Source organism: Streptomyces sp. NPDC003023, from assembly GCF_042888225.1.
Lineage (GTDB): Bacteria > Actinomycetota > Actinomycetes > Streptomycetales > Streptomycetaceae > Streptomyces.
Genome location: NZ_JBIAPL010000003.1, coordinates 121,997 through 234,100, shown reverse-complemented (window position 1 = coordinate 234,100; position 112,104 = coordinate 121,997). Strand labels below are relative to the sequence as shown.

The 112,104-nt window shown below is 71.1% G+C and carries 107 protein-coding genes (1 of these 107 running past the window's edge); 70 read left to right on the top strand and 37 right to left on the bottom strand.

The window, feature by feature from the left end:
• Positions 1-1,151, top strand: partial view of a diguanylate cyclase domain-containing protein gene (locus tag ACFYV1_RS12875; protein ID WP_389395512.1) — the 3' portion only. The gene continues 16 nt to the left of window position 1, outside the view; 1,151 of the gene's 1,167 nt are visible here — the last part of the coding sequence; the start codon falls outside the window, past its left edge; the stop codon is at positions 1,149-1,151.
• 93 nt (positions 1,152-1,244) lie between these two features.
• Positions 1,245-2,816, top strand: coding sequence for a histidine ammonia-lyase (hutH, locus tag ACFYV1_RS12870; RefSeq protein WP_389395870.1), 1,572 nt, complete (start codon positions 1,245-1,247; stop codon positions 2,814-2,816).
• A 61-nt stretch (positions 2,817-2,877) separates the two neighbouring features.
• On the opposite strand, the gene ACFYV1_RS12865 is transcribed toward hutH, so the two are convergent.
• Entirely contained in the window at positions 2,878-3,243 is a 366-nt protein-coding gene (locus tag ACFYV1_RS12865; RefSeq protein WP_389395511.1) for a hypothetical protein, read from the bottom strand.
• Between the two features lie 107 nt (positions 3,244-3,350).
• On the opposite strand from ACFYV1_RS12865, the gene ACFYV1_RS12860 reads away from it, so the two are divergent.
• The 4 genes from ACFYV1_RS12860 (at position 3,351) to ACFYV1_RS12845 (ending at position 6,954) form a co-directional block, all read left to right on the top strand.
• Positions 3,351-3,758: a hypothetical protein gene (locus ACFYV1_RS12860; RefSeq protein WP_389395510.1), complete on the top strand. Its 408-nt coding sequence runs from the start codon at positions 3,351-3,353 to the stop codon at positions 3,756-3,758.
• A 287-nt stretch (positions 3,759-4,045) separates the two neighbouring features.
• Positions 4,046-5,311 (top strand): Ig-like domain-containing protein, encoded by a 1,266-nt coding sequence (locus ACFYV1_RS12855; RefSeq protein WP_389395509.1) that lies wholly within the window; start codon positions 4,046-4,048, stop codon positions 5,309-5,311.
• Between the two features lie 185 nt (positions 5,312-5,496).
• Complete coding sequence (locus ACFYV1_RS12850) at positions 5,497-5,901, top strand: helix-turn-helix domain-containing protein (protein WP_389395508.1); 405 nt, start codon at positions 5,497-5,499, stop codon at positions 5,899-5,901.
• A gap of 231 nt (positions 5,902-6,132) precedes the next feature.
• Positions 6,133-6,954, top strand: a complete 822-nt coding sequence (locus tag ACFYV1_RS12845) for a DUF4328 domain-containing protein (RefSeq protein ID WP_389395507.1) — start codon at positions 6,133-6,135, stop codon at positions 6,952-6,954.
• Here the strand turns inward: ACFYV1_RS12845 and msrA (ACFYV1_RS12840) are convergent.
• From msrA (ACFYV1_RS12840) to ACFYV1_RS12830, 3 genes are all read right to left on the bottom strand, one after another.
• Entirely contained in the window at positions 6,891-7,559 is a 669-nt protein-coding gene (msrA, locus tag ACFYV1_RS12840) for a peptide-methionine (S)-S-oxide reductase MsrA (protein WP_389395506.1), read from the bottom strand. The two genes, ACFYV1_RS12845 and msrA (ACFYV1_RS12840), sit on opposite strands and share 64 nt — an antisense overlap.
• 157 nt (positions 7,560-7,716) lie before the next feature.
• On the bottom strand, positions 7,717-8,382 hold the full coding sequence (gene msrA, locus ACFYV1_RS12835; RefSeq protein ID WP_389395505.1) for a peptide-methionine (S)-S-oxide reductase MsrA: 666 nt from the start codon (positions 8,380-8,382) through the stop codon (positions 7,717-7,719).
• 213 nt (positions 8,383-8,595) lie between these two features.
• Positions 8,596-9,699 (bottom strand): hypothetical protein, encoded by a 1,104-nt coding sequence (locus ACFYV1_RS12830; protein ID WP_389395504.1) that lies wholly within the window; start codon positions 9,697-9,699, stop codon positions 8,596-8,598.
• Between the two features lie 70 nt (positions 9,700-9,769).
• Here ACFYV1_RS12830 and ACFYV1_RS12825 point away from each other — a divergent pair, with 70 nt between their 5' ends.
• A complete protein-coding gene (locus ACFYV1_RS12825) occupies positions 9,770-10,924 on the top strand; it encodes a cystathionine gamma-synthase (RefSeq protein WP_389395503.1) in 1,155 nt (384 codons plus the stop codon).
• 86 nt (positions 10,925-11,010) lie between these two features.
• Here the strand turns inward: ACFYV1_RS12825 and ACFYV1_RS12820 are convergent, their stop codons facing one another.
• The 4 genes from ACFYV1_RS12820 to ACFYV1_RS12805 form a co-directional block, all read right to left on the bottom strand.
• Positions 11,011-11,202, bottom strand: a complete 192-nt coding sequence (locus ACFYV1_RS12820) for a DUF1059 domain-containing protein (RefSeq protein ID WP_389395502.1) — start codon at positions 11,200-11,202, stop codon at positions 11,011-11,013.
• Between the two features lie 63 nt (positions 11,203-11,265).
• Positions 11,266-11,517 (bottom strand): hypothetical protein, encoded by a 252-nt coding sequence (locus tag ACFYV1_RS12815; RefSeq protein WP_389395501.1) that lies wholly within the window; start codon positions 11,515-11,517, stop codon positions 11,266-11,268.
• 82 nt (positions 11,518-11,599) lie between these two features.
• Positions 11,600-12,076, bottom strand: a complete 477-nt coding sequence (locus ACFYV1_RS12810; protein WP_389395500.1) for a sigma factor-like helix-turn-helix DNA-binding protein — start codon at positions 12,074-12,076, stop codon at positions 11,600-11,602.
• Positions 12,077-12,108: 32 nt separating this feature from the next.
• Positions 12,109-12,666: a MarR family winged helix-turn-helix transcriptional regulator gene (locus tag ACFYV1_RS12805; protein WP_389395499.1), complete on the bottom strand. Its 558-nt coding sequence runs from the start codon at positions 12,664-12,666 to the stop codon at positions 12,109-12,111.
• Between the two features lie 156 nt (positions 12,667-12,822).
• Between ACFYV1_RS12805 and ilvA the strand changes: the two genes are divergently transcribed.
• From ilvA to ACFYV1_RS12790, 3 genes are all read left to right on the top strand, one after another.
• Positions 12,823-14,052, top strand: coding sequence for a threonine ammonia-lyase (gene ilvA / locus ACFYV1_RS12800; protein WP_389395498.1), 1,230 nt, complete (start codon positions 12,823-12,825; stop codon positions 14,050-14,052).
• A gap of 215 nt (positions 14,053-14,267) precedes the next feature.
• The gene (locus ACFYV1_RS12795; RefSeq protein ID WP_389395497.1) at positions 14,268-15,278 is read left to right on the top strand and encodes an ATP-binding cassette domain-containing protein; all 1,011 of its coding nucleotides are present in this window, start codon (positions 14,268-14,270) and stop codon (positions 15,276-15,278) included.
• A complete protein-coding gene (locus ACFYV1_RS12790) occupies positions 15,275-16,132 on the top strand; it encodes an ABC transporter permease (RefSeq protein WP_389395496.1) in 858 nt (285 codons plus the stop codon). The genes ACFYV1_RS12795 and ACFYV1_RS12790 overlap by 4 nt, the downstream gene beginning before the upstream one ends.
• 70 nt (positions 16,133-16,202) lie before the next feature.
• Here the strand turns inward: ACFYV1_RS12790 and greA are convergent, their stop codons facing one another.
• Together greA and ACFYV1_RS12780 are read right to left on the bottom strand one after the other, a co-directional pair.
• A complete protein-coding gene (gene greA, locus ACFYV1_RS12785) occupies positions 16,203-16,700 on the bottom strand; it encodes a transcription elongation factor GreA (protein WP_389395495.1) in 498 nt (165 codons plus the stop codon).
• Positions 16,701-16,862: 162 nt separating this feature from the next.
• On the bottom strand, positions 16,863-17,270 hold the full coding sequence (locus tag ACFYV1_RS12780; RefSeq protein WP_389395494.1) for a DUF4307 domain-containing protein: 408 nt from the start codon (positions 17,268-17,270) through the stop codon (positions 16,863-16,865).
• Positions 17,271-17,367: 97 nt separating this feature from the next.
• Between ACFYV1_RS12780 and mca the strand changes: the two genes are divergently transcribed.
• Positions 17,368-18,249, top strand: coding sequence for a mycothiol conjugate amidase Mca (gene mca / locus ACFYV1_RS12775; RefSeq protein ID WP_389395493.1), 882 nt, complete (start codon positions 17,368-17,370; stop codon positions 18,247-18,249).
• Positions 18,242-18,487: a hypothetical protein gene (locus tag ACFYV1_RS12770; protein ID WP_389395492.1), complete on the top strand. Its 246-nt coding sequence runs from the start codon at positions 18,242-18,244 to the stop codon at positions 18,485-18,487. The genes mca and ACFYV1_RS12770 overlap by 8 nt, the downstream gene beginning before the upstream one ends.
• 201 nt (positions 18,488-18,688) lie before the next feature.
• Here ACFYV1_RS12770 and ACFYV1_RS12765 read toward each other — a convergent pair whose 3' ends face one another.
• Both ACFYV1_RS12765 and ACFYV1_RS12760 read right to left on the bottom strand, forming a co-directional pair.
• The gene (locus tag ACFYV1_RS12765; protein WP_389395491.1) at positions 18,689-19,066 is read right to left on the bottom strand and encodes a signal peptidase I; all 378 of its coding nucleotides are present in this window, start codon (positions 19,064-19,066) and stop codon (positions 18,689-18,691) included.
• Positions 19,067-19,144: 78 nt separating this feature from the next.
• Positions 19,145-20,038, bottom strand: a complete 894-nt coding sequence (locus ACFYV1_RS12760) for a LysR family transcriptional regulator (RefSeq protein WP_389395490.1) — start codon at positions 20,036-20,038, stop codon at positions 19,145-19,147.
• Positions 20,039-20,153: 115 nt separating this feature from the next.
• Between ACFYV1_RS12760 and ACFYV1_RS12755 the strand changes: the two genes are divergently transcribed.
• The gene (locus ACFYV1_RS12755) at positions 20,154-20,504 is read left to right on the top strand and encodes a DoxX family protein (protein ID WP_389395489.1); all 351 of its coding nucleotides are present in this window, start codon (positions 20,154-20,156) and stop codon (positions 20,502-20,504) included.
• A 128-nt stretch (positions 20,505-20,632) separates the two neighbouring features.
• Here the strand turns inward: ACFYV1_RS12755 and ACFYV1_RS12750 are convergent, their stop codons facing one another.
• Positions 20,633-23,836: a tetratricopeptide repeat protein gene (locus tag ACFYV1_RS12750; RefSeq protein ID WP_389395488.1), complete on the bottom strand. Its 3,204-nt coding sequence runs from the start codon at positions 23,834-23,836 to the stop codon at positions 20,633-20,635.
• A gap of 190 nt (positions 23,837-24,026) precedes the next feature.
• Between ACFYV1_RS12750 and ACFYV1_RS12745 the strand changes: the two genes are divergently transcribed.
• The 7 genes from ACFYV1_RS12745 (at position 24,027) to ACFYV1_RS12715 (ending at position 34,607) form a co-directional block, all read left to right on the top strand.
• A complete protein-coding gene (locus tag ACFYV1_RS12745) occupies positions 24,027-24,728 on the top strand; it encodes a helix-turn-helix domain-containing protein (protein WP_389395487.1) in 702 nt (233 codons plus the stop codon).
• Between the two features lie 126 nt (positions 24,729-24,854).
• Positions 24,855-25,409 carry a dihydrofolate reductase family protein gene (locus ACFYV1_RS12740; RefSeq protein WP_389395486.1) on the top strand — a complete coding sequence of 185 codons (555 nt, stop codon included), beginning with the start codon at positions 24,855-24,857 and terminating at the stop codon, positions 25,407-25,409.
• Positions 25,410-25,669: 260 nt separating this feature from the next.
• The gene (locus tag ACFYV1_RS12735; protein WP_389395485.1) at positions 25,670-27,688 is read left to right on the top strand and encodes a thioredoxin domain-containing protein; all 2,019 of its coding nucleotides are present in this window, start codon (positions 25,670-25,672) and stop codon (positions 27,686-27,688) included.
• 169 nt (positions 27,689-27,857) lie between these two features.
• A complete protein-coding gene (locus ACFYV1_RS12730) occupies positions 27,858-29,129 on the top strand; it encodes a glycosyltransferase (RefSeq protein WP_389395484.1) in 1,272 nt (423 codons plus the stop codon).
• Positions 29,126-30,907, top strand: coding sequence for an ArnT family glycosyltransferase (locus ACFYV1_RS12725; RefSeq protein ID WP_389395483.1), 1,782 nt, complete (start codon positions 29,126-29,128; stop codon positions 30,905-30,907). Before ACFYV1_RS12730 ends, ACFYV1_RS12725 begins: the two co-directional genes overlap by 4 nt.
• Positions 30,904-32,106: a glycosyltransferase gene (locus tag ACFYV1_RS12720; RefSeq protein ID WP_389395482.1), complete on the top strand. Its 1,203-nt coding sequence runs from the start codon at positions 30,904-30,906 to the stop codon at positions 32,104-32,106. Before ACFYV1_RS12725 ends, ACFYV1_RS12720 begins: the two co-directional genes overlap by 4 nt.
• A 56-nt stretch (positions 32,107-32,162) precedes the next feature.
• A complete protein-coding gene (locus ACFYV1_RS12715; RefSeq protein ID WP_389395481.1) occupies positions 32,163-34,607 on the top strand; it encodes a galactose oxidase-like domain-containing protein in 2,445 nt (814 codons plus the stop codon).
• A 231-nt stretch (positions 34,608-34,838) separates the two neighbouring features.
• Here the strand turns inward: ACFYV1_RS12715 and ACFYV1_RS12710 are convergent, their stop codons facing one another.
• Both ACFYV1_RS12710 and ACFYV1_RS12705 read right to left on the bottom strand, forming a co-directional pair.
• Positions 34,839-35,462 (bottom strand): TetR/AcrR family transcriptional regulator, encoded by a 624-nt coding sequence (locus ACFYV1_RS12710; RefSeq protein WP_389395480.1) that lies wholly within the window; start codon positions 35,460-35,462, stop codon positions 34,839-34,841.
• A 54-nt stretch (positions 35,463-35,516) separates the two neighbouring features.
• Positions 35,517-36,194 carry a hemolysin III family protein gene (locus ACFYV1_RS12705; RefSeq protein WP_389395479.1) on the bottom strand — a complete coding sequence of 226 codons (678 nt, stop codon included), beginning with the start codon at positions 36,192-36,194 and terminating at the stop codon, positions 35,517-35,519.
• Between the two features lie 208 nt (positions 36,195-36,402).
• Between ACFYV1_RS12705 and ACFYV1_RS12700 the strand changes: the two genes are divergently transcribed.
• Positions 36,403-38,223, top strand: coding sequence for a phosphoenolpyruvate carboxykinase (GTP) (locus ACFYV1_RS12700; RefSeq protein ID WP_389395478.1), 1,821 nt, complete (start codon positions 36,403-36,405; stop codon positions 38,221-38,223).
• A gap of 224 nt (positions 38,224-38,447) precedes the next feature.
• Positions 38,448-40,184 (top strand): Ig-like domain repeat protein, encoded by a 1,737-nt coding sequence (locus ACFYV1_RS12695; RefSeq protein WP_389395477.1) that lies wholly within the window; start codon positions 38,448-38,450, stop codon positions 40,182-40,184.
• A 68-nt stretch (positions 40,185-40,252) separates the two neighbouring features.
• Here ACFYV1_RS12695 and ACFYV1_RS12690 read toward each other — a convergent pair whose 3' ends face one another.
• The gene (locus ACFYV1_RS12690; protein ID WP_389395476.1) at positions 40,253-41,074 is read right to left on the bottom strand and encodes a hypothetical protein; all 822 of its coding nucleotides are present in this window, start codon (positions 41,072-41,074) and stop codon (positions 40,253-40,255) included.
• A gap of 289 nt (positions 41,075-41,363) precedes the next feature.
• Here ACFYV1_RS12690 and ACFYV1_RS12685 point away from each other — a divergent pair, with 289 nt between their 5' ends.
• Both ACFYV1_RS12685 and ACFYV1_RS12680 read left to right on the top strand, forming a co-directional pair.
• Complete coding sequence (locus ACFYV1_RS12685) at positions 41,364-42,836, top strand: DUF2079 domain-containing protein (RefSeq protein ID WP_389395475.1); 1,473 nt, start codon at positions 41,364-41,366, stop codon at positions 42,834-42,836.
• A gap of 45 nt (positions 42,837-42,881) precedes the next feature.
• On the top strand, positions 42,882-43,994 hold the full coding sequence (locus tag ACFYV1_RS12680; protein WP_389395474.1) for a glycosyltransferase: 1,113 nt from the start codon (positions 42,882-42,884) through the stop codon (positions 43,992-43,994).
• Positions 43,995-44,087: 93 nt separating this feature from the next.
• Here the strand turns inward: ACFYV1_RS12680 and ACFYV1_RS12675 are convergent, their stop codons facing one another.
• Together ACFYV1_RS12675 and ACFYV1_RS12670 are read right to left on the bottom strand one after the other, a co-directional pair.
• Entirely contained in the window at positions 44,088-44,474 is a 387-nt protein-coding gene (locus ACFYV1_RS12675) for a hypothetical protein (protein ID WP_389395473.1), read from the bottom strand.
• Positions 44,475-44,551: 77 nt separating this feature from the next.
• Entirely contained in the window at positions 44,552-45,763 is a 1,212-nt protein-coding gene (locus tag ACFYV1_RS12670) for a pyridoxal phosphate-dependent aminotransferase (protein ID WP_389395472.1), read from the bottom strand.
• A 362-nt stretch (positions 45,764-46,125) separates the two neighbouring features.
• Here ACFYV1_RS12670 and ACFYV1_RS12665 point away from each other — a divergent pair, with 362 nt between their 5' ends.
• Positions 46,126-46,938 (top strand): putative protein N(5)-glutamine methyltransferase, encoded by an 813-nt coding sequence (locus ACFYV1_RS12665; protein ID WP_389395471.1) that lies wholly within the window; start codon positions 46,126-46,128, stop codon positions 46,936-46,938.
• A 163-nt stretch (positions 46,939-47,101) separates the two neighbouring features.
• Here the strand turns inward: ACFYV1_RS12665 and ACFYV1_RS12660 are convergent, their stop codons facing one another.
• Both ACFYV1_RS12660 and ACFYV1_RS12655 read right to left on the bottom strand, forming a co-directional pair.
• A complete protein-coding gene (locus ACFYV1_RS12660; protein WP_389395470.1) occupies positions 47,102-47,335 on the bottom strand; it encodes a chaplin in 234 nt (77 codons plus the stop codon).
• A gap of 288 nt (positions 47,336-47,623) precedes the next feature.
• Positions 47,624-48,034 carry a rodlin gene (locus ACFYV1_RS12655; RefSeq protein WP_389395469.1) on the bottom strand — a complete coding sequence of 137 codons (411 nt, stop codon included), beginning with the start codon at positions 48,032-48,034 and terminating at the stop codon, positions 47,624-47,626.
• 167 nt (positions 48,035-48,201) lie between these two features.
• Between ACFYV1_RS12655 and ACFYV1_RS12650 the strand changes: the two genes are divergently transcribed.
• Positions 48,202-48,846, top strand: a complete 645-nt coding sequence (locus ACFYV1_RS12650) for a vitamin K epoxide reductase family protein (protein WP_389395468.1) — start codon at positions 48,202-48,204, stop codon at positions 48,844-48,846.
• Positions 48,847-48,913: 67 nt separating this feature from the next.
• Here ACFYV1_RS12650 and ACFYV1_RS12645 read toward each other — a convergent pair whose 3' ends face one another.
• Complete coding sequence (locus ACFYV1_RS12645; protein WP_389395467.1) at positions 48,914-49,324, bottom strand: rodlin; 411 nt, start codon at positions 49,322-49,324, stop codon at positions 48,914-48,916.
• Positions 49,325-49,524: 200 nt separating this feature from the next.
• Positions 49,525-49,821 (bottom strand): hypothetical protein, encoded by a 297-nt coding sequence (locus ACFYV1_RS12640; protein WP_389395466.1) that lies wholly within the window; start codon positions 49,819-49,821, stop codon positions 49,525-49,527.
• Positions 49,822-50,172: 351 nt separating this feature from the next.
• Here ACFYV1_RS12640 and ACFYV1_RS12635 point away from each other — a divergent pair, with 351 nt between their 5' ends.
• The 9 genes from ACFYV1_RS12635 (at position 50,173) to ACFYV1_RS12595 (ending at position 61,176) form a co-directional block, all read left to right on the top strand.
• Positions 50,173-51,270: a DUF3344 domain-containing protein gene (locus ACFYV1_RS12635; RefSeq protein ID WP_389395465.1), complete on the top strand. Its 1,098-nt coding sequence runs from the start codon at positions 50,173-50,175 to the stop codon at positions 51,268-51,270.
• Between the two features lie 41 nt (positions 51,271-51,311).
• Entirely contained in the window at positions 51,312-52,493 is a 1,182-nt protein-coding gene (locus ACFYV1_RS12630; RefSeq protein ID WP_389395464.1) for a glycosyltransferase family 4 protein, read from the top strand.
• A complete protein-coding gene (locus ACFYV1_RS12625) occupies positions 52,490-53,971 on the top strand; it encodes an exopolysaccharide biosynthesis polyprenyl glycosylphosphotransferase (protein ID WP_389395463.1) in 1,482 nt (493 codons plus the stop codon). The genes ACFYV1_RS12630 and ACFYV1_RS12625 overlap by 4 nt, the downstream gene beginning before the upstream one ends.
• Before the next feature lie 2 nt (positions 53,972-53,973).
• A complete protein-coding gene (locus ACFYV1_RS12620) occupies positions 53,974-55,365 on the top strand; it encodes an O-antigen ligase family protein (RefSeq protein ID WP_389395462.1) in 1,392 nt (463 codons plus the stop codon).
• 476 nt (positions 55,366-55,841) lie between these two features.
• Complete coding sequence (gene murJ / locus ACFYV1_RS12615; RefSeq protein ID WP_389395461.1) at positions 55,842-57,440, top strand: murein biosynthesis integral membrane protein MurJ; 1,599 nt, start codon at positions 55,842-55,844, stop codon at positions 57,438-57,440.
• Positions 57,430-58,203: a polysaccharide deacetylase family protein gene (locus tag ACFYV1_RS12610; protein WP_389395460.1), complete on the top strand. Its 774-nt coding sequence runs from the start codon at positions 57,430-57,432 to the stop codon at positions 58,201-58,203. Before murJ ends, ACFYV1_RS12610 begins: the two co-directional genes overlap by 11 nt.
• Positions 58,200-59,357: a glycosyltransferase gene (locus ACFYV1_RS12605; protein ID WP_389395459.1), complete on the top strand. Its 1,158-nt coding sequence runs from the start codon at positions 58,200-58,202 to the stop codon at positions 59,355-59,357. Before ACFYV1_RS12610 ends, ACFYV1_RS12605 begins: the two co-directional genes overlap by 4 nt.
• Positions 59,354-60,025, top strand: a complete 672-nt coding sequence (locus tag ACFYV1_RS12600; RefSeq protein WP_389395458.1) for a lipopolysaccharide biosynthesis protein — start codon at positions 59,354-59,356, stop codon at positions 60,023-60,025. The genes ACFYV1_RS12605 and ACFYV1_RS12600 overlap by 4 nt, the downstream gene beginning before the upstream one ends.
• Positions 60,022-61,176, top strand: coding sequence for a GNAT family N-acetyltransferase (locus tag ACFYV1_RS12595; protein ID WP_389395457.1), 1,155 nt, complete (start codon positions 60,022-60,024; stop codon positions 61,174-61,176). Before ACFYV1_RS12600 ends, ACFYV1_RS12595 begins: the two co-directional genes overlap by 4 nt.
• Positions 61,177-61,221: 45 nt before the next feature.
• Here ACFYV1_RS12595 and ACFYV1_RS12590 read toward each other — a convergent pair whose 3' ends face one another.
• Entirely contained in the window at positions 61,222-62,499 is a 1,278-nt protein-coding gene (locus tag ACFYV1_RS12590) for a glycoside hydrolase family 26 protein (protein WP_389395456.1), read from the bottom strand.
• A 135-nt stretch (positions 62,500-62,634) separates the two neighbouring features.
• On the opposite strand from ACFYV1_RS12590, the gene ACFYV1_RS12585 reads away from it, so the two are divergent.
• The 4 genes from ACFYV1_RS12585 (at position 62,635) to ACFYV1_RS12570 (ending at position 66,795) form a co-directional block, all read left to right on the top strand.
• Positions 62,635-63,987: an ATP-grasp domain-containing protein gene (locus ACFYV1_RS12585; protein ID WP_389395455.1), complete on the top strand. Its 1,353-nt coding sequence runs from the start codon at positions 62,635-62,637 to the stop codon at positions 63,985-63,987.
• The gene (locus ACFYV1_RS12580; RefSeq protein WP_389395454.1) at positions 63,969-65,168 is read left to right on the top strand and encodes an NAD(P)-binding domain-containing protein; all 1,200 of its coding nucleotides are present in this window, start codon (positions 63,969-63,971) and stop codon (positions 65,166-65,168) included. The genes ACFYV1_RS12585 and ACFYV1_RS12580 overlap by 19 nt, the downstream gene beginning before the upstream one ends.
• Before the next feature lie 501 nt (positions 65,169-65,669).
• Complete coding sequence (locus tag ACFYV1_RS12575) at positions 65,670-66,185, top strand: DUF4352 domain-containing protein (protein ID WP_389395453.1); 516 nt, start codon at positions 65,670-65,672, stop codon at positions 66,183-66,185.
• A 109-nt stretch (positions 66,186-66,294) separates the two neighbouring features.
• Positions 66,295-66,795 carry a DUF5949 family protein gene (locus ACFYV1_RS12570; RefSeq protein WP_389395452.1) on the top strand — a complete coding sequence of 167 codons (501 nt, stop codon included), beginning with the start codon at positions 66,295-66,297 and terminating at the stop codon, positions 66,793-66,795.
• A 3-nt stretch (positions 66,796-66,798) separates the two neighbouring features.
• On the opposite strand, the gene ACFYV1_RS12565 is transcribed toward ACFYV1_RS12570, so the two are convergent.
• On the bottom strand, positions 66,799-68,058 hold the full coding sequence (locus ACFYV1_RS12565; protein ID WP_389395451.1) for a cytochrome P450: 1,260 nt from the start codon (positions 68,056-68,058) through the stop codon (positions 66,799-66,801).
• A 168-nt stretch (positions 68,059-68,226) separates the two neighbouring features.
• Here ACFYV1_RS12565 and ACFYV1_RS12560 point away from each other — a divergent pair, with 168 nt between their 5' ends.
• The 3 genes from ACFYV1_RS12560 (at position 68,227) to ACFYV1_RS12550 (ending at position 70,347) form a co-directional block, all read left to right on the top strand.
• Complete coding sequence (locus ACFYV1_RS12560; protein ID WP_389395450.1) at positions 68,227-68,730, top strand: hypothetical protein; 504 nt, start codon at positions 68,227-68,229, stop codon at positions 68,728-68,730.
• A 108-nt stretch (positions 68,731-68,838) separates the two neighbouring features.
• The gene (locus ACFYV1_RS12555) at positions 68,839-69,468 is read left to right on the top strand and encodes a tyrosinase family oxidase copper chaperone (protein ID WP_389395449.1); all 630 of its coding nucleotides are present in this window, start codon (positions 68,839-68,841) and stop codon (positions 69,466-69,468) included.
• A gap of 18 nt (positions 69,469-69,486) precedes the next feature.
• The gene (locus ACFYV1_RS12550; RefSeq protein WP_389395448.1) at positions 69,487-70,347 is read left to right on the top strand and encodes a tyrosinase family protein; all 861 of its coding nucleotides are present in this window, start codon (positions 69,487-69,489) and stop codon (positions 70,345-70,347) included.
• Positions 70,348-70,474: 127 nt separating this feature from the next.
• Here the strand turns inward: ACFYV1_RS12550 and ACFYV1_RS12545 are convergent, their stop codons facing one another.
• Positions 70,475-70,747, bottom strand: a complete 273-nt coding sequence (locus ACFYV1_RS12545; RefSeq protein WP_389395447.1) for a chaplin family protein — start codon at positions 70,745-70,747, stop codon at positions 70,475-70,477.
• A 255-nt stretch (positions 70,748-71,002) separates the two neighbouring features.
• On the opposite strand from ACFYV1_RS12545, the gene ACFYV1_RS12540 reads away from it, so the two are divergent.
• Positions 71,003-71,632 (top strand): alpha-ketoglutarate-dependent dioxygenase AlkB, encoded by a 630-nt coding sequence (locus ACFYV1_RS12540; RefSeq protein WP_389395446.1) that lies wholly within the window; start codon positions 71,003-71,005, stop codon positions 71,630-71,632.
• Between the two features lie 20 nt (positions 71,633-71,652).
• Here ACFYV1_RS12540 and ACFYV1_RS12535 read toward each other — a convergent pair whose 3' ends face one another.
• Positions 71,653-73,263: an amidohydrolase family protein gene (locus ACFYV1_RS12535; RefSeq protein ID WP_389395445.1), complete on the bottom strand. Its 1,611-nt coding sequence runs from the start codon at positions 73,261-73,263 to the stop codon at positions 71,653-71,655.
• Positions 73,264-73,709: 446 nt separating this feature from the next.
• Entirely contained in the window at positions 73,710-74,984 is a 1,275-nt protein-coding gene (locus ACFYV1_RS12530) for an alanine racemase (RefSeq protein WP_389395444.1), read from the bottom strand.
• Between the two features lie 129 nt (positions 74,985-75,113).
• Here ACFYV1_RS12530 and ACFYV1_RS12525 point away from each other — a divergent pair, with 129 nt between their 5' ends.
• The 5 genes from ACFYV1_RS12525 (at position 75,114) to ACFYV1_RS12505 (ending at position 79,973) form a co-directional block, all read left to right on the top strand.
• Positions 75,114-76,295, top strand: a complete 1,182-nt coding sequence (locus ACFYV1_RS12525) for a sugar kinase (protein WP_389395443.1) — start codon at positions 75,114-75,116, stop codon at positions 76,293-76,295.
• Positions 76,292-77,056, top strand: a complete 765-nt coding sequence (locus tag ACFYV1_RS12520; RefSeq protein ID WP_389395442.1) for an IclR family transcriptional regulator — start codon at positions 76,292-76,294, stop codon at positions 77,054-77,056. Before ACFYV1_RS12525 ends, ACFYV1_RS12520 begins: the two co-directional genes overlap by 4 nt.
• A complete protein-coding gene (locus ACFYV1_RS12515; protein WP_389395441.1) occupies positions 77,053-77,469 on the top strand; it encodes a RidA family protein in 417 nt (138 codons plus the stop codon). The genes ACFYV1_RS12520 and ACFYV1_RS12515 overlap by 4 nt, the downstream gene beginning before the upstream one ends.
• A 130-nt stretch (positions 77,470-77,599) precedes the next feature.
• Positions 77,600-79,069: a GntP family permease gene (locus ACFYV1_RS12510; protein WP_389395440.1), complete on the top strand. Its 1,470-nt coding sequence runs from the start codon at positions 77,600-77,602 to the stop codon at positions 79,067-79,069.
• 106 nt (positions 79,070-79,175) lie between these two features.
• Positions 79,176-79,973 (top strand): hypothetical protein, encoded by a 798-nt coding sequence (locus tag ACFYV1_RS12505; protein ID WP_389395439.1) that lies wholly within the window; start codon positions 79,176-79,178, stop codon positions 79,971-79,973.
• 28 nt (positions 79,974-80,001) lie between these two features.
• Here ACFYV1_RS12505 and ACFYV1_RS12500 read toward each other — a convergent pair whose 3' ends face one another.
• Together ACFYV1_RS12500 and ACFYV1_RS12495 are read right to left on the bottom strand one after the other, a co-directional pair.
• Positions 80,002-80,853 (bottom strand): hypothetical protein, encoded by an 852-nt coding sequence (locus ACFYV1_RS12500; RefSeq protein ID WP_389395438.1) that lies wholly within the window; start codon positions 80,851-80,853, stop codon positions 80,002-80,004.
• A gap of 188 nt (positions 80,854-81,041) precedes the next feature.
• The gene (locus ACFYV1_RS12495; RefSeq protein ID WP_389395437.1) at positions 81,042-82,379 is read right to left on the bottom strand and encodes a M14 family metallopeptidase; all 1,338 of its coding nucleotides are present in this window, start codon (positions 82,377-82,379) and stop codon (positions 81,042-81,044) included.
• Positions 82,380-82,600: 221 nt separating this feature from the next.
• Between ACFYV1_RS12495 and ACFYV1_RS12490 the strand changes: the two genes are divergently transcribed.
• Positions 82,601-83,908, top strand: a complete 1,308-nt coding sequence (locus tag ACFYV1_RS12490) for an Nramp family divalent metal transporter (protein WP_389395436.1) — start codon at positions 82,601-82,603, stop codon at positions 83,906-83,908.
• Positions 83,909-83,976: 68 nt separating this feature from the next.
• Here ACFYV1_RS12490 and ACFYV1_RS12485 read toward each other — a convergent pair whose 3' ends face one another.
• Complete coding sequence (locus ACFYV1_RS12485; protein ID WP_389395435.1) at positions 83,977-85,680, bottom strand: chitinase; 1,704 nt, start codon at positions 85,678-85,680, stop codon at positions 83,977-83,979.
• A 267-nt stretch (positions 85,681-85,947) separates the two neighbouring features.
• Here ACFYV1_RS12485 and ACFYV1_RS12480 point away from each other — a divergent pair, with 267 nt between their 5' ends.
• The 12 genes from ACFYV1_RS12480 (at position 85,948) to ACFYV1_RS12425 (ending at position 95,188) form a co-directional block, all read left to right on the top strand.
• Complete coding sequence (locus tag ACFYV1_RS12480; RefSeq protein ID WP_389395434.1) at positions 85,948-86,808, top strand: hypothetical protein; 861 nt, start codon at positions 85,948-85,950, stop codon at positions 86,806-86,808.
• Positions 86,809-86,921: 113 nt separating this feature from the next.
• On the top strand, positions 86,922-87,635 hold the full coding sequence (cpaB, locus tag ACFYV1_RS12475; protein WP_389395433.1) for a Flp pilus assembly protein CpaB: 714 nt from the start codon (positions 86,922-86,924) through the stop codon (positions 87,633-87,635).
• Between the two features lie 7 nt (positions 87,636-87,642).
• Entirely contained in the window at positions 87,643-88,893 is a 1,251-nt protein-coding gene (locus tag ACFYV1_RS12470) for a CpaE family protein (protein WP_389395432.1), read from the top strand.
• Positions 88,890-89,267: a pilus assembly protein gene (locus ACFYV1_RS12465; RefSeq protein WP_389395431.1), complete on the top strand. Its 378-nt coding sequence runs from the start codon at positions 88,890-88,892 to the stop codon at positions 89,265-89,267. The genes ACFYV1_RS12470 and ACFYV1_RS12465 overlap by 4 nt, the downstream gene beginning before the upstream one ends.
• On the top strand, positions 89,264-89,635 hold the full coding sequence (locus ACFYV1_RS12460; protein ID WP_389395430.1) for a TadE/TadG family type IV pilus assembly protein: 372 nt from the start codon (positions 89,264-89,266) through the stop codon (positions 89,633-89,635). The genes ACFYV1_RS12465 and ACFYV1_RS12460 overlap by 4 nt, the downstream gene beginning before the upstream one ends.
• Entirely contained in the window at positions 89,632-91,023 is a 1,392-nt protein-coding gene (locus ACFYV1_RS12455; protein WP_389395429.1) for a CpaF family protein, read from the top strand. The genes ACFYV1_RS12460 and ACFYV1_RS12455 overlap by 4 nt, the downstream gene beginning before the upstream one ends.
• Positions 91,020-91,958 (top strand): type II secretion system F family protein, encoded by a 939-nt coding sequence (locus ACFYV1_RS12450; protein ID WP_389395428.1) that lies wholly within the window; start codon positions 91,020-91,022, stop codon positions 91,956-91,958. The genes ACFYV1_RS12455 and ACFYV1_RS12450 overlap by 4 nt, the downstream gene beginning before the upstream one ends.
• Positions 91,959-92,033: 75 nt before the next feature.
• Positions 92,034-92,924 carry a DUF5936 domain-containing protein gene (locus ACFYV1_RS12445; protein ID WP_389395427.1) on the top strand — a complete coding sequence of 297 codons (891 nt, stop codon included), beginning with the start codon at positions 92,034-92,036 and terminating at the stop codon, positions 92,922-92,924.
• Between the two features lie 186 nt (positions 92,925-93,110).
• A complete protein-coding gene (locus tag ACFYV1_RS12440; RefSeq protein ID WP_389395426.1) occupies positions 93,111-93,323 on the top strand; it encodes a hypothetical protein in 213 nt (70 codons plus the stop codon).
• Between the two features lie 8 nt (positions 93,324-93,331).
• Positions 93,332-93,952 carry a pilus assembly protein TadG-related protein gene (locus ACFYV1_RS12435; protein ID WP_389395425.1) on the top strand — a complete coding sequence of 207 codons (621 nt, stop codon included), beginning with the start codon at positions 93,332-93,334 and terminating at the stop codon, positions 93,950-93,952.
• 265 nt (positions 93,953-94,217) lie between these two features.
• Positions 94,218-94,577, top strand: coding sequence for a hypothetical protein (locus tag ACFYV1_RS12430; RefSeq protein WP_389395424.1), 360 nt, complete (start codon positions 94,218-94,220; stop codon positions 94,575-94,577).
• Complete coding sequence (locus ACFYV1_RS12425; RefSeq protein ID WP_389395423.1) at positions 94,577-95,188, top strand: OmpA family protein; 612 nt, start codon at positions 94,577-94,579, stop codon at positions 95,186-95,188. Before ACFYV1_RS12430 ends, ACFYV1_RS12425 begins: the two co-directional genes overlap by 1 nt.
• An 88-nt stretch (positions 95,189-95,276) precedes the next feature.
• Here the strand turns inward: ACFYV1_RS12425 and ACFYV1_RS12420 are convergent, their stop codons facing one another.
• A complete protein-coding gene (locus ACFYV1_RS12420; protein ID WP_389395422.1) occupies positions 95,277-95,654 on the bottom strand; it encodes a DUF192 domain-containing protein in 378 nt (125 codons plus the stop codon).
• 40 nt (positions 95,655-95,694) lie between these two features.
• Here ACFYV1_RS12420 and ACFYV1_RS12415 point away from each other — a divergent pair, with 40 nt between their 5' ends.
• Positions 95,695-96,420 carry a prepilin peptidase gene (locus tag ACFYV1_RS12415; RefSeq protein WP_389395421.1) on the top strand — a complete coding sequence of 242 codons (726 nt, stop codon included), beginning with the start codon at positions 95,695-95,697 and terminating at the stop codon, positions 96,418-96,420.
• Positions 96,421-96,470: 50 nt separating this feature from the next.
• Entirely contained in the window at positions 96,471-96,875 is a 405-nt protein-coding gene (locus ACFYV1_RS12410; RefSeq protein ID WP_389395420.1) for a cupin domain-containing protein, read from the top strand.
• 26 nt (positions 96,876-96,901) lie between these two features.
• Here ACFYV1_RS12410 and ACFYV1_RS12405 read toward each other — a convergent pair whose 3' ends face one another.
• Together ACFYV1_RS12405 and mgrA are read right to left on the bottom strand one after the other, a co-directional pair.
• Positions 96,902-98,074: a winged helix DNA-binding domain-containing protein gene (locus ACFYV1_RS12405; RefSeq protein ID WP_389395419.1), complete on the bottom strand. Its 1,173-nt coding sequence runs from the start codon at positions 98,072-98,074 to the stop codon at positions 96,902-96,904.
• A gap of 334 nt (positions 98,075-98,408) precedes the next feature.
• On the bottom strand, positions 98,409-99,446 hold the full coding sequence (mgrA, locus tag ACFYV1_RS12400) for an L-glyceraldehyde 3-phosphate reductase (RefSeq protein WP_389395418.1): 1,038 nt from the start codon (positions 99,444-99,446) through the stop codon (positions 98,409-98,411).
• A gap of 107 nt (positions 99,447-99,553) precedes the next feature.
• On the opposite strand from mgrA, the gene ACFYV1_RS12395 reads away from it, so the two are divergent.
• The 5 genes from ACFYV1_RS12395 (at position 99,554) to ACFYV1_RS12375 (ending at position 105,724) form a co-directional block, all read left to right on the top strand.
• On the top strand, positions 99,554-100,315 hold the full coding sequence (locus tag ACFYV1_RS12395) for an isoprenyl transferase (RefSeq protein ID WP_389395417.1): 762 nt from the start codon (positions 99,554-99,556) through the stop codon (positions 100,313-100,315).
• 740 nt (positions 100,316-101,055) lie between these two features.
• The gene (locus ACFYV1_RS12390; RefSeq protein WP_389395416.1) at positions 101,056-102,378 is read left to right on the top strand and encodes a PhoH family protein; all 1,323 of its coding nucleotides are present in this window, start codon (positions 101,056-101,058) and stop codon (positions 102,376-102,378) included.
• Between the two features lie 420 nt (positions 102,379-102,798).
• Positions 102,799-103,488, top strand: a complete 690-nt coding sequence (locus ACFYV1_RS12385; RefSeq protein ID WP_389395415.1) for a lytic transglycosylase domain-containing protein — start codon at positions 102,799-102,801, stop codon at positions 103,486-103,488.
• Positions 103,489-103,643: 155 nt separating this feature from the next.
• The gene (locus ACFYV1_RS12380) at positions 103,644-104,984 is read left to right on the top strand and encodes an AI-2E family transporter (protein ID WP_389395414.1); all 1,341 of its coding nucleotides are present in this window, start codon (positions 103,644-103,646) and stop codon (positions 104,982-104,984) included.
• Positions 104,981-105,724, top strand: coding sequence for a hypothetical protein (locus ACFYV1_RS12375; protein WP_389395413.1), 744 nt, complete (start codon positions 104,981-104,983; stop codon positions 105,722-105,724). Before ACFYV1_RS12380 ends, ACFYV1_RS12375 begins: the two co-directional genes overlap by 4 nt.
• 136 nt (positions 105,725-105,860) lie before the next feature.
• Here ACFYV1_RS12375 and ACFYV1_RS12370 read toward each other — a convergent pair whose 3' ends face one another.
• Both ACFYV1_RS12370 and ACFYV1_RS12365 read right to left on the bottom strand, forming a co-directional pair.
• Positions 105,861-106,394 carry an alkyl hydroperoxide reductase gene (locus ACFYV1_RS12370; protein ID WP_389395412.1) on the bottom strand — a complete coding sequence of 178 codons (534 nt, stop codon included), beginning with the start codon at positions 106,392-106,394 and terminating at the stop codon, positions 105,861-105,863.
• A gap of 3 nt (positions 106,395-106,397) precedes the next feature.
• A complete protein-coding gene (locus ACFYV1_RS12365) occupies positions 106,398-106,952 on the bottom strand; it encodes a peroxiredoxin (protein WP_389395411.1) in 555 nt (184 codons plus the stop codon).
• Positions 106,953-107,083: 131 nt separating this feature from the next.
• Between ACFYV1_RS12365 and ACFYV1_RS12360 the strand changes: the two genes are divergently transcribed.
• The gene (locus ACFYV1_RS12360; RefSeq protein WP_389395410.1) at positions 107,084-108,028 is read left to right on the top strand and encodes a LysR substrate-binding domain-containing protein; all 945 of its coding nucleotides are present in this window, start codon (positions 107,084-107,086) and stop codon (positions 108,026-108,028) included.
• A gap of 264 nt (positions 108,029-108,292) precedes the next feature.
• Here the strand turns inward: ACFYV1_RS12360 and ACFYV1_RS12355 are convergent, their stop codons facing one another.
• Together ACFYV1_RS12355 and ACFYV1_RS12350 are read right to left on the bottom strand one after the other, a co-directional pair.
• Positions 108,293-108,541 carry a hypothetical protein gene (locus ACFYV1_RS12355; RefSeq protein ID WP_389395409.1) on the bottom strand — a complete coding sequence of 83 codons (249 nt, stop codon included), beginning with the start codon at positions 108,539-108,541 and terminating at the stop codon, positions 108,293-108,295.
• Positions 108,538-109,488 (bottom strand): SPFH domain-containing protein, encoded by a 951-nt coding sequence (locus ACFYV1_RS12350; protein ID WP_389395408.1) that lies wholly within the window; start codon positions 109,486-109,488, stop codon positions 108,538-108,540. Before ACFYV1_RS12350 ends, ACFYV1_RS12355 begins: the two co-directional genes overlap by 4 nt.
• Positions 109,489-109,746: 258 nt before the next feature.
• On the opposite strand from ACFYV1_RS12350, the gene ACFYV1_RS12345 reads away from it, so the two are divergent.
• Positions 109,747-111,981 carry a transglycosylase domain-containing protein gene (locus tag ACFYV1_RS12345; RefSeq protein WP_389395407.1) on the top strand — a complete coding sequence of 745 codons (2,235 nt, stop codon included), beginning with the start codon at positions 109,747-109,749 and terminating at the stop codon, positions 111,979-111,981.
• The last annotated feature ends 123 nt before the right edge of the window (positions 111,982-112,104 follow it).

Genomic DNA, 112,104 nt, shown 5'->3' with positions numbered 1-112,104 from the left:
GGTTGCGGTCCGTGGTGGCGCTGGCGCAGGCGATGGCCGCCGCCCAGACTCCGCGCGAGTCCTGGCGGGCGGCGGCCCTCGGCGCGTGCGGCGCGCTCGCCGGGTCGTTCGCGGCGCTGTCCGTGTGGGAGCGCGAGCGCGGGCGGCTGCGGGTGCTGGTGAACGCGGGTGAACGCGCGCCGGACGAGGAGGAGTTCCCGGAGTCGGAGGCGTATCCGGTGAACCGTTTCCCCGAGATCACCGAGTTCCTGCACGAGCGGTGGGCCGGAGGCGGGGAGCCGGAGGCCTGGGTGGAGACGGCCGCGGGCCCGGCGACGCCGGGTCACGGCTACTGCCATCAGCGGGTCGCGGCTCTCCGCCGGCGCGGCCGGGGCTGCTGCGTCGTCGCGCCGATCGTGCTGCACGGCCGTGCGTGGGGCGAGCTGTACGTGGCCCGGCCGGCGGCGGCGCCGGTGTTCGACAGGGACGACGCCGACTTCGCGACCGTGCTGGCGTCCGTCGTGGCCGCCGGCATCGCCCAGACCGAGCGGCTCGAGGAGGTGCGCAGGCTCGCGTTCACCGATCCGCTCACCGGTCTCGCCAACCGTCGCGCGGTGGACAACCGGCTCGACGAGGCGCTGGAGCGGCACCGTGCGGACGGCACCGTGGTGAGCCTTGTGGTGTGTGACGTCAACGGGCTCAAGCAGGTGAACGACACCCAGGGGCACGCGGTCGGAGACCGGCTGCTGGAGCGGTTCGGCTCCGTCCTGTCCCTGTGCGGGGCGATGTTGCCGGGCACGCTGGCGGCCAGGCTCGGCGGCGACGAGTTCTGCCTGGTCGCGGTGGGGCCCACCGCCGGTGAGGTGGTCGACGTCGCCGGTGAACTGTGTGTCAGGGCGAAGGAGTTGGAGATCGGCCAGGGTGTCGCGTGCGGGGTCGCGTCGACGGGTGACCCGATCGGGCAGGTCGCTTCGGCGCGGCGGCTGTTCCGGCTGGCGGACGCGGCCCAGTACCGCGCCAAGGCGGCTCGCTCGCCGAAGCCGGTGGTGGCCGGGCGGGACGGCACGGTGATGCGGCTCGCGGACTCTCCGCCGCGCTCGGCCCAGGACCGCCGCCGTTTCCGGGACGCCCGGCCGGAGGAGTCGGAGGACGAGCCGTGGAGCGAACCATGAGGCGGCCGAGGGCCGGTACCGGCCGGTGAGGAGCCAACCTGCCCGCCAGTGGTGACAGGTTTGGATTCAGTCCGTACGCTGCTGAATATGGATATGCAAACTGTCGTGGTGGGGACGTCCGGTACCACCGCCGATGACGTCATCGCCGTGGCCCGCCACGGCGCCCGCATCGAGCTCTCCGGCGACGCACTCGCCGCCCTCGCCGAGGCCCGTTCGATCGTGGACGCGCTGGCCGCCAAGCCCGAGCCCGTCTACGGCGTCTCCACCGGATTCGGCGCCCTCGCCAGCCGCCACATCAGCCCCGAGCTCCGCGCCCAGCTGCAGCGCAACATCGTGCGCTCGCACGCCGCCGGCATGGGACCGCGCGTCGAGCGCGAGGTCGTCCGCGCGCTGATGTTCCTCCGCCTGAAGACCGTCTGCTCCGGCCGCACCGGAGTGCGGCCCGTGGTCGCCCGGACCATGGCCGACGTGCTGAACGCGGGCATCACGCCCGTCGTCCACGAGTACGGCTCCCTCGGCTGCTCCGGCGACCTCGCACCGCTCTCCCACTGCGCCCTGACGCTCATGGGCGAGGGCGACGCGGAAGGCCCCGACGGCACGGTGCGCCCCGCGGGCGAGCTGCTCGCGGAGCACGGCATCACGCCCGTCGAGCTCCGTGAGAAGGAGGGCCTCGCCCTCCTCAACGGCACCGACGGCATGCTCGGCATGCTGGTCATGGCCCTCGCCGACCTCGACCGCCTCTACAAGTCGGCCGACGTCACCGCCGCCCTGACGCTGGAGGCACTCCTCGGCACCGAGAAGGTCCTCGCGCCGGAACTCCACGCCATCCGTCCCCACCCGGGCCAGGGTGCCTCCGCCGCGAACATGCTCGCCGTCCTCAAGGGCTCCGGGCTCACCGGCCACTTCCAGGAGGAGGAGGCCCCCCGCGTCCAGGACGCCTACTCGGTGCGCTGCGCCCCGCAGGTCGCCGGCGCCGGACGCGACACCATGGCGCACGCCCGCCTCGTCGCGGACCGTGAGCTCGCCTCCGCCATCGACAACCCGGTCGTCCTGCCTGGGGGTACCTCCCAGGCCGGAGGCTCTGGGGGAGGACGTGTCGAGTCCAACGGCAACTTCCACGGCGCGCCCGTCGCGTACGTCCTGGACTTCCTGGCCATCGCCGCCGCCGACCTCGGCTCCATCGCCGAGCGCCGCACCGACCGGCTCCTCGACAAGAACCGCAGCCACGGTCTTCCGCCGTTCCTCGCCGACGACGCCGGCGTCGACTCCGGGCTGATGATCGCCCAGTACACCCAGGCCGCGCTGGTCAGCGAGATGAAGCGGCTCGCGGTGCCCGCCTCCGCCGACTCGATCCCGTCCTCCGCCATGCAGGAGGACCACGTCTCCATGGGCTGGTCGGCCGCCCGCAAGCTGCGCACCGCCGTCGGCAACCTGAACAGGATCATCGCCGTCGAGCTGTACGCGGCGACCCGCGCCATCGAACTGCGCCGCCACCTCTCCCCGGCCCCGGCGTCGCAGGCCGCCATCGACGCGCTGCGCGCGGCGGGCGTCCAGGGCCCCGGCCCCGACCGCTTCCTCGCGCCCGACCTGGAGGCCGCGGACGCGTTCGTCAGGGACGGGCTGCTCGTCGCCGCCGTCGAGCCGGTGACCGGTCCGCTGGCCTGAGCCTCGTACGACAGGGCCGCCCCCGCCGTCACGGCGGGGGCGGCCCTGTCCTCGTGACCCGTCAGACCGTGCCGGGCGTACCCCTGCGCATCGAGTACGCGACGAAGCCCGTTCCGATGCCCAGGCACGCCGTGCCGCCGATCACGTACGGGGCGGTGTCCACGCTGCCCGTCTCCGCGAGCAGCAGCGGCTCCGCGCCGGCCGACTGCGTCGCGGTGCCGGAAAGAGTCGTGCCGGAAGGAGTGGGATCGGAAAGAGTGGTGCCGGAAGAAGCGGGATCGGCGAAAGCGGCGTCGGAAAGGGCGCTGCCGGGCTGCTCGGCGGCCTGTCTCTCGGCCGTGGCGTTCGCCGAGGGAACGAACCACAGCGCGCACAGGAGCGTCCCGGCGGCAGTGGCGGTGAGCAGCGGTCGACGTGCGACGGACACGAAGTCGATCTCCCTTGAGGCATCCTCGAACTGGCCTGGGAGCAGATGCTAGTGAAAGCAGCGGGTCGTGGGAAAGCCGCGGGTCCCCGGGCCATACCCTCCGTCGTATGACCAGCTCTGGGACATCACGCTATGTGCGGCTACGAGTGGAATTGGTGATCGAGATCGACGACTCCGGTGCTCTGACCGGAGCGGCTCTCGAGCGGATCGCCGACGACGAGTTCATGCCCGACGACGAGCGCACTCACGCGCGGTCGGCGGTCGCTGAGGACGAGGCGGAGGCCCTGGCCTACCTGGTGGACCCGGCCGACCTGGTCGGCGAGGTGCCGGGGATCGAACTCGCCCAGGCGTCGTGGAGCAGCGAGCAGATCGAGTACGACCCCGACTCCGAGGACTGGGAGCTCGACGACGACGAGGACGACGAAATCGGGGGTTACGAGGGCGGTCCGGACGGTTACCCGTTGCTGGACACCGACGGAGGGAACGGCCGGAGCGGCCCTGGCGCGGACCGGTAGGGGCATGTGACAGGCTTCGGGCCCCTGATCGCCGGGAAGGCGAACCGGGGCCCGCTCTTTCCCGTGCCTCGGTGTGCGGGTGACAATCGAATCGCGAAGCCGGATCGTGAACGGTGCAACCGACGGGGCGCGAGCAGCGTCGATCAGTGCGGGAGTGGGGTGTGACCGGCGGGCCGCGGCCCGTTGGGTGTTCCGGTGAGTGTTGTTCCCCACATCTTTCACGGATGTGGAACCGGATGACCTGAAATGGGGTTGTCCACAGTGGTTGATCAGGGGACTCGGCGACGATGGAGAAGCGTGTGATGACGGACAGCAAGCGGCGCAGCGGCCTCAAGGTCGCATCCGCGGTGCTCGGGGGCGTGCTGGTGCTGTCGGCCTGCGGCGGCGGGGACGACAAGGAAGCGACCGCCGAGAGCTCGAAGACGTCACAGGCCCAGATCGACGAGGCCGCCGCCAAGGAGGTCTCCAAGGCGCGAATAGAGATCTCGCCGAAGAACGGCGCGACCAACGCGAGCATCAACAACGCGGCCAAGGTCACCGTCGCCGAGGGGACCCTGACCGAGGTCACGATGACGACCCGCGACGGCACCGCCGTGGAGGGCACGCTCGCCGCCGACGGCAAGAGCTGGAAGCCGGACGCGCAGCTCGAGCGCTCCACCACGTACAAGATCTCCGCCACCGCGAAGGACGCCGCCGGGCTCGAGGCACACGAGAACGCGTCGTTCACGACCGTCTCGCCCGACAACAGCTTCATCGGCAACTTCACGCCGGAGGACGGCTCCACCGTCGGCGTCGGCATGCCGGTCTCGATCAACTTCAACAAGGCGATCACCGACCGCAAGGCCGTCCAGTCCGGCATCACCGTCACCTCCAGCAGCGGCCAGGAGGTCGTCGGGCACTGGTTCAACAGCCAGCGTCTGGACTTCCGCCCCGACCAGTACTGGGCCGAGAACTCGACCGTCACGCTGAAGCTCGCCCTGGACGGCGTCGAGGGCGCCGAGGGTGTCTACGGTGTCCAGCAGAAGACCGTCACCTTCAAGATCGGCCGCAACCAGGTCTCCACCGTGGACGCCGCCTCGAAGACCATGACGGTCACGCAGGACGGCAAGACGATCAAGACCATCCCGATCTCCGCCGGCTCCTCCGAGAACCCGACCTACAACGGTCAGATGGTGATCTCCGAGAAGTTCAAGGAGACCCGGATGAACGGCGCGACGGTCGGCTTCACCGACGACGACGGCAAGGGCGAGTACGACATCAAGGACGTCCCGCACGCCATGCGGCTGTCCACGTCGGGCACCTTCATCCACGGCAACTACTGGGGCCCGGACTCGGTCTTCGGCAGCGCCAACACCAGCCACGGCTGCGTGGGCCTGAACGACGTCAAGGGCGCCGGCGACGCGAAGCAGCCCGCCGCGTGGTTCTACAACAGCTCGATCATCGGTGACATCGTCATCGTCAAGAACTCCCAGGACACCACCATCAAGCCGGACAACGGCCTGAACGGCTGGAACATGGACTGGGCGCAGTGGAAGGCCGGCTCCGCCGTCTGACCCGCCCCCCTGATCCGTACGGTGGCGGCACCCGCGAAGGGTGCCGCCACCGTCGTCTTTCCGGTCGGCGGGTGGCCGGGGCGACGCTGCCGCGGCGTGCGTTCCACCAGCGTGCGGGGTCGTGTTTCGCCGCGGGCGCAACTCCCCTTGCTGCACGGGCGGCTGCGCACTTCTACTGTGGAGAGGTGAGCAGCCACGAGACGAACCGAGCCCGTGTCGTTCCCCTCCGCCCGGTGGCGGCACCCGCGCCGGACCCCGCGGACTCCGCCGGGCGGCCCGGCGGAGAGCCGCTCTGGCGGGACGTCGTCGGGGGCGTCCTGCGCCGCGAACGGCTTGCGCAGGAACGCACCCTCAAGGACGTGGCGGACGAAGCCCGGATCTCGGTGCCGTACCTCTCCGAACTCGAACGCGGCCGCAAGGAGGCCTCCTCCGAGATCCTGGCCGCCGCCGCGCACGCACTCGGCTTCGGCCTCGCGGACCTGCTCGCGCTGTCCCACCGCGAGCTCGTCCGCCCGGTCCGTTCCACCACCACCCGGCTCGGCCGGTCCGTGGGCACTTCACGGCAGGGGGATGTGCGCCTCGCCGCGTGAGTGCCGGCCCGCCCCGCACCCCCGCTCTCCGCGTTGAGCTGGGCGAACACGGTGGACGGCAGTCGCCGCGGGGCTTATCTTCCCCTAGGCGGCCGCGCGGTCGGGCGCCGCGGCGGTGCCCCTGGGGAGGGAGCGCCCGTCAATCTCCAGGGGGGTCGCTCCACCATGCTGTGCAACAACTGCCGTAGACAGACGGCGACGACCGACGACGGCCGCTGCGCCGACTGCCTGATGTCCAGAACCGGTGAGGGGACCGTCTCCACCGGATGGGGAAAGCCGGGGCTGACGCCCATCGTGAAGGCGCCGACACCGACGCAGGCGCCAGGGGTCATGCGCTCGCCGGTGGGACTGGGCCGTGCGGTGATCGTGCTGCTCGGTCTCGTCGTCCTCACCGATCTCGCCGCGATCGGTGCCGAACTCAACATGCGTTCCCTGTACGCGCCGCTGGTGGACGGGGACCACACCGCCTACACGACGACGGCGGCCGAGCGCGCCGACCGGTTCATGTACCTGTCCACGTCGCTGCAGGTGATGGCGGAACTCGCCACGATCGTCGTGTTCATCATCTGGTTCCACCGTGTGCGGACGAACGCCGACGTCCTCGCGCACAGCGTGTTCACCCGGGGCCCCGGCTGGGCGATCGGAGGGTGGTTCATTCCGATCGCCAACCTGTGGATACCCCGTCGGATCGCCATCCAGATCTGGACCGCGAGCCGGGCCCATCCGTACGAGGGCGCCGCGCACGAGCCCTGTACACCCGTGAACATGTGGTGGGCGGGCTTCATCACCACCTGGCTGGTCGCGCGTGCGGCCGGCCGGCAGTACACCGCCGCCCAGGACGCCGAGGAGATCGTCTCCGCGGTCGAGATGCTGGTCGCGTCGGAGTCCGTGGACATCGCCGCCGCCGTACTGACCATGCTCTTCGTGCACAGGCTCACCGGCATGCAGCGCGCCCGGGCGGCGGAAGGCACGGCGACGCGGGAGACCGGTCAGCCCTCGGACGTGGAGACTCCGGGAGGGAAGACGACGCCCGTGCCCCCCATGCCGCAGTAGCCCGCCGGGTTCCGGTGCAGATACTGCTGGTGGTGGGCCCGGGCCGGATAGAACGGGTGCTCACCGGCAGGCAGGATCTCGGTGGTGATCGTGCCGTGGCCGGAGGCGGACAGGATCTCCTGGTACGCGTCACGGGACTTGTGCGCGCAGGACGCCTGCGCGGCGGAGTGGGTGAAGAGGATCGACCTCACATGGGTGCCGATGTCGTTGCCCTGGCGGAAACCCTGAGTGGGGTCGTGGGACTCCCAGAACAGCCTCAGCAGGGCGGCGTAGGACACCTTCGCCGGGTCGAACACGACGCGTACTGTCTCCGCGTGCCCGGTCCGACCCGTGCGGATCTCGTCGTCGACCGGGTACGGCGTGAAACCGCCCTGGAAGCCGGTCACGGTGGTCCGTACGCCGGCCGTCTGCCAGAACCTGCGTTCGGCGCCCCAGAAGCAGCCGAGGGCGAAGTCGGCGATCTCGAGACCCTCGGGCCAGGGCCCCTGCAACGGGGTCCCCAGCACCGCGTGCCGTTCAGGGACCTCGTAAGCAGGCGCGGAGCGCCCCGGCGGTGCCTCCTCGGGGGTGGGCAGACGCAGGTCCCGGCTCCTGGCGAACGTCATGACGGCCCCTTGCTCCGTGTCGCGGTACGCGCTGCTGATACCGCCATTGTCCGGACACCGGGCGCCGGGGCACACCCGAAGATCAGCCGTTTTCGGCCCACCGCGACGTCATGTCCGGGCGGCCGAGCGGCCCGGTCACGACGTGCCGCGGGGTGGCTCAGGCGTCCCCCGACGGGGCCACGCCGATCGGGCAGGACACCCCCGTGCCGCCGATGCCGCAGTAGCCTCCCGGGTTCTTGTCGAGGTACTGCTGGTGGTACGCCTCTGCCGGGTAGAACGGGCGGCCCTGTGCCGGGAGGATCTCCGTGGTGATCGTGCCGTGGCCGGAGCCCGTCAGGACCTTCTGGTACGCCTCGCGGGACGCCTCTGCCGCCGCGGCCTGGGCGGGGGAGTGGGTGTGGATCGCCGAACGGTACTGGGTGCCGACGTCGTTGCCCTGGCGGAAGCCCTGGGTCGGGTTGTGCGACTCCCAGAACAGCTTCAGCAGGGACTCGTACGGGACGACCGCCGGGTCGAAGACCACGCGGACCGCCTCCGTGTGGCCCGTCAGGCCCGAGCAGGCCTCCTCGTACGTGGGGTTCTCGGTGTAACCGCCCTGGTAGCCGACGAGGGTCGTCCACACGCCCTCGGTCTGCCAGAACTTGCGCTCGGCGCCCCAGAAGCAGCCCAGTGCGAAGTCCGCGGTCTCCAGGTGCTCGGGGTAGGGGCCCAGCAGCGGGTTCCCGAGGACGGTGTGGCGTTCGGGGACCGTGAAGGACGGTTCGGAGCGGCCCTTGAGGGCCTGCTCGGGGGTGGGCAGCACGGGCGTACGGCCGAAGAGCATGGCTGGTTCTCCTTCACGGTGACGGCACCGGGGACAACGTCCCGGTGCCGTCCGGAATTCCGGCGGTCCCTCGGGGCGCGGCCCGATGACCGTCATGTCGGAGGGCCACCGGTCCGCCGGGCCGGTGGCGCCGCTCGCCGTACGCGCGGGCCACAGTCCGCCGGGCCGGTGGCGCCGCTCGCCGCACGCGCGGGCCACAGGTCCGCCGGGCCGTCAGTGCGGCAGTGTCGCGGGGCTGCCGCCGTTCGCCTCGTAACCGGCGACCGCCAGGGCCCGGTAGATCGTGTAGGCGCCCGCCGGGTCGGGCTCCGTGGTCCAGGGCAGCGCGCCCACATGGCCGTCGACCCGCATCAGCTGGTGCATCGCCTCCGCCCACCGTTCGGCGTTCACCAGGAACACGACGAGCAGGTGGCGTACGTGGGCCAGCATCGGGTCGTCGGAGCGCGCGGAGTGCACCGCGTACAGCGCGCCCTCCATGGCCTTGGTGACCACGGCGCTCTGGTAGAAGGAGTTCACGAGGTTCACCTCGGGCAGGTGCTCGTAGACCGCGAAGAGCGGCAGGGCGGCCAGCAGCGAGCCGTGCGGGGCGCGCGCCGCGGCGGTCGTGGAGAAGTGGTCGGCCTCCTCGCGCGAGCCGTGCCACTTCTCGCACAGGTAGTGCAGCGCGGCCAGGTGCGCCCCCATGTGCTCGGGCGCGCGGTCGACGACCTTGGCCCACACCTGGTCGAACTGCTCGTGGCTGTAGCCCAGGCCGCGTGCGACGGCCAGCTCCGTGATGTACGGGACGGGGTCGCCGGGCGCCAGGAGCGCGGCCTCGCCGCAGACCTTCGCGGCCTCCTCGAGGATGATCCGGAAGTCGTCCTGGCCCGCGCTGGAGGAGCGCCAGGCCTGCTGCACCAGGAACTCCGCGTGGACCTGTGCGGCGCCCGCGTCCTTGGGTGCCTCCGAGCGCCAGTTGCGCAGCCACGCGCCGCCGATGCCGGGCTGCTGGGCCAGCTCGAGGGAGGCTGCGCCGGCGAAGGCCTGGACGCGCTGCCAGCGCTGCTCGCCCTCCTTGGGCGTGCCCGCGAGCAGTTGCGCGGCGGCCTTCCAGTCCTGCGTGCGCTGGACGACCTCCAGCACGTCGAAGAGGTCCTGGTCCGGTCCGGGCATCCGGACGTCCAGCAGCTCCTGGCGCACGAAGCCGTACGCCGCCGGGTCGGCCGCGTCCGGTGAACCGGGCCGGGCGAGCTGGATGCGGTTGCGGCGGCTCCGTACGAACGGACCGATGACCACGACCAGCATGCACAGCGCGATCAGGAACCAGAGAATCTCCATGTGTCCATTGTCCCGGACGCATACGGCGGTCGGCCACGGCCCGCCCTTCACGGGACTACGCTCGTTTCCCATGAGCGACCAGCACAGCTTGCACAGCTTCGAGACCCGCGCCATCCATGCGGGCAACACCGCGGATCCGCTGACCGGCGCGGTCGTCCCGCCGATCTACCAGGTGTCCACCTACAAGCAGGACGGCGTGGGCGGCCTGCGCGGCGGTTACGAGTACAGCCGCAGCGCCAATCCCACGCGCAGTGCGCTGGAGGAGAACCTCGCCGCGATCGAGGGCGGTCGGCGGGGCCTCGCCTTCGCGTCCGGACTCGCGGCGGAGGACTGCCTGCTGCGTACGCTGCTGCGCCCCGGTGACCACGTGGTGATCCCGAACGACGCGTACGGCGGCACGTTCCGGCTCTTCGCCAAGGTGGTCGAGCGGTGGGGCGTGGACTTCTCCGTGGCCGACACCTCCGACCCGGCGGCGGTGCGGACCGCGATCACCGACCGTACGAAGGTGATCTGGGTCGAGACGCCGTCGAACCCGCTGCTCGGCATCACCGACATCGCGGCCGTCGCGGACATCGCGCGCACGGCCGGCGCGAAGCTCGTCGTCGACAACACCTTCGCAAGCCCCTATCTGCAGCAGCCGATCGCGCTCGGCGCCGACATCGTCGTCCACTCGCTGACCAAGTACATGGGCGGCCACTCGGACGTCGTCGGCGGCGGACTCGTCGCGGCCGACGCCGAGGTCGGCGAGGAGCTGGCGTACCACCAGAACGCGATGGGCGCGGTCGCCGGACCGTTCGACGCGTGGCTGGTGCTGCGGGGCATCAAGACACTGCCCGTCCGGATGGACCGGCACAGCGAGAACGCGACCCGGGTCGCGGAGATGCTCACCAGGCACCCGAAGGTCGAGCAGGTCCTCTACCCCGGGCTGCCCGAGCACCCGGGCCACGAGATCGCGGCGAAGCAGATGCGGGCGTTCGGCGGCATGGTCTCGTTCCGCGTCAAGGGCGGCGAGCAGGCGGCGGTCGAGGTCTGCGACCGGGCGAAGCTCTTCACCCTCGGCGAGTCGCTGGGCGGTGTGGAGTCGCTGATCGAGCACCCGGGCCGGATGACGCACGCGTCCGTCGTGGGCTCGGCGCTGGAGGTGCCGGCTGACCTCGTCCGGCTGTCCGTGGGCATCGAGGCGGCCGACGATCTCCTGGCCGACCTGCAGCAGGCGCTCGGCTGACCCGCTCCCGACATGCCGTCAGGTCCCCGGCGCGAGCCGGGGACCTGACGTTTTCCGGACCGGCGCCGGCGCGCGTCAGCGCCGGGTCAGACGCTCGCCTTCTCGTCCTCCAGGGAGTCACGGACCATCCGACGCAGCTCGGGGCTGTCGGCGTGCTCGTGGACGGAGACGGCGTGCTCGACGGCCGCCCGTACGACTTCCTCCTCCTCACCGCTGATGGTGAGGGTGCACCCGGAGACGCTCGGGGTGTTGCGGCAATCTGCGATTTTCCTGGTCATGTCGGCCTCCTGGGCTCGTTCCATGCACCGCTGGTACCAGGATAGATCCGGACGAAGGGGTGGTCACCAGCCTTCGAGCGGCGGCGTTGTCTCGGACGGGGGGACGACCCAGGGCTGCGTCACCGTCGCCCACACGACGCAGGCGATCACCGCCGCGACCAGCAGCAGGATCCATGCCCTGCGCGCCGCCCGGTGGCGGCGCAGCCGCCGCGCGCCCTGCTCGGCCGCGCGCGGGCCGAGGCCGGGGGGAACGACGGGATGGGCGGTGTCCATCATCCGCCGGACCTCGTCCTCCTTGCGCTCGGGCCCGTTCACGACACCGGCCCCGCCGCCCGCGCCGCCCGCGCCGTCCCCGCCGCCCTCGCCGCACCTGCCGTCCCCGCCGCCCGCGCCGCTCTCATGACGCCGCCTTCAGGACGGCGCTGCGGCGCTGCGCGCGCGGGCCGCTGCGCATGGTGGCGACCGCCCGGCTGCAGATGGCCCGTACCCGGTCCGCGGGCAGGCCGATGATCGCCGCGGTCTGCTCCTCGGCCACACCCTCGTACAGGCGCAGCACGAGAATCAGACGTTCCTGCGGGGAGAGCCTGTCCAGTACGCCGCCCTGCGCCCGGTGGTGGCGCCAGGCGCTGCGGGAGAAGCGGACGGCGAGTTCCTGACGGGTGTGGTTGTACGGGTCCTCGCCGCGCAGCCGGTCCCAGTCGGCGTAGGTGCGGGCCAGAGAACCGGTCAGCAGCCGCTGCGCGTGCGGGTTGGCGGTCGCGGGCTCGGCCGTGAGCAGTGTCGCGGCGTGCAGCAGCCGGCCGGCCGCGCCCGCCACGAAGGCCTCGAATTCCTGGGCGCGGCGGCGGTCCATGGCCGAATTCCGCTCGCTCACGTCCTCATATAGTGCCCGCCGGGGGCCCTGGGTCAAGAGGTCGGCGGGGTCTCCGTCTCCCCGGCCGGCAGTCCGGCCTGCCGTACGGAGAGAGCCGTGTTGAACCGGGTGAGCAGAGTGCAGAACGATTCCCGCTCGCTCTCCGTCCAGCCGTCGGTGACCTGGGCCATCAGCTCGCGCCGCGAGTCGCGGACCTCTTCGAGCCGCGCCTGGCCGCGCGGGGACAGCTGGAGCACGACGGCACGGCCGTCCTCCGGGTGCGAGGTGCGTTTGACGAGGCCGGTGTCGACGAGCGGCGCGACCTGCCTGGTGACGGTCGAGGAGTCGATGCCCATCCCGGCGGCGAGCGCCTTGACGCCCATCGGGCCTTCGATGTCGAGGCGGTTGAGCAGCAGATACGCGGCCCGGTCCATGGAGTTGCGGACCTGACCGACTCCGCCGAGCCGTGTCTGCTCCGCCCGGCGTGCGAACAGGGCCACCTGATGCTGGAGGGCATCGAGGAGACCGGCGCCGGGGCCGCCGGGAGGTTCGGAGGAGGGGTTCCCCCGAGAGGCAGGCGCAGTGGTCGTCATGTCCTGAGAAGTGGGCATGGCTGCGGGGGCTCTCTTGTGCGGTGGTCGATTGGTGGGGGACAGAGTACGCGGCCCCGGGGCCGCGCGTACCTGCGCTGCACAATCCGGTACGGGGCCCGGCCCGGGATGCGGACGGCACGGCCCGAAGGGGCCCGAACTGCCAGACTTGACCACATGAGCTTCCGTACGTCGCAGAACCTTCCCGCCGTGATCCTCGACGACATCCGTGGGGCGCAGAAGATGCTGTCCGGCGTCGCCAGAGTCACCGCGATGGAGGGCAGCAGGCACCTGACGCACCTGGTGGGAGCGCCTGTCCACCTCAAGTGCGAGAACCTGCAGCGCACCGGCTCGTTCAAGCTCCGCGGAGCGTACGTACGCATCGCCGGCCTGCGGCCGGAGGAGCGGGCCGCGGGGGTCGTCGCGGCCTCCGCCGGCAACCACGCGCAGGGTGTGGCGCTGGCGTCGTCGCTGCTGGGCGTCCGGTCGACGGTCTTCATGCCGGTCGGCGCGCCGCTACCCAAGGTCGCCGCGACCAGGGAGTACGGGGCCGATGTCCGTATGGAGGGGCAGGTGGTGGACGAGACGCTGGCCGCCGCGGAGGAGTACGCGCGGGAGTCGGGCGCGGTCCTCATCCACCCCTTCGACCACCCGGACATCGTCGCCGGCCAGGGCACGGTGGGCCTGGAGATCCTCGAGCAGTGCCCGGAGGTGCGGACGATTCTCGTGGGGGTCGGCGGCGGCGGTCTGGTGGCCGGCATCGCGGTCGCCGTGAAGGCGCTGCGCCCCGATGTGTTGGTGATCGGCGTGCAGGCGGAGGGCGCGGCCGCTTACCCGCCGTCGCTGGCGGCCGGTCACCCGGTGTCCATCCCGACGCCGTCGACGATGGCGGACGGCATCAAGGTGGGGCGCCCCGGTGACGTGCCCTTCAAAATCATTGGCGATCTTGTCGACGACGTCCGTACGGTCTCCGAGGACGCGCTCTCCAGTGCGCTGCTGCTCTGCCTCGAGCGGGCGAAGATGGTGGTCGAGCCGGCCGGGGCGAGCACGGTCGCCGCGCTGCTGAGCGATCCGCGGTCCTTCGAGGGCCCGGTCGTCGCCCTGCTGTCGGGCGGCAACGTGGATCCGCTGCTGATGCAACGCATCCTGCGGCACGGCATGGCGGCGGCGGGCAGGTACCTGTCGCTGAGGGTGCGGCTGACGGACCGGCCGGGTGCGCTGGCAGGTCTTCTCGGCCAGTTGTCAGTGGCGGATGCCAATGTTCTCGATGTGAGCCATGTACGGACCGACCCGCGGCTCGGGCTCACGGAGGTGGAGGTGGAGCTGCACCTGGAGACGAAGGGACCCGAGCACTGCGAGGACGTCGCGGCGACGCTGCGCGCGGCGGGTTACACGGTGATGGGCTGAGGACTTCCGAGGCAGGCGGCGACGGTACGGGGCGCCTGCGGAAGACCGGCGCCCTTGTCGCGGACCCGAGGCGGGGCACGGACGCGACACATCTTGAGCAACGCGATATATCGCATTACTGTGTGGGGTCTGCATGGTCCCGCCAGGCCCGTCGGGGGGCGGGCAAAGAGTCTTGAGCGCGGAAACCCATTCATCTGTCACCCTGGGAGACCTCTATGCCAGGCGCCATCTACGCCGAAGGTCTTGTGAAGACCTTCGGCGATGTAAGGGCACTGGACGGCGTCGATCTCGACGTCCCCGAAGGCACGGTCCTGGGACTTCTCGGCCCCAACGGCGCCGGCAAGACCACGACCGTTCGTGTACTGACCACCCTGCTCCAGCCCGACAGCGGCTCCGCCGTCGTCGCCGGCATCGACGTCCTCAAGCACCCCAACGAGGTGCGCAGGTCCATCGGCCTGTCCGGCCAGTTCGCCGCGGTCGACGAGTACCTGACCGGCCGTGAGAACCTCCAGATGGTCGGGCAGCTCTACCAGTTGAGCGCGCGCGACGCGAAGGCGCGGGCCGTCCAGCTGCTCGAGCGCTTCAACCTGGCCGACGCCGCGGACCGCCCCGCCAAGACCTACTCCGGGGGTATGCGCCGCAGGCTCGACCTGGCCGCGGCCCTGGTCGTCTCCCCGCCCGTGATGTTCATGGACGAGCCGACGACCGGACTCGACCCGCGCAACAGGCAGCAGTTGTGGGAGGTCATCGAGGAGCTGGTCGCCGGCGGCACGACCCTGCTGCTCACCACGCAGTACCTCGAGGAGGCCGACCGCCTCGCACACGACATCTGCGTCATCGACCACGGCAAGGTCATCGCCCGCGGCACGTCGGACCAGTTGAAGGCGCGCACCGGCGGCGAGCGCGTCGAGGTCGTGGTGCACGAGCCCGAGCAGATCGCCCCGGCCCGAGAGGTGCTCACCGGCTACGGCAAGGGCGAGGTCGCCGTCGCCGAGCACACCCGCAAGCTCACGATCCCCGTCGCGGGCGGCGCCAAGCTGCTCGCGGAGGTCATCCGCGACCTCGACGCCCGGGGCGTGGAGATCGACGACATCGGCCTGCGCCGCCCGACCCTCGACGACGTCTTCATCTCGCTGACCGGCCACGCGGCAGAGGCCGCGGAGGGCAACGGCGAGGACGGGGGCGACGGCTCCGGCCACAGGCCCAGGAAGGAGAGCGCGAAGTGAGCGTCACAACGGATGCCGCCCCGATCGCGGCGCCCCGCCCACGGGGCGGCATCGGGCAGTCGGTCACCGACTCACTGGTCGTGGCCAAGCGCAATCTGATCAGGATGATGCGCATCCCCGAGATGGTCATCTTCGGCCTCGTCCAGCCGATCATGTTCGTCGTGCTCTTCACGTACGTCTTCGGTGGTTCCATCGCGGTCGGCGGCTCCACGACGGCCGCCGACTACCGCGAATTCCTGATGGCGGGAATCTTCGCCCAGACCGTCACCTTCGCGACGGCCGGCGCGGGCGCGGGCATCGCCGACGACATGCACAAGGGCCTCATCGACCGGTTCCGGTCGCTCCCCATGGCCCGGGGCGCCGTCCTCACCGGCCGCACGCTCGCCGACCTCGTGCAGACCGCGCTCACCCTCGTGGTCCTCGCGGTGGTCGCGCTGATCGTCGGCTGGCGGGTGCACGAGAACATCGGCAAGGTGCTGCTCGGTTTCCTGCTGCTCCTGCTGCTCGGCTACGCCTTCTCGTGGATCGGGGCGCTGATCGGTCTCACGGTGCGCACCCCCGAGGCGGCCACCTCCGGTGGACTGATCTGGCTCTTCCCGCTGACGTTCGTCTCCAACGCCTTCGTGGACGCCAACAACATGCCCGGCTTCCTGCGGCACATCGCCGAGTGGAATCCGTTCAGCGCCACCGTGCAGGCGTGCCGCGAACTGTTCGGCAATCTGCCGCCCGGCTTCGAGGCCGCTGACGCGTGGCCGATGCAGCACCCGATCCTGGCGTCGGTGCTGTGGTCGGTGCTGATCCTGGTGATCTTCCGGACCCTCGCGGTCCGCAAGTACCGCTCCGCCGCCGCCTGACAGCACGAGGAAGGGGCCGGACCGCGTCACGCGGTCCGGCCCCTTCCTGCGTATGCGCGTCGCCCGCGGCTCAGCCGGAGTACGGCTTGGCCGCGAGGATCTTCACCGAGGCGGACCTGCCGTTCGGCAGCTCGTACTCGGCGTCGTCGCCGACCTTCTTGCCGTTCACGCCGACGCCCAGCGGCGACTGCGGCGAGTAGGTCTCGATGTCGGAGCTCGCGTACTCGCGGGACGCCATCAGGAACGTCAGGGTGTCGTTCTCGTCGCCGTCGAACGCGATCGTGACGACCATGCCGGGCTCGACGACGCCGTCGTCGGCAGGGGCCTCGCCGACCTTCGCCTTGTCCAGGAGCTGGGTCAGCTGGCGCACACGGAGCTCCTGCTTGCCCTGCTCCTCCTTGGCCGCGTGGTACCCGCCGTTCTCCCGCAGGTCCCCCTCCTCACGCGCTGCCTCGATCTTCTTGGCGATCTCGGTGCGCGCGGGACCAGACAGGTACTCCAGCTCGGCCTTGAGCTGGTTGTACGCCTCCTGGGTAAGCCAGGTGACGTTGTCGCTGGTCTGGGTCACAGGTGCTCCTCGTAGGTACTGGGAATACAAAGCATCGCCCTACCAAGAAGGATGTGCCTCCATGGGCGGGCGAAACCACGAGCCTAACAATTCCGGCGGGAAAGGGGGAGGAGATAAGCCCTCGAAGATGAGAAGGGCCAGCTCAGCGGCGTGTGCGGGGTGTCACGCGGCGTTGCAGCCGATGAGTTCCGCGGCCGTGGCCTGCCGGGTCGTACGGATCTTCACGACCTCGTCGATACGGCTCTCGCCCCGCTGTTCGATCCGCACGTCGAGCCGGCCGACCTCGCCGCCGTCCTCCGCGAGGGCACGCAGCATGCAGCTGCCCGTGGCCTGCGCGTCCTTGCGGACCTCGAGATGCACCTGGACCTCGTCGGCGCCCTCCGAGACGTCGAACTTGATCACTTCGGCGCTGATCGCCGTACCGGCGACGTAGTCGTACCCGAACCAGCTCACCAGACCGAGCATGCCCGCTCCGAGCACGGCCCCCACGATCTTCAGCCTGCGGTCCGCGCGCTCGTCCGCCGAGCGCCCGTAGCGCCCCTCCGGGAGCTTCTCGCCGACAGCCGCCATGATCGTTCCTTTCGAGAGCCGGAGGCAGGAATTTTCCGTCCGCCGATTCGGTCACTATAGAAGTTGCACGACGCGACTATTCATTGAGGATCGAGTCTTGACTGAGCAGCTGCGACTGATGGCCGTGCACGCCCACCCCGACGACGAGTCGAGCAAGGGCGCGGCGACGATGGCCAAGTATGTGTCCGAGGGGGTGGACGTGCTGGTCGTGACCTGCACGGGAGGCGAGCGCGGCTCCATCCTCAATCCCAAGCTCCAGGGCGATGCCCATATCGAGGAGAACATCCACGAGGTCCGCAGGAAGGAGATGGACGAGGCCCGGGAGATTCTCGGCGTCAAGCAGGAGTGGCTCGGCTTCGTCGACTCCGGCCTGCCGGAGGGCGACCCGCTGCCGCCGCTGCCCCAGGGCTGCTTCGCCCTCGAGGACATCGACAAGGCGGCCGGCGAGCTGGTGCGCAAGATCCGTGACTTCCGTCCGCAGGTCATCACGACCTACGACGAGAACGGCGGCTACCCGCACCCCGACCACATCATGACCCACAAGATCTCGATGGTGGCGTTCGAGGGCGCGGCCGACGCGGAGAAGTTCCCGGAGTCCGAGTACGGGCCGGTCTTCCAGCCGCAGAAGCTCTACTACAACCAGGGCTTCAACCGGCCCCGCACCGTCGCGCTCCACGAGGCGCTGCTGGAGCGTGGCCTCGAGTCGCCGTACGGGGAGTGGCTGGAGCGCTGGAAGGAGTTCCAGCGCGAGGAGCGGACGCTGACCACGTACGTACCGTGCGCCGAGTACTTCGAGACCCGTGACCGGGCGCTGATCGCGCACGCCACGCAGATCGACCCCGAGGGCGGCTGGTTCCGCGTCCCGATGGCGATCCAGCAGGAGGTCTGGCCGACGGAGGAGTACGAGCTGGCGAAGTCGCTCGTCGATACCTCCCTCCCCGAGGACGACCTCTTCGCGGGCATCCGCGACAATGCCTGACATGAGCGCAAGCGCAAACCTCGCAATGACTCACATGGCCACCCTTGCCAAGGAGCTCGACGAGAACAAGGTCACCCCCGGTGTCCTGGGCTTTCTCGTCTTCGCGGCGCTGGCGGTGGGCGTGTGGGCCCTGATGAAGTCCATGAACCGCCACATGGGTCGTGTGAACTTCGAGGAGGAGCCGGAGCCGGAGACGGCCGGCGCCTCCAAGAAGCAGGCCGGCGGCTCGGCGGCCTAGGGGGCCGTACGTCGTTGCCGGCGTGACTCCGCGGCACCGGGTGCTGCCGTGGAGTCACGCTGTGCGCCGTACCCGATCTCCCCGGTGACGCCCGCCCGGCCGCCGTCAGGTACGGGCCCGCTCTCCGGATCGCGTCCCGGAGCAGGCCGCCCGACCGTCCGGCTCGCCGACCCGTACTCCGCCTGCCGCCGGACCCGGTGCTCACACGCCGTCCGGCACCGCGTACCCCGGCACCGACGGCCACCGCACCGTCAGCACCACCGAGTCCTCCTCGGCGACCCACGAGTGGTCGACGCCCCGCCCCCACACCGCATAGTCGCCCTGCTCCACGAGCAGGACGTCCCGGCCGGGGAGGCGGACCCGGAAGCGGCCGCTGATCAGCACGAGCAGCGCCGTCCGCCGTTCACCCCGCACCCACAGCGCCCGCTCGTCACCGCGTGGGTGGACGCCCCACTTGATCTCCACGGCCTCACTGTGCCGAGCGTCGCCGGCGTCCTTGAAGTGCCCGAGCAGCCAACCCCGGTCCAGCGCCGCGTCCTTGCCCGCGTTGCCCGTGTACACGCCGTCGTGGTCGTTCATCCGGGCGACGCTACCGTCCGCCGGCACGGAGGCGGCTCCGTGGACGCGGGCGGGTGCCGGCGGCCACCACCGCCACGGTCACCGCTCGAAGGTGGCGAGGCAGGAGCGGACGAAGTCCTGGAGAGCCGGACCGGTGGCCGAGGACGGGGGCCAGGCGACACCGACGTGGGAGGGGGAGAGGCCGGTGACCGGGCGGTAGGTGACGCCGGGGCGGGGATAGAAGCGGGCGGAGGCCGCGGGCGTGAGGCTGACGCCGTGGCCGCCCGCGATCGCCGCCAGCCACTCGTCCGTGTTGCGGGCGACGGCGCCGATCCGGGCGGTGCGGCCGTCGTCGGTGTCGTCGCCGACCCAGAAGTCCCGCCACCTCCCGGTTTCCGGCGGGGCCGCCACGAACGGCTCGTCGCGCAGCCGGTCGAACGGCACCTCGTCCAGCGCGGCCAGCGGATGGGCGTCCCACAGGGCGACCCAGCGCGGCTCGGTGAAGAGGACCTCGACACGGAAGGCGTCGTCGCCGGGGAACGGCACGCGGACCAGCGCCGCGTCGACCACGCCGTCGGCGAGGCCCGCGGACGGGTCGGTCCAGTCGGTGTGCCGCAGGGCGACCTGCCAGTCCGGGCGGCGGCGCGCGAACTCCGCGAGGATCGTCTGCGTCGACTCGTTGGCTGCGCTCGCGACGAAACCGACCCGCAGGACACGGGCCTCCCGCCCCGCCGCGCCCTGGGTTTCGCGGACCGCCCGGTCCCAGTGGGACAGCACTCCGGCCGCCTCGCCGGCCAGAGCGCGGCCCGCTTCGGTGAGTCGCATTCCGGCGCGGGAGCGGGTGAACAGCGAAGCACCCAGCAGTGTCTCCAACTGCCTGATCTGCTTGGTCAGAGTCGGCTGCGCCACGAAGAGCCGCTCGGCGGCGCGCGTCAGATTCCCCTCCTCGGCCACGGCGGTGAAGGAGCGCAGCAACCGGGTGTCGATGTCCATGCCGCCAGGTTATGGAAACGGCTATTGGACGCGCTCACGGCGGCTCGTCAGGGTTGATGTCACGGGGCGTCAGCGCCCCTCCTTCGCCCTCCTCCCGTCCGCCTGGAGTCCGGTCATGTCCACGGCCTACGTCGTCCTCACCCTCCTCGCCGCCGCCACCAGCGGCTACTCGGCGGCCAACCATCTGATCCGCCCCCGGTGGATTATCGACAACCTGACGAGCTACGGAGTGCCGCTCACCTGGGTCCCCGCGCTGGGTCTCCTCAAAGGGGCCGGTGTGCTCGGGCTGCTGATCGGCCTCGGATGGGGCCCGATCGGCGTCGCGGCGTCCGTGGGGCTGATCCTGTACTACGCGGGTGCGATGCTCGTGATCGCACGCTCGGGCCGGTGGGCCCATCTGGTCGCCCCCCTGCCGTTCCTCCTGCTGGTCGCCGCGTCCCTGGTGCTGGGCCCGGGGACGGCCTGAGCGGACGGGCCTGAACGACGGCCTGAACGGACGGCCACAACCAACGGACGGCCTCGACCAACGGACGGCGCCGTCCCGCCCGGCGAGGGCCCGCGCGCGTCAGGGCGGTTCCGGCCGGACGCCTCGCCTCAGCCGACCGGGACGCCCATGACCTCCCGCGCGTGCCGGTTCGGCACCAGGCCCAGGGACCAGGCCTGCCAGCCGTCCTCGAGGCGGACACCGCGGTCGAGCATCACCGCCAGGGTCTCCGCGCAGTCCTCCACCTTCGCGTCGCGCGACGGGTGCCCGGCGGCCAGCAGCCGGGTCAGCTCCTCCTGGGCCACCACGGTGCCGATCTCGGTTCCGCCGGGCGAGGCGTACGGCAGGAGGGTGCAGCGAAGGAAGCGGGCCCAGTCGGCGCCGCGTTCGTCGCCGTACGAGGCGAACAGGGCGGCCGACTCGTCGCACAGCTCCAGCGCCTGCGCGGCCCGGTTGTTCCCGGCGTCGATCATCGCGAGCTCCAGGCAGGTCCATGCCTGCCCGTGGGCGACGCCGATGCGGGCGAAGTCGGAGCGGGCGTCGACGAGGAGCTGCCGGGCGAAGCCCGAGTTGCGCAGGCTGCCCGTCCGGGCCGCGAGCTGGTCGCGGGTGACCCGGCCCGAGTGGTGCCGGGCGCAGGCCAGCCCGTACACGTCCCTCATGCGGGAGAACATGGTGCGTGCGCGTTCCAGTTCGCGTACCGCCTGGTCGCGGTCGCCGGTCTCCTCCAGGGCCTGGCCGAGGTAGTACAGGGTCCAGGCCTCGCCCCGCGCGTCCTCGTTCTCGCGGTGCCGGGCCAGGGCGTGGCGCAGTTCGTCGAGGGCGGGGGCCGGGTCGCCGTCGACCAGTCCGGCCCGTGCGAGCTGGGTCAGCGCCCAGGCCTCCCCGCGGCCGTCGCGGGTGCGGCCGTACAGGTCGAGCGCGGCCCGGAGTTCCGACCGCGCGCCCGGTACGTCGCCCATGCGCAGACACACCTGGCCCCGGTGGTACAGCGTCCACGCCTCGCCGTGCAGGGACTCGCCCTCGCGGTGCAGCGCCAGCGCCGCCTCCAGCAGCCGCAGCGCCTTCGCGAGGTTCGAACGGTCGCGTTCCACGGCGGCGAGGGCGTGCAGCGACCAGGCCCTGTCCTCCGCCTGCTCGGGCGAGGACTGGAGCTCGATCGCCTCGTTCAGCTTGGCCGCGGCCTCGGCGAGATTGCCCTGGTGGTGCAGCGTGATCCCGAGCGAGCACAGCGCGAGCGCCGCACCGGCGTCCTGATGGGCCTCGCGGTACAGGCCGACCACCGACGACAGCGTCGTGCGCGCCGTGTCCAGCTCACCGAGCTGCCGGGCGGCGATACCCGTGCGCCAGCGCACCGACCGCTCCAGCAGCCCCTGGTCCACGGCCTGCGTGAGCTCGCTGATCTCGCCCAGCCGGTACAGGTCGCCGCGCAGCAGGCAGTAGTCGCACAGTGCGCCGAGCAGCCGGAGCACGGCCTGCTGGTCCACGCCCTCGGCGTTCCGCAGCGCCGACGTGATGAAGCTCGACTCGTCGTCCAGCCAGCGCAGTGCCGACTCGAGCGAGGGGAAGCCGTACGCCCCGAACTGCCCGGCCCGGGTGGACATCTTCCCGTCGACCATTCGGATCACGGCGCCGGCCAGCTCCGCGTAGTTGTGGATCAGCCGTTCCTGCGCGGCGGCGCGGTCGGCGGCGTCCTCCTCGTCCAGCAGCCGGGCCCTGGCGAAGACGCGGACCACGTCGTGCAGCCGGTAGCGCGACGACCTCACACGGTCGATCAGGCCGGCCTGCCCGAGCACCCCCAGCAGTCGTTTCGCCTCCTTCTCGTCGGTGGCCAGCAGCGCCGCCGCGGCGGCCGGGCCGAGTGACGCACGGCCCGCCAGCGCGAGGCGGCGCAGCAGCCGCCGTGCCGACTCGGACTGGTCCGTGTAGCGCAGCCACAGGGCCCGCTCGACCGGATCCACCGGCCCGTAGGCGCCGAGGTCCGCCGCCAGACGGTCCGCGGAGCGCTCGCCGAGCGAGGAGCCCGCGATCCGCAGCGCCAGCGGCAGCCCGCCGCACAACTGTCCGATGTCGTCGGTCGACTGCGCGTCGTACGGTCCCAGGGACGGCTCCGCCGCGGCGGCGCGCAGCAACTCCTCCGCACCCGCCGGGTCCAGTGCCTCCACGGGCAGCTGATGGACCCTGGCCGGGATGTCGTCGGGCAGGTCGAGCGGGGCGCGGGCGGTCACCAGCACCAGGCTGTCCGACCGCTGCGGCACCAGCGTGCGCACCTGGGCCGCGTCGGTCGCGTCGTCGAGCACCACCGTCACCGGCAGTCCGGTCAGGTGCTGGTGGTACAGCTCGCCGAGCCGCCGCACCTGCTGCTCGTCCGAGGAGCGTTCCCTGAACAGCAGTTGTTCGCGGGGCGCGCCCAGCCGGTTCAGCAGGTGCAGCAGCGCGTCGCGGGTCGGCAGCGGCTGCTCGCCCTCACCTCGCAGGTCCACCACGCACGCACCGCGGAACAGGTCCTTCAGGTGGTGCGCGGCCCGTACCGCGAGTGTCGTGCGTCCCGAGCCCTGAGCGCCGTGCAGCACCACCACGACCGGAAGGGTCTGCGTCGCCGCGCGTGCGGCGTGCACCCACTGGGTGATCCGCGCCATCTGCTCCCTGCGGCCGGCGAAGGGCTCCTCGGGCTGCGGGAGATGGCCGAAGGACTGCTCCAGCACGGACCGGCGGCGTGCGGCGGCGGACCGGTCGGCGCCGCGCAGCTGCGGCGACACGGCCGCCTTCTTGGCGGCGTGCGGCCGGGTCGAGGCGGCGAGCATCCGCTGCTGGTCGAGGAACGGGCGTATGCCCCGTACCTCCAGCGCCGTCAGCCACTGCAGCCGCAACTGCTCCGTACCGCCCGGCTGGGCGAGCGCGCCCGCCCTGCGGTGGGCGGCGGGCCAGTGGGAGGCGGTCACCTTGGCGACGGTCGTCGCCGCCCCTGCGACGGCGACGACGGCACCGGCGCCGAGGGCGGTGCCGGGCGCCGTCCCGAGGGCGACGTCCGCGCCGAACGCCGCGACGGCCGCGACGGCGGTGACCACGGCGGGCGTTCCGATGTTCTTCCGGTTCAGCCGCTCGGACAGCGGCCGCTGCTCGGCCTCGGTCTCCGCCAGGGCCTGCTCGTACGCGGCGTACTCCTCGCCGGCGCTCGCCGCCATCCCGTCCAGGGCGGCCCGCCCCCGGGCGAGCAGGGTCCCCGCGTCGGAGCTGCCGCCCGACCGCCGTACCTCCTCCTCGACCGCCCGCCCCAACAGCCTTTCCGCTTCGGCCCGGTGGCTGTCCCTCATGCGCGTCCCCCGTCCCCCTGGAAAACCCGGATTCTGTGTTCGCTACCCAGATGTCGCGTCGTCAAGTGTCGTGGCGCCGTGGAGGATGTGCGAGGGGTTCCGGCGGCGGGGCAGGTGAGCGGGGTGTCACACTGGCGGTTCTTCCGGGATTCCGGGACGCCGGGATCCGGGCCGTGCGAGGGGGACCGGGATGGGTCTGGTGATCGAGAGCCGGGCGTCGGAGCTGCCGTACATCGAGCGTGTGTGGCGCAGCCGGAGCGACGACGTCGCCCGGATGATGTCGGTCGCGACGTCCCACTGGGAGCTGGTGTTCTGGGAGCACCGGGGCAGGACGCAGGCCGCCGTGCTGGGCCCGGAGCCGAGGGCGTCCCGGGCAGCGGTGCCCGAGGACGCCGTCTTCTTCGGGATCAGTTTCGCGCTGGGCACGTCGATGCCGCACATCCCCGTCAGCAGCCTGGTGGGCGGCAACGCGGAGCTTCCCGACGTGACACGGCGTTCGCTGTGGCTGAAGGGTTCGGCCTGGCATGTTCCGGACTACGACAACGCGGAGGCGTTCGCCCTGCGGATGGTGCGCGAGGGGATCGTGGACCAGGACCCGATCGTGCCCGCCGTGATCGGCGGCGCCCGCCCGGACGTCTCACCACGCACGCTGCAGCGGCGCTTCGTCGCGGCGACCGGCCTGACGCAGGGCGCCGTCCGGCAGATCCAGCGCGCGCGGGAGGCGGCGGTACTGGTGCGGGAGGGGGTGCCGGCCCAGGACGTCGTCCACCGGCTGGGGTACTTCGACCAGCCGCACCTGGCACGGTCCTTGAGCCGGTACATCGGCCGGACCGCCACTCGGCTGAGTTCACCGCAGGGCGCGGAGCCGCTGTCGCTTCTGTACAAGCCCTGAGCCCCGGCCCGGCCTAGTGTTCACGACGTGGCCGGCAAAGGCGGCCCGCCCCGGCCGCGGCGCCGTCACGGCCGGGACGGACAGCGGACTCCGCACTCATCGGGCTCCGCTCATCATGGAGGAATCATGCGCAAGGTTGTCTCGGGTCTGTTCGTCTCGCTCGACGGTGTCGCGCAGGCCCCGAACGAGTGGCAGTTCGCGTTCGACGAGGAGATGGGCGCGGCGCTGAGCAACACGCTGGAGACCGCGGACACGATCCTGCTGGGCCGGGTGACGTTCGCCGAGTGGGCCGGGTACTGGCCCACCGTGACCAGCGGCGAGGACGCCGGCTTCGCCAAGTGGATCAACGAGTCGCCGAAGTACGTGTTCTCGTCGACGCTGGACAGCGTCGACGACTGGGCGAACAGCACCCTGGTCGAGGGCGATCTCGTGACCGCGGTCAACGAGCTCAAGTCGGGCGAGGGCAAGGACATCACCGTCGCCGGGAGTCCGACGCTGGTGCGCTCGCTGCTGGAGCAGGACCTGCTGGACGAGCTGGTGCTGCTGATCCACCCGGTGGTGGCCGGCGAGGGCCGCAGGAAGCTGTTCACCGACGACATCGCGATGAAGAAGCTGGAGCTGGTGAGCGCCGAGCCGACCAGCAGCGGCGTGATCATCGCGACCTACCGCCCGGTGCGCTGACAGGGCGCGGGCCGGGCGGGCGGGCCCGCGTACGGGCTCGGAGCGTGCCGGGGCCGACCTCGACCGCGAGGGGCGCCACCGCCTTCACGCCCGTGAACCCGTCCCCGCCCCGGTGGACGCGGGCCGCCGGACCGAGGACGTACGTACAGGCCCGGGCAGGCGCCGCCCGCCCGCAGTGTCCCTGCACTTGGGCGGCAAGGCCGACACGGCCCGGCCGTGCCGCGTGGGCAGCGCCGTGTGCCGTACGCAAGGATTGGGGCATGGCGAACCGACTTGCGCAGGCCACGTCCCCCTACCTCCTCCAGCACGCCGACAACCCGGTCGACTGGTGGCAGTGGGAACCCGGTGCCTTCGAGGAGGCGCGGCGGCGCAACGTGCCCGTGTTCCTGAGCGTGGGATACAGCTCCTGCCACTGGTGCCACGTCCTCGCGCACGAGAGTTTCGAGGACGCGGAGACCGCCGCGTACATGAACGAGCACTTCGTCAGCGTCAAGGTCGACCGGGAGGAGCGGCCGGACGTCGACGCCGTCTACATGGAGGCCGTGCAGGCGGCGACCGGACAGGGCGGCTGGCCCATGTCCGTGTGGATGAACGCCGACGGGGAGCCGTTCTACTTCGGCACCTACTTCCCGCCGGAGCCGCGCCACGGCATGCCGTCGTTCCGGCAGGTGCTGGAGGGCGTCGCCGCCGCGTGGACCGACCGGCGGGAGGAGGTCGGCGAGGTCGCGCGGAAGATCACCAGGGACCTGGCCGGGCGCTCGCTGGCGGTCGGCGGCGCGGGTGTGCCCGGTGAGGACGAGCTGGCGCAGGCGCTGCTCGGGCTGACCAGGGACTACGACGAGCGGCACAAGGGCTTCGGCGGGGCGCCCAAGTTCCCGCCGTCGATGGTGCTGGAGTTCCTGCTGCGCCACCATGCGCGCACAGGGGCCGAGGGCGCGCTGGAGATGGCGGCGGACACCTGCGAGGCGATGGCGCGCGGCGGGATCTACGACCAGCTCGCGGGCGGGTTCGCCCGCTACTCGGTGGACCGGGAGTTCACGGTTCCCCACTTCGAGAAGATGCTCTACGACAATGCCCTGCTGTGCCGCGTATACGCCCACCTGTGGCGGGCCACCGGCAGCGATCTGGCCAAGCGGGTCGCGCTGGAGACCGCGGACTTCATGGCGCGTGAACTGCGCACGGCCGAGGGCGGTTTCGCGTCCGCGCTGGACGCCGACAGCGACACGCCGGACGGTGGTCACGCCGAGGGCGCGTTCTACGTGTGGACGCCGGCGCAACTGCGCGAGGTGCTCGGCGAGGCGGACGGCGCGCGGGCGGCGGAGCTCTTCGGGGTGACGGAGGAGGGCACTTTCGAGGAGGGCGCTTCGGTCCTGCGACTCCCGCGCGGCGAGGCCGATCCCGAGCTCAGGGAGCGGCTCCTGGCAGCCCGCGAGGAGCGTCCGCGGCCCGGCCGGGACGACAAGATCGTGGCCGCCTGGAACGGGCTCGCGATCGCCGCGCTCGCCGAGACCGGGGCGTACTTCGACCGGCCGGATCTCATCGAGCGGGCCATCGAGGCGGCGGACCTGCTGGTCCGGGTGCACATGGACTTCTCGGCCGGCGGCGTACGCCTCGCCCGTACGTCCAAGGACGGCATCGCGGGTGCCAACGCGGGTGTGCTGGAGGACTACGCGGACGTCGCCGAAGGCTTCCTCGCCCTGGCGGCGGTCGGCGGAGAGGGCACCTGGCTGGAGTTCGCCGGCTTTCTGCTGGACATGGTCATCGACCGGTTCACCGCCGAGGGCGGCGCGCTGTACGACACGGCGCACGACGCCGAGCAGTTGATCCGCCGCCCGCAGGATCCGACGGACAACGCCGCCCCCTCGGGCTGGTCGGCTGCCGCCGGGGCTCTGCTGCTGTACGCGGCGCACACCGGCTCGGAGGCCCATCGCACCGCCGCCGAGGGGGCGCTCGGCGTGGTGAAGGCGCTCGGGCCGCGGGCGCCGCGGTTCATCGGGTGGGGGCTCGCGGTCGCGGAGGCGCTGCTCGACGGTCCCCGCGAGGTGGCGGTCGTCGGCCGGCCGGGCGATCCGGCGGCACGGGAACTGCATCTGACGGCGCTCATGAGCACGGCGCCGGGAGCGGCGGTCGCCGTGGGGGAACCGGACAGTGACGAATTCCCGTTGCTGCGGGACCGCCCTTTGGTGAACGGCAGTTCGGCCGCGTACGTATGCCGCGGTTTCGTGTGCGATTCACCCACCACAGACGCATCAGAACTTGACCGGAAACTCACCGACTGAGGCCGGAACAGGTGAATTTATCCGTCGGCCGCCGGAACGAAATCCTCCGCCTCTATTGTCCTGAACGCACAAGTGTTGGCGCGCGTACTGGGGAGTGACGCGCGCGGGGGAAGTACGTGCCGCCGGCCAGGGGGGTCCTGCCGCGGCGCATGGGCAGGGGGACCATTTCATGCTGTTATCGCTGTTCGTTGCTGCCATCTCCATGGCGCTCTTCTGGATGGCGGCGTTCACTCTGTGGTGGCAGATGCACGCCTGGCGCACGCCGGAGACGCTCGCGGCGACCCGCTTCGACCGTCCGGAAGGCGGCGTCGGGCTGTCCTTCTCGCTGCTGCTGCCGGCCCGCCACGAGCAGGCGGTGCTGGAGCACACCATCGAGCGCCTGCTGGAGTCCAGCCACTCCAACTTCGAGATCATCGTGATCGTCGGCCACGACGATCCGGAGACGGCCGCGGTCGCCGAGCGCGCGGCCGCCCGCGACCCCGTGAGGGTGCGGGTCATCACCGACACCCACGAGACCAAGAACAAACCGAAGGCGCTCAACACCGCGCTGCCGCACTGCCGCGGCGACGTCGTCGGTGTCTTCGACGCGGAGGACCAGGTCCATCCCGAGCTGCTGGCCCACGTCGACCACGCCTTCACCTCCACCGGCGCCGACGTGGTCCAGGGCGGGGTGCAGCTGATCAACTTCCACTCCAGCTGGTACAGCCTCCGCAACTGCCTCGAGTACTTCTTCTGGTTCCGCAGCAGGCTCCATCTGCACGCGCAGAAGGGCTTCATCCCGCTCGGCGGCAACACGGTCTTCGTCCGTACGACGGTGCTGCGCGAGGCGGACGGCTGGGACCCGAACTGCCTCGCAGAGGACTGCGACCTGGGCGTGCGGCTGTCGTCCGTCGGCAAGCGGGTCGTCGTCGCGTACGACAGCGACATGGTCACCCGGGAGGAGACCCCGGGCACCCTGATGAGCCTGCTCAAACAGCGCACCCGCTGGAACCAGGGTTTCCTGCAGGTCTACCGCAAGAAGGACTGGAAGCAGCTGCCGGGACGCGGGCAGCGCATGCTGGCCCGCTACACCCTGATGACGCCGTTCCTTCAGGCGTACTCGGGTCTGGTCATTCCGCTCAACGTCGCGGTCGCGCTGTTCCTCGACGTCCCGGTCGGCATCGCCATCGTGACGTTCCTGCCGCTGATCACGGCGATGGTCACCTTCGTCTTCGAGATCGTCGGACTGCACGACTTCGGCAAGCAGTACGGGCTGAAAGTCAGGTTCGTCCACTATCTGAAGCTCATCGTCGGCGGCCCCTTCTACCAGGTCCTGCTCGCCGGCGCCGCCGTGCGCGCGGTGTGGCGGGAGCAGCGCGGCCAGAACGAGTGGGAACTGACCAGCCATGTCGGCGCGCACCTCACCGAGGTGACGGAGACCAGAGAGGACGCCCGCCGGTGACGACGACACTGCCTCCGGCCCCGGAGGCCACCGAACCGGCGGCGGCCGTCCCCGGTGACCGGACGGCCGCCGCCGGCACCGCACCGGTGCGTGTGCGCCCGGTCGTCCGGTTCCGCGGCTCGCGGCCCGACCTGCTGCTGTGCGGTGTGCTGCTCATCGTGATCCTGCTCGTCCAGGGCTGGAACATCACCCGCTTCCCGACGCTCAGCGACGACGAGGGGACCTATCTCGCCCAGGCCTGGGCGGTCCAGCAGGGCGACGGCCTCGCCCACTACACGTACTGGTACGACCATCCGCCGCTCGGCTGGATCCAGATCGCGTTCCTGACCTGGCTGCCCTCGCTGATCGCGCCCGAGACGATGAACGTCGCCTCCATGCGCTTCGCCATGCTCGCGGTCAGCGCCGCGTGCGCGGTGCTGCTGTACGTACTGGCGCGACGGTTGTTCCTGCCACGCTGGGCGGCCGGCCTTGCGATGGCGCTCTTCGGTCTGTCACCGCTGTCGGTGGTGCTGCAGCGCGAGATCTTCCTCGACAACATCGCCGTGATGTGGATGCTGTTGGCGTTCTGTCTGGCGGCGTCACCCAACCGGCATCTGTGGCACCACTTCGCCGCGGGGCTCACCGCCGCTGTCGCCGTGCTCACGAAAGAGACGATGCTGGTGGTGCTGCCGGCGCTGCTGGTGACGATGTGGCGGCACAGTCACCGTGACACCCGGAAGTTCGCGGTGACCGGTGCGATCACGGCGTGCGCGCTGATCGGCCTCTCGTACCCGCTCTTCGCGCTGCTCAACAACGAGTTGTTCCCCGGCGAGGGGCATGTGTCGCTGATCGACGGCATCACCTACCAGATGAGCCGCGAGGGCTCCGGCTTCATCCTCGACGACGGCTCCGGTTCCAACGGGGTGCTCCGCTCCTGGCTCTACTACGACACCGTGCTGCCGGTCGGCGGGCTGGCCGGCGCCGCGCTGCTGCTGCTCACGCTGCGCTGGTCCGTCACGGCGCGGGCACTGGCGGGGCCGGCGCTGGTGGTGGCGATCCTCGCGGTCGTCGCGATGCGCCCGTCGGGATACCTCCCGGCGATGTACGTGATCCAGGCGCTTCCGTTCCTCGCCCTGGTCCTGGCGGCCGCCGCGGCGAGCGTGGCCCACGCGGTGCTCCGCAGGCCGCTCGGCCGCGGCCCGGCCACCGGGCGGCTCCGGCCCGGTCCGGCGGACGGGCACGTTCCGCCGCAGCGGACGACCGGGCACGACCAAGACCCTCCGGTGAACGGGGAGCAGGGTCCGGGGCGCGGCCCCGGCGAGGGGAGCCGTGTCCGGGGCGCTGTCCGACCGGTCCTGGCCACCCTTCTCGCGCTCGCTGCCACCGTGTACGTCGCACCCCGCTGGTACGACGGCAACCGTGCCGCACTCACCGCCGACGCCAACGCCCCCTACCGGGCGGCCGCGGCCTGGATGCAGAGCGAGGTCGACGACCCGGCGAGAACCCGCGTACTGGTCGACGACGCCCTCTGGCTGGATCTCGTCCACGACGGTTTCGAACCCGGCACCGGGGCGATCTGGTTCTACAAGGCGGACCTCGATCCCGCCGTCACGAAGACCATGCCGCGCGGCTGGCGGGACATCGACTACGTCGTGTCGTCACCGACCGTACGGCGCGACGCCGTGGACCTGCCCAACGTCAGGGCCGCGCTGGAGCATTCGACGCCGGTCGCCGTCTTCGGCGAGGGCGAGGACCGCATCGAGATCCGCCGGATCAGCCCCGTTGGAGGCGAGTTGTGACCACCCCCCGTACGGGCGCCGAGGAACTCGGCGATCCGGAGCTGAGCGCTTCCCAGGTGGCGGAACCCGGCGCCGTCACCATCGTCGTCCCGACCTTCAACGAGTCCGGCAACATCCGTGAACTGCTGCGCAGACTCACCGAGTCGGTGCCCGCCAGGCTGCCCTGCGAGGTCCTGTTCGTCGACGACTCCACCGACGACACACCGGACGTCATCCGCAGCGCCGCGCAGGACTGCCCGTTCCCGGTCGACGTACTGCACCGGGACACCCCGGCCGGCGGGCTCGGCGGGGCGGTCGTCGAGGGAATACGGCAGGCCGGCTCCGACTGGATCGTGGTCATGGACGCCGATCTGCAGCACCCTCCCGCTCTCGTACCGGACCTGGTCGCGGCGGGGGAGCGTTCGGGCGCGGATCTCGTCGTGGCCAGCAGGTACATCCGCGGCGGAAGCCGCGAGGGCCTCGCGGGCGGCTACCGCATCGCCGTCTCGCGCGGCGCGACCTGGCTGACCAAGTCCCTCTTCCCGCGGCGGCTTCGCGGGATCAGCGACCCGATGAGCGGGTTCTTCGCGATCCGGCGCAGCGTGGTGACGGCCGACGCGCTGAAACCCCTCGGCTACAAGATCCTGCTGGAGCTGGCGGTCCGCTGCCGTCCGGAGACGGTCGCGGAGGTTCCGTTCGTCTTCCGGGACCGGTTCGCGGGCGAGTCGAAGTCGACGGCCAAGGAGGGCATGCGGTTCCTGGGCCACCTCGTCGGACTGCGCACCGCGTCCGGGATGGCCAGGATGATCGTGTTCGGGCTGATCGGACTGACCGGCTTCCTGCCGAACCTGCTCGGCCTGTATGTGCTGACGCGGGCCGGCATGCACTACCTCCCGGCCGAGATAGTCGCCAACCAGTTCGGCGTGGCCTGGAACTTCCTCCTCATCGAGGTACTGCTGTTCCGTGACCGAAGACGCCACCGGCACTGGGCGGACCGGGCGGGCCGCTTCGCACTGCTCGCCAACGCCGATCTGCTGCTGCGCATCCCGCTGATCGCGCTGTTCGTCTCGTGGCTGGACATGGCGGTGCTGCCGGCGACGGCGCTGGCGCTGCTGACGACCTTCGTCGTGCGGTTCGCCGCCACGGAGGCGCTGGTCTACCTGCCGCGCGGAAAGGGCGCCCCGCGCATGGCGAAGGCGGAGGTACGCGCCGGCTCCTGAACCTCTTCGCACCGCACCCGGAAGTCCTGGCATCGAGCCGCACGAAGGGAACCGCCATGTCTCCACCACTCAGGACCCCCCGCCGCCGCAGACGCAGGACCGCGCTGCTCGCCGTCGGCGCGATGACCACCGCTCTTGTGATGTCCGTTCCGCAGGCGGCCCAGGCAGGGCCGCCGAACCTGATCTCCAACCCCGGGTTCGAGACGGCCGGCACCGGCGCCATGCCGGCCTGCTGGTCCCAGTCCGGCTGGGGCGACAACGACTACACCTTCGAGACGGTCGCCGACGCCCACTCCGGGGCCCGGGCGATGAAGGTCTCGCTGACCCGTCGTGTCGACGGCGACCGCAAGGCCCTGATCACCGAGACCACGGCCTGCGCACCACAGGTGACGCCGGATCGGCAGTACGACCTGTCCCTCTGGTACAAGTCCACCACTCCCGACGCGTCCGTCACCCTCTTCCGCCACGACTCCACGGCCGGTTGGCAGTACTGGACGGACCTCAAGACCCTCGAGACCAGCGCCGCCTACCAGCGCGCCGAGGTCCGCACCCCCGCCGTCCCGCCGGGGACCGACCGGATCGCGTGGGGCGTGTCCGTGTACGGCACGGGTTCGGTCACCACCGACGACTACGTGATGGAGGAGGTCACGGTCCCGGCGCCGGATCCGGAGTGCACGGGCACCGCCGAGGAGTGCGCGAAGGGCCGCTGGGACGTCCTGCCCGTGCAGAACCCGGTGCGTTCTATGCACTCGGTCGTGATGCACAACGGCAAGGTGCTCGTCATCGCCGGCTCCGGCAACGACCCGGCGCTCTTCGAGGCGGGCAGCTTCACCTCCGCCGTGTACGACCCGGCGAACGGCACCTTCCGTACGATCCCGACCCCGGTCGACATGTTCTGCGCGGGCCATGTGCAGCTCCAGGACGGCAAGGTCCTGATCATGTCCGGCAACAAGGGCTATCCGTCCGCCGACGGAAAGATCGGCTACCAGGGGCTGAAGGACTCGTTCGTCTTCGACCCGGAGACCGAGACCTACACCCGGACGAACGACATGAACGGCGGCCACTGGTACCCGTCGGCGACGATCCTCGGAAACGGTGACGTCATCTCCTTCGGCGGCCTGAAGGAGGACTCCACCGGCAATGTGACCGCGGAGAAGTTCTCCGCGGCGCAGAACAAGTGGCTGCCGATGAACGAGGTCAACCAGACCTGGTCGTACTGGGGCCTGTACCCGTCGATGATCCTGATGCAGGACGGCCGCCTCTTCTACTCCGGCAGCCACACCTTCGGCAACGGCACGCCGGGCACCGGCGCTTCCATCTACGACTACGAGGCCAACACCATCACCGACGTCCCCGGTCTGCAGGCCAAGGACGAGCGTGACGAGTCGGCGAGCGTGCTGCTGCCGCCCGCGCAGGACCAGCGGGTCCTGACGATCGGCGGCGGCAACAACGAGACCAACCCCGTGGCCAACCGCTACACCGACATCATCGATCTGAAGCAGCCGAATCCGGCCTATGTGCACGGCCCGCTGCTGCCGCAGGGCGAGGTCGACCAGGGCCTGGGCCGCCGCCCGCAGACGGGCGCGGAGGGCAAGATGTACGTCTCGGCGGTGCTGCTGCCCGACGGCAAGGTCTTCGAGACCGGCGGCGCGCTGCACGACCGGGCCGACCCGGTGTACGAGGCGTCGTTCTTCGACCCGGTGACCGACACGTACGAGCCGGGGCTCGCGACCGACCCGATCCCGCGCGGCTACCACTCCTCCTCGTTCCTGCTGCCCGACGGGCGCGTCATGTCGGTCGGCGACAACCCCGGAAACGGCACGTACAACCACAACGTGTCGGTCTACACCCCGCCGTACCTGCTTAAGGGCCCCCGGCCGCAGATCACTTCGGTGATCGACGGCGAGTGGACGTACGGCGACACCCAGCGCATCACGGTCGACCGGCCGATCGCGAAGGCGGAGCTGATCCGGCCGGCGGCGGTGACGCACTCGTCCGACCCGAACCAGCGCTTCGTGGACCTGCCGATCACGGTCGACGGGAACAACGTCGACCTGGGCGTCACCAGCAACCCGAACCTGGCGCCGCCCGGCTGGTACATGCTCTTCGCCGTGGACGCGAACGGGGTTCCCTCGGTGGCGGAGTGGGTGCACCTCGGCGGTCCGCCGGCCATGGCCCGCGCGGCGGCGCACACTCCGTCCGCCCATGTCCACGACTTCGCGGGCGATCTGGCCGGGACGCCGAAGAAGCCGCTGAAGAAGCGCGGTTCGGTGCCGGTGGACCCGCGGATCTCGGGCTGCGACCGGCACTACGGCAACGCCGGTGTCTGCGTTCCGACCGTCTTCCCGGAGCAGGTCGCCCCGACCACCGCGGCCCGGTGCGCATGGCTCGCGTCGCACGACTACGGCCGCCTGAAGGTCAACGGCAAGGACGACCCGCTGCGGCTCGACCCGAACCGTGACGGCTCGGCGTGCGGGAAGGGGGACGTCCGCGGGCGCTGACCGTCCGCCGCCCGATGCCCCCGCGTTTCGTGCGGGGGCATCGGCGTGAGCGGAGCCACCTGCCCGACCCTGTCCCGGATCCCACTGGCCCGGCCTGCCCCGGATCCCACTGGCCCGGACCCGAAGGAGCACCGCGTGCGGCCTCGACGGATCGCACGCTTACCGGGAACGGCCCTGGCGGCCCCGGTCGCCGCCCGCCGGGTCAAGGCCCTGCAGGGCCGATGAGGCAGGTCAGAGCCGCAGCCCGTCCTTGAGCACGTCCAGCGTGCGGTCGACGAGCGCGACCAGGTCGTCCTGCCGGCCGCGCTCGCCCCAGTGGACCAGCGTCTCGCGCAGCGCGCCCATCACCGCGGCGGTGAAGACCCGCACCTCGAGGTCGTCCGGATCGCGGCCGGCCCGGTCGGCGATGGGCCGTGCGAGGAGCTGTGAGGTCTCGGCCATCGTCTCGGTCATCCGGGCGCGCAGGGCCGGGACCTCCAGCATCAGCCGGGTGCGCATCCGCATCTCCTCCGGCTCGTTCTCGAGGATGGCGGCGACGGCCCCGGTCAGGATGATCCGCAGCGACTCGAGCGGCGGTTCGTCCGCCGGCCGGGCCCGCAGCATCGACACCATGACCGGGTCGTACTCGTCGGTGAGGACGATGTCTTCCTTGGTGGGGAAGTAGCGGAAGACGGTGGAGGGGGAGACCTCTGCCGCCGCCGCGATCTGCTCGATCGTGGTCGCCTCGTACCCCTGCTCACCGATCAGCCGGTAGGTGGCCCTGCGGATCGCGACGCGGGTCTTCAGCTTCTTGCGCTCCCGCAGCCCCATCGGGGGCTGCTGCTGTCCGAAGGGCAGTGGTGCGGTGGCGGCCATGGTCGTCATTGTCGGCCATCGGCCGTCTCCTCTGCCATGGCCGGGCGCGCGGCGTCAGGAGTGCTGGTAGGCGACCAGCGAGATGCCCACGTAGTGGACGATGAACGCCGCCAGCGTGAGGGAGTGGAACACCTCGTGGAAGCCGAACCAGCGCGGTGAGGGATTGGGCCGCTTCAGCCCGTAGATCACTCCGCCCGCGCTGTAGAGCAGGCCGCCGACGATCACCAGGACCAGTACCGCGATGCCGCCCTCGCGCATGAAGTCGGGCAGGAAGAACACGGCGGCCCAGCCCATCGCGATGTAGCAGGGCGTGTAGAGCCAGCGCGGGGCGCCGACCCAGAAGACCCGGAACGCGATGCCCGCCACCGCCGCCGCCCAGACCGCCCACAGCAGGACCCGGCCCGTGGAGTCGGGGAGCAGCAGCAGCGTGAGCGGCGTGTAGGTGCCCGCGATGATCAGGAAGATGTTGGCGTGGTCCAGCCGTCGCAGTACGGCCGTGGCGCGCGGGCCCCAGTTGCCCCGGTGGTACAGCGCGCTCACGCCGAAGAGCAGGCAGGCGGTCAGTACGTAGACGCCGCAGGCGATCTGGCCGCGCCTGGAGTCCGCGAGGGCCGTGAGGACGATGCCGGCGATCAGCGCTGCCGGAAACATTCCGGCGTGCAGCCAGCCACGGAGCCTCGGCTTCACCGGGGGTGGGTCCATCTCGGTCACTTCGGGCGTGGCTGAAGTCATGTCCGCATGCTACCTACGCGACCGTAGGTATACAGATATGAGTGGCAATGCTCACGTGAGAGGGCCTCTGGACATATGGGCGTCCGGCGCGGATGATCAGATGAGTGCGGTCGGCACCGGATGAGCGCCAGCCACAAGTAGGTACGAAGCATCCGGGTCGCAGCCCCCACGGGGCACAAACCAACAGTCCCCTCACTTAGGAGCGATCGTGGCGCGCGACATCGCGGCTCCCAGCGTCCCCACCAACCACCAGGAACTGATCTCCTGGGTCGACGAGATCGCGGCGATCACGCAGCCGGACAGCATCGTCTGGTGCGACGGCTCGGAGGCCGAGTACGAGCGGCTGGCCGAGGAACTGGTGGCCAGGGGCACGTTCAAGAAGCTGGACCCGATCAAGCGCCCCAACTCGTACTACGCCGCGTCCGACCCCACCGACGTCGCCCGCGTCGAGGACCGCACCTTCATCTGCTCCGAGAAGGAGCAGGACGCCGGCCCCACGAACCACTGGAAGGCCCCGGCGGAGATGAAGGAGATCTTCGCTGGCGAGAAGGGCATCTTCCGCGGCTCGATGAAGGGCCGCACGATGTACGTCGTGCCCTTCTGCATGGGCCCGCTCGGCTCGCCGCTCTCCGCGATCGGCGTCGAGATCACCGACTCCGCCTACGTCGCCGTCTCCATGCGCACCATGACCCGCATGGGACAGCCCGTCCTCGACGAGCTCGGCACCGACGGCTTCTTCGTCAAGGCCGTCCACACCCTGGGCGCGCCCCTGGCCGAGGGCGAGGCCGACGTCCCGTGGCCGTGCAACTCCACCAAGTACATCTCGCACTTCCCCGAGACCCGTGAGATCTGGTCCTACGGCTCCGGCTACGGCGGCAACGCCCTGCTCGGCAAGAAGTGCTACGCCCTGCGCATCGCGTCCGTCATGGCCCGCGACGAGGGCTGGCTCGCCGAGCACATGCTGATCCTCAAGCTCACCCCGCCGCAGGGCGAGGCCAAGTACGTCGCCGCCGCGTTCCCGTCCGCCTGCGGCAAGACCAACCTCGCCATGCTGGAGCCCACGATCTCCGGCTGGACGGTCGAGACCATCGGCGACGACATCGCCTGGATGCGCTTCGGCGAGGACGGCCGTCTCTACGCGATCAACCCCGAGGCCGGCTTCTTCGGCGTCGCGCCCGGCACCGGCGAGCACACCAACGCCAACGCCATGAAGACCCTCTGGGGCAACGCCGTCTTCACCAACGTCGCGCTCACCGACGACGGTGACGTCTGGTGGGAGGGCATGACGGAGGAGGCCCCGGCCCACCTCACCGACTGGAAGGGCAACGACTGGACGCCCGCGTCCGAGACGCCGGCCGCCCACCCGAACGCCCGCTTCACCGTCCCCGCCTCGCAGTGCCCGATCGCCGCGCCCGAGTGGGAGGACCCCAAGGGCGTGCCGATCTCGGCGATCCTCTTCGGCGGCCGCCGCGCCTCCGCCGTCCCGCTGGTGACCGAGTCCTTCGACTGGAACCACGGCGTCTTCCTCGGTGCGAACGTCGCCTCGGAGAAGACCGCCGCCGCCGAGGGCAAGGTCGGCGAGCTGCGCCGCGACCCGTTCGCCATGCTGCCGTTCTGCGGCTACAACATGGGCGACTACATGGCCCACTGGATCAAGGTCGGCGCGAGCGCCGACGCGGCCAAGCTGCCGAAGATCTACTACGTGAACTGGTTCCGCAAGAACGACGCCGGCAAGTTCGTCTGGCCCGGCTTCGGCGAGAACAGCCGCGTCCTGAAGTGGATCGTGGAGCGCCTGGAGGGCAAGGCGGAGGGCGTCGAGACCCCGATCGGCATCCTGCCGACCCGTGACTCGCTCGACACCGAGGGCCTGGACCTGCCGGCCGAGGACCTCGACTTCCTGCTCAAGGTCGACACCGAGGTCTGGCGCGAGGAGGCCGCCCTGGTCCCCGAGCACCTCAACACCTTCGGCGACCACACACCCAAGGAGCTGTGGGACGAGTACCGCGCGCTGGTGTCGCGCCTGGGCTGACAGCCCCTCGAGCCGCGTGGCGGGGCGCCCCGACATCCGCCCTGACCAGTGGGGGTCACGAACGACCCGTCACGTGTGAACGGCCCCCGAAGCCCCCTCAGGCTTCGGGGGCCGAAGCCTTTGCGTGGTCCGGGCGCGGCGCCTTGCGCACACACCTCGCTCACATGTTCCATAGGATCTTCATGTTCGACGGCGAACATGAACTGAGCCTGTGGGGGGCCAAGTTGAGTGCTTTTCAGTACGGGGTGCGACGTCTTGCCGCGATGGTGGCGGCATGCGCGGTCGGCGGCACGGGGCTCGTTCTCGCGGCACCCGCCGCACACGCGGCGGAGCCGTCGGACGTGGTCGCCAAGTTGCCCGCGTCCTCGTTCTCCGACATGGTGGTCGACTCGCGAAACCAGCGCGTGTTCGTCTCCAACAGGTCGAACGACCCCCTCTACGCGGGCATGGTCGTCGCCTACGACTTCCAGGGCCACCGGGTCGGCTCCTTCAGCACCGCGACCCGCGCCTCCGGTCTCGCGCTGAGCGAGGACGGGACCAGCCTGTACGTGGGGCAGCGCGAGGGCGTCTTCGCCTACGACACCCTGACCCTGCAGGAGACCGGCCGCACCGCCGCCTACCAGGACTACTGCGGCCGGGAACTCGCGGTCACCGGAACCAAGCGCTGGCACACCACCACCATGGCTTCCAGCGACTTCTACTGCGACCAGAACCGGACCGACCTGGACTCGGTGGTCGACGGCCTGCACGCACGCACCAACTGGAACGCCCCCGGCAAGCTGCTGCTGACGACCGGTGACGGGGCGGCGAACCGGCTGTTCATGGGCCAGGCCAAGGGGCCGGTCTCACCCGACCCCTTCCTCACCTCGTTCGACACCGCCGGCGACACCCCGGTGCGCGGTGACTCCCGCCGTTTCGCCGACGCCGAGGGCAAGGGAGCGCTGGACCTGAAGGACATGGCCGTCAGCGCGGACGGCACCCGGATCGCGGTCGCCGACGCCGCGTACGGCACGCGCCTGCTGAACTCCGGCGACCTGAGCGACGCCGGCACCGGTTACCAGCCGCTGCCCGCGGGCGCGACAGCGTCCGCCGTCGCGTTCAGCGGCGACGGGAAGTACGTGGCCCGCGGAGCCTCGGCCACGGGCAGCACCCCCGACCTGCTGATCCAGCCGGCCGACCCGGCGAACGGCACGACGGCGACGGAGTTCGCCTACGAGGGCGACCTCGACGGCAACAGGATCGTGCCGCGCGGACTGGAGTGGTCGAAGGACGGCTCCCGTCTCTTCGCCGTCACGACCAACGCGTACGGCAACGCCTTCTGGCTGCACATCGTGCAGCCCCCGGCCGCCCAGTACGACTCCCGCTTCGCCGGCCCCCTGACCCACACCCCGGGGCAGGCCGTCGTCGGTGAACCGCTCGGTGTCCGCGGCCGCCTCGAGCTCGACGGCACCGCGTCGGGAGAGCCGGTGAGGGTGAGCGCCGTACGCACCACGGCCGACGGCACGCGCGAACTCGCCCGGGCGGAGGTGGCGGCCGACGGAACCTTCACGGTGCTGGACGTGCCGGACGCGGTCGGCAGCGCGACCTACACCGTCTCGTTCCTCGGCGACCTCACCCACCGGCCGGCCGAGGACGTCTCGCTCACGGTCGACGTGGCGAAGGCACCGACGTCGATCGCGCTCACGGCGCCGGCGGAGGCGTCGATGACCGGCGGCGTCGAGATCACCGGCAGGCTGACCGCCCAGGGCCGCGCGCTCCCGGCCGGTGTCACCCTGGCGGTGCGGCGCACGGACCGGCTGGGGACGGGCACGCTGTCGTCGGTCCCCGTCGCCACGGACGGCACGTTCACGGTCAAGGACCTGCCGCGCACGCGCCGGGACGTGACGTACACGGTGTCGTACGGGGGAGACGACCTGCACACGGGCAGCGAGGCGTCGGCGACGGTGTTCGTCACGCGCTGAGACACCGGCGTGTGCCGTGCCAGGTCGGCGCCGGCACGGCACACGCTCGACTCGCTAACGGTCAGGGACTACTTCATGTCCTTGGCACGGTTGTTCAGGTCGGCCGTCGGGGCACCGTCGAGGGCGGCGAGGCCGTTCACGGGCGGGTCGCCCGCGGACGGCTGGTCGGTGATCGGGGACCACTCCTCGTCGCAGGTGAGTCCGAAGGCGGTGCCTGCCGGGTTGACCATGCACTCGGTCTCGTAGATGAGACCTTCCTCGGTCAGCACCTCAATGGTGATGTCGTTGGCCTGCTGGGCGATGGAGATGGCGCACGGGTCGGCGGGGAACGGGTTCTCTTCCGAGTCGCCGTCCGTCAGGTCGTACCAGATCCAGGTGCCCGCGTTCGGGCCGGTGAGCTGCCGGGCGCCCGCGTAGGCGATGTCATCGCTGAGTACGGCCTTGAACTCCCTGGAGTTCTGGTCACGGATCGCGTCGACGTCGGCACACGGTCCGGCCGGGCCGGTGGCTCCGGCGGGGCCTGTGGGGCCGATGGGGCCGGTGGCTCCGGGGGTCCCGTCCGCGCCGGTGGGCCCGGTGGGGCCGGTCGGGCCGGTGGCGCCCGCGGGGCCTGTCGGTCCGGTCGGTCCGGTCGGGCCCTGGCACTCGTCGTCGCCCTTGTGGCCGTCGAAAGCCCTTGGACCGTGGTGATCGTCGTCGCACCGGTCGCCGCCCATGAACGCCGACCAGTTGAGCCCGTCCGGCGGGAAGGCCTTCTGAGCCGTGGCCGTCGCGGGGCTCGCGAAGCCCAGCATGACGAGGCTCAGCGTGGCCATGGCGGCGCCTGCCGCCCACTTGCGGCCGCTTGGCAGCGGGCCGAAACGCGAAGTGGTCCTGTTCTCAGGACTCATGAATTACTCCTTGCGATGCCGAATGGAGTGGTGTCCGAAAGGCCATGTCGGGCCTTCCGCCGCAACATTCGACCGGGTTCGCAGAAGAGTGGAGGCGACACACCAGGCGGTCAGGCGATCGGCGGGGGGAGAAGAGGGCCGAAGGGGCGAAGCCCCGGCGGGCAGTGCGCCCGCCGGCAGTCGATCCAATTCGGTGTGTGTCGCGACAACCGACTCGAAGTGGCCTGGATACCCTCTGCCTGTCCGGTTTCCCACTCTCCGTAATCCCCCGGACGAGAAGGAATGAGTGATGCAGGCCTCGCCCGCCGACAGCGTCGTCCTCACACCACCACATGAATCGGCCCCGGGGGCGGGCGCCGCGGTCGAACAAATCCCAAAGACCCGTTCCCGAATTCCCTGGTGGATTCAGGCACTGGCGGGAACACTCTTTCTCGCGTACGCGACGCTTTCCCTGCGGCTTCACCAACGGCTTTTCTCCGCCGCCTACGACCTGGGAATCTTCGAACAGGTCGTCCGCTCCTACGCGAACGGTCACCTTCCCGTCTCCGAGATCAAGGGACCGGACTTTCCCGTCCTCGGAGATCATTTCTCCCCCGTTCTTGCTCTGGTGGCGCCCTTCTACCGGCTGTGGCCGACGCCCGTGACGCTGCTCGTCGTACAGTCCGCGCTGATCGCCGCGAGCGTGCTGCCGCTGACCGTCTGGGCACGCCGAACACTGGGCTCCCTCGCCGCCGCCGTGATCGGCGTCTGCTACGGCCTCTCCTGGGGCGTGGCGATCGCGGTCGGCAGGGACTTCCATGAAGTCGCGTTCGCCGTACCCCTGCTGGCCTGCTCGGTGGTCGCTCTCGGGAGTGACAGGCCGCGCGCTGCGGCCTGTTGGGCCCTGCCCCTGCTCCTGGTCAAGGAGGACCTCGGTCTCACCGTGGCGGTGATCGGCCTTCTCATCGCCCGTCGCGGCGAGCGCAGGCTCGGCACCATCACCGCTTGCGCCGGCCTGGCCGCGCTGCCGCTGACCATGCTGGTGATCGTGCCTGCCTTCAACCCGGCCGGCGACTACGCCTACTTGTCCATGCTGAGCGGCTCCGGCGGCGGGGAAAACGGTCCGGGCGATCTGCTGCACAGGGTGACGATCGGGCTCATCACGCCCGAGACCAAGGTCGTCACTCTGCTGCTCGTGCTGGCTCCGACCCTGTTCCTCGCTCTGAGGTCACCACTGCTGTGGGTGGCGCTGCCGACTCTGCTCTGGCGCTTCGCGTCCCTTCGTTCCACCGACTGGGGCACCGGCACCCATCTCTCGCTGGTGCTGATGCCCGTCGTGTTCGCGGCCTTCGTCGACGCACTCGCCCGACGGCGCCCGGACAGGAGCAGCCTTCGTCGTCACCTCGCCGGTTCGGCCGCGGTCACCCTGCTGCTTCTTCCGCAGTACCCGTTGTGGCAGTTGGTGCAGCCGGCCACCTGGCGTACGGATCCCCGTGTCGCCGCGGCCCACCGTGTGATGGACCGGATCCCGGACGACGCGACGGTCCAGGCGTCGAACTATCTGGTGCCCCACCTGACGAGCCGTACGAGCGTCAGTCTCCACGGCTGGGCCGTCAGCCGCCCCGACCCCCAGTGGATCGTGCTCGACACCTGGGTGCCGGCGCACCGGCGATGGCCGGAGAACCTGCTGGAGGAAAGACGCTCCCTGGAACGCGCCCGTGCACAGGGCTACTTCACCGTGGTGGACGAGCAGGGCTTCGTCCTGCTCCGACGCCCGGACTGATGCCGGCCCATCCTGTTCCCAGCCTCACCGAGTTGGAGGTGACTCGTGAAACCGACGGTCTGCCTGAACATGATCGTCAAGGACGAGGCCGCGGTGATCCGGCGCTGTCTGGAGTCCGTGCGTCCCCTGATCGACACCTGGGTCATCCTGGACACGGGATCGACCGACGGCACCCAGGACGTCATCCGCGAGGTCTTCGCCGATCTGCCCGGCGCGCTGCACGAGCGGCCCTGGAAGGGTTTCGACGTGAGCCGCACCGAGGCGATCGACCTGGCCCGCGCCGAGGCGGACTATCTGCTGTTCATCGACGCCGACGACCTGATGGAGGTGGATTCCGGCTTCCGGATGCCGAGGCTGACTCACGACGCCTACCGGGTCGCGCTGCACGACGGCCCCATCGTCCACTGGCGGCCGGCGCTGGTGTCGACCCGGCTGCCGTGGCGCTACGTGGGCGTCCTGCACGAGTACATCGAGTGCGGGACCAAGTACAGCCTCGGCACCCTCCGAGGAGCCAACATCCTCTCCGTGGGCGGCGGGGCGAGGCTGAGGGAAGGCCAACGGACGAAGTACCTGCGCGACGCCCGGATCCTCCAGGAGGGCCTGGTCAAGGAGCCCGGCAACACCCGTTACGTCTTCTATCTCGCGCAGAGCTGGCGTGACGCCGGCGAGCCGGAGAAGTCGCTGACCGCCTACGACCGGCGGGCGGGCATGGGCGGCTGGGCGGAGGAGGTGTTCTGCGCCCGTCTGTACGCGGCCCGGCTCGCGGTGCAGCTCGAGAGGTCGCCCGCCGAGGTGATCGACCGCTATCTCCGCGCGCACGAGAGCCGTCCCACGCGGGCCGAGGCCCTCTGCGACCTGGCACGCCACTGCCGGGTGGACGGCCGACGCTGGCCGCTGGCCTACCTGTTCGCGAAACAGGCGGCCGCGATCCCGTACCCGAGCGACATCCTGTTCGTCGAACACGCCTGGTACGAGTGGCGCGCGCTCGACGAACTCGCCATCGCCGCCTACTGGGTGGGTGAGTACGAGGAGTCCAGGCAGTGCTGCGAACGGCTCCTGAAGGGCGGACGGCTGCCCGCCGGAGAGCGCGAACGGGTCACCCGCAACCTGGAGTTCGCACAGCGCGAACTGGATTCCAGGAAGCTGGTGGACGCCTGACCGGCGTCCGGCGGACCTTGCCGGGCCCCTGACGCCTCCGGCGCCAGAGGGTGGCGCCCGGTCCGGGGCCTCCCCGGCCACGGACCGGGGCCGTCAGGGGGCGCCGACCAGGTGCTGGTCGGCGAGGGCGGCGGTGTGCGCGTCCATCCGCTCGGCGGACAGGATCGCGACCGCGGTGTCCGCCCGGGACGCGGCGACGACGAGGGCACGGCCCGCGAGGGCGAGGGCTCGCCGGTGCAGCGCGGACGTGTCCGCTCCGCTCAGGCCCGCGTGACGGGCCGGGGGAGCCCCGCGCAGACGGGACACCTGTCCCGCGATGGCCGCACCGGCCTGCTCGAGGCCGAGCTCGTCGGTCACGGCCAGGAGCGCGGCGAGGTGACCGGCGAGCTGGATGTCCAGCTCCTCCTCGCGGCTGCGGTGGGGGTACTGCGCCTCGTCGGCCGTCGAGTGGACCGACTTGGCGCGGATCGGTTCGTACATGGGACGGCCTCCTGCTCACTGTCAGGAGACCATCCTACATTGGATTCAGTCTAAAGTTGATTCCGGTCGGTGACCGGCTACGGCTGCCCGTATCCGTCCAGGAAGGTGCCGATCCGCGTCACGGCGTCCGCCAGGTCCTTCGCCGTCGGCAGGGTCACGATCCGGAAGTGATCGGGCTCCGGCCAGTTGAAGCCCGTGCCGTGCACGACCATGATCTTCTCGGCCCGAAGCAGGTCCAGGACCATCTGCCGGTCGTCCTTGACCTTGTAGACCTTGGGGTCGAGCCGCGGGAAGAGGTAGAGCGCGCCCTTGGGCTTCACACAGGTCACGCCGGGGATCTGTGTCAGCAGGTCGTACGCCACGTCCCGCTGCTCCAGGATCCGCCCGCCGGGCAGCACCAGGTCCTCGATCGACTGCCGGCCCCCGAGAGCCGTGGCCACCGCGTGCTGCGAGGGCATGTTGGCGCACAGCCGCATGTTGGCGAGGATCGTCAGGCCCTCGATGTACGAGGAGGCGTGCGCCTTGGGGCCGCAGACGGCCATCCAGCCGGAGCGGTAGCCCGCCACCCGGTAGTTCTTGGAGAGCCCGTTGAAGGTGAGGACCATCAGGTCCGGGGCGATCGCGGCGGTGGGGGTGTGGGTCGCGCCGTCGTAGAGGATCCGGTCGTAGATCTCGTCGGAGCAGACGACCAGGTTGTGGCGCCGGGCGATCTCGGTGAGGCCGCGGAGCATCTCGTCGTCGTAGACGGCGCCCGTGGGGTTGTTCGGGTTGATGATCACGAGCGCCTTGGTGCGGTCCGTGATCTTCCGCTCGATGTCCGCGAGGTCGGGCATCCAGTCGGACTGCTCGTCGCACCGGTAGTGCACGGCCGTGCCGCCGGACAGCGACACCGACGCGGTCCACAGCGGATAGTCGGGCGCCGGTACGAGCACCTCGTCGCCGTCGTCGAGAAGGGCCTGCATCGACATCTGGATCAGCTCGGAGACGCCGTTGCCCAGGTAGACGTCCTCGACGTCGAGCTCGATGCCCTTGGTCTGGTAGTGCTGCATCACCGCCCGCCGGGCGGACAGCAGGCCCTTCGCGTCGCCGTAGCCGTGGGCGCGCTTGAGATTGCGGAGGATGTCCTCGAGGATCTCCGGCGGGCACTCGAAACCGAAGGCGGCCGGGTTGCCCGTGTTGAGCTTGAGGATGCGATGACCTGCTGCCTCCAGCCGCATCGCCTCCTCGAGGACCGGGCCCCGGATTTCGTAACAGACGTTTGCGAGCTTCGTGGACTGGATCACCTGCATGTCCGTGAGCTTACGGGCGCGTCATGGTGATCGCTTCGTGTTTCCGGCCGGCGGACGCGGTGGTGAATGTCCGGTTTGGTGCTTCCCGGTGTGGTGGTCCCCCGGCTCCTTCGAAACCGCAGCCATGAGGGCCGGCGACCTGTGAATTTGGTGGTCGGCGAGCCGGGTGTTGTCCTCGTCACCTTGCGGTAGTGTGACTCGTCCGACAGCGCTCCCGGCCATCCGGTGCAGTGCGTTCGAAGACCGAGGAGGTGAGACCCATTCCCGCAGTAGCAGGCTGGGCGCCCTCATCCCACAGCCGTGCGGTTCACCCGGCATAGGTGACCGCGAGGGCGTCCCCATCGGCGCCCCGAAAGGCTTTCATGTCGGTCTCCGAGCTGTATCCGCTGTATCCGTCGTACCTCTCCACCGTCGTCTCCGTCCTGCGCGGAGCAGGCTGCGTCTTCGCGGAGGACGAGGCGGACCTGCTGTTCTCCACCGCCCGCGATCGTGCTGAACTCGTCGCCATGGTCGATCGCCGGGTCGCCGGACTGCCCCTGGAACACGTACTCGGCTGGGCCGAGTTCCGTGGCATGCGCATGGTCGTCGACCCTGGCGTCTTCGTGCCCCGCCGCCGCAGTGAGTTCCTCGTCGCCCAGGCGGCCGCCCTCGCTCCCGACCGCCCGGTCGTCGTCGACCTGTGCTGCGGTTCGGGGGCCCTGGGTACGGCACTGCTCCACGCGCTCGGCGCCGGCGAGCTCCATGCCGCGGACATCGAGCCGGCCGCCGTCCGGTGCGCCCGTCGCAACCTCGAAACCGTCGGGGGCCGGGTCCACCACGGGGACCTCTACGACCCGCTGCCCGCCGGTCTCGCCGGCCGGGTCGACGTGCTCATCGTCAACGCCCCGTACGTGCCCACCGGAGAAATCGGGCTGCTGCCCCCGGAGGCCCGGGACCATGAACCCCGTGTGGCCCTGGACGGCGGCGCCGACGGACTCGACGTCCATCGGCGGGTGGCCGCGGAGGCCGCGCGGTGGCTGGCACCGGGCGGGGCGCTGCTCATCGAGACGAGCGAGCGGCAGGCACGGTCGGCCGAGGCGCTGTTCACCTGCCACGGGCTCGAGACGCGGGTGGCCGTCTGTGACGATCTGGGCGCGACCGTCGTGATCGGCACCAGGCCGCCGCACACGGCCTGAACGACGCCGTGCCACGGGGATCTTGACGCGCATGAGTGTTCCCGGACAGTCCCCGTCCCGGCCACGGCGGTGCGTCGCCGACGTGGGCGCAAGAAGGCCCCGGAGAGTGAAATTCTCTCCGGGGCCTCTCCAGGACCGCGCCCACAGGCGCCGCACCCGTGGATCAGGCGTTGACGCAGGTGTTGCCCGCTGCGGGGTTGAGCAGTCCGATCACGTTGATGCTGTTGCCGCAGACGTTGATCGGGACGTGGACCGGGATCTGGACGACGTTCCCGGAGAGCAGACCCGGGGAGCCGACGGCGACGCCGTCCGCACCTGCGTCGGCCATGGCGGGCGCGGCGCTGCCCAGGGCCATGATGATCCCCGCGACGACGGCCGCAGCCTTCGTGTGCTTCATTTCGATCCTTTCAGCAGTGACGCCATGCGCAGCCACGACCTTCGCGCTACGCTGCCGGATTACCTGCGGGCATGCGTCTCTGCGGAACTAGTAACGATTTGATTCCCGCCCGGGACCCGCTCGGTTACCGGCGGTTCGAAAAGTCACTCCAATGCCGCACGGTTAATTCTTCGAACCGTGATTCGGATTTCGTGTCCCAATTTCATTGCGCGGTCGATCATTTGTCTTCCGGCACGACAACGCCCCCGGGCGCGAAGTGCGCTCGGGGGCGGTGCCGGGGTGATGCGACTAGTCGATGTCCGAGCCGTTGCCCGACAGGATCGGGATGTCGCTCAGGATGTGCGAGAGCGGCTCGTCACCCTTGGCCTGGGTGGAGTTCTCGACGCACTGCTGGTTCTGCGGGGCCGACAGGATCGGGACGTCCTGGACGCCGACGTTCACCAGGCCGACGATGTTCTGGATGTTGGCCTTGGCCGGGAGGCCGATGCAGGGCTTGTTGAGCGAGCCCTGGATCAGGCTCATCTGCGGGCTCATGTCGCCGTGCGTGGCCGAGTTGCCGTACTCCTGCGAGGCGAAGTTGCCGCTCGCCGAGTTGGTGCCCCCGTCGTTGCCGAGAGCCATAGCCTGCGGCGCCATCATCGCGCCGGCGCCCGCCATGGAGGCGGTGACCATGGCCGTCGTCAGAATCTTCTTGATCACTTACTTGTCCCTTTTCGCTATGAACGCTCGAACGCGGAGCAGCCTGATCAACTGCATCCGCCGAGTTTGGTTCCGGGCGTTCACCCGAATGCCGCAACGAGGAAGTGGGCTGGTGCACAATTGGCGGCCCTGCAAGCTATCCGATCGGTGAATTCAATATGACAATTATGGCGACCGGGCCGGTGTCCGCCGAACCGAAGGGGCGGCGACGGGCCGTCAGGGACGGCGTGGGAAGCGGCCGGGCTCTCGCATGGCTGCTGGTGGCCACCGGCGCGGCGGGGCTCCTCGCGGCCTGGGTGATCACGATCGACAAGTTCAAGATCCTTGAGGCGAAGGTCGCCGGGACCACCTTCACCCCCGGCTGCAGCCTCAACCCGGTGGTCTCCTGCGGCAGCATCATGGAGAGCGACCAGGCGGCCGTCTTCGGCTTCCCCAATCCGATGCTCGGCCTGGCCGCGTACTCCGTGGTCATCGGCATCGGCATGGCGCTGCTGACCGGAGCCCGCTTCGGCCGCGCGTACTGGCTCGGTCTGAACGCGGGCTGCCTCTTCGGTGTCGGGTTCTGCACCTGGCTGATGCAGCAGTCGCTGTACGAGATCAACGCGTTGTGCCTGTGGTGCTGTCTGGCCTGGGTCGCCACGATCGTCATGTTCTGGTACGTGACCTCGCACAACGTCCGCCACGGGCTGCTGCCGGCCCCCGCCTGGGCGCGGGGCTTCCTCGACGAGTTCACCTGGGTGCCGCCGGTCCTGCACATCGGTGTGATCGGGATGCTGGTCCTGACCCGCTGGTGGGACTTCTGGACCTCGTGAACCGGTGGGCGACGGCGAAGGACCCCGGCGGCCGGAGGCCGCCGGGGTCCTTGCTGTGCGGGTGCGACTAGTCGATGTCCGAGCCGTTGCCCGACAGGACCGGGATGTCGTTCAGGATGTGCGAGAGCGGCTCGTCACCCTTGGCCTGGGTGGAGTTCTCGACGCACTGCTGGTTCTGCGGGGCCGACAGGATCGGGACGTCCTGGACGCCGACGTTCACCAGGCCGAGGATGTTCTGGACGTTGCCCTTCAGCGGCAGGCCGACGCAGGGCTTGTTGAGCGAGCCCTGGATCAGGCTCATCTGCGGGCTCATCTTGCCGTAGGTGGCCGAGTTGCCGTAGCTCTGCTTGGCGCCGTTACCGCTCAGCGAGTTGGTGCCGCCGTCGTTGCCGAGGGCCATAGCCTGCGGCGCCATGGCCGCGCCGGCGGCCGCCACGGAGAGCGCCAGCGCTGCCGTAGCCGTAACCTTCTTCAGCATTTTCAGTCCTTCTGTTGCTTGGATGCCCGCCGTTGGAGCGTCCTGGACAACCGGGGGGCCACGCGTTTGGTTCTTCCGGTTCACTCCAACGGCCCTGTGCCGAAGCGCCGTTCGTGCGGACTGTCCCGAGGCATGGAGCGGCGGCCCCGCCGCACCTGCCGGCGGGGCCGCCCCGAACGTGAAGCCGGACTCCGGCCGGATCAGCCGCCCAGCGAGATGCCGCCCAGCATGGGCGTCAGCGAACCGGCCGTCTTCAGGACCTGCTCGGGTGCGTTGCCCCGCAGGTTGTTGAGCTCGGTCGCGCTGCCCGCCACCTGGTTCACCGTGGAGCCCGCCTCGACCGAGTCCATCTGGGGAACCGAGCTCGCCACCTCGGAGATGCCGCCGGTGAGGCTCATGGGCGGCATCGCCGCGGAGTCGGCCGCGAAGGCGGGGGAGGCCGCCCCCAGCGCCGCCACGGAGCCGGCAATGATCGCAGCAGCCTTCGAGTACTTCATCTTTTCGAATCCCTTTCCCCGGCGGTGTTCTCCGCCGTCAACAGGGGTAACGAGCAGCGGTCGTACGGGAAACCCCTGGTTCACGGCCTTTCTGGCCCGACGCCGAACCGGGCGCAGACCGTCGCGGACTCCCTCAACGATCGAACGGCGAAAGGGTTTTGCAGAATCACCCGATGTGCTGGTCCTGCTTGCGCCGTCCACGCCCGGGCATCACCCGTGACAGGCATGTACGTAAGAACCATGAGATGGCCTCCGGATGGCCGTATGTGCGCGTCCGGCGTGATTTCCAACTAGCTTTCTGACAAAGTGCACTCCTGTTTTGCCGACTTGATCGGAAATGGAGAGCCAATCATGCCGAAGTCGCCGGGCTTCGCTGCGCGAGGCGTTCTGGGGGCACTGCTCTGCACGGCGTTCTCGGTCGTTTCGCTCGCGGCGGCTGCCCCGGCCCCCACGCCTTCGGAAACACCCGGCATTCCCTTCACCCAGCGCTATCACGCCGTCCACCACGGAGGAATCGTCCGCGCGGCGAACTCCGCCATCACCTGCCGTACGCCCGAAAGCGCGACCGTCGCGCCCTGTTCCTCCGTACGACGTGGCGCGCAGGGCACCAACGGCGACTTCGACATGTTCTACGTCGACCTCGACGACGACCCGAACACCTACAACTCGAGCCGCGCCCGGCTGGTCGTACCCGCGGACTCCCGCGTCCGTTACGCGCGTTTGTACTGGGGAGGCAACCTCCGGGTCGGCGAGCAGAAGCCGCCGGCGGACAACGGCCGTGTCCTGATCGCCGAACCGGGCGGCGAGTACAAGGAGGTTCTGGCGGACACCCGGATCGCACATCGCGACGCGGACGGCAGCGACGCCTACCAGGCGTCCGCCGACGTCACACCCCTGGTGCGCCGCAGCGGTTCCGGGTACTGGACCGTCGCCCAGATCAACGTGGCCATGGGCCACTCGAAGGCCGGAGCCTGGGGAGGCTGGACGCTGGTCGTGGCCTACGAGAGGGCCGGCGAACCGCTGCGCGAGCTCTCCCTCTGGGACGGCTTCGAGACGCTCGGCGCCGACCGCGGGAGCCACACCGTGACACTGACCGGCCTGCGCGTCCGGCCGGGCGCGAACGGCCGCGCCGGTCTCGTCTCCTACGACGGCGACCGGGCCGTCCGAGGCGACTTCGTGGATCTGCGGGCCGGTGGCGCGCGGCCCTTCGCACTCGCCGACCGTGCCAACCCGGCCGGCGATCCGATGAATTCGACCATCACCGACTTCGGCACGACAGTGACCGGACGGCAGCCCGCCCATGTCAACACGCTCGGGTACGACTCCGACGTCTTCGACATCGCACCCGCCCTGACGGGCGGCGCGAATTCGCTGACATTCCGGTTCGGTGCGGAAGACCGCGGCTTTTTCCTCGGCGCTCTCTTCGTGCAGGCGGATGCGCGCCGCTGATTTACGCATCCACAGTCCACCGCGTTCGAAGAGGGCCGCACGTGCTGCAAGGAAAATGGGCTGAGAAGAGTCGACTGACGGTGTTCCATCTGGTTCAGCCGGTCGAAGGGGGGGTCGCACGAGTCGTCACCGACCTGGTGAGGGAACAGGCCGGCGCGGGAATCCTGCCGGTCGTCGCCTGCCCGCCACAGGGGCGGCTCCCCGCTCTGGCCGCACAGGCCGGGGCACGGGTGCACTCCTGGCCGGCCGTGCGGTCGCCGGGACCCCAACTGGTCCGCGAGGTGCGCACCGCGGCCCGGCTGATCCGCGACAGCGGAGCGCACGTCGTGCACGCGCACAGCGCCAAGGCGGGCCTCGCCGGGCGGCTCGCCGTACGCGGCAGGGTGCCGACGGTCTTCCAGCCGCACGCCTGGTCCTTCGACGCGGTGCAGGCGCGGAGCGCCGAACTGGCCCTGAGATGGGAGCGGTACGGCACCCGCTGGAGCACTCGCACCCTGTGCGTCAGCGAGAGCGAGCGCCTGGCCGGGGAGGCGGCGGGCATCCGAGCCCGCTGGTCGGTCATCCGCAACGGCGTCGACCTCTCCCACTTCACCGCCCGCGACGACCGGAGCCGCGCGGCCGCCCGCGCCTCGCTGCCCGGCCTCTCCCGTGAACCGGCGCACACGCCCCTCGTCGTCTGCGTGGGCAGGCTGTGCCGGCAGAAGGGACAGGACCTGCTCCTGCGGGCCTGGCCCGCGGTGTCGGGCGCGGTCGAGGACGCCCGGCTCGTCCTGGTCGGCGACGGACCCGACCGGGAGGAACTGCGCGGGAACGCCCCGCCGGGAGTCCTGTTCGCAGGCGACTGCGCCGACCCGCGTCCGTGGCTGCACGCCGCCGACGTCGCCGTACTGCCGTCGCGCTGGGAGGGCATGGCGCTCGCGCCCCTCGAAGCGATGGCCTGCGGACTGCCCGTCGTCGTCACCGACGTCAGCGGCGCGAAGGAGAGCCTGCCGCCCGGCCACGAGCCGTACGCGCTGGTTCCGCCGGAGAACCCGCCGGCGCTCGCGGGGGCGCTCGTCCGGCTGCTCACCGATCCCCGGCTCAGGGACGGGCTCGGCCTCGGGGCCGCCGAACACGCACGGTCCACGTCCGACGTGCGGAGCACGGCGGAGGCCGTACTCCGCCTGTACCAGGAACTACTCGACACGCACCGACCCATGACGAGGAAGCGCACCGAACGATGACGACGGACAGTGCTCCTGCGCCCCACACCGCTCAGGCGACGGCCCCCCTCCGCTCGGCGCCGTCGATCCACGGGCCCCGCCGCGTGCCGGGCCGCCGCCCGGCACCGCGACCGCACCGCGGGTCCGCCCTGCAGCACGCCACCGGGCTGCTCGCCGCCGACGGACTCGCCGCGGCGAGCACCGTCGCCGCCGCGACCGCGGCGCTGTGGCCCGCGGCCCCGTGGCCGGTGGCCTGGGCCGTGCCGCTCGTCCTGCTCCAGAGCGTCCTGCACGCCGCGCGCGGCCTCTACCGGCACCGTCTGTCGCCCTCCGCGCTCGCCGAACTGCCCACGCTGCTCGGGCTCGCGCTGCTCCAGTGGTACGCCGTCGCCGAGGCCCTCGCCGCCTACGACCCCAGGTACACGGTGGCCCTCACCGCTCCCGCCCTCGCCGCCGCCGGACAGGCGCTGCTCGCCTGCGCCGGGCGGGCGGCCGTCCACCACGTCCGCCGGCGCACGGCCGCCCACCGGCCGCGGTCGGCGCTCGTCGTGGGCCGCGGCCCGGTGGCCCAGCAGATCACCAAGGCACTGTACGAACACCCCGAGTACGGGATGCGGCCCGTCGGACAGGTCGATCCCGAGCACCGGGCCGGCGCGGTCCCGGCGTCCCTGCCGGTCCTCGTCCGGCCGGAGGACGTCAGCCGCGCCGTGATCCAGAACGCCGTCGGCCACGCCGTCCTCACCGGGCCGCCCGGAGAGTCCGCCGAGAGCGCGGCACTGCTCGATCTGTTCGCGCGCCACGGCTGCCGGGTCTGGCTGGTCGACGGAGCACCGGCCGGACACGGCGGACTTCGCCGGGCCGGGGGCGGGGACCACCTGTGGGGGTTTCCGGTACGGCCGCTCGACACGGGTCATGGACCGCTCGCCCTCGCCGGGAAGCGGGCCCTGGACTTCTGCCTCGCCGCCGTCGCCCTCGTCGTGGCCGCGCCCCTGCTGGGCGTCTGCGCACTCGCCGTCCGCATCGCCGACGGGCCGGGGGTCGTCTTCCGGCAGGAACGCATCGGCCTGGACGGGCGGCCCTTCGTGCTCCTGAAATTCCGGACCATCAGCCCCGCCGACGAGCACGAGTCCGCGACACGCTGGAGCGTCGCCATGGACCGGCGGATGAGCGCCACCGGCAGCCTGCTGCGCAGGACGTCCCTCGACGAGCTGCCGCAGCTGTGGAACGTGCTGCGCGGAGACATGAGCCTCGTCGGCCCTCGGCCCGAACGCCCCTACTTCGTCGCCAGGTTCAGCCACACCTACTCCGGCTACCGGGCCCGCCACCGGATGCCGGTGGGCATCACCGGTCTCGCCCAGATCCACGGTCTGCGCGGTGACACCTCCATCGAGGAACGCGCCCGCTTCGACAACCACTACATCGAGACCTGGTCCCTGTGGCAGGACGTCTGCATCCTGGCCCGCACCGCCGCCTCGATGCTGAGGCCGGGAGGCAGCTGAGCATGACCGCCCTCACCCGGGCCCCCGCGTCCGGCCGGCACATGCCGCTCCCGGCACCGACGCTGTCGCGTGCGCTGCGTCTGCTGCCCGTGGTCGCGACCGTGCTGCTGCCCGCCGTCCCGTTCACGGCCGCGAGCGGTGACGCGGGCACGGTGGCCCCGGCCGACGTCGCTTCGGCGGCCTTGGTGCTGTGGTGCGCGGTGGCGGTCCTGCGGCAACGGTCACGGCCGCTCACCCCCGCCGCGGCGGTCGTGTTCGGCCTGCCCGTCGTCGGTTTCGCCGTCGCGACCGTCACAGCCGCGGATCCGCAGGCGGCGCTGCCCGGGTTCGTGCGCTATCTGCAGGTCTTCGTCCTCGTACCGGTGGCGGTCGTGCTCCTGGTGCGCGACGCACGCGACTTCCGTGTCGTCGCCGGCGGCCTCGTCCTGCTGGCCCTCGCGCAGGGTGCCGTCGGCGTCCACCAGTACGCCACCGGCACCGGCGCGTCCTACATGGGCCAGGACATCCGTGCCGTGGGCACCTTCGGGCCGACGGACGTGATGGGGATGGCGACGGTCGTCTCCTACGGGCTGATCGCCGCCCTCGCCCTCGCCCTGCGCGGCCCGGCCGACGCCCCGGCCTGGCTGAGGTTGTGCGCGTTCGCGTCCGCGGCGGCGCTCGTCGTGCCCCTCGCACTGTCGTTCAGCCGCGGCGCGTGGATCGCCACGGCGGTCGCGGCCTTCGCCGTGATCGCCCTGACCAGGCTGCGGCAGGCGGCACGGGTCCTGGCCGCCGTGGCCGCGCTCGGCGTCGTCCTCGTCGGCGGCCTCGGCATCGGCTCGGAGATGATCTCCGAACGCGTCAGCAGCATCACCCGGGTCACCGACGCGCCGGACCGCTCGGTCGGCGACCGGTACGCCATGTGGGCGGCGGCGGCCGGGATGTGGCAGGAGGAGCCCGCGGCGGGCGTGGGCTTGAAGGGCTTCCCGGCGCATCGCGACGGGCACGCGTCGATCGGCCTCTCCTCCGGCAGCGACACGGCGGGCGCGGGACGGGAGTTCGAGAAGCAGCCGCTGCTGTCGCCGCACAACATGTATCTGCTGGTCCTCGCCGAGCAGGGGCTGATCGGCTTCACCGCGTTCGCCGGCAGCCTGACCGCCGTCCTGGTCCTGGGCGTGCGCCGCCATGTGCGCGCGGGGCGCCCGGAGGGCGCTGCGGGCTCGGAGCGCGTGGGCTCGGAGCGCGTGGGTCGGGTCGGGCACGCCGCGGACTGCGGTCTCGCGGCGGTGGGCCTGATGCTCTGGCAGACGGTCGACTTCCTGTACGCGGACATCGGCGGCCCGTCCACGGCGCTCACCGGCGTGGTCCTCGGGATGGCGGCGTGGTGGGCCCTCGGCAGGACGGCCGCGGCATGACGGGCACGCCGGTGCGGGATGCCGCCACGGCCATCCGGCCCCGCCGCCACGGCCGCGGCCGTCACGCGGCCCTGCCGCGCACGGCGACCTCGCGGATCACCGGGGCATGGCACGTCGTCCGCTTCCGGCTTCTGCGCACCGGCGACCCACGGGCACGCCCGGCGCTGCCGCCGGCCGGGCCGTCGGAGCCGAAACCTCGCTCAACCGCGTGCGCCGACGCCCCAGGAACGTCCGCGCCCGGCGCAGGAAAGCCGCCTCGCGCCGTCGCGGCGCAGCCCGGCCGGGACGCGGGCGTCCCGGGTTCCGGGCGCGACTTCGGCCCGCAGTCCTCCACGGCCGGCACCGAGACGACGCCCGCCACGGCACCGAACCGGCCCGTGCGGGCGGAGCCCAGCGCCCGTCAGGGGCCGAGCGTCGCGGGGAGCTCTCCTCCTGGGCCCTCCACGCACGCCTCGGCCGACCCCGGGCGGCGTGCTGTGACGGCGACCGACGGTACGCCGCCCGGCGCCCCGCACCCCACCGGGCCCGCACTCGGGCGGGTCCTGGTCAGGGCCGCCGCCGTGACCGCCGGGCTCACCGTGGCGGGGGCGGTGCTCGGTCTGGTGCGCGACCAGACGATCGCTCATCTCTTCGGCGCCAGCGTCGAGAGCGACGCCTTCCTCATCGCCTGGACCGTTCCCGAGATGGCCTCCACGCTCCTCATCGAGGACGCCATGGCACTGCTGCTCGTGCCCGCGTTCAGCCACGCACTGGCCCGGCGCACGGCCGGCGGTGAAGAGATCGTCGGCGACCCCGTGCGGGAACTGATGTCCGCCACGTTCCCCCGGCTCTTCGCCGTGCTGGCCTGCACGGCCGGGCTGCTGCTGATCGGTGCGCCGCTCGTCGTACGGGTACTGGCTCCCGGATTCGGTGATCCGCAGCTCGCCGTCGACTGCACCCGTATGACCGCGCTGACCGTCCTGACCTTCGGCGTCACCGGATACTTCAGCGCCGCCCTGCGCGCCCACGGCAGCTTCGTCCGCCCGGCAGGCGTCTACGCGGCGTACAACGTCGGCATCATCACCACGACCCTCGCCCTCCACTCCCTCTGGGGCGTACGTGCCGCCGCGGCCGGTGTCGCCGTCGGCGGCGTGCTGATGGTCGCGGTCCAACTGCCTGGTGTGGCACGGCACATGACGCTCGCACCACTCGTACGGCGCCCCCGCTCGAAGGCGCCGCTCCTCGGGGCCGCCGTGCTCGCCCCGGTCGTGCTGTTCGCCGTCAGCCGCCAGTCCCAGGTCCTGGTCGAACGGTTCCTCGCCGCGCCGCTCCCCGCCGGTGCGATCTCCCACCTCAACTACGCGCAGAAGGTCGCGCAGATGCCCATGGTGCTGTCCCTGATGGTGTGCACGGTGACGTTCCCCGTCGTCGCCAAGGCGATGGCCGCGGGCGACCGTGAACGGGCCCGCCGCCGCGTCGAGCAGGACCTCGCCATGGCGGGCGCCATGGTGCTGCTCGGCACGGCCGTCGTCATCGGGTACGCACCCCAGATCATCGAAGTGCTCTTCCAGCGCGGTGCGTTCACCGCACACGACACCGCGACCACGGCCGCCGTCATGCGCGTGTACGCGGTCGGCCTCCTCGGCCACTGTCTCGTCGGCGCGCTCGGCAGGCCGTTCTTCTCCTCCGGCCGCCCCACCTGGTTCCCGGCCGCCGCCATGGCGGCGGGACTCGCGGTGACCACCGCGGCCGGTGCGGTCGCCGTCGGCGCCTGGGGCGTGCACGGCATCGCCGCCGCCAACGCCGCCGGGATCAGCACCACCGCGTTCCTGCTGCTGCGCGGCCTCGGCTCCCGCGGGGTCGCCATCCAGGTGCGTCCGACCGTCGTACGCATCGCCCGGCTGGCCGCGGCGGCCGCCGTCGCCACGGCAGCCGGGGTGCTCGCCGCACCGCTGGTCGCCGGCGCGGTGGTCAGCCTTGCCGTCGGCTGTCTGCTCGTGCCCGCCGTCTTCCTGCTCACCGCCCGCGCCCTGCACGCTCCCGAAGCCCTGCACCTGCTGGACCTCGTCCGACGGAGGCTGCGTCATGTCCACTGATACGGCGGCGCCACCGGCCGCCCCGGTCCTCGTCCAGCCCTGGATCTGGATGTACCACGCCGTGGGCGATCCCACCGACGACCCGTACGGCATCACCGTCGCACCCGACCGGCTCGACCTGCACCTCGGCTGGCTGCGTGCCCGCGGCCTGCGCGGCGTCGGGGTCGGCAGCCTGCTGCGCGCCCACGCCGCCGGACGTGCCGCCGGTCTGGTGGGACTGACCTTCGACGACGGGTACGCCGACTTCGTGGAGGCGGCGCTGCCCCTGCTCGCCCGCCACGGCTGCTCGGCGACCCTGTTCATGCTCCCCGGCCGGCTCGGCGGCAGCAACGACTGGGACGCCGACGGACCCCGCCGCCCGCTGCTCACCGACCGACAGGTCAGGGCCGCCGCGGCCGCCGGGACGGAGATCGCCTCGCACGGCCTGTTCCACCGCGATCTGACCGGCTGCGCCGACGACGTACTGAATCAGGAGACGTTCCGCAGCCGTGAACTGCTCCGCGAACTCACCGGCAGCGCCCCGGAGGGGTTCTGCTACCCGTACGGCACCTTCGACCGGCGCGCCGCCGCAGCCGTGCGCCACGCCGGCTACGCGTACGCCTGCGCCATCGACCCCGGCACGGCGGCCGGCCGGTACGCCCTGCCCCGCACCCACATCAGCCAGGCCGACCGGGGTGCGCGGCTGTGGGCCAAGCGGCTGAGGCACCGGGCGCGCCGCCACCCGGCGCTCCTGCCCGCGGACACCGGCTGCGAGGCCCGATGAGAGCCCTCCACGTCATCACCGGCCTCGGCGTCGGCGGAGCGGAACAGCAGCTGCGGCTGCTGCTGCGTCACCTGCCCGTGCGGTGCGACGTCCTGACCCTGACCAACCCGGGCCCGGTGGCCGCCGGGCTGCGCGCCGACGGCGTGTCCGTCACCCACCTCGGCATGCGGGGCAACACGGACCTCACCGCACTGCCGCGCATGGTCGGCCTCATCCGCCGCGGCCGGTACGACCTCGTCCACACACACCTCTACCGCGCCTGTGTCTACGGCCGGACCGCCGCGAGACTCGCCGGGGTGCGGGCGGCCGTCGCCACCGAGCACTCGCTGGGCGCCGCGGAGATCGAGGGCCGACCGCTCACGCCGGGTACCCGCGCGCTGTACCTCTCCACCGAACGGCTCGGCGCCGCGACCGTCGCCGTCTCCCCGACCGTCGCGGACAGGCTCCGCGACTGGGGCGTCCCGGGCCCCCGTGTCCACGTCGTGCCCAACGGCATCGACGCCGCCCGCTTCCGCTTCGACGCGTCGAAGCGCCGCGCGACCCGCGACCGGTTCGGTGTTCCAGGCGGCGCGTTCGTCGTCGGCGGCGTGGGCCGGCTCGTGCCCGGCAAGCGTTTCGACGTCCTCGTCGAGGCGGTCGCCGCGCTGCCCGGCGTACGGCTGCTGCTGGCGGGCGACGGCCCGGAACGGGACGCGCTGCGCGCCCTTGCCGTACGCCTCGGGGCCGCCGACCGCGTCCGGCTGCTCGGTGAGTGCGACGGCGACGACGTCGCCGCACTGCTGTCGGCCGTGGACCTCTTCGTGTCCGCCTCCCGCGAGGAGGCGTTCGGGCTCGCCGTGGTGGAGGCACTCGCCGCGGGGCTGCCCGTGCTGCACGGCGTCTGCCCCGCCGTGGACGACCTGCCGCCCCACGACGCGCCGGGCGCCACCCGCCTGCGCGACGGCGGCGTGCGGGAGCTCACCGCCGCCCTGCGCACCCGGGCGGCGGCCGGCCCGAACCGGCTGCCGCCGCCCCGCGCCGTCGGCCACTACGACATCGCGCGCAGCAGCCGCCTCCTGATGGACGTCTACGCGCACGCACTCGACACCGGCCGGCCCGACCCGGACCGGACCTCAACCGACCCCGTCGCCCCCACCCGGAGAGCACTGCCATGACCGAGTCCCCCGAGCAGGAGCCCGCCGCCCGCGGCCGGTTCCGCCGCATCCTCGCGAAGATCACCCCCCTGCCCGTCTGGTGGCCCCTGCCGGCCTGCGTCCTGCTCGGCACGGTCTGCGGCGTCTCGTACGGGCTGCTCAAGGGGCCCGAGTACGCCGCCACCAGCTACGTCGTCGCCGTGCCCGCCAAGGACTCCGACCCCGCCGCGGCGCTCGGCTTCGCCCAGGCGTACGGCAGGATCGCCACCAGTGACTCGACCCTGGCGTACGCGCGGGTCGCGGCGGGCGTCCCGGCGCGCGAACTGCGGGACCGCGTCGAGACGGAGACGTCCCCCGACTCGCCGATGATCGCCGTCACCGGCACGTCCGACACGCCGGCGGAGGCCGCCGACATCGCCAACGCGGTGGCCGACGCCGTGTTCGTGAGCAGCAATCAGGTGTCCAAGAACACCGGCGTCTCGCTCACCCTCTTCTCCCAGGCCATCTCCCCGGACGAGCCGGTCTCCCCGTCGCTGCCGGTCGGCGCGGCCGTCGGCGGATGCGCGGGCGGACTGCTCGGCGGACTGGTTCTGCTCGTCAGGCCCCGCCGTACGGCCCCCGTCACCGCCACCGCCGTGCCCGCACCGGCGCAGCCCGCGGAGCCGGCGGGCGAACGGGAGCTGGTGTGACACCCGGCCGGGGGCGGGGCATCTCCGTCACCCTGTGCCGTGACCAGGACGCCTTCGCCCGCCTGGGCCCGGAGTGGGACAGGCTGCACGGCGACTGCGTCACCGCCACCCCGTTCCAGAGCCATGCCTGGCTCCACTCGTGGTGGCTGTCCTACGGGACGCGGGGCCGGCTGCGGGTCCTGCTCGTGCGACGCGACGGCCGGCTGATCGGTGCCGCGCCCCTGATGCTGACGCACGGGCCGATGCCGCTGCTCGTGCCACTGGGTGCCGGAATCTCCGACCACTGCGACGTCCTCGTCGACGGCGGCCATGCGCGTGCCGCGACAGGGGCGCTGGAGCACGGACTGGACCGGGCGGCCCGCCACGCCGTCGTCGACCTGCGGGAGGTGCGGCCCGGAGCGGCCGCGGAGCGGCTGTACGAGACATGGAAGGGGGCCCGCGCCCGGCTCACCGACTCGGTCTGCATGGAGCTTCCGGCCGCCCCGATCGAGGAACTCGTCAAGCGGATGGCCGGGTCCAGGGCACAGCGGGTGCGCGCCAAACTGCGCAAGATCGACGCGCTCGAGATCGAGGCGCACACCGTGCCGGAGCCGGAGGTCGCGGAGGCGGTGGCCCACCTGCTGAGGCTGCACGAACTGCAGTGGCGCGGACGCGGGGTCAACGTGGAGCACCTGCGGCCGCGGTTCGCCGCCCACCTGGTGCGTGCCACCCGGGCGATGACGCGCCGTGACGAGGCCAGGCTGACGGAGTACCGGATGGACGGCGCGGTCGTCGCCGCCGGTCTGACGCTGCGCTCCGGGAGCATGGCGGGCGGCTATCTGTACGGGGCCGATCCCGGACTGCGCGACCGCAAGGTGGACGTGGCGGCGATGCTGCTGCGGCACGACGCCCAGCAGGCGGCGGAGGGCGGGCTGGGCGTGCTGAGCCTGCTGCGCGGGTCGGAGCCGTACAAGAACCACTGGCGTCCGGAGACCGTCACCAACCAGCGGCTGCTGCTGGCCCGTTCGGCGCTGGAGCCGCTGCTGCGGCTGCACGAGGCGCGGGTCCGGCTGCGGGACCGTGCCGCTGGGGCCGTCCGCGAGCGGCTGCCCGCCGCCCGGGAGTGGCGCGACCGGCTGAACAGCCGGCGGGCGACCGCCGCGAGGCTCTGAATCGCCTCGGGCCGCCGCCCGCCGGTGCCGGGTGACCGGCTCGGGTCAGAAGTCCGGCCAGCCGTCGGGCCACGGGAACTCGACACACGTCGGCTGCTCGCCCGTCCACTGTGTGACCTGCTCGCCGAGGTCGAGGGGCACGCACCATGTCGTGTCGTTCAGCACCACGTCGCCGGGCAGGTCGGCCGGGAGCGGTGCCGTCGGGTCCGTGCCGTCGGCCGGCGCGGGCTCCGCCGGTGCCTCCGGCTCGAGCGGGCTCGGTGCGGCGGGGTCCGGTTCCGCGGGTGCGGGCTCGGCCGGTACGGGACTGGCCGGATCCGACTTCGCAAACAACTTCGAGCGGAACACTTTCGAGGACTGCGGATTGTCTGCGCACTGCCACACCCCGTGCGGGCAGTAGTCTGTGATGGTCTGGTAGAGCGGCTTGTGACGGTCGATCCATTCGAGCATGCGGCGCATGTACTCGGGATTGTCACCGTTCCGGAAAAGCCCCCACTCCGGATACGAGATCGCCTTGTTGTGAGCCGCGGCGAACTCGACCTGCTTCCGCAATCCGTACGGAGCATTCACCTGTTCGTCGAACGTCCCGCCCGGAGGCTGGTCGTACGAGTCCATCCCGATGATGTCCACCACGTCGTCGCCGGGGTAGCACTCGGTCCAGGGAATGGCGTCCAGACCGCGATTCGGGGCGAAGTCGAATCGGAACTCCTGCCCGGGGACGGAACGCATGGCCGTGACGATGCGGTTCCAGTACGCCTTCCACGCCTCGGGGTCCGGCGCACAACGATGCGTGTACGTCGTCCCGTTCATCTCCCAGCCGAGGACGATCACCGTGTCGGTGGCACCGACCTCGACCAGGCGGGTGGCCAGGGTGCGGAAGTGCTTGTCGAAGCTCCCCTCGGCACCGGCGCGCAGCAGCGCCCGTACCGCCGAGTCGGGCAGCCGGGCCTCGTTGCGCTCCAGCATCGGCACGTTGAGGACGAACATCCGGTCGTCGGCGCCGCGTCGCCATTCGGCCCAGGGGCGCAGGAACTCCACCTGGCCCTCGATGTTCGACCAGCGGTCACCGGGGAGGTACGTGTGACCGACCCTCAGTTCGGTGCCGCCGAGCCAGCGGGACAGTTCGGCGATGCGTTCGACTCCGGGCGGGCCGTAGTGGAGATACGCCCCCACGGCGACCGATGAATCGCCGGAGGTGTCAGGGTTGTCGTTCGCGGTGGATGCTGCGCCCGCGCTCCAGTTTCCGGAAATCGCGCTGGAGACAAGGAGACCGGCGACAACCGTCCCGATGCCCGCGCGGATGAGACGTCGCCGTTGGTGCATGGATTCCTCCTGAGCGGTCCGTTCTGCGATGACACGACCGTAGGCAGAAAGTCGTATTTACGGGCTGCCTGAGGAGACGTCAGTAGGCCATTAGCGAATAGGCGCGCTCCATACAGGACCATCCAGGTGAAAGAGATGACTCGAATGCCGATCACCGACCCGGGAGTTCCCGCTCTCGTGCTCCGGCTCGACCGGAATCCCTTTCACCACGGCACGCTGGGAGCCGTCAGATCGCTGGGCCGCGCCGGGGTGGAGGTCCACGCCCTGGTCGAGTCGGCCCGCAGCCCGGTCGCCCGGTCCCGCCATCTGCACCGGGCCCATGTCAGGCCGCCGGGCGACCTCGGCCCCGAGGCCTTCGTCGGGCTGCTCGTCGAGGTCTCCGAGCGGATCGGCCGCCCCGCCGTGCTGGTCGCGATGGACGACCTCGGCGCACTCAGCGTCGCCGCCCACGCACCACGCCTCGCCTCACGCTTCCTCTTCCCCGAGCAGGCCGCGGACGCCACCGCGGCACTCGCCGACAAGGCGGAACTGGCGCGGCTGTGCGCCGACGCGGGAATCGCGCACCCCGAGACGGTGGTGCCCGGGAGCGCCGCGGAGGCCGCCGCCGCGGTACGGCGGCTCGGGCTGCCGCTGGTCGCCAAGTGGAGCAGACCGTGGCTGCTGGACCCCGGGACGGGACTGCGCAGTACGAGCCTGATCACCTCGCCCGGTGACGCGCAGCGCCTGTTCGGCAGGACCGGACAGGCCGGCAGCCGGCTGCTGCTCCAGCGGCATCTGCCCGGCGGGCCCGACTCGGACTGGTTCTTCCACGGCTACTTCTCCCGCGGATCCCTCTGTCTGCTCGGCGGCACCGGACGCAAGGAACTCGCCTGGCCGCCCCGTGCCGGCCTCACCGCGAAGGGCCGCTGGCAGCACAACGACGAGGTGCGGGACGCGGCGCTGCGGCTGGTCGCCCACTCCGGCTACCAGGGCGTTCTCGACCTCGACTTCAGACGGGACCCGGCCGGAGGGGCCTACCGGCTCCTCGACGTCAACCCCCGGCCGGGCGCGCAGTTCCGGCTGTTCACCGACGAGGGCGGACTCGACGTCGTCCGGTCCCTCTACCTGGATCTCACCGGCAGGCCGGTGCCGCCGGCCACCGCGCGGCCCGGCCGGGTCTTCGTCGCGGAGAACTACGCACTGCTGTCGGCTCTCGCGAGCGCCCGGCATCCGGCGCCCGGACGGCCCGGCGCCCCGCGCGGCGGCATCGAGACCGCCTGGTTCGCGCGGGACGACGTGCGGCCGTTCCTCGCCATGGCCGCTGCCTCCCTGCGGCGCGGCCTCGCCAAAGGGACGAACCGGGCGCGAACGGTGCCACGGCGGCCAACGCAGGCGTCCCCGGCCGCATCAGAGGCCGCAGCACCGGCCGCATCAGAGGCCGGATCAGAGGCCGGACCGGAGCCGGCCGGACCAGAAGGAGCGAGCACATCATGTACGACTTGGCAGTGATCGGCGCCGGCCCGTACGGGCTCTCCGTGGCGGCCCACGCCGCCGCGGCCGGCATCAGCCTGCGGGTGTTCGGCAGGACCATGGCCTCGTGGCGGGACCACATGCCGGAGGGAATGTTCCTCAAGTCGGAGCCGTGGGCCTCCGACCTCTCGGACCCCGACGCCAAGTACACCCTCGCCGACTATGCGGACGTCCGGGGGTTCGAGGCGTCGCACGGCTGTCCGCTGCCGATCCGCACCTTCGCCGACTACGGGATGTGGTTCGCGGAGCACGCGGCACCACCGGTGGAGGAGCAGACCGTCACCCGGGTGACCGCGACGGCGGACCGCTTCCGGGTGGAGACGGCGGAGGGCGACGGCATCGAGGCCCGTACGGTCGTGCTCGCCGTCGGAGTCATGCCGTTCCGGCGCATCCCGCAGCAGCTCGCCGCCCTGCCCCCCGGCCTCTGCTCGCACAGCAGCGGCCACCGGGACCCGAGCGGGTTCGGCGACCTCGACGTGACGGTCGTCGGAGCGGGTCAGGCGGCGCTCGAGACGGCGGCACTCCTCGCCGAGCACGGGGCACGCCCGCAACTGGTGGCCCGTACCGACCGGATCGGATGGAACACCGTCCCGGTGCCGCGGCAGCGCGGACGGCTCCAGGCCCTGCGCACCCCGCTCAGCGGACTGGGCAGCGGCTGGACCACCTGGGCATGGGCCGAACTCCCCGGCGCGGTCGGCCGTCTCCCCGCCGGCCTGCGCGAGCGCCTCGCCGACGGCGCACTCGGACCGGCGGGCGCCTGGTGGCTGCGCGACCGCTACGAACACCGCGTCCCGGAACTGCTCGGGCACACCCTCCGCGACGCCTCCGTCCGTGCCGACGGCCGGGTGCGGCTCGAACTGAACACACCGGACGGCGGCATCCGCACCCTCGACACCGGCCATGTCGTCGCGGCGACCGGATTCACCCCCGACCTCGACCGGCTGGACCTGCTCGACCCCGGTCTCAGGCCGGCCGTCCGGAGGGTCGGCACCAGCCGGGCGCCGGCGCTGACGGCCGGGTTCGAGTCCAGCCGCCCCGGCCTGTTCTTCGCGGGGCTGCTGGCCGCACCGTCGTTCGGTCCCGCCATGCGGTTCGTGTACGGGTCGGCGTTCGCCGCCGAGCGGCTGGTCGCCGGTGTACGGCGGCGGCTGCGCCGGTGACGTCACAGGGGCGCCGGTGGACCGGCCGGGGTGCTGTCAGGCCGTGTGCCGGTCGTAGAGCCAGCCCCGGCGGGGCTGCGGGGGAGCGGGCCGCCCGTGCGGCCCCTCCGGTGGCGGAGGCGGGGACGGGAACAGGCTGAGCCTGGTCCACTCCCCGTCAGGCCGGCCCGGCATGGTGCGCCCGGCGGCCGCCCATTCGCGCGCCAGTTGGTCGTAGATGGGGCTGCCGGCCGGCGGTGCCGCCGTCGGATCCGTACTCGTCTGGACGCGCTGCCATCGCGAGGGCGCGGTAATCCTTGCCATACGAGCGCAAACGCGCGCCCGGGGTCCGAAGTCACTGCTGCGACCGGACGATGGGGGACGGGGGGAACGGCCTTTCGAGCCGGTCGCCCACAGCGGTGAGATTCACTCGTACGGCATGCGGTGCGTCGCGTCCGATCACCCGTCCGGGACAAGAAGATACGCATCAACGGGTCGCGGAAAAGGGGTTCGATGCGACACATGGCGACCGCACTCGTGCCGGCCCTTCTCCTGGGGCTCACAGCGTGTCAGAACAGCACCGCGGGCGACGGTCCGGCACCCGGTCCGCACGGCAGGGGCCGCACGGCCGTCGCGGCGACGGCCGGCCTGGGAGACACGGCGGACATCGGCGGCGCACGCTTCGGAGAGCATCTGCGCATCGGCGTGCACGGGTTCGTCGACCCCGCCGTGGCCGTCAAGGCCGCTCCGATGCCTTCGGCCGGGCACCGATGGGTCGGCGTGGAGGTGACCCTCGCCAACGTCGGCGGCACGGCGTACGACGCGCCCCTCGACAAGGCCTGGGTCGTCGACGGCCGGGGCAGGCGGTATCCGGCCGTCCGGACCGGGGAGATCACCACCGGTTCCCCCCTCGTGACGACGACGCTGCCCGTCGGCGAACACAGCACCGGATGGCTGGCCTTCGAGGTGCCCTTCGACGCCCGTGCCGTACGGCTTCACTGCACGGTGGGCTCTGAGGAGCGCAGCTGGCGGCTCTGAACAGCCGGCGACGGCCCCGCACACCCGCGGAAGCAGTTTGCCGCCGGGTTCCCCCGTCCAGGTGAACGAGGCGCGGCGGCCGGCCGGCCCGCCACTAGGGTGCCGAGCCATGACCACAGCGAACTCCCCCAAATTCACGGTGAATCGCGGACAGTTGGGCACGCTCTCCCTGCTGGCCTGGACCGGCGACCCCGCCCAGGGCCATGACACCCCCTATCTGCTCACCTACTCCCTCGGTGACGGCAGCGACGGACCGGACGCGGGTCAGGAGGCCGCCCTGGCGATGATCGCCGAACTCGGGCTCACCGTCGGCGACGAGATGCACGACCACACCGGCGACGGCGCGCACCCGATCCAGTTGCTGGTCGAAGGCGGCCAGGCGGTCGTCAACATGCCGTATCTCAAGGCCCAGTGCCCCGCGCCGCCCGAGTGGCTGGCCGCCGCGGACCAGCGCGGCCATGTGCACTTCATGATCGCGAGCCGTCCGTGGCCGGAGGGCAGGCCCGGTGCACCCGTCGCCGACGAGGCGTTCCAGGCCTTCCTGGGCGACGAGGACACCCTCACCTCCTGCGCGCACGTACTGCTGCCCGTGTCGCGGCTGCGCCGCTGAGGCTCAGGGAGCCTCGAAGGCGAAGCGCAGCGACCGCACCCGGTTGTCGAAGCTGGAGTCCACCAGGCCCGGCAGGCCCACTGCCCGAAGCCCCCTGGGCCTCGTCAGCAGTTCATGGAACAGGGCCTTCATCTCCTGCCGGGCCAGGTGCGAGCCGAGGCAGTAGTGCGGCCCGCCGCCGCCGTACCCCAGATGCGGATTGGGGCTGCGGGTGATGTCGAAGACGTCCGGGTCCTCGAAGACCGCCTCGTCGCGGTTGGCGGAGGCGTAGAACAGCACGACCTTTTCGCCGGGCCGGAAGGCACGGCCGCCGAGCTCGCACTCGGCGGCGACCGTGCGGCGGAACTGGATGATCGGGGTGGAGTGGCGGACGATCTCGTCCACCGCGCCGTCCGCGTACCTCTCGAAGTCGGCCTCCAGCAGGGCACGCTGGTCGGGATGGTCACTGAGGAGCGCCAGACCGTGGGCGATCGCGTTGCGTGTCGTCTCCACACCCGCGACCAGCAGCAGTGAGAAGAAGGCGCCCAGCTGCCGGGAGTTCAGCGCCTGCCCGTCGACGTCCGCGCACACCAGCGCCGAGATGAGATCGCCCGTGGGCCTGCGGCGCCGCTCACGGGCCAGCCGCGCCATCACCAGCTGCATATGGGCCAGGGCACGCAGCCCCCGCCCCGGCATCCGCAGTCTGGCCCGCAGACCGCGCTTCACGCCGACGTTCTCCGAGGCCTGGTCGATACGCGCCGCGATCTCGGCACGGTCGTCGCCGGGGATGCCCATCAGGTCGCAGATCACCTCGAACGGCATGCGTGAGGCGACCGCCGGGACGAAGTCCTCGGGTCTGCGCTCGAGCATCTCGCCGACGATGCGCCGCGCGACCTCGCGGACGTTGTCCTCCGTGGCGGCGAGCAGCCGCGGCGTGAACGAACGCGCCACGATCCGGCGCATGCCGGCGTGCTCCTCACCGTCCATGTTGACCATGGAGTTCCCGAACACGGCCTTGGCCCACGCGGCCGGCTCCGGAGTGGTGACGCCGGGCGCGCTGACGAAGTCGCGCGGCCGGCGGCTCGCCTCCGTCACGTCGGCGTGCCGGACCAGGGCGTAGAACCCGGGGCGCTCCCCGAACAGCACAGGGGCGTCGCGTCTGCGCAGTTCCGCGAAGGCCGCGAGCCGGGCGGGCCTGGGCAGCCGCCAGAACGCGGGGTCGGACAGATCGGCCTCAAACGCGTGCGCGGCGGACCGCGCAGAGGCCTGGCCGGGAATTCCCATGACCACGGCAACCTCCAGGTGCTCGAAGGCACATGCTGGCCCATCACGCCGTCAGTCTGAGTCCCGACATTGCTGCGGACGGGGGGAATTTGCACGGGTACGGCCGTCCGGGTCGTTGGGGCAGAGCGACGGACAGTCCGTGGAGCACAAGAGGGGAAGTACACAGCGATGAAGTCGACCACCCGGGGATCTCTGGCGGCGGTACTGGCGTGCATGGCCTCCGCGGTGGCGGCCGCCCCCGCCGTCGCGGGGACCTCCGTCCCGGTGATCCTGCCGCTCGAGAGCCTCGAGACGGCGGTGCCGGTCGAGGCACCCGAACTGCGCACGGGCGTGCCGGTACCCGTGCCCGGAGCACCGCAGGGCCCGCGTCACGTCACCGGCACGCTGCTGCCGCAGGACACGCTGCCCGCGCTGCCGGTCACCAGCGAACTGCCGCGCACGCTCCTGGAGATCCCGGTGGAGAACCCCCTAGGCGAGGGCAACCTGGGCGTGGCGGAGGCCTCCTCCGCGGAGTCCGACCTGAAGGCGGTGACCCCCGGCGCGGCACTCGGCGCGCCCCTGACCGCACCGGACGGTGACGCTCTCGGGCTGCCGGCGCCGACGCTGCCGCAGGCGGCGCTGGTCGGTCCCGTTCTGCAGGGATCGCCCGCCGCCGGCCTGCTGCTGAGCTGAGTCCCGGCGGGTACCCGCCTGGGGGAGCAACCCTTCGGCCGTGAGGTCGTTGTCAACACAGAAGCAACGTCACGTCGCAGGAGTGCATCACCGGGAGGGGGCCACGGCATGAGGACGCCGAGCATGCGGGGACGCTCCCACGTCACAGGCAGCGCGGGCGGGGTGCCGGGCGGTGGATTTCCCGCCCGGCGCCTGGTCCTGCGGACCCTCTTCACGGTGGGCGTGGTCGCCGGCACGGCCGGGGCCCTCATGCCGATCCTCGCCCGGCGGGCGGCGGACGTGCGGGACTCCGGCGGGAAGGGGCCGCGCGGGAACGGGGCCGAGGGGAACGGCGCAGGTGGGACCGGTGCCGCGAAGCCGCAGTCCCAATCCCGGCCCCAGCCCCAGTCCCAGTCCCAGTCGCTGGAGAGGTTCGCAGAGATGTACCAGGGGCGGCACATCCAGGGCAGCGCGACGGTGATGGTCCCGGCCCGCGGCGGGAGCCGGGACGGGGACCCGGCGGCCGGGGCTCTCGGAGCGGTCCGCTCCGGCCGGCCGGCGGGCGGCGCCTGGCTCGTACCGAGCGTGGAGGTGCGCATCGACGGCCGGCCGCTGCACGTCATGAGGCGCGCCGACGGCACGTATCTGAGTCTGGTGAACCATTACGAGTCGTTTTGGACCCTGCGGGACGTGGCCCGCGCCGCCGTCGACGAACTGGGCGACGCGCAACTGTCGCTGACCCCCATGCACAGCGCCTGAACCTGGAGGGCCGGCACCGTGTACACCCGCAAGAACCAGCGGAATCTGACCCGTTCGGAGAAGCGCCGACTGGTCGGAGCGCTGCTGGGACTCAAGCGCTCCGGACGGTACGACGAGTTCGTCAGGATGCACGGCGAGTACTACGTGTCGGACGCGGAGGACAGGCCGCGGGCCGCCCATATGACGCCGTCCTTCTTCCCCTGGCACCGCAGATTCCTGCTCGAGTTCGAGCGGGCGCTGCAGAAGATCGACGACAGCGTGTCCCTCCCGTACTGGGACTGGACGACGGACAACTCGCCCGCCTCCTCGTTGTGGGCCGACGACCTCATGGGCGGCACCGGCCGCCGCAGCGACCGGCAGGTCATGACCGGGCCCTTCGCCTACGCGGCCGGCGACTGGCGCATCAACGCCCGGATCACCGACGGCAACTTCCTCACCCGTGACCTGGGCCGGCCGGCCGACCCGGTGTCCCTCCCGACGAGGACCGAGGTGGCCGAGGCGCTGGACGATCCGGTCTACGACACCGCGCCCTGGAACTCCACGGTGACCACCGGTTTCCGCAACCGGATGGAGGGCTGGAGGGCCGGAGGCTCCGAGCGCTGGCGCATCCACAACAAGGTCCACCGTTGGGTCGGCGGTCTGATGATGAGCGCGACGTCGCCCGACGACCCGGTCTTCTGGCTCCACCACGCGTACATCGACCTGCTGTGGACGCGCTGGCAGAAGGCGCACCCCGGGTCCGGCTATCTGCCGCGCAAGCGGCTCGGGCGGGACGACCCGCAGTACGGGCGGGTGTTCACGCTCGACGATCCGATGCCGCCGTGGGACGCGAAGCCGTCGGGGCTGCTCGACCACACACGCTGGTACCGGTACGGCTGACCGTGTCCAAGGCCGGGGCCGGGGGCCGGGGGCCCTGGGGCCCGGAGGACCGGGCTCGGCGGCACATGCGTCCGCGGCCTCCCCCGCACCCGGCGGGGGAGGCCGCGGACACTGTCCGGCGCGGGTGTCAGCCGCCGTAGGCGCCGTCGTGGTGGCCACCGTCGACGTTGGCGCAGGTGTTGCCGAACGCCGGGTTGAGCAGGGCGATCACGTTCACGGTGTTGCCGCAGACGTTGACCGGCACGTGCACGGGCACCTGAACCACGTTGCCCGACGCCACACCGGGGGAGTGGGCGGCAGCGCCGTGCGCTCCGGCGTCGGCGGCAGCCATGCCGGCGCCGCCGGCCAGGATGGCACCAGTGCCGGCGACTACGGCGGCTGCCTTCGCGATACGCGACATCAACTTCTCCTTGCAGAACGAGAGTGGGCCGCAGGATTGCGACCAGCACATACCGTTCAACGCCGGAACCGATGGGGCGGTAACGGATCAAGAGCAAACTTGTCGCGGCACCCGCCCCGCGCGTCCGTGGCTTCGTCGACGCCTTTGCCGCGGGGTCTCGGGTTCGCCGCATGTCAGGGACCGCGCCGGTCCGGCCGGGACGGCCACGGCCAACCTCTTCGATTGTTTGTTCGGTTTTCGCGGTACCGTGGGGGCATGGCAGCACATCTCCAGGGATCGCTCTTCGACCAGACCGACGAGATCCGTCTCGGTCCGCTCGACGACGTCCGGCGCACGCTGCTCGGCGGCGGGGCCTGGATCGACGTACTGCCCGCCTGGCTCACCGGGGCGGACGCCCTGTTCGACGAACTCGTCGGCGAGGTGCCCTGGCGGGCGGAGCGACGGCAGATGTACGAGCGGGTCGTCGACGTGCCGAGACTGCTCGCGTACTACGGAACGGACGACCCTCTTCCGCACCCCGTGCTGGACCAGGGCCGGGAAGCCCTGTCGCGGCACTACGCGGAGGAACTGGGCGAACCGTTCCGCACGGCCGGGCTCTGCTACTACCGGGACGGCAGGGACAGCGTCGCCTGGCACGGGGACACCATCGGCCGCGGGGCGCGGGAGGACACCATGGTCGCCATCCTCTCCGTCGGGGCTCCCCGCGAACTCGCGCTCCGGCCGCGACAGGGCGGGGCGGCACAGGTGCGCAAGGCACTCGGACACGGGGACCTGATCGTGATGGGCGGCTCGTGCCAGCGGACCTGGGAGCACGCCGTCCTCAAGACGGCGCGCCCCGTCGGCCCGCGCATCAGCGTCCAGTTCCGCCCCCGGGGTGTTCGTTAGGGCGTGCGCGGTTCCCGTCGTCAGCGTGTGCGGCGTACCGCGCGCCCCGCGAGCACGTCCGTACGGGCCCCGTCGTCGATGACGAACCGGCCGTCGATCAGTACGTACGGGATGCCGGTCGGCAGAGTGCGCGGCGCCTCGAACGTCGAGCCCGCCGCCACCGTCTCCGGGTCGAACAGCACCAGGTCGGCCCGGTACCCCTCGCGGACCAGACCGCGGTCGGGCAGCCGCAGCCGGGCGGCCGGGCGGGAGGTGAGATGGGCGACGGCCTCCTCCAGCGACAGGATGCCCAGTTCGCGCGCGTACCGGCCGAGGTACTGGGGGAACGTGCCGTACGCCCGCGGGTGCGGCTTCTCACCCTGGAGGATGCCGTCGCTGCCGCCGGTGTGGACCCGGTGCCGCATGATCTGCCGCACGTTCTCCTCGTGGCCGACGTGCTGGAGGATCGTCGAACCGAGCCGGTCCTCGATCAGCAGCCGCCGTGCCGTCACCCACGGCGCCTCGCCGCGCGCGTCGGCCGACTCCTGGATCGTCCGGCCGACGTGGCCGGCGACGGCGGGGCTGCTCACCCCCGAGATCTCGATGGTGTCCCATTCGATCGGCACCCCGTGACAGCCGTCCGAACCGACGACCTCGAGGTGGTGCCGGATCCTCTCCGCGGTCCCCTCGTCCCGCAGTCGCGCCAGCACCGCGTCGGGACCGCCCTCGCCCGCCCAGCTCGGCAGCATCGCGACGAGCGTGGTGCAGCCCGGGGTGTACGGATAGGTGTCGAGGCTGATGTCCGCGCCGCCGTCGAGCGCGTCGTCCAGCAGGGCGAGCAGATCCGGCGCCTTGCCCTTGTTCACACCGAAGTTCATGGTGGCGTGCGCGAGATGCAGGGCGCAGCCCGCGTCACGGGTCAGGTTCACCATCTCCTCGTACGCCCGGAGCGCGCCGGCGCCGTAGGAACGGTGATGGGGGCAGTAGTAGCCGTCGTAGCGGGCCACGACCCGGCACAGCTCGGCGAGCTCGGAGTCCTTCGCGTACATGCCGGGCGTGTACGTCAGGCCCGACGACATGCCGACCGCGCCCTGCTCCATGCCCTCGGCCACGAGCTGCCTCATGCGCGCGAACTCGGCGTCGGTGGGCGGCCGGTCCTCCCAGCCCATGGCGTGCATACGGACGGTGCCCTGCGGGATCAGGTACGCGGCGTTGACGGCGATGCCCTGTCCGCCGAAGTTCCGGTCCAGCCGGTCCAGGTACTCGCCGACGGTGCGCCAGTCGAAGTCGATGTCGGAGCCGTCGCCGTTCCAGCCGGTGATCGCCTTGCGCACGGCCGCGAGGGTCGTGTCGTCGACGGGCGCGTACGACAGCCCGTCCTGCCCCAGGACCTCGAGGGTCACGCCCTGCGCGGCCTTCGCGGTGTGCTCCGGGTCGCGGAGGAGCGCGAGGTCCGAGTGGGCGTGCATGTCGATGAACCCGGGGGCGAGGGCGAGGCCGTGGGCGTCGATCGTGCGTCTGCCGTTCGGCGCGGGTGTACCGCCGTCCCTGCGTATCTCCGCGATGCGGCCGTCGCGGATGCCGACGTCGGCACGGTAGGAGGCGTCGCCGGTGCCGTCGATGACGCGTGCGTGGCGGATGACGAGGTCCATGGGTCGCCTTTCGGGGGTGGGGTGGGGTGGGTGGGGGACGGGGCCGTTCCCCCGCCCGCCCCTTTCCCGAAACGGGGGCGGGCCCCGGGCACCGGGCGGCCTGCGGGCCGGGCCGTTGTACCGCCCTGGCGGGCCGTGTACCAGGCCTCGCGCGGTGGCCTCGATCTCCCCCTACGGCCTGGCGGCCGTGGGCGGGGGGACCCCCATGCCGCCAGGTCGTAGAGGGAGTGCCTCCGGCCGGGTTGAATTGCCGCGGCGCGGCGTCGGCAGCCTCGTCGGCGGCGACTTCAGCCTCGCCGGCGTTCGAGGCGCGGGGGTCCGGGGGCAGCGCCCCCGAAACACCGCGCGGAGCGCGGTGATCGGGTCCGGGCGGAGCCCGCCACGCGGCGGAGCCGCACATCGGTACAGCGGGAAGGGGCGGGGGCGGGGAACAGGCCCGCGCGGCGTCAGAAGAACGTGCGGATGAAGTCCGACACCGTCCCGTCGCGCTCCACCACCGGAATCAGCTGCCATTTGTCGAACGACGTGCACGGATGCGACAACCCCATCCCCACCCAGTCGCCGACCTCCAGGTCCGCCTCCGCCGTCGTGCGGAGCCACCCGTGCTGGTCGGACAGGCCCGTCACCGTGATGCCGTCGGCGGGGCGGACGGCGCCGGTGCGGCCGTCGCGGACCACCTGTGCCTCGGGCAGGTCGAGGTCGTACGCGGCGTCCCGCTTGCCCGCGTTGACGAATGCCTGTTCCTCCGTCGGCCGTGACACGACCTGCGCCCACAGCCGGAACGCGGGCTGCAGCGCCCCCTCTTCGGGGACCCGGTTGAAGGGGGTGAGGTGCCGGTAGTGGCCGTCGTCGTGCGAGACGTACGCACCGGAGCGGAGCAGCTTGAGGACCGGGGCGGAGAGTTCCGGGATGTCCGCGAAGACCTCGGCCACCGTGTCGAACCACGCGCTTCCGCCCGCGCTGATCACGATCTCGTCCGCGGCGCCGAGGCGTCCGGCCTTGTCGAGGTCCGCGGCGAGCGCGACGAGCCGTCGCAGCCAGTCGCGCACCTTCCCGGCGTCGGCCTGCGGGACCTCGCCCTCGTAGCCCGCGACGCCGACCAGACGCAGCGTCTTTGTCGCGGCGACCGCGTCGGCGACGGCGGCGCAGTCGGCCTCCGTGCGGGCGCCGGTGCGGGCACCGTCGCCCGTGCCCAGTTCGACGACGACGTCCAGCGGCCTGGACACTCCGCGCAGCGCCTCGTCCATGAGCTCGACGCCGCGTACGGAGTCGGCGTAGCAGATGAGGCGGAACTCCGGGTCCGTGTCGAGTTCGCCGGCGATCCAGCGCAGGGCGGCCGCGTCGACGACCTCGTTGGCGAGGAAGATCCGCCGGATCCCGTAGGCGCGGTAGACACGGAGCTGGTGGGGGACGGCCGCGGTGATGCCCCAGGCGCCGTGCTCCAGTTGACGGGCGAAGAGCTGGGGGGACATCGACGTCTTGCCGTGCGGGGCGAAGGCGAGACCGTGCCGCTCCGAGTACGTCTCGAGCAGTGCCAGGTTGTGCTCGACGGACTCGGCGGACAGCGCGAGCACCGGGGTGGTGAAGCCGCCGGTGAAGAGATTGCGGCGGGAGGCCGCGAGCTCGCCGACGGTGAGTCCCGCCGCGTCGGGCGGGAGCGCCTTGAAGCGGTGGTCGACCGGTTCGTCGGCGAGCCGTGCGACGGCGTTGTCGGCTGCCATGGGAGCCCTCCTCCATGGTGTTGCAGCATATGCAACACCCATTGCGTATTTCGCTTACGGCTGTCTAACATCCGAGCCGACGCCGGGTCAATGGGCCCGGCGACCGACCAGCGAGGAGCCCCCGCGATCATGACCGCGAGCGTGCACGGACCCGTGGACGTCGTCTGCCTCGGCGAGTCCATGGTCACGTTCCTGCCCACCCGGGCGGGGCGTCTGGCCGACGTGCCGTCGTTCGTGCGGGGCATCGGCGGCGCGGAGTCCAATGTGGCCTGTGCGCTCGCCGCGGCGGGTCACCGCACCCGCTGGGTGGGCCGGGTCGGCGCGGACGGCTTCGGTGACCACCTCGTGGAGGCCATCGGCGGGTACGGGGTCGACACCTCGGCGGTGGCCCGCGACCCCTCCCGCCCGACGGGCGTCTACTTCCGCACGGCCACCGACCGGGCCACCGACGCGCACGAGGTCGTCTACTACCGCGCCGGTTCCGCCGCGTCGGCGATGTCGCCGCGCACCGTGGCGAGCGCACCCCTGTGGTCCGGCCGCGTGCTGCACCTCTCCGGCATCACGGCGGCTCTGTCGACCGGCTGCCTCGCCCTGACGCGCGACCTCACCGCACGTCGGGCCGGCCGCCCCCTCGTCTCGTTCGACGTCAACCACCGCCCCGGTCTGTGGCGCGAACCGTCCGACGCGAAGGTGCTGCTGGAGCTGGCGCGCGGGGCGGACATCGTGTTCGTGGGGGAGGACGAGGCCGAGGAGGCGTGGGGGGTGCGGGGCGGTGCGGAAGCCGTACGGGCGGTGCTGCCGGAGCCGGCGGCGCTGGTCGTGAAGCGGGGCGCGGCGGGTGCGGTGTCGTTCACCCGCTGCGGGCCCCCGGCCCCGCCCGTCGGCCCCGCGACCCCGCCCGTCGGTCCCGCGCCCGGCACCGGTCCCGCGCCCGGCACCGGTCCCGCGCCCGGCACCGGCCCCATTGGCACCGGCGCCGTGTCCGGCACCGCCCCCGCCGGCGACGGGGCCGACACCGTCACCTTCGCCCCCGCCCCCCGCGTCACCGTCACCGCCCCCGTCGGCGCCGGTGACGCCTTCGCCGCCGGGTTCCTGTCCGCGACGCTCCGCGAACTGCCCCTGAGGGACCGGCTGCGGCACGGCCACCTCTGGGCCGCCGCCGCGCTCACCGTCCCCGGCGACCTGGCCGCTCCGCCCGCCGCCGCCCACGCCGACCGGCTCGTCGCCCTGGACGACGACGCCTGGGGGAGACTGCACCTCGGCCCCGGGTGGACAGGGGACGGGGACGACCAGGAGGTACGTACGCCATGAGCCAGACCGTCGACCGCGCGCTGAGCATCCTTCCGCTGCTCGCGGAGGGACCCGCCGACCTCGGACAGGTCGCCGAGCGCCTCGGCGTCCACAAGTCCACCGCGCTCCGCCTGCTGCGCACCCTCCACGAGCACGGGCTCGTCTTCCGCCAGCAGGACCAGCGGTACCGCCTCGGAGCGCGCCTGTTCGCGCTCGCGCAGGAGGCCGTCGAGAACCTCGACGTACGGGAGATCGCGCACCCCCATCTCGTCGCCCTCAACGAGCAGATCGGGCACACGGTCCATCTCGCCGTCTACGAGGAGAGCGAGGTCCTCTACATCGACAAGGTCGAGAGCCGCTACCCGGTGCGGATGTACTCCCGCATCGGCAAGCCCGTCGCGATCACCGTCGCCGCCGTGGCGAAGCTGCTCCTTGCCGACCTGCCGGAGGCCGAGCGGCGCACCCTCGCCGAGAAGCTCGACTTCCCCATGTACACGTCCCGTTCGATCCCGAACGCCGCCGCCTTCCTCAAGGAGCTGGCGACCGTACGCGAACAGGGCTGGGCCACCGACCTGGGTGGCCACGAGGAGTCCATCAACTGCATCGGGGCCCCCATCCGCGGTGCGGACGGCCGGGTCGTCGCCGCCATGTCGGTGTCCGCACCGAACGTCGTCGTCACGGCCGACGAACTCCTCACCCTCCTCCCGCTGGTGCGCCGCACCGCCGACGCCATCACCCGGGAGTACTCAGGACACGCACCCCAACAGGAAGCACGCGCATGACGACGCCCAAGAGCGAGAAGACCGCCCTCACCCCGAGCACCCACACCGCCCCGCCCGCCAAGTTCTCCCACGGCGTCCGCAAGGGCAACATCCTCCAGGTCGCCGGCCAGGTCGGCTTCCTGCCCGCCACGCCCGGACAGGCGCCGACCCCGGCCGGTCCCACGCTGCGCGAGCAGACCCTCCAGACCTTCGCCAACGTGCGGGCCATCCTCGAGGAGGGCGGCGCGAGCTGGGACGACGTGATGATGATCCGCGTCTACCTCACGGACGTCGATCACTTCGCCGAGATGAACGAGATCTACAACGAGTACTTCGCCGGCCTGACGGTGGCCCCCGCCGCCCGTACGACGGTCTATGTGGGTCTTCCCGCCGGCCTGCTCATCGAGATCGACGCCCTGGCAGTCCTGGACTGATCCTCTGATCCCCCCGCACCGGCCCCACCAGCAGTCGCACGGCACGGCGCCCGTCCCCGAAGCGCCGTGCCGCGGTCCCCCCTTGCCAGAAACCGCCGGAAAACCGGAAAAGAACCGGAAATGAGCCGCCATGTTCCTCGCTGCTGACGCTCCACCACCCACTCCCCACACGGGCGGACTGCTCACGCTCGTCGACGGCACCACCGGTCTGCTGACCGTCGCCGCGCTCGGTATCGCCCTGCTCCTCGTCCTCATCATCAAGGTCAGGCTGCAGCCGTTCGTCGCACTGCTCGCCGTCTCCATAGCCGTCGGACTCGCCGCCGGGCTGTCCGTCACCGAACTCTTCGGCACCGTCCAGAAGTCCGCCGCCGTCTCGGTCATCGAGTCGGGCATGGGCGGCATCCTCGGCCACGTCGCCATCATCATCGGCCTGGGCACCATGCTCGGCGCGATCCTCGAAGTCAGCGGCGGGGCCGAGGTCCTGTCCTCCCGTCTGCTGAACCTGTTCGGGGAGAAGCGCGCCCCGCTCGCCATGGGCCTCACCGGCCTGATCTTCGGCATCCCGGTCTTCTTCGACGTCGGCATCTTCGTGCTCGCGCCGATCGTCTACGCCGCCGCCAAGCGGTCCGGCAAGTCGATCATCCTCTACGCGATGCCGCTGCTGGCCGGCCTGTCGATGACCCACGCCTTCCTGCCCCCGCACCCCGGTCCGGTCGCCGCCGCCGGTCTGTTCGACGTCTCGCTCGGCTGGGTCATCCTGATGGGCGTCGTCGTCGGCATCCCCGCCGTCATCGCCGCATGGGTCTACGCCGCCTGGATCGGCAGGCGCCTGTTCGTCGAGGTTCCGCAGGACATGCTGGAGGCGGCACAGGACGCCAAGGCCGCCGTCGCCGCCGAGCAGGTGGCGGCGGGCCGGCAGTCGCGGGAGGCGCCGGTCGCGCTCGGGACGGTTCTCACCATCATCGGTACGCCGCTGATCCTCATCCTCGCCGCGACGTTCTCCTCCATCGCACTCGATCCGTCCACGCTGCGCTCGGTCGTCGAGTTCTTCGGCAACCCGTTCGTGGCCCTGACGATCGCGCTGGTCATGGCGTACTGGCTGCTCGGCATCCGGCGCGGCTGGTCCCGCAAGTCCCTCGAGTCGGTGTCCACCCAGTCCCTGAAGCCGGTCGGCAACATCCTGCTCGTCGTCGGCGCGGGCGGTGTCTTCGGCGCGGTCCTCAAGGCGAGCGGCGTCGCGCAGGCGCTGTCCGACACCTTCAACGACGTCGGCCTGCCGGTCGTCGTCCTCGCGTATCTGATCTCCCTGGTGCTGCGGGTCGCCCAGGGCTCTGCGACCGTCGCGATCGTCACCACGGCCGGCATCGTGCTGCCCCTCGTCGAGAACGGCGGGCACTCGCAGGCGTTCCTGGCCCTGGTCATCATGGCGATCTCGGCCGGCTCGATCTTCGCCTCGCACGTCAACGACGGCGGGTTCTGGATCGTCGCCAAGTACTTCGGCATCTCGGAACGGGACACGCTCAAGTCGTGGACGGTTCTCGAGTCGGTGCTCTCGGTCGCCGGCTTCGTGGTGGCGGCCGGGCTCAGCCTGGTCGTCTAGTCGTCTAGTCGGCCGGTCGTCCGGTCGGCAGGTCGGCCGGCGCGGGCGCACAGGGGAGGGGGGAGGGGCCGGGCGGCCTCTCCCCCCTCCCCTCTAGAGTCGGCGTGTGCTGACATACGAACAGGTGCGTGACTGGGCCCGCGTCAAGTACGGCCCACGGCATGCCGAGCGCCGGATCACGGACATCGGGTACGCCTACTCGGTCAACACTCAGCCGGACGCGTATCTCGACGGCGACACGTCCGCGATGACGTACGGCAACGGGCCCGATCTCGTCGTGAAACGCACCGGCGCCGTCTGGCAGTTCGGGTCCGCCCCCACCTTCATGGCGCTCTACGAGGTCCGCTCGGAGGACGAACTGCGCCGGGCGATGGCCGCGCTGCTCCCGCAGTGCGACCCGGACCGGCCGCAGGAATCGGTCCCGGCGCCACAGACACCGCCCCCGCATCCGCCCGCCAACGCGTATCCCGTTGCTCCGCCGCAGTACCCGCCGGCCACCGCGTATCCCGCTGCCCCGGCCCCGGCCCCGTACCCGCCCGTCGGCGCGTACCCGGCGGGCGCGGCGCCGTATCCGCCGGCCGGGACGTACCCGGCGGGCGTCTCGGCGTACCCCGTCGCGCCCGAGATGCCGGAGTTCGTCGCCGCCGACGCACACCACGCCGTCCTCGTCGACGCCACCGGCGTCTCCTTCGACCAGCGGGACGTCGTCACCGACTTCCTCTGGCAGGACGTACAGGCCGTCCACCACACCGTCCGAGGGCTGTGCCTCCTGGTCGGGGTCACGCACAGGAACGGAATGTTCTACGAGTGCCGCGTCGGCGGCAGCCGCCAGAAGCGGCTGCGCGAGTGGTCGCGGCAACTCGCCCAGGTGCTCGGCCACTACCGGGGCGGCCCCGGGGGGTGACGGCCCCGGCGGCCCCCGGAGCCCGCGGTCAGCCGCCGAGGCAGAGGACCAGCAGGCACACCTCTGTGGGCGAGGTGCTCGCCGTCCCGCCGGGCTGCGTCTGCGGCTGATCGGCGACGGAGCCGGACGACCCGGAGGAGTCCGAGGAGCCGGACGAGCCGGAGGTGCCGGTCGCGGCGGCGGGCGGCTGTCCGGTCGGCGCCGTGGACGGCGCGGCCGTCGGGGAGGTCGCCGCGGGCGCCTCGGACGCGGGCGCCTCACTCACCGCGGGTGCGAACCGGGTCGTACGGGCGGTCCCTGCCGGGTCCGCCGCCACAGCCGCGGTGTCCGCCGAGGTCCGCTGCCGGGGGACGGCGGGTGCCGAAGCGCGCGGCGCGGGTGCCGAGGCCCGCTTCACCGGCTCCGCCACCTTCCCGGTGGGCCGGTGCGCCGGGTGGTCGTCGGCGACGGTGGCGTCGGGGGTGGTGGCTGCTTCGGTCCGGCTCCTGTCGTCGGCCTCCGTCGGCAGTGCGGCGACCGTCAGCGCGCCGCCGACCAGCGCGATCATCGTCCCGGCCGCGGCCCGGCGCTTGTTCTTCTTGAAGCGGGCGAGCTGCCGCCTGCGCGCCGCGCGTCCCCGCTCGGCCGGGGCAGCGGCCGCCGGCGTGGCGGCGACCGCCGCGCCGGCGCCGTGCGGGGCCTGCGCCGCCGATGCCTCGAGGGGCGCGGGCGTGTGACGGGTGCCCTGCGGCTCCCATGCGACGGCCCCGGCCCCCGCCCCCGCCGGCGCCGAGTGGCGGGCGGTCGGGACGGTCGGGGCTATGTCGGGTGCGTACGCGCCGCAGCCCGGACACACCAGCGCGCCGTTGAGGTGCCGACGGCAGGTCGAGCAGTAGTCCATGAGCTTCTTCCTGTGCTGACTACGCCGCCAGAGACATCGGCGACCTGTTCACGTGTTCGTGTCGGTTCGGTCGGCCAGCAACGCTAACGACGGCTCCGGCAGGTGGTGCGCAGCACCTGTGACGCTTTTGCAAAGGTTGACGGCGGACCCCGGGACCGGGGCCCGCCGTCACGAGCTGGTGGTGCGGGTCAGCCGCAGTACTGCTGTTCCTTTCCGATGGACCGGTACATGCAGTCGGAGTTCTCCAGGAGTTGGAGCACCGCGTCACGGTTGCGACTGGTCTCCCGCTCGATCACCTCGTCGGGCGGGTAGAAGCCGCCACCGCCGAAGCCCGACGGGTACATCTCGAAGGTGTAGCCGAAGATCTTCTGCTCGCCCCACAGCCAGTCGTCGATCGACCCGTCGGTGATGTAGAGGTCGCTCGACTGCTCGGCGGTGTAGCCGTTGCTCGCGCCCATCTTCCGTCCCACGGCCGCGAAGGCGTCCCGGTCGTCCTGGGTCATGCCGGGGGCCGTGTCGGAGTAGGTCCAGCCGAAGGGCCAGAGCACCAGTTCGCTGTAGGTGTGGAAGTCGATGCCCGTCGCGATCTGCTGCTCGCCGCCGACGACGCGGCTGCGCACGAAGTCGGCGACGACCTTCACCTCGGGCGCGGACTCCGCGGCCCGGCCGCGGTAGGTCTCCGAGCCGGCGGAGCCGGAGGAGCCGCCGCAGCAGCCCCACTTGTAGTTCCAGTTGCGGTTCATGTCCGTGCCCACGTACGAGGAACCGGAGTTGGGCTGCCGGTTCTTGCGCCAGCTGCGGTAGGAGCCGGAGGCGATGTCGTACTCGCCGCCGTCCGGGTTGAGGTCCGGGACGATCCAGATCTCACGGCCGTTCACGGCGTTCGTGATCCGTGAGTCGCTGCCGTAGTCCTCGCCGAGCTCGCGCAGCAGGTAGAGGGCCATCTCGACGGTGAGGTGCTCGCGTGCGTGCTGGTGGTGGGTGAAGAGGACCTCGGGCTCGTTCTCGTCGGTCGCCACGTTGTCGCTGATCTTGATGGCGACGATGTCCCGGCCCTGGTAGCTCTTGCCGATGACACGCTTGCTCATGATGCTCGGGTACTGCGCGATGCGCTGGTTGATCTCCGCCGTCATCTCGGCGTAGTTGTGGTACCGCGAGTCGGCCGACGGGAAGTCGAAGGGCTTCACGTCCGCCGCCGTCCTGTGCCGCGGCGGCGCGGGCAGCACCTCGAGAGTGTGCCCGAGGGCGCGCAGCCGCTTGGCCTGGGCGGAGTCGGCGCTGACGACGACGGTGTGGTCGTCCGCCTCGTCGATCGAGACACCGGTGCGGGCGATGGCGGTCCGTTCGGCGACCGTGTCGGGCCCGTGGATCAGGTACTGCCTGGTCTGCTCCTCCTCGGCGGCGGCGGAAGCCGGCCGGTCGGCGGATGGTGAGGCGTTCGCGCTGATGGGCGCGGCCACGGCGAGCGCGAGGACGGCCGCGAGGGTGGCGGCCTTCCTGCGGTTCGCCCGGATGCGAAGTCGCATGCTGTCTCCTGGGTGGGGAGTCGTGGGGGGTGTTCAGGTGCGACGTACGGGCGGTGCTGGTGTTCGTGCACATCGTGGAGCTATGGCATGACCCGGTCAAGAAGGGGTTCGGTCAATTCGGATGCCGCCGCAACTGTCGGGCGCTGCCCCTTGCGCGATCACTCGCGCCCCGCTTTGGTGACACCGGTCACACCTGGGACGAGTGGGAAGGCGGCAGCGCCATGGCAGGCATCTCCGAACACGGCACGGACGGGGCGCTCTCCGTACCGCGCAAGTCGAGTTGGAAGTACATCGGGCCGGGAATCGTCGTGGCGGCGACCGGCGTCGGCGCCGGAGATCTGGTGGCCACGCTGATCGCGGGCAGCAGGTTCGGATACACCCTGATGTGGGCGGCGGTCATCGGCTGCATCGTCAAGATCGCGCTCGCCGAGGCCTGCGGACGCTGGCACCTGGCGACCGGGCGCACCCTTTTCGAGGGCTGGCGCTCCCTCGGCAGGTGGACCACCGTCTACTTCGCGATCTACGTGGTCGTCTGGGGCTTCGTCTACGGCGCGACCGCGATGTCCTCCAGCGCCCTGCCCATCGTGGCGCTGTGGCCCGACGGACCGGACCTCAAGGTGTGGGCGGTCGTCACCGGCCTGATCGGCCTGGTCTTCGTCTGGTTCAACCGGTACGCCGTCTTCGAGAAGGTCATGACGGTGCTCGTCGGCACCATGTTCGTCGTCGTGGTCTACGTCGCGATCCGTGTCACCCCCGACATCGGTGCCTCCTTCGCCGGCCTGCTGCCGGTGCTGCCCGACGGATCCCTCCTCTACACCCTCGGGCTGATCGGCGGTGTCGGCGGCACCATCACCATGGCGGCCTACGGCTACTGGGTGAACGCCAAGGGCTGGACGAACACCGGCTGGATGAAGGTCATGCGGCTCGACAACCGCGTCGCCTACATCACCACCGGCATCTTCGTCGTCGCGATGCTGATCGTCGGCGCCGAGCTGCTGCACGCCTCCCAGCTCGCCCTGACCAAGGGCGACCGGGGCCTCATCGACCTCGGCGCGATCCTGGAGGAGCGGTACGGCGCGGTGACCGCCAAGCTGTTCCTCGTCGGCTTCTTCGCGACCTCGTTCTCGTCGCTGATCGGCGTGTGGCACGGCGTGAGCCTGATGTTCGCCGACTTCGTCGAGCGGCTGCAGCGCGACCGCAGGGGTGTGCCGACGGAGGAGGGCACCGTCGAAGAGGTCGCGGCCGGCAGCAAGGAGCGCTCGCTGCCGTTCCGGGCGTATCTGCTCTGGCTGACCTTCCCGCCGATCGCCCTGCTCTTCCTCGACCAGCCCTTCGGCCTGGTCGTCGCCTACGGCGTGCTGGGCGCGTTCTTCATGCCGTTCCTCGCGCTCACGCTGATCTGGCTGCTCAACTCCTCGCGGACCCCCGCCGAGTGGCGCAACGGCATCCTCAGCAATGTGATGCTGGCCGCCGCCGGGCTGCTGTTCGTCGTGCTGTGCGTGCAGCAGGTGCGCGAACTGCCCTGGTGAGAGCGTGTGCGACGAGGGCCCGTACCGCCGGGGGAGCGGCGGTACGGGCCCCTCGTCGTCCAGGCGTGTTACGGCAGGTTGTGGACGTGCGGTCCCACCGCGTTGGACCAGGCACTGCCGGCCGTCGCGTCCCAGTTGGTGGACCAGGTCATCGCGCCCCGCAGGCCCGGGTAGGTCTTCGAGGGCTTGAAGGTGCCGCAGTTGGTGCCGCGGGCCAGGCAGTCGAGAGCGTTGTTCACGATCGACGGGCTGACATATCCGCTGCCCGCGCCGCGGGTCGAGGCGGGAACACCGAGGCCCACCTGGGAGGGCGCGAGGCCGCCCTCGAGCTGGATGCAGGCGAGTGCGGTCAGGAAGTCGACCGAGCCCTGCGAGTAGACCTTGCCGTCGCAGCCGAGCATCGAGCCGCTGTTGTAGTACTGCATGTTGACGACGGTGAGGATGTCCTTCACCGCGAGCGCCGTCTTGAAGTACTCCGTGCCCGTGTTCTGCATGTCGATGGTCTGCGGCGCCATCGTCAGCACCATCGAGGAGCCCGCCTTCTGCGACAGCTGGCGCAGCGCCTTCGTCAGGTACGTCGAGTTGATGCCGTGCTCCAGGTCGATGTCGACACCGCTGAAGCCGTACTCCTGCATCAGCGCGTAGGCGCTGTTCGCGAAGGCGGTGGCGGACGCGTCACTGTTGATGGTGACGTTGCCCTTCTCGCCGCCCACCGAGATGATCACGGACTTGCCGGCGGCCTTCTTGGCGGCGATGTCGGCCTTGAAGTCGGCGACCGAGGCGTATCCGACGGCCGGGTCGAGGTTGAAGACGATCTGGCCCGGCGTGGCCGTCGAGTCGGCGAACGACACCGCGATGATGTCGTACTGCGACTGCACGTCACGCAGCTTCTGCACGGTCGCGCCGTTGTCGAAGTTCTGCCAGTAGCCGGTCAGCGCGTGCCTGGGCACCGACGGGTTCGGGTCCGGCTCGCCGCCGCCCTCGCTCGTACGGCCGGTGACGGCCGCCGACTTCGCGGACTCGCCCGCCGTGTTCGTGGCGGTGACCTGGAACTGGTACGAGGTGTTGGCCGTCAGGCCCGTCACCGTGGCCGACGTGCCGGAGACCGACTGGACCCTCGCACCGTCGCGGTAGACGTTGTAACCGCTCGCGCCGGAGACCGCGCCCCAGCTCAGCGCCACCGAGGACGACGTCACCGCGCCGACCGAGGGCGCACCGGGTGCCGCGGGAACCACCGGGTCCGGGTCGCCGCCGCCACCGCCGTCGGGGCCGAAGACGCTCACGTCGTCGGCGAAGTAGGCCGCCTGGCCGTACCAGCCGTGGGTGTAGACCGTGACCGAGGTGGTGTTCGCGCCGGTGGTGAACGACGTGGTCAGCTTCGTCCAGCTGCTGCTGCCCGGCGTCCAGGTGGACACGTCGGTGGTCCCGGTGCCGCTCGCCCCCAGGTAGGCGTACCCGCCCTGCACCCACGCGCTGAGCGCGTACGTCGAGTTGGGCTTCACCGCCACCGTCTGGGTGCACTTGGCGTTGTCGTGCCCGGCGGGGGTGGCCTTGAGGGCGGAGGCGCCGCTGCGCACGGGGGAGGAGACGGCCGTCCCGCTGCCCGCGGAGCACGTCCAGTTGGCGGTGCCGGACTCGAATCCGGCGTTCCTGGCGACGTTGACGTCGGCGGCCTGTGCGGTCCCTGCGGTGCCCATGAGGGTGAGCCCGGTGCCGACGGCAAGCGCCAGACCGGCGCCGATCCATCTCCTCGAGCGTTGGGGTCGGTCCACTTGCGGCCTCCGGTGGGGGAGTTGGGGGGTGGGGTCGGGACATGCGGACGGTGGCCACCGTTGGCCGTAAAGCTGGTCCAGACCAATGGGGTTGTCAAGACCTCTGGCAGCGATTGCCTCGCTGTGCGGTGTTCTCTGCCCGGACAGTCGTGGCTAGAGTGCTCATGCAGAAACACGGAGTAGCCGAGACGGAGCAGCACCAGCACGGAGCAGTGGATATCTGCGGCCGCCGGACACCCCGGTGTCCGGAGCCGAACGGGGAACAGCGTGCCGACCGCAATAGCAGTCACCAGCGCCGACCTGGTGCTGCCGCCCACGGACCACCAGACGCCCACGGCTGCCGTGCTCCACGCCCCGGACGACCAGCCCCTGGACGCCGCGGTCAGCGACATGAGCGTGCTGCTCGAACAGCACGGCTACATCGTCGCCCTCTACCCGGCCTCACTCCCCGCCGCGCACGAACGGCGCCTGCACACCGTCCGCTCCGTGCTCGAGAGCGACCGCATCGCCCTCCTCAAGCTCGAACTGCCGCCGCTCGGTGTCGCCGTGCTCGTCCGGCAGCTGCGCCAGCTGTCGATCTGCGACTTCGGCGCCGGGATCGTCGCCTCCGCCGCCCGGCTCCTCTCCCACTACATCCACGCCGGCGCCCTGCTGGGCTCCGTGGCCCGGCTCGACCGCATCCCGGTCGGGCTCAAGTCCCACGCCAAGTCATGGATGCCCGGCGCCCAGTTCGGCGTACTGGCCAACCCGCGCCCCCAGCTGACCAGGATCGGCGCCGGTGAACTGCCCGGCCCCGACTACGCCACCCAGCTCCTCCTCGCGCGCGGACAGCTCCAGTCGGAGTGGGTGACCGACACCCTCGCACCGGCCTGGCGCGTCCAGCACGTGCACGAGGCCCCCCTGCCGGCGGACTCCGCCCGGTGGTGGGGGACCGGCAGGCTGATCGAGTTCGCCGCGTACCTCCCGGACATCTCGGTCCTGTACCAACTGGTCTCCTCCGTACGACGAGAGGTGTGCACATGGTGCGGCATCCACCTGATCGGTGACCGCTGCGGCTTCTGCTCCGCGCCGCTCACGGCCCCCTCCAGCCGTACCGGAGCCCCCAGGGCACTCACCGCCGGGCCGTGACAGCCGGGCCCCTCACCGCCGGACCCCGAGAGCCGGGCCCGACAGCCGCACCACCGTCCGACTCCGCCGTCCCCGCCCATTCGTCCACGCCACCGAACGAGGTCGTCCCACCCATGAATTCACGGCAGCGCCGCGGCGTTCTCCTGATTCTGCTCTCCGTCGTCTGCGGCATCGCCGCGTTCGCCGGCGTGCTCACGGTGATGGCCGACGTGAACTCGAAGGTCGGCCCCGAGACCACCGCCTACCGCGTCAGGACCGACATAGCCCCGTACACGCCGCTGCGGGCGGACCAGTTCGAGAAGGTCTCCATACCCGAGCGCTGGCTCTCCCGCAGCGCCGTGACCGACCTCGGCGTACTGCGAGGGAAGATCGCCGTCACACAACTGCGCACCGGATCACTGCTCCAGACCGACATGATCGTGGACAAGCCGGTCCTCGAGAACGGCCAGCAGGAGATCGCCATCATGATCGACGCGGCGACCGGAGTGGCAGGCAAGATCCGCCCCGGCAACCTGGTCAACATCTTCGCCACCTTCGCCGCGCAGAACGACAACGGCACCGACCAGTCCCGGCTCATCGTCGCCAATGCCAAGGTCATCGACGTCGGCGAACTCACCGCCCTCGACCGCAGGAGCGGCGACCGCGCGGATGGGCCCCGCGAGGCCGTGCCGATCACCTTCGCGCTGAACACCGGCGACGCCCAGCGCGTCGCCTACGCCGAGTCCTTCGCCGAACACGTGCGCCTGGCCCTGCTCCCCGACGGAAGCCCCACCACCCTGCGGCCCGGCGACGGCAGCTACGACCTCTCAGAAGACAAGAACAAGTGAGGGCCGGATGACGACGCGTATCCTCTCCGCCGTCGGCGACCCCGACGCCGCCCGGTCCGTCGCCGGCCTGCTCGGCCGGCTCCCCGACGCGGAACAGACACCGCCCGTCGGCGACTCCACCTCGCTCACCGACACACTCGCCCGGCTCGCCGCCCAGTCGCTCGACGAACTGCCCGAGGTCGTACTGGTCCACGAACGCATCGGCCCCCTGCCGGCCCTGGAGCTGATCCGGGACATCGCCCTGCGCTTCCCGGCCGTCGGCGTCGTGCTCGTCACCGCCGACACCAGCCCCGGCCTGTACTCGGCGGCGATGGACTCCGGCGCCCGCGGCCTCGTCGCGCTCCCCCTCGTGTACGAGGAACTGGCGCAGCGCGTCCAGGCGGCGGCGGGCTGGGCCGCCGGCGTACGACGGCACCTCGGACACGGACCGGAAGCGGGCTTCGCGGGACCCGGCGGCACCGTCGTCACCGTCAGCGGCGCCAAGGGCGGCGTCGGCACGACGGTCACGGCGATCCAGCTCGCCCTCGCGTCGGCGGCCTCCGGCCACTCCGTGGCCCTGGTCGACCTCGACCTCCAGGGCGGCGACGTCGCGTCCTACCTGGACGTCCAGTTCCGGCGGTCCATCGTGGACCTCGCCGCCATCCAGGACATCGGCGCACGAGTGCTGGCCGACGCGGTGTTCAACCACGAGGCGGGCGTCGCACTGCTGCTCGCCCCGGCCGAGGGCGAACGGGCGGAGGACGTCAGCGACCGGCTCGTACGGCAGACCCTCGCGGCCCTGCGGCACCGCTACGACACCGTCGTCGTCGACTGCGGCACACATGTGAACACCGCCAACGCCGCCGCCGTCGAAACGGCCGACACCACCCTGCTGCTGACCACACCCGACGTGGTGACCGTACGGGCCACCAAGCGGATGGTGCGGCTCTGGGACCGGCTCCAGATCCGCAAGGCGGAGGAGACCGTCACGGTCGTCAACCGCCACACACGCGGCAGCGAGATCCAGCCCGCGCTCGTCTCGAAGATCACCGCGACGAGAGTGGCGCGCACGGCGATACCCGCGAACTTCCGAGAACTCCAGGGCGTCGTCGACGCCGGCCGGATGCAGGACCTGGAGGCCAAGTCCTCGGTCAAGCAAGCCATGTGGGCGCTGGCCGGCGAGCTGGGGCTGGTGAAGGACACCGCCCCCGCGGCACAGGGGGACACGAAGCAGGGCGGCCTCTTCGGGGGCGGACGACGGCACGGGCGCGCCAAATGACCCGCCGGGCGTTCGGGGACCGCGGCCAGTCGGTGATCGAGTTCACCGGCATGGTCCCGATCATCCTGGTGACGCTCGCGGTGCTGTGGCAGTCGGCGCTCGTCGGCTACACGTTCGTGCTGGCGGGAAACGCCGCCGACAAGGGCGTGGCAGCCGGGGCACGGGCGGACGGAGGCGGCCAGGCGGCGTGCGCCGCGGCCGCGCGGGAGGACGTCACCGGTGGCTGGTCGGCCGGCGTGGACTGCGGCAGGAACGGCGACCTCTACACCGCGGAGGTCACGATGCGGGTGCCGCTGCTGTTCCCCGGCGTCAACCTCCCGATCACCGTCCGGGGACGGGCCGGCGCCGCGGCCGAGGAGAGGACCACGCCATGAGGAAGCGTGCGATGCGCGGCGACCGCGGCCAGAGCGCCGTCGAGTACGGCGGCTGGCTGTTCCTGCTCCTCTTCGTCATGACGATCGCCGTCCAGGTCGGCCTCGCCGTGTACGCGGCCCAGCAGGCGGGCACCGCTGCCCGCGCGGCGGCGCGGGTGGCGTCGCAGGAGGACGCGACGACGAGTCCCCAGGCGGCCGGACGGCAGTCCCTCAGCTCCTGGCTGGAGGCCGACGTCGTGACCCGCGAGGGCGGCGACGCGGTCACCGCCGACGTCACGGTCGTCATCCCGCAGGTCGTCCCCGGCGTCGATTTCGGCACCGTCACCAAGAGCGCCACGATGCCCCTCGACGAGGAGTCGACACGATGAGCCTGCGCGCACGCCTCCAGCGCCTCGACGGCCCCGAGCCCGCGAACGGCCAGAGCGAGGAGAGCCGGCTCGTCGGCGTCTACCGGGCGAAGCTCCTCGAAGAGATCGACCTCGCGGAGATGTCGACGCTCACCGCCGCCGAGCGGCGTGAGCGCCTGGAACGCGTACTCGGCCACATCATCAGCCGCGAGGGCCCCGTCCTGTCCGGCGGCGAACGCTCGCACCTCATCCGCCGGGTCGTCGACGAGGCGCTCGGCCTCGGCATCCTCGAACCGCTCCTCGAGGACGCGTCCATCAGCGAGATCATGGTGAACGGCCCCGAACAGGTCTTCGTCGAGCGCGGCGGCCGACTCGAGCAGCTGCCGCTGCGGTTCTCCTCCGCCGAACAGCTCATGCAGACCATCGAGCGCATCGTCTCCACCGTCAACCGCCGCGTCGACGAGGCGAACCCGATGGTCGACGCCCGCCTGCCGACCGGCGAACGCGTCAACGTGATCATCCCGCCGCTCTCGCTGACCGGCCCCGTCCTCACGATCCGCCGCTTCCCCCGCGCCTTCACCCTCCAGGAGATGATCGGCCTCGGATCGCTCGACGAGCACATCCTGATGCTGCTCGCGGGCCTGGTGCGGGCCAAGTTCAACATGATCGTCTCCGGCGCCACCGGTACCGGGAAGACCACCCTGCTCAACGCCCTCTCCGGCCTCGTCCCCGACGGCGAACGCATCGTCACCATCGAGGACTCCGCGGAGCTCCAGCTCCAGCAGACCCACGTCATCACGCTGGAGTCCCGCCCCGCCAACGTCGAGGGCAAGGGCCGCATCACCATTCGCGACCTCGTACGCAACTCCCTGCGCATGCGCCCCGACCGCATCATCGTCGGCGAGGTCCGCGGCGGCGAGACCCTCGACATGCTCCAGGCCATGTCCACCGGCCACGACGGCTCACTCGCCACCGTCCACGCCAACAGCGCGGAGGACGCGCTGATGCGGCTGCAGACCCTGAGCTCCATGTCCGAGGTCGAGCTGCCTTTCATGGCCATCCACGACCAGATCAACAGCGCCGTCGACGTCATCGTCCAGCTCACCCGGCACGCCGACGGGTCCCGAAGGATCACCGAGATCGCCGTCGTCGACTCGTACGGCCGCGAGGAGTACCGCTTCGTCACCGTCTGCCGCTTCGAGGCCGAACCACCGGCCGGGGACGGGCGCGTACACGGCCGGTTCCGGTACTTCCCGCTGCCGCGGCGGGCCGCGGAACGCCTCTACATGGCGGGCGAGGCGATCCCGCCCGCCTTCGGGGTCGGCGACACCCCGCTCGAGCTGTCGACCCGCGTGCCCCCGGGCCTGAGCCCCGTCCCCGACCCCCGAGAAAGCCGCCGCCCGCGATGAACCTCCCGCTCCTGACACTCGGCGTCACGCTGCTCGGCTGCGTACTCGCCGTCCTCGGCGTGCGCTCCTGGTCGGTCGGGCAGGCACAGCGCCAGGCCCTCGTCGACCGCATGACGCAGACCGGCCCGCCCGCGATCGAGAGCGGGCGCCGGCGCCGCTTCGCGGGCGTGGACCGCAGACTGCGCCGCACCCGCCTGGGCAGACGCATCGAGCGGTCCATCTCCGCGACCGGCCTCCAGGTCACGGTCGGCGAGTACGCCGTCTACGTCGTCGCCGCCCTGCTGGCCCTGTATTTCGTCGTGGGGTCCGCCTTCGCCCCGTTCTTCGGGCTCCTCGCCGTCCTCATCGGCCTCTGGGGCGCGAACGGCTTCCTCGGCTGGCAGCGCGCCAAGCGCACCGAGGCGTTCATCAACCAGCTGCCCGAACTCACCCGCGTCCTGGCCAACGCCACCCAGGCCGGGCTCGCCCTGCGCACCGCCATCGCGATGGCCGTCGAGGAACTCGACGATCCCGCCAGGGAGGAACTGCGCCGCGTCGCCGACCAGCTGGCGCTCGGGCGGTCGCTCGACGACGCACTGGGCGAACTGGTCGACCGGCTGCCCTCGCGTGAACTGACCGTGCTCGTCTCCACCCTGATCCTCTCCAACCGGGCGGGCGGCACCATCGTCACGTCCCTGCGCAACCTCACGGAGACCCTCGAGGAACGCAAGGAGACCCGGCGCGAGGTCACCACCCTGCTCTCCCAGGTCAAGGTGACGGCCGTCGCGGTTCCGGTGCTCGGCCTCGGTTTCCTCCTCGTCATCAACGGCATGCGGGACGGCGCGCTGGAGGACATGACCGGCGCGCTGGGGGGACGCGTCGCGGTAGTCGTCGCGGCAGGGCTGTACGCACTCGGCTTCGTCCTCATCAACCGGCTCACCCGCGTCCGCATCTGACACGGCGGCGACCTGCCGCCCCGCACCCCGCACCCCGAGCCCGCACACCGACCTGAACTTTGGAGGGAGACACACATGCCGGCACTCGCCCTGGCCGCCGTCATGGCCCTGGCCGTATACGGCGTCTTCCACGGCATCCGGATGTACCGGGCGGAGACCAGACTCCCCGGCGACCTCGCCGTGGCCCTCGAGGTCGGCGCCACCCGCACCAGCTACCCCGGCATGGCGGTCGACCGCCTCGGCATGCGCTGGGCCCCGTCCGTCCTGAGACTGATGGGCACCCGCCGCGTCGACCGCGTCCGCCGCAGACTCGACATGGCCGGCAACCCCGGCGGCCTGACCGTGGACCGCTACGCCGCCCGCCGCGCCGTCTACGGCGTCCTGGGATCGCTCGTCGCCCTCGGGATGCTTCTGCAGGGGCACCCCGTATTCGCCGTGCTGTTCCTCCTCTACGGGTTGTTCTGGACGGAGGTACTGCTGCGTGCGGCCATCGCCCGCCGCCGCGACGACATCGAGCGCACCCTCCCCGACTTCCTCGACGTCCTCGCCGTCGTCGTCTCCGCCGGCCTCGGCTTCCGCCAGGCCCTGGAACGCGTGGCGGAGAAGTACGAGGGCCCGTGGTCCGACGAACTCCGCATCACCCTCCGCCAGATGGACATGGGCGTGGGCCGCCGCGAGGCTTTCGAACAACTGCGGCGCCGCAACGAGTCGGACCAGGTGTCGATGTTCGTCTCCGCGCTGCAGCAGGGCGAGGAACTGGGCGCCCCCATCGTCGACACCCTGATCCAGATCGCCAACGACATGCGCCGCACGGACGCCCAGAACGCACGCAGAAAGGCGGCGAAGGCGGTCCCGAAGGCGACGCTGATCGTCACGAGCTTCATGCTTCCCGGCACGATGATCCTCATCGTCGCGGGCTTCTACTACGCGGCCGACGTGGACTTCGGCGCGATCTTCGGGGGGTGAGACGCTACTGGCCGGCGGTGTTGATTCACGGATGATTCGTCCAACTGTCTTCGCTCACGCATGCGAATGTGGGAGATTTCCTCCGGAGGCCTGGTGTAGCCGGGAGACTCCGTGGAGTCATCGGCGGCGGAGGAGGCCGGACCGACATGAACAAGCGGTCCGTCGAAGGGGAACGAGGGGTACGCCATGAGGAACTTCGGCCTGCTCGGGGTCGCGGCTGCGATGCGCCGCCGACGGGACGCCCGCGGGGATCGGGGGCAGGGCTCGATCGAGTACGTCGGGATCACGATCCTGGTGGTGGCGATCGTGGTGCTGCTGCTGAACACGAACATGGGCAGCGAGATCGCGAACACCTTCACCGAGAAGATCAATTCGGTCCTCAGCGGTGGTGGCGGCTGACACCGACGATGCCTCGTGACCGCGGCCAGGCGACCCCTCTGTACATGGCAGCGGTGGTCGGTCTGCTCTTCCTCGTCCTCGTGTACCTCGCATTCGGACAGGCCGACGTGACGCGCAACGGTACGCAGACGGCTGCCGACGCGGCGGCGCTCGCGGCTGCGCAGGAATCGAGGGACGAGTTCGTTCTGGCCGACTTCCTGGACGAGTTGGAAGACATCTTCGACGGGGACGTGCCGCCCGGTACTCCGGACGGCTGCGCGCGCGCCGTGGATTTCGCTGCCCGAAACGATGCGGTGGCGGACTACGGCGACTGCGCCCGGTTGAATGACGGCCGCTGGGGATTCACCGTCGACGTCAGGTCCCGGAAGTCGATGGGGAACAGCATCATCGAAGGAACCGGCAACAAGCACGCCACAGCGACCGCCACCGCAGTGGTCGAGCCTCGCTGCACCTTCACGGCCGACGAGGGTGAAGACCCGAAGCCCGGTGAGGGAGACGAGGACGATCAGCAGAAGCCGTCCCCGGGCAAGCTGGTCTGCGACTCGAAGGACTGGGTCATCGACCCGGAAAATCTGGATCTGCTGCCCGACATGGCAGATCTCTTCACCGTCCGACTGGCCGAGGACTGAGCCCGATGAGCGCAAAGGAACAGGATTGATGAGCATGCGGCACATGAAGGCCATGCGCCGGGCCGGGGCGGCAGCCGTGCTGTCGTCCGCCTTGATCTTGACTCTCTCGGCCTGCGGCGGTGACGGAGAGGCGAAGAGTCCGAGCAGCTCGAGCTCGGCGCCCGCCGGGTCAAAGGGGGGCGACAAGGCAAGTCCTGAACCGGAGGCAGCGCCCAGCACGCCGAGTGAACCCATTGCGACAGTCAAGGGCGACAAGGGGGTGGAGATGTCCGTGTTCTCGGCACGCAGGGACGAGGGCGGTTTCCTCACGTTGGACGGTCAGATCAAGAACGCCGGCTCGACAGGGTTCACCACTCCTGTGCAATGGAGTGGTCTGGAACAGTCCGTGGCCGCCACCGGTCGCTCGTTCGCCGGCATGACCCTGGTGGACTCCAAAGGGAAGAAGCGGTACTACGTGCTGCGCGACACGGACAACCGTCCTCTGACCACCTACGCCTACAGCAGCCTCATCCGGCCCGGAGAAAGCCTCGCCTTCTTCGCCCAGTTCCCCGCACCACCCGCGGACACCACACAAGTCGCCTTGCAGTTCCCCGGTTTCCCCAGCACCACGATCGAGCTGTCCTGATGAGCCCCCGGACCCGCGCCACCGCGACCGCAGCCGTCCTCGCCGGTGCGCTCACCCTCGGCCTCCTCTCCACGGGTGAGGCGTTCGCCGACGACGGCCCCTACGCGGCAGCGCCCGCCGAAGCGCCGGTCAAGATCGACGCCGCCGACTCCGATCTCAAGCTCCCCGAAGGCGCCACGCTCGCCGACCCGAAGGTCATCGACATCAAGTCCGTCGTCGAGGACATCAGCGGCGAGGAGCGGCGCGAGGAGACCAACTCCGACATGAAGTTCGCGCTCCAGGCCGAGGTGCTGTTCGGCATGGACAGCTCGAAGCTCTCCGGAGAGGCCACCGCCCGCATCTCCGCCATCGCCGGTGAGATCAAGAACCAGGGCGCCAAGAAGATCCGCGTCTTCGGCTTCACCGACGACCTCGGCTCCGAGGCCCACGGCGACAAGCTGTCGAAGGAGCGCGCGGACGCGGTCCACAGCATCCTGTCGCAGCAATTGGGCGCCGAGGGGATCACGTACGAGATCCGGGGATACGGCGAGGACTACCCGATCGCGAGCAACACGACGGAGGAGGGCCGCCGGAAGAACCGGCGCGTGGAGGTGTCGTTCCCCCGGGAGTGACCCGCAGCCGGACGCGCTGTCACGCACCCGCTCACCCGGGCGTCCGGCACTGTGTCGAATCCGGGGATTCGCGATCCCGAGAAGGCGATCAACAACCCGGTGTCGTGCCGGGCGTGAGGGTCAGGTCGCTTCCGGTCCGCAACCCCCACCCCGCCATCGCGCCCGCCTCCGCCTCCAGCACGTACCGGGCCCGCAGGCGTGGGAGGCCGACGCGGCCCGGGGGCATGGTGCGGACGGTGAGGACGCGGAGTCCGGCGTCCAGGTAGGCCACGTCGAGCGTGAAACGCATGCCGATCGTGTGGACGCTGTTGCACGGCGTCAGGAGCATTGCGCCCTCGATGCCGTCGCGGCCGAGGAGCCCCCTGCGGCGGGTGCGGTACGTGGCGGCGATCTCGACCGGGGCGACGGGGCGGCCGTCGACCGTCAGGGTCGCCGTGCCGTCGCGCCAACGCCGCGTTCCCCTCATGGCGTTCACGGTACCGCCCGGTCGGCCTAGGGTCGTGGGCGTGGAAGCAGCGTTGGTCGTGGTCGCCGTCCTGTGGGGTGCGGGAGCAGGGTGGTTGTGTCCGCGTGCGGTGTACCGGCTCTCCGTCGAGCCGGAGGAGGCGTGGCGTGCCGCCTGCCCGGCCGGGCACCCGTACGGCGGGCCGGCACGTGGGTGGGTCGGCGGGGCCTGCTGTCCGGCGCCACTGCCGGGGCGGTTCGCCGCGCCCGTCACCGCGGCGCTGGTGTGCGGCGCCCTCGCCGCTGCGGTCGGCGGACGGCCCGAGTTGGCGGTGTGGTTGGTACTCGCGCCCTTCGCGGTGGTGCTCGCGCTCGTCGACGCCGGGGTCCGCCGACTGCCGGACCTCCTGACGCTGCCGTTGGCGGCCGGGGCGGTGCTCCTGCTCGGGGGCGCGGGTCTTCTGCCGGGGGCTGGCGGGTCGTGGACGAGCGCGCTGCTCGGTGGGCTCGTCCTCGGGGCGGTGTACTTCGTGCTGTTCCTGATCCATCCGGGCGGCATGGGTTTCGGCGACGTGAAACTCGCGCTGTCGCTGGGTGCGGTCCTCGGCTGGTACGGCTGGGCGGTGCTCTTCGCGGGGGCCTTCGCCGGTTTTCTGCTCGGCTCCGTGTACGGGGTGGGGCTGGTGGTGCTGCGCCGCGCGGGGCGCGGGAGTGCCATTCCTTTCGGGCCGTTCATGCTGAGCGGGGCGTGGCTGGGTGTTCTGCTCGGAGCTCTCGCCGTGCGCTGACTCGGGAATGGGCGGGACACACGGGCACCCGTCCGCGCAGAATCGATCACATGGACTCCATCGCGAAGAAGCCCGTGAACATCACCGAGGCCCTCGCCTCGTTCGACGACGTGTACAGCCCACGCATCGTGGCCCGCATGAACGACTACGACGTCCGTGTCGCGCACACCCTCGGGGATCATGTGTGGCACGTTCACGAGGACACGGACGAGTTCTTCCTCGTCCTCGACGGGCAATTCGACGTCGCCCTGCGCGCGGCCGACGGCAGCGAGTCGACCGTCGAACTGCGCAAGGGCGACACGTTCGTCGTGCCCAAGGGCACCGAGCACAGGCCCACGTCCACCGGCGGCTCCATTCTGATGTTCGAGCCGTCCGGTACGAAGTCGACCGGCGACCGTCACGAGGGTGTGATTCCGGACAACGTCGACAGCACGACGGGGCACGACCTGACGTGAGGCGGTGAGGGACGGGCCCGTGCGGTTCAGGCGTGCGGGCCCACGGTCACCTTGCCGACGCTCAGCTCCGCCCGGCCCTCCAGCGCTTCGCCCACCCGCTCGGCCTGGTCGGCGAGCCCGGTCCGCGCCCGGGACGTGTCGAGCGCGGGGCCGATCGGTTCCACGGTCACGGTGACGCGTCTGCCGGAGCGGCGCTGGTGCCAGACGCCGGACACGACGCCGTCGACCAGCACCACCGGGTAGTTGCCGGCCTGGCCGCCGGCCAGGGCCCGGGTGTACGCCGCGCCCGGGAAGAGACGTTCCCGGGGTTGGCAGGCGATCACGTAGGCGTCGAAGTAGGGGAGCAGGCGCACGCCGCGGGGCGGGGCGGCGTCCGGGAAGGAGGTGTCGCCGGCGGCGACCCAGGCCGGGGCGCCTTCGTAGGACACCGCCTCGATGCGGTCCACGGCCGCCAGGTCCGCGAACACCTCCCGCGCCCAGGCGTTGGGTGCCCCCAGCCATCTGGCGAAGTGGGCGGGTGTGGCAGGGCCGTACGCGTACAGATGGCGCCGGACGAGTTCGAGGACGGCGGGACCGGCGGCCATGGGCGTGACGCCCGGCGTCGTGAAGGTGGTCCTGCGGCCGCGGTTCGGGCCGAAGGCGAGGGCGCCGCGCCGGGCGGCGGTGTGCGTGACCTGCCGCCAGCGCGGCCACTTGTCCTGGAAGGCTTCCATCACCCGGTCACCGGCCCAGGTGCCCGTACGGGCGACGATCGCGTCCGTCAGCTCGTCGGTGGTCAGCGGCTCGCCCGTCAGCGCGTCGCGGATCGCCGCGACTACCTCGTCGGTCTGTGCCGGTGTCATCCGTACGCCCTCCGGCTGGGGGCTCGACCCGTCCGGGGCCGCGGACAGTGCGCCGGTCCACATCGGAAGGTCCGCGGTGGGCAGCAGATGGACGGTTCCGCGGGGGCCGTACGTCTTCGTCAGGGTCCGCTCCGTCCAGAGCGCCTCGCGTACGTCCGTGCGGGTCGTGCGGGGCGGCAGGCGCAGGGCGACGGACAGTTCTCCCGCGGACAGCACCTGTGCGTGCGCGCCGAGCATCGCGCCGGTGATCCCGGCGGGGGAGTCGAGGCCCTCGCCCGCCGTGCCCTGACCCGCCAGTCCCTGCCGGGTCAGGCGGCGGGCGTTCGCCTGTGGCCACGTCACGTCGATTGTCGTCATGGGGGTGACCGTAGGGGCGATCCAGGTCAGATCCTGTCCGCTATGAAGGCCCAACGGGTTGTGCGGGACGGGCATTTGACAGAGGGTCATGACTTTCGTCAACGCGACGCCCTGGCGCCCGGGTCCCCCGTGGGAGGTACCGCGGAGGGCGGTCACGGGCCGTCATGCCTGGTGGCGCACCGCTGTACGCGCCCCGGTGCGAATTCGGTGAGCACTTCCGGCATGGCGTGGCACTCGGCACCGCTTACGAAGGGTTATGGTGGAAACCCCCCCTCGGGCCGGTCCGTATCCCCCCCACGGACCGGCCCGTTTTCTGTCCCGGGGACAGGACGGGTCAGCTCCGGTCGGCCCAGATGTTGGTGCCCTTCGTGTCCACCGCGAAGGTGTCGATCTCGGCCAGCTCCGTGTCCGTCAGAGGGGCCCCGGCCAGCGCGGCGACGTTCTCGTCGAGCTGTCGCACGCTCGACGCGCCGATCAGGGCGGACGTCATCCGGGGGTCGCGCAGCACCCACGAGATCGCCAGCTGGGCCAGCGACTGCCCCCGGCGCGAGGCGATGCCGTCGAGACCGCGGAGCCGGCGCACCACCTCGTCGGAGAGCAGGTTCGGGTCGAGGGACTTGCCCTGGGTGGCCCGGGAGCCCTCCGGGATGCCCTTCAGATACTTGTTCGTGAGCAGGCCCTGCGCGAGCGGCACGAAGGAGATGCAGCCCATGCCGGCGCTCTCCAGCGTGTCGAGGAGGCCGTCGTTCTCGATCCAGCGGTTGATCATCGAGTACGACGGCTGGTGGATCAGGGCCGGGACGCCCATCTCCTTCAGCAGCCGGGCCGCCTGCGCGGTCTGCTCCGCGTTGTACGACGAGACACCCACGTACAGCGCCTTGCCCTGCTGGACGGCGGATGCGAGCGCTCCCATCGTCTCCTCGAGCGGAGTGCCCGGGTCGAAGCGGTGCGAGTAGAAGATGTCGACGTAGTCGACTCCCATGCGCTTCAGGGACGCGTCCAGGGAGGAGAGCAGATACTTCCGCGAACCCCATTCGCCGTAGGGGCCGGGGTGCATCAGATAGCCGGCCTTGGTGGAGATGATGAGCTCGTCCCGGTACGGGGCGAAGTCCTGCGCGAAGATCTTGCCGAAATTGAGCTCGGCGGACCCGGGGGGCGGGCCGTAGTTGTTCGCCAGGTCGAAGTGGGTCACACCCAGGTCGAAGGCCCGGCGCAGGATCGCGCGCTGCGAGTCGAGACTCCGGTCGTCGCCGAAGTTGTGCCAGAGACCGAGCGACAGGGCGGGAAGCTTGAGGCCGGAGCGACCGGTGCGGCGGTACTCCATGGATTCGTATCGGCCGGCGTCTGCGAGGTAATAGGGGGAATCAGTCACGCTTCCCTCCTTATCACGGACTTGTGACACACCGGGTTGGGCCGTCGTGCCCGGCCCGCAGTACTGTTGCGCCTTCGGGGACTGCCGCACAAAGGGGTGTAAGAACTGTGAACCTGCGCGACCTGGTGTACGGGCTCTACGCACGCCGGGTGGAAGGCCGCCTCGACCATGCCCAGGTGCCGAAGCACATCGGCGTGATCCTCGACGGCAACCGCCGCTGGGCAAAGGCCTCGGGTGGCACGGCCGCACAGGGGCACCAGGCCGGCGCCGACAAGATCTCCGAGCTGCTGGGCTGGTGCGCGGAGACGGACGTCGAGGTCGTCACTCTCTGGCTCCTCTCCACGGACAACTTCGACCGTCCGGCGGAGGAACTCACCCCTCTCCTCGGCATCATCGAGAACACCGTGCGCAACCTGGCCGCGGACGGCCGTTGGCGCGTGCACCACGTGGGCACGCTGGACCTGCTCCCGGCGCACACGCAGACGGTGCTGAAGGAGGCCGAGCAGGCCACGGCGGACGTGAAGGGAATACTGGTCAACGTCGCCGTCGGCTACGGCGGCCGCCAGGAGATCGCGGACGCGGTGCGCTCACTGCTCCTCGAGCACGCGGAGAAGGGCACGAGCTTCGAGGAGCTCGCGGAGATCGTGGACGTCGAGCACATCTCCGAGCACCTCTACACGCGGGGGCAGCCGGATCCGGATCTGGTGATCCGTACGAGTGGGGAGCAGCGGCTGTCGGGCTTCATGCTCTGGCAGAGCGCGCACTCCGAGTACTACTTCTGCGAGGTCTTCTGGCCGGCCTTCCGTAAGGTCGACTTCTTGCGTGCGCTGCGGGACTACGCGGCGCGGCACCGGCGCTACGGGTCCTGACGCCTGCGGGCACGTACTCCGGGTGCGGGTGGCGCCTGCGGCGGGCCGTTTCCCCACCCCGCCCCACCCCCACCCCCACCCCGCCCCACCACCCCACCCCACCACCCCGCCCCTTCCCGAACCGGAGGGCCCCGGACCTCGGTGACACCCTGCGGGCGGTGTACCGCGCTCCGCACGCCGGCCTCGAACGCCGGCCGGGCCGGTTCTGCCGCTGCGAGGCCCTTCCCGTCCTTGGCTCGGCCCGGAACCGGTGTCGCCCCGCGCGGGGCGGTCTCCCATTCCCCCTACGGCTCTGCGGCCGTGGGCCGGGGTACCTCCCACGCCGCCCGGCGTAGGGGAGGAGCCCCCGAAACACCGCATGGAGCGCGGTACCGGGCCCGGGCGGACCCCGGTACGAAAGGGGCCGCCCAACGACCGGACCGCCGCACGCAGGGCCCCCGTCATCCCCTGTTCACCGCAGCGCCCCCGCCCCCTTGGCATGGCCGCACTTGTTCGAGGGCATATCCCTTTCAGGTCGACGTCCGATTCACGAACGTCGTATCTCAGTGAGCGGCTGACACCGCTCACCCGGGAGGCCCTTTGCACACGAAGGACTGCACCAGCGGTGCGGACCACGCGGAGGGCCGGCGCTCGGCCCGCGCATCGTGGCCTGAGCCCGGCCCGTCGCCCGCTTCGGCGGGTGGCCCCATGGCCCGCGACGCCGTCGCACCCCGACCTCGTCCGAGGGGGTACGTCCTTCCGTGGTGAACAGCACAAAGCGCCGTATGAACGACAGGCGCACCTATGTTCTCGACACCAGCGTCCTGCTGGCGGATCCGAACGCCATGAGCCGCTTCGACGAGCACGAGGTCGTGCTTCCCGTCGTCGTGGTCACGGAGTTGGAGGCCAAGAGGCACCATCCGGAGCTCGGCTACTTCGCCCGTCAGGCGCTGCGCCTGCTGGACGACTTCCGGGTCCGGTACGGCCGTCTCGACGCGCCTCTGCCGATCGGCGACCTCGGTGGCACGCTGCGCGTCGAGCTCAACCACTCGGATCCCGGCGTGCTGCCGGCCGGCTTCAGGCTGGGGGACAACGACTCGCGCATTCTGGCGGTTGCGCGCAATCTCCAGGCGGAGGGGTACGACGTCACGGTCGTGTCCAAGGACCTGCCGCTGCGTATCAAGGCGTCGTCGGTCGGTCTGCTCGCGGAGGAGTACCGCGCGGAGCTCGCCATCACCGACGCCGGCTGGACCGGTATGACCGAGCTGGCCCTGTCGGCCGAGCAGGTCGACCTGCTGTACGGGGAGGAGACGCTGTACGTGCCGGAGGCGGCCGGGCTTCCCGTGCACACCGGTCTCGTACTGCAGTCGGAGCGCGGCAAGGCGCTGGGCCGTGTGTCGGCGGAGGGCAACGTCCGTCTGGTGCGTGGTGACCGTGAGGTGTTCGGCATCCACGGCCGCAGCGCCGAGCAGCGCATCGCGCTGGATCTGCTGCTCGACCAGGAGGTCGGCATCGTCTCGCTCGGCGGCCGGGCCGGCACCGGCAAGTCGGCGCTGGCGCTGTGCGCGGGCCTGGAGGCGGTCCTCGAGCGCAGGCAGCACCAGAAGGTGATGGTCTTCAGGCCGCTGTACGCGGTGGGCGGGCAGGAGCTCGGCTATCTGCCGGGCACCGAGGCCGAGAAGATGAGCCCCTGGGCGCAGGCGGTCTTCGACACGCTGTCCGCGGTGGCGGGACGCGAGGTCATCGAGGAGGTCCTGAACCGCGGCATGCTCGAGGTTCTGCCGCTGACCCACATCCGCGGCCGTTCGCTGCACGACGCGTTCGTCATCGTGGACGAGGCCCAGTCGCTGGAGCGGAACGTCCTGCTGACGGTTCTGTCCCGTATCGGGGCGAATTCCCGTGTCGTCCTGACGCATGACGTGGCACAGCGGGACAATCTGCGCGTCGGCCGCTACGACGGAGTGGTCGCCGTCGTGGAGAAGCTGAAGGGGCATCCGCTTTTCGCCCACGTCACGCTCACCCGCTCGGAGCGTTCGCAGATCGCCGCACTGGTGACCGAAATGCTGGAGGACGGGCACATTTAGTCCGATAGTCGCCGGAGGCTTATCCGGCGAATGGGGCAAGTCAGTTGACGCCGCCCGGCGAAGCGCAAGAGCCTAGCCGGGCGGCGTCGCGGTGTCCGGGCTTTCCTTCAAAACCCCCGGCGTAAACGGGGTGTGAGCTTTCACACCCGGTGAAGAATTGCCTTGCGGTGTCGGCTTCCGGCAGAGTCTTGCTTCCGTCAGGCCCCGCATGCGACACAACCGCACCACAGCTGGTGCACAGCAACACACAACTCAAGACCTGTTCGTCGCATGCCGCCCGCGAGCACAACGCGGCATCTCCTTGAAGGAGTTGCCCACCGGGCCCGTGCCTCCCGTGACCCAAGCAGTGGGGAGGCCAGCGTCAGGGGCAAGATTGCGCCCGCGAGGTCACCTGTGCGAGTGCTGCTGGAAGGAAACCGTGTGAGCCGGATCTCGGTCCGGGGATTCGCAGTCGCTTCGGCTACTGCGGTCACCACCGTAGGCGCCGTCGTCGGCGTCGCGTCGGGCAACGCTCAGCCCTCGGGCGACAACCTCGAGACGACTGCCGCCGACACGACGCTCCTCGCGGACATCCCCATGGGCGAGCAGGCCCAGATCCAGGTGTCGTCCCTCGCGCAGCAGGCCGATGCCCAGGCCGCCGCCGCGGACGCGGCTGCGAAGAAGTCCGCCGAGGAGTCGGCCCGCATCCAGGCCGCCAAGACCGCGGAGACCAAGAAGGCGGCCGCGGAGCAGGCGGAGAAGGAGCGCAAGGAGGCGGAGGAGCGGGCCAACCGCAACGCCGTCCGCGACGCGTCCAGCTTCTCCGCGCAGGCGTCCTACACGGTCGCCGAAGTCAAGGCGATGGCACGCCAGATGGTGCCCGCCGACCAGTTCCAGTGCTTCAGCAACATCGTGAACCACGAGTCGACCTGGAACTACCAGGCGCAGAACCCGTCTTCAGGCGCGTACGGCCTGGTGCAGGCGCTGCCCGGCTCCAAGATGTCGTCCGCCGGAGCCGACTGGCAGACCAACCCGGCCACCCAGATCAAGTGGGGCCTGAACTACATGGACAGCCGCTACGGCAGCCCGTGCGGTGCCTGGTCGTTCTGGCAGGCCAACCACTGGTACTAGTCCGGCAGCAGTCGGACAGTCGCTCAACTTCCCGGAGCCCCTCACCGTCCTACGGTGAGGGGCTCCGTGCGTGTACGGTCGGATTCCGGCCGGGTGGGGGCACCATCCGCGGCCCCCAGGCGCAGGGGGCGAGTATGGGGGAAGAGGAAAGCATCATGTCGAAGGTTCCAGGATGGCTCGGCCGAATGGGCGCCGAGCTGACCCGGATGGGAGAGCGCCTGAACGAGCGCCGCGGCGACGACGGGGCGGATTCCCGCGATGATCTGCCCGGTGCCCTGCCGCCTCCCGACACCGTTCCGCCGCCGCCCGCGTACGCCCCCGCCGTCGCGGCGAAGCCCGACCCCGTCGCCGCCATCCCCTGGGGCATCCGGGTCGCGGCCGAGGCGGGCTGGCGGCTGCTCGTACTGGCGGGCACGCTCTGGGTGTTGATGCGTGCCATCAGCTCCGTGCAGCTGGTGGTGCTGGCCTTCGTGGCCGCCCTGCTGGTCACCGCGATGCTCCAGCCCACCGTCGCCCGGCTGCGCAGGCTGGGCCTGCCGCGTGGCCTGGCCACCGCGGTGACGGCGATCCTCGGCTTCGTCATCATGGGCCTGGTCGGCTGGTTCGTGGTCTGGCAGGTCATGGAGAACCTCGACAACCTCTCCGACCGGGTCAGGGACGGCATCGACGAGCTCAAGCGCTGGCTGCTGGACAGTCCGTTCCATGTGACGGAAAGTCAGATCAACGACATCGCGGAGAACCTCAGCGACACGATCGGCACCAACACGGAGGAGATCACCTCCGCCGGTCTCCAGGGCGTGACCGTGATGGTCGAGGTGCTCACCGGGATACTGCTGGCGATGTTCTCCACGCTGTTCCTGCTGTACGACGGCAAGCGGGTGTGGCAGTGGGTGCTGAAGCTCGTCCCCGCGCAGGCCCGTCCCGGAGTCGCGGGAGCCGGCCCGCGTGCCTGGCGGACACTGACCGCGTATGTGCGGGGCACCGTGATAGTCGCTCTGATCGACGCGATCTTCATCGGTCTGGGGATCTACTTCCTCGAGGTCCCGCTGGCCGTGCCGCTGGCCGTGTTCATCTTCCTCTTCGCCTTCATCCCGCTCGTCGGCGCGGTGGTCTCCGGGGCTCTCGCGGTCGTCGTCGCGCTGGTCACCCAGGGCGTGTTCACGGCGCTGATGGTGCTGCTCGTGGTCCTCGCCGTACAGCAGATCGAAGGCCATGTGCTGCAGCCCTTCATCCTGGGCCGCGCGGTGCGGGTGCATCCGCTCGCGGTGGTCCTCGCCGTCGCCTCCGGTGGTCTGGTCGCCGGAATCGGCGGCGCGGTGGTCGCCGTTCCGCTGGTCGCCGTGACCAACACGGTGGTCGGCTATCTGAACGTGTACGGCAGGGAACAGGCGTTGCGGCACTCGCCGCCGCCGCACGGTTCGACGTCCCTCGACGCGGCGGCCGCGCCGGCTCAGGAGGGGCCCGCGAAGCCTCCTGCGGCGGAGGAACAGCGGTGATCTCCGAGCCCGAGATGGTGCCGGAGGGCCACTTCGGCGCGGCCGAACTCCCGGGGCAGCGCCCGCCCCCCGACGAGGTGATGGCGGCCGGCGACCCCCCGGCCGCCGCGCGCCCGGCCCGCCCCGCGTGGCTGTGGGCCCTCGGCGGGGCGGCCGTCGCGTCGGTGGTGTGGGCGGGCGGGCTGTACGCGTACATGTCCGCCGCCCCGGACCTCGGCGGCTACCGGACGAGCCGCAATCTCTGCGTGGACGCCGAGTTGAAGACCTTGTCCTCGGCGATCGGCGGGCGTGAAGGAGAGGGGACGGCGGCGGTCAGCGAACACGAGACCCTCGAGGACGCGTCCTGCTACTTGGCTCTCAGACCGACGGGCTACGAGATCCCGGTGGACGAGGACGGGAACGAACTGGGGGCACTGCCCGAGGTGTCGGTCGGGTACCGGCTGCACAAGAAGACCGACCCCGGACCCGAGTTCGCGGGGGACGTCGCCGCTCGTCATGAGTACCCCGGCGCGGGGAGCACGGTCCGGCAGGTCGACGGGCTGGGCGAGCGGGCGTACGTCGTCCGCGACTCCACCAGCGTGGTCCTGGAGGTACTGGACGGCCAGGCGGTGATCACGATGTCCTTGTCCAGCTACCCGGACGTGGACTCCGGAGAGCGGACGGTCGACCTGACCGATGTCGAACCGCTGCTGGCGGCGGACATCGAGGCACTGATGGTCGCGTTGCGGACGAAGGGCTGAGGTTCGCCGCGCCCAGAGCAGGAGCGGGACCGGGAGCGGGCCAGGAGCGCCCCGAGCGCACCGGACGCACACGCAGAAGCCCCCTCCGACCCGGGAACGGGTCGGAGGGGGCTTCTCACATGTCCGCGGCCGCGTACTACTCGGCCATGACGGCCTCTGCGTCCAGCGTGGTGCCCACGGCCTGGATCACCGCGGCGATCTTGACGGCCTCCTGGATCGTCTCGCGGTCCACACCGGCCTTGCGGAGCACCTGCTCGTGGGAGTCGAGGCACTGGCCGCAGCCGTTGATGGCGGAGACGGCGAGCGACCACAGCTCGAAGTCGACCTTCTCCACGCCGGGGTTGCCGATGACGTTCATCCGCAGACCGGCGCGCAGCGTCCCGTACTCGGGGTCCGACAGCAGGTGCCGGGTCCGGTAGAAGACGTTGTTCATCGCCATGACGGCGGCGGCCGACTTGGCGGCGGTGTAGGCCTCGGGCCCGAGGTTCGCCTTTGCCTCCGGCTCCAGCTCGCGCAGCACCCGCGGCGAGCGCGAGGCGATCGCACAGGCCAGGACGGTGCCCCACAGCTGCTGCTGGGGAAGGTCACTGTTGCCGATGACCGAGCCGAGGTTCAGCTTCAGGTCCTTGGCATAGTCCGGTATGGCGGCCTTCAGCTCGTCGAGGGCCATGGATCACTCACCGGCCAGGAGCGCGACCGGGTCGAGGGTGTTCTCGCCCTTGGTCCAGTTGCACGGGCACAGCTCGTCGGTCTGCAGGGCGTCCAGGACCCGCAGGACCTCCTTGGGGTTACGGCCGACGGAGCCGGCGGTCACCATCGTGAACTGGATCTCGTTGTTCGGGTCCACGATGAAGACGGCGCGCTGCGCGAAGCCGTCTTCGCCCTCGATGCCGAGGTCGCGCATCAGCTCGTGCTTCGAGTCGGCCATCATCGGGAAGGGCAGGTCACGCAGGTCGGCGTGGTCCTTGCGCCAGGCGTGGTGGACGAACTCGGAGTCGCCGGAGAAGCCGAGGACCTGGGCGTCACGGTCGGCGAACTCGTCGTTCAGCTTGCCGAACGCGGCGATCTCGGTCGGGCAGACGAAGGTGAAGTCCTTGGGCCACGCGAAGACGACCTTCCACTTGCCCTCGTAGGACTTGTGGTTGATCTGCTCGAATTCCTTACCGCTCTCCAGCGAGACGCAGGCAGCGAGTTCGAACGTGGGGAACTGGTCACCGACAGTGAGCACGCGCTCTCCTTGCAAACAGGACTTCCCTTTTGGGGTCATCCGGTGGGGTTGGACGGATCTTGATAGTGGCACAGAGTGCATTGATCGCGGAAATAGCTAGACTCGGTCATCGCGATCGGAGGTACTTATCAGTGGCGCCAACAAATAGGGTCAAACAGCCGAGCCTCGCACAGCTGCGCGCCTTCGCGGCCGTGGCGGAGCATCTGCACTTCCGGGACGCGGCGGCGGCAATCGGGATGAGTCAGCCGGCGCTCTCCGGCTCGGTCTCGGCGCTCGAGGAGGCACTGGGTGTCCAGCTTCTCGAGCGTACGACCCGCAAGGTGCTGCTCTCCCCGGCGGGTGAACGGCTCGCCGTCCGCGCCAAGGCGGTGCTGGACGCGGTCGGCGCGCTGATGGAGGAGGCGGAGGCGGTACGGGCGCCGTTCACCGGTGTGCTCCGTCTCGGGGTGATCCCGACGGTCGCGCCCTATCTGCTGCCGACGGTGCTCAGGCTGGTCCACGAGCGCTATCCGGAGCTGGACCTCCAGGTCCACGAGGAGCAGACGTCCTCCCTGCTGGAGGGGCTGGCCGCGGGGCGGCTGGACCTGCTGCTGCTCGCCGTGCCGCTGGGCGTGCCCGGTGTCACCGAACTACCCCTCTTCGACGAGGACTTCGTGCTCGTCACACCGGAGGACCACTGGCTCGGCGGCCGCCACGACATCCCGCGCCAGGCGCTGCGCGAGTTGCATCTGCTGCTGCTCGACGAGGGGCACTGCCTGCGTGACCAGGCACTCGACATCTGCCGTGAGGCGGGTCGCACGGAGGGTGCCCCGGTGACCACGACGGCCGCCGGCCTGGCCACTCTGGTCCAGCTCGTCGCGGGCGGCCTTGGCGTCACGCTGCTGCCGCGCACGGCGGTCGATGTCGAGACGGGCCGTGCGGGCCGTCTCCAGACCGGCTGGTTCGCGGACCCGGCCCCGTCGCGCCGCATCGCCCTGGCGATGCGGGCGGGGGCGGCGCGCGGCGGCGAGTTCGAGGAGTTCGCGGAAGCGCTGCGGGAGGCGATGCGGACGCTTCCCGTGCGGGTGGCCGACTGAGGGGCCACGCGGCCGAGGTCTCCGCTCCGCGCCGGGTCCGTGCCTCTATGCGCTGTGTCCCGGCGGGGAGTTCGGTGGTGTCATGGTGATCCCTGTCGAGGAGGGGCGCATCGGTGGTGTCCACCTCGTCCGGAGAGGCCGTCCCGCGACAAATCCGGGACGCCGCTCACCCCGCGACGAGCCGACAGCGGGTAGGGGGCGGCCCCGTGGGCACCACACGGGGCCGCTGCTGCTTGCGGCCCCCTCATGGAGGGCCGCTGCCGCCTACGGCTGGGCGTCCCCGGGGCCGCCCGGGTCCGCCGGCGGTGCCTTCGGGGGGCGGCCGCGCCGGGCGATCGGCCGCGTACCTCCCGGCAGCCGTCCCGCATCGGCCAGTGCCCTGCGCAGCAGGAACTCGATCTGCGCGTTCGCGCTGCGCAGCTCGTCACCCGCCCACCTGGCCAGCGCCTCGTACACCGCGGGGTCCAGCCGCAGCAGGACCTGCTTGCGTTCCGGGGGAGGCGGCGGGGTCACTGGTAGAGCGTGCCCGTGTTGAGGACCGGCTGGGCCGAGCGGTCGCCGCAGAGCACCACCATCAGGTTGGACACCATCGCCGCCTTGCGCTCGGAGTCCAGCTCGACGATGCCCTGTTCGGCGATCCGGGCGAGCGCCGCCTCGACCATGCCCACGGCGCCGTCGACGATCTGGCGCCTGGCGGCCACGACCGCGCCCGCCTGCTGGCGCTGCAGCATCGCGGAGGCGATCTCGGGCGCGTAGGCGAGGTGCGTGAAGCGGGATTCGATGATGTGCACGCCGGCCGCCTCGACGCGGGCGTGCAGCTCGACGGCGAGCTTCTCCGTGATCTCCTCCGCGTTGCCGCGCAGTGACAGACCGTCCTCGTCGTGGGCGTCGTACGGGTACTCGATGGCGATGTGCCGGACGGCGGCCTCGGTCTGCGTGGAGACGAACTCGAGGAAGTCGTCCACCTCGAACATCGCCTGGGCGGTGTCCTCGACCTTCCACACCACCACCGCGGCGAGCTCGATGGGGTTGCCGTACGCGTCGTTGACCTTCAGTACGGCCGTCTCGTGGTTGCGCACGCGGGTCGAGATCTTGGTCCGTGAGGTGAGCGGGTTGACCCAGCGCAGTCCGTCCGTGCGGATCGTGCCGCGGTAGCGGCCGAACAGCTGGACCACCCTCGCCTCGCCCGGCGCGACCATGTTCAGCCCGCTCATGGCGAGGAACGCCGCGAGGCCGATCACGATGCCGGCGGGGATCAGCACGGCCTTGGCCGCGGTGGAGTCGACCGACGTCGCGCCGATGAGGAGCCCCACGCCCGCGACCAGTCCGATCAGACCGAGCAGGAGGGCGAGGCCGCCTCCGATGCTGCGGGCGGTGAACTCGCGCACCTGCGGCCGAGGCATCTCGGGAACGTCCGCCGTTCCGTCCTTGTGGTGCTCGAAAGTGCTGGTGACAGGCATGGGAGTCCCCGTTTCCGCGTCTGTGGCGCCGTCTCGTCGCAATCTCTACCTCTAGCAGAGTGATATCACTTTAACGCATGCCGCAACCCTGAGCGCCTCTCGTGAGTCGGTTCCCTTGAGACAAGGTGCTGATTCTCACGTCCGGAAAAGGGCGGATCGATGCCTCTTTGTCTGCGTGTCCGGTGTTAGCTTTCTGAGCTGGTTCCGGGCCGGTTCCGGACAGAAGACGACAGACCGACAGAGCGGAGCGACGAAGCGATGGGCCGAGCGGAAGCGCGACAGGCCCGGCAGCGCGGTGCGCGCCGGGCGAAGAAAACCGGGCCCTCGGGCATACGCCGCTTCTTCACGTTCAAGAAGATCCTCGGCACGTTCCTCGGTCTGTGTCTGCTGGCGATGGGCGCGTTCTTCGTGGCCTACATGCTGGTCCCGGTCCCCGCGGCCAACGCCCAGGCCAAGCAGCAGAGCAACGTCTACAAGTACAGCGACGGCACGATCCTCGCCCGTACCGGCGAGGTGAACCGTGAGATCGTCGGCCTGGACAAGATCCCCAAGGACGTCCAGTACGCCTTCGTCGCGGCCGAGAACAAGACCTTCTTCGAGGACTCGGGCGTCGACATCAAGGGCACTCTGCGCGGCCTGAAGAACACCGTCACCGGCCAGGGCAAGCAGGGTGGCTCGACCATCACCCAGCAGTACGTCAAGAACTACTACCTGACCCAGGACCGGACGATCACCCGCAAGCTCAAGGAGCTGGTGATCTCGCTGAAGGTGGACCGGAACTCGGAGAAGAGCGAGATCCTCGCCGGTTACCTGAACACCAGCTACTTCGGTCGCGGCGCTTACGGAATCCAGGCCGCCTCCCAGGCGTACTACGGAATCGACGCCGCGAAGCTGAACGTCGCCCAGGGCGCCTACCTCGCCGCGCTCGTCCAGTCCCCCAGCACCTACGACTGGGCCGTCGCCTCCGACGAGACCAAGGAGACGGTGACCAACCGCTGGAACTACGTGCTGAACAACATGGTCGAGGAGAGCTGGCTCGACAAGGGCACCCGTGACGGCCTGAAGTTCCCCACCCCCGGTGAGCCGAAGGCGCCTTCGGGCCTCAGCGGCCAGGCCGGCTACATCGTCGAGGCGGCCAAGGCCGAGCTGACCCGGCAGGGGCTCGACGAGAGCGACCTCGAGGCCGGCGGCTGGACGATCACCCTGAACATCGACTCCAAGCGCCAGAAGGAGCTGGAGGCCGCGGTCAAGAAGCAGCTCGAGGACGAGCTGGACCGCAAGGGCAACGCCGTGGACGCCACCGTGCAGGCGGGCGCCACCTCCGTCGATCCGAAGACGGGGAAGGTCGTCGCCCTCTACGGCGGGGTGAGCGCCACCGAGCACTGGGTGTCCAACGCCACCCGCCGTGACTACCAGCCCGCCTCCACGTTCAAGCCCGTCGTGTTCGCCTCCGCCCTGGAGAACGGTTCCGAGACCCAGGACGGCGACCCGATCGGCCTGAACACGGTCTACGACGGCACCAGCAAACGCCCGGTCGTGGGCAGCGACGTCCCCTTCGCGCCGCAGAACGACCTCAACAAGAGCTACGGTGACGTGACCGTCCAGACGTCGCTCAACCGGTCCATCAACTCCGCCTTCGCGCAGATGGCCGTCGACGTCGGCCTCGGCGAAGTGAAGGAGACGGCGCTCGAGATGGGCGTCCCGGACAAGAACTTCCCCGAGCGGCCGTCGATCGCGCTGGGCACCATGGGCGCCTCGACATGGGACATGGCCGGTGTCTACGCGACCCTCGACAACCACGGCAAGAAGGTCACCCCGACCATCGTCGCCAAGGCCGAGCACAAGGACCGCGAGCTCGAGGTCCAGCAGGGCATCGGCAGCCAGGTGATCAGCCGCGAGACGGCCGACACAGTGACCGCGGGCCTCACGGGCGTGGTGAAGAGCGGCTCCGGCATCGCCGCGAAGTCGAGTGCGTACGAGGCGGCGGGCAAGACCGGTACCTCGGAGAACAACAAGTCCGCCTGGTTCGCCGGGTACACGCCGGAACTCGCCACGGTGGTGGCCCTGTTCGGCGAGACGCCCCCCGAGAAGGGCAGCGGTCAGGTCTCCCTCACAGGCACCGCCCAGGCCGGGCGGGCCAACGGCGGCGGCTTCCCCGCCAGGATCTGGGCCGACTACACCCTCGGCGCGCTGAACGGCGGATCGGACGCCGAGTTCGACCTGGACGTGGCGGAGATCGCGAGCCCGGAACCGGACCCGACGCCGACCGAGACCGAGACCGAGACGGCGGACCCGACGCCGACCGAGACCGAGACCGAGACCGCGGACCCGACGCCGACCGAGACCGAGACGGAGACCGCGGACCCGACGCCGACGGGCGACCCGACGGAGACGGCGACCATCACGCCGCCGACCGGGACGTTCACACCCCCGGTCGAGACGGGTGACGGCGAGGCGGACAGGGACCAGGACCGCCGCCCGCTCGAACCCTGAGCCCCGGGAACGACGGCGGTCAACGACCGACACGGCGGCGGGCGCCCCCCCCCCCCCCCCGGGGGGGGCCCCCCCGGGGGGGGGGGGGGGCCCCCCCCCGCCGCCCACCGGGCCGGGGGCCCG

Excerpts from the sequence above, each read along its gene's own strand:
- hutH (WP_389395870.1), top strand. The coding sequence starts at position 1,245 with ATGCAAACTGTCGTGGTGGGGACGTCCGGTACCACCGCCGATGACGTC.
- ACFYV1_RS12860 (WP_389395510.1), top strand. The coding sequence starts at position 3,351 with ATGACCAGCTCTGGGACATCACGCTATGTGCGGCTACGAGTGGAATTG.
- ACFYV1_RS12855 (WP_389395509.1), top strand. The coding sequence starts at position 4,046 with ATGGAGAAGCGTGTGATGACGGACAGCAAGCGGCGCAGCGGCCTCAAG.
- ACFYV1_RS12845 (WP_389395507.1), top strand. The coding sequence starts at position 6,133 with ATGTCCAGAACCGGTGAGGGGACCGTCTCCACCGGATGGGGAAAGCCG.
- msrA (WP_389395506.1), bottom strand. The coding sequence starts at position 7,559 with ATGACGTTCGCCAGGAGCCGGGACCTGCGTCTGCCCACCCCCGAGGAG.
- msrA (WP_389395505.1), bottom strand. The coding sequence starts at position 8,382 with ATGCTCTTCGGCCGTACGCCCGTGCTGCCCACCCCCGAGCAGGCCCTC.
- ACFYV1_RS12830 (WP_389395504.1), bottom strand. The coding sequence starts at position 9,699 with ATGGAGATTCTCTGGTTCCTGATCGCGCTGTGCATGCTGGTCGTGGTC.
- ACFYV1_RS12825 (WP_389395503.1), top strand. The coding sequence starts at position 9,770 with ATGAGCGACCAGCACAGCTTGCACAGCTTCGAGACCCGCGCCATCCAT.
- ACFYV1_RS12820 (WP_389395502.1), bottom strand. The coding sequence starts at position 11,202 with ATGACCAGGAAAATCGCAGATTGCCGCAACACCCCGAGCGTCTCCGGG.
- ACFYV1_RS12805 (WP_389395499.1), bottom strand. The coding sequence starts at position 12,666 with ATGCCCACTTCTCAGGACATGACGACCACTGCGCCTGCCTCTCGGGGG.
- ilvA (WP_389395498.1), top strand. The coding sequence starts at position 12,823 with ATGAGCTTCCGTACGTCGCAGAACCTTCCCGCCGTGATCCTCGACGAC.
- ACFYV1_RS12795 (WP_389395497.1), top strand. The coding sequence starts at position 14,268 with ATGCCAGGCGCCATCTACGCCGAAGGTCTTGTGAAGACCTTCGGCGAT.
- ACFYV1_RS12780 (WP_389395494.1), bottom strand. The coding sequence starts at position 17,270 with ATGGCGGCTGTCGGCGAGAAGCTCCCGGAGGGGCGCTACGGGCGCTCG.
- ACFYV1_RS12770 (WP_389395492.1), top strand. The coding sequence starts at position 18,242 with ATGCCTGACATGAGCGCAAGCGCAAACCTCGCAATGACTCACATGGCC.
- ACFYV1_RS12765 (WP_389395491.1), bottom strand. The coding sequence starts at position 19,066 with ATGAACGACCACGACGGCGTGTACACGGGCAACGCGGGCAAGGACGCG.
- ACFYV1_RS12760 (WP_389395490.1), bottom strand. The coding sequence starts at position 20,038 with ATGGACATCGACACCCGGTTGCTGCGCTCCTTCACCGCCGTGGCCGAG.
- ACFYV1_RS12755 (WP_389395489.1), top strand. The coding sequence starts at position 20,154 with ATGTCCACGGCCTACGTCGTCCTCACCCTCCTCGCCGCCGCCACCAGC.
- ACFYV1_RS12750 (WP_389395488.1), bottom strand. The coding sequence starts at position 23,836 with ATGAGGGACAGCCACCGGGCCGAAGCGGAAAGGCTGTTGGGGCGGGCG.
- ACFYV1_RS12745 (WP_389395487.1), top strand. The coding sequence starts at position 24,027 with ATGGGTCTGGTGATCGAGAGCCGGGCGTCGGAGCTGCCGTACATCGAG.
- ACFYV1_RS12740 (WP_389395486.1), top strand. The coding sequence starts at position 24,855 with ATGCGCAAGGTTGTCTCGGGTCTGTTCGTCTCGCTCGACGGTGTCGCG.
- ACFYV1_RS12735 (WP_389395485.1), top strand. The coding sequence starts at position 25,670 with ATGGCGAACCGACTTGCGCAGGCCACGTCCCCCTACCTCCTCCAGCAC.
- ACFYV1_RS12730 (WP_389395484.1), top strand. The coding sequence starts at position 27,858 with ATGCTGTTATCGCTGTTCGTTGCTGCCATCTCCATGGCGCTCTTCTGG.
- ACFYV1_RS12715 (WP_389395481.1), top strand. The coding sequence starts at position 32,163 with ATGTCTCCACCACTCAGGACCCCCCGCCGCCGCAGACGCAGGACCGCG.
- ACFYV1_RS12710 (WP_389395480.1), bottom strand. The coding sequence starts at position 35,462 with ATGGCCGCCACCGCACCACTGCCCTTCGGACAGCAGCAGCCCCCGATG.
- ACFYV1_RS12705 (WP_389395479.1), bottom strand. The coding sequence starts at position 36,194 with ATGACTTCAGCCACGCCCGAAGTGACCGAGATGGACCCACCCCCGGTG.
- ACFYV1_RS12690 (WP_389395476.1), bottom strand. The coding sequence starts at position 41,074 with ATGAGTCCTGAGAACAGGACCACTTCGCGTTTCGGCCCGCTGCCAAGC.
- ACFYV1_RS12685 (WP_389395475.1), top strand. The coding sequence starts at position 41,364 with ATGCAGGCCTCGCCCGCCGACAGCGTCGTCCTCACACCACCACATGAA.
- ACFYV1_RS12675 (WP_389395473.1), bottom strand. The coding sequence starts at position 44,474 with ATGTACGAACCGATCCGCGCCAAGTCGGTCCACTCGACGGCCGACGAG.
- ACFYV1_RS12670 (WP_389395472.1), bottom strand. The coding sequence starts at position 45,763 with ATGCAGGTGATCCAGTCCACGAAGCTCGCAAACGTCTGTTACGAAATC.
- ACFYV1_RS12665 (WP_389395471.1), top strand. The coding sequence starts at position 46,126 with ATGTCGGTCTCCGAGCTGTATCCGCTGTATCCGTCGTACCTCTCCACC.
- ACFYV1_RS12660 (WP_389395470.1), bottom strand. The coding sequence starts at position 47,335 with ATGAAGCACACGAAGGCTGCGGCCGTCGTCGCGGGGATCATCATGGCC.
- ACFYV1_RS12650 (WP_389395468.1), top strand. The coding sequence starts at position 48,202 with ATGGCGACCGGGCCGGTGTCCGCCGAACCGAAGGGGCGGCGACGGGCC.
- ACFYV1_RS12645 (WP_389395467.1), bottom strand. The coding sequence starts at position 49,324 with ATGCTGAAGAAGGTTACGGCTACGGCAGCGCTGGCGCTCTCCGTGGCG.
- ACFYV1_RS12640 (WP_389395466.1), bottom strand. The coding sequence starts at position 49,821 with ATGAAGTACTCGAAGGCTGCTGCGATCATTGCCGGCTCCGTGGCGGCG.
- ACFYV1_RS12635 (WP_389395465.1), top strand. The coding sequence starts at position 50,173 with ATGCCGAAGTCGCCGGGCTTCGCTGCGCGAGGCGTTCTGGGGGCACTG.
- ACFYV1_RS12625 (WP_389395463.1), top strand. The coding sequence starts at position 52,490 with ATGACGACGGACAGTGCTCCTGCGCCCCACACCGCTCAGGCGACGGCC.
- ACFYV1_RS12620 (WP_389395462.1), top strand. The coding sequence starts at position 53,974 with ATGACCGCCCTCACCCGGGCCCCCGCGTCCGGCCGGCACATGCCGCTC.
- ACFYV1_RS12610 (WP_389395460.1), top strand. The coding sequence starts at position 57,430 with ATGTCCACTGATACGGCGGCGCCACCGGCCGCCCCGGTCCTCGTCCAG.
- ACFYV1_RS12605 (WP_389395459.1), top strand. The coding sequence starts at position 58,200 with ATGAGAGCCCTCCACGTCATCACCGGCCTCGGCGTCGGCGGAGCGGAA.
- ACFYV1_RS12600 (WP_389395458.1), top strand. The coding sequence starts at position 59,354 with ATGACCGAGTCCCCCGAGCAGGAGCCCGCCGCCCGCGGCCGGTTCCGC.
- ACFYV1_RS12590 (WP_389395456.1), bottom strand. The coding sequence starts at position 62,499 with ATGCACCAACGGCGACGTCTCATCCGCGCGGGCATCGGGACGGTTGTC.
- ACFYV1_RS12585 (WP_389395455.1), top strand. The coding sequence starts at position 62,635 with ATGACTCGAATGCCGATCACCGACCCGGGAGTTCCCGCTCTCGTGCTC.
- ACFYV1_RS12580 (WP_389395454.1), top strand. The coding sequence starts at position 63,969 with ATGTACGACTTGGCAGTGATCGGCGCCGGCCCGTACGGGCTCTCCGTG.
- ACFYV1_RS12575 (WP_389395453.1), top strand. The coding sequence starts at position 65,670 with ATGGCGACCGCACTCGTGCCGGCCCTTCTCCTGGGGCTCACAGCGTGT.
- ACFYV1_RS12570 (WP_389395452.1), top strand. The coding sequence starts at position 66,295 with ATGACCACAGCGAACTCCCCCAAATTCACGGTGAATCGCGGACAGTTG.
- ACFYV1_RS12565 (WP_389395451.1), bottom strand. The coding sequence starts at position 68,058 with ATGGGAATTCCCGGCCAGGCCTCTGCGCGGTCCGCCGCGCACGCGTTT.
- ACFYV1_RS12560 (WP_389395450.1), top strand. The coding sequence starts at position 68,227 with ATGAAGTCGACCACCCGGGGATCTCTGGCGGCGGTACTGGCGTGCATG.
- ACFYV1_RS12555 (WP_389395449.1), top strand. The coding sequence starts at position 68,839 with ATGAGGACGCCGAGCATGCGGGGACGCTCCCACGTCACAGGCAGCGCG.
- ACFYV1_RS12545 (WP_389395447.1), bottom strand. The coding sequence starts at position 70,747 with ATGTCGCGTATCGCGAAGGCAGCCGCCGTAGTCGCCGGCACTGGTGCC.
- ACFYV1_RS12540 (WP_389395446.1), top strand. The coding sequence starts at position 71,003 with ATGGCAGCACATCTCCAGGGATCGCTCTTCGACCAGACCGACGAGATC.
- ACFYV1_RS12535 (WP_389395445.1), bottom strand. The coding sequence starts at position 73,263 with ATGGACCTCGTCATCCGCCACGCACGCGTCATCGACGGCACCGGCGAC.
- ACFYV1_RS12530 (WP_389395444.1), bottom strand. The coding sequence starts at position 74,984 with ATGGCAGCCGACAACGCCGTCGCACGGCTCGCCGACGAACCGGTCGAC.
- ACFYV1_RS12525 (WP_389395443.1), top strand. The coding sequence starts at position 75,114 with ATGACCGCGAGCGTGCACGGACCCGTGGACGTCGTCTGCCTCGGCGAG.
- ACFYV1_RS12520 (WP_389395442.1), top strand. The coding sequence starts at position 76,292 with ATGAGCCAGACCGTCGACCGCGCGCTGAGCATCCTTCCGCTGCTCGCG.
- ACFYV1_RS12515 (WP_389395441.1), top strand. The coding sequence starts at position 77,053 with ATGACGACGCCCAAGAGCGAGAAGACCGCCCTCACCCCGAGCACCCAC.
- ACFYV1_RS12510 (WP_389395440.1), top strand. The coding sequence starts at position 77,600 with ATGTTCCTCGCTGCTGACGCTCCACCACCCACTCCCCACACGGGCGGA.
- ACFYV1_RS12500 (WP_389395438.1), bottom strand. The coding sequence starts at position 80,853 with ATGGACTACTGCTCGACCTGCCGTCGGCACCTCAACGGCGCGCTGGTG.
- ACFYV1_RS12495 (WP_389395437.1), bottom strand. The coding sequence starts at position 82,379 with ATGCGACTTCGCATCCGGGCGAACCGCAGGAAGGCCGCCACCCTCGCG.
- ACFYV1_RS12490 (WP_389395436.1), top strand. The coding sequence starts at position 82,601 with ATGGCAGGCATCTCCGAACACGGCACGGACGGGGCGCTCTCCGTACCG.
- cpaB (WP_389395433.1), top strand. The coding sequence starts at position 86,922 with ATGAATTCACGGCAGCGCCGCGGCGTTCTCCTGATTCTGCTCTCCGTC.
- ACFYV1_RS12470 (WP_389395432.1), top strand. The coding sequence starts at position 87,643 with ATGACGACGCGTATCCTCTCCGCCGTCGGCGACCCCGACGCCGCCCGG.
- ACFYV1_RS12465 (WP_389395431.1), top strand. The coding sequence starts at position 88,890 with ATGACCCGCCGGGCGTTCGGGGACCGCGGCCAGTCGGTGATCGAGTTC.
- ACFYV1_RS12460 (WP_389395430.1), top strand. The coding sequence starts at position 89,264 with ATGAGGAAGCGTGCGATGCGCGGCGACCGCGGCCAGAGCGCCGTCGAG.
- ACFYV1_RS12455 (WP_389395429.1), top strand. The coding sequence starts at position 89,632 with ATGAGCCTGCGCGCACGCCTCCAGCGCCTCGACGGCCCCGAGCCCGCG.
- ACFYV1_RS12450 (WP_389395428.1), top strand. The coding sequence starts at position 91,020 with ATGAACCTCCCGCTCCTGACACTCGGCGTCACGCTGCTCGGCTGCGTA.
- ACFYV1_RS12445 (WP_389395427.1), top strand. The coding sequence starts at position 92,034 with ATGCCGGCACTCGCCCTGGCCGCCGTCATGGCCCTGGCCGTATACGGC.
- ACFYV1_RS12440 (WP_389395426.1), top strand. The coding sequence starts at position 93,111 with ATGAGGAACTTCGGCCTGCTCGGGGTCGCGGCTGCGATGCGCCGCCGA.
- ACFYV1_RS12435 (WP_389395425.1), top strand. The coding sequence starts at position 93,332 with ATGCCTCGTGACCGCGGCCAGGCGACCCCTCTGTACATGGCAGCGGTG.
- ACFYV1_RS12430 (WP_389395424.1), top strand. The coding sequence starts at position 94,218 with ATGTCCGTGTTCTCGGCACGCAGGGACGAGGGCGGTTTCCTCACGTTG.
- ACFYV1_RS12425 (WP_389395423.1), top strand. The coding sequence starts at position 94,577 with ATGAGCCCCCGGACCCGCGCCACCGCGACCGCAGCCGTCCTCGCCGGT.
- ACFYV1_RS12420 (WP_389395422.1), bottom strand. The coding sequence starts at position 95,654 with ATGAGGGGAACGCGGCGTTGGCGCGACGGCACGGCGACCCTGACGGTC.
- ACFYV1_RS12410 (WP_389395420.1), top strand. The coding sequence starts at position 96,471 with ATGGACTCCATCGCGAAGAAGCCCGTGAACATCACCGAGGCCCTCGCC.
- ACFYV1_RS12405 (WP_389395419.1), bottom strand. The coding sequence starts at position 98,074 with ATGACGACAATCGACGTGACGTGGCCACAGGCGAACGCCCGCCGCCTG.
- ACFYV1_RS12380 (WP_389395414.1), top strand. The coding sequence starts at position 103,644 with ATGTCGAAGGTTCCAGGATGGCTCGGCCGAATGGGCGCCGAGCTGACC.
- ACFYV1_RS12370 (WP_389395412.1), bottom strand. The coding sequence starts at position 106,394 with ATGGCCCTCGACGAGCTGAAGGCCGCCATACCGGACTATGCCAAGGAC.
- ACFYV1_RS12350 (WP_389395408.1), bottom strand. The coding sequence starts at position 109,488 with ATGCCTGTCACCAGCACTTTCGAGCACCACAAGGACGGAACGGCGGAC.
- ACFYV1_RS12345 (WP_389395407.1), top strand. The coding sequence starts at position 109,747 with ATGGGCCGAGCGGAAGCGCGACAGGCCCGGCAGCGCGGTGCGCGCCGG.